Origin of the sequence: Pseudomonas sp. G.S.17 (assembly GCF_038096165.1) — a bacterium.
Classification (GTDB): Bacteria; Pseudomonadota; Gammaproteobacteria; order Pseudomonadales; family Pseudomonadaceae; genus Aquipseudomonas.
Genome location: NZ_CP151076.1, coordinates 6044646 through 6159988, shown reverse-complemented (window position 1 = coordinate 6159988; position 115343 = coordinate 6044646). Strand labels below are relative to the sequence as shown.

Sequence of the window (115343 nt, the reverse complement as noted above, 5' to 3'; positions counted from 1 at the left end):
CAACGTCTCGCTTTCGAAGGATTTCCGAACAGTGCTTCAGCCAGCGCGGTGATATGCACCACCTGAAAAAGACGATGACTCTCAATCGGCGTCAATTGCTGATCGTTCGCCAGCCGTCGTTTGAGGGTCCTGAGCGGCACAATGCAATCACGCGTGATTGGGCTTATTGCTCCGAGCTCAAGGAGCGTTTTCACTGCAGACGCCGGGAAGCCATTCTCTATCTGTTCATGGATATGTTCCGCAGAAGCCTCCAACGGGATGTGAAGTAATGCTTCCATACGCAGACGGTAGTGGTGGTAGGCAGTCTCGCGCATCGCTTCGGCAAACATTAGATGACCCTTTGGTACGGATAATATTCCTAATTCCTGCGCTGCGAGGAGCGTGCCAACAATCTATGTAAGGATTATCCCGGCATGAAGTTGCTGGCCTCCTCATGAGCCGCAGCCACTATCTTTCCAGGGTTTTCATTGATGACATCCTCGGGCCGCTTGTTGTCGAGGAAGGTATTCGGAGATCTGAACCAGAATGCCAAATCCCAACCGTCCTTCTGGGGATGCAGGACGGTGAGCACATCTTGCAGGCTAGGAGTTAGGTTGCCGTTGGTCAGGAACGCATAGTTGGGATAAAGAAGTTCGCCTTCATGCTCTACCGAAAAGATCTGCCGCCGCGCCTCCGCTTGAACCAGCGAGATCCGGAGCGTCCTTGCGTCCATATTTAGCTGCTGTGCCAAGCCTTCATGCGTCAGAAACCGTCCGCCTGCCAGAATCTCGGTTTTGGCCCGGGTAAGCATTTCGGCTAATCGCTCAGCAAGGTTGCGTGCATGTGGATTTTTTCCCGTGAAGGAAATCGTGGTGCTTCAGTGGCCTCCAGCCGCAGTTGCTCTACGTCTACCGATGTCGGTTTCGGAGATATGTTCTGTGTGTCAGCTCGGGGTGTTATCCCATCGCTTCTATTTTTCGCGGTCATGTCCTAGAGCCTCTGAGATGATCTCAACCGGAATACAGTTGAGTCGCGTCGTTCCGGAGACAGCACGTATCCCGAATATTAGACGTTGCACGTCTACCTCTCCATGTTTGGAGATTTTCAACCTGTTTTCGTGAGTCTTGGCGGGCTGCATCTGCCATCTCCTGGCTTATCCAGAACTACCTTCCTCAACACATCGTGTCGTGACCGGATATCTAAACTCCGCTCTGAATTGTCGCCAGAAATGCGCGGGTACCGCGATATTGATCCTTCTTCTCCAAGCAGCTAGGGAGGCAGGGTATCAAGGAGTAAAGCTCAGCTTTGCTCAGCTGAAGGCCAGAGGCAGCGCCGAAGCAATTCAAGAGTGACTGCTCGACTAGGCTTCGCAGAGCATGGTCCTTGGCCGACCAGTCCACTTTGGAATGATTGCCTCGCTTGATGGTGGGAAGCTGGGCGGTTTGTGCCAGCAGCCACGCTTTGTCATTTCGATACAACCAAGCGTAGGTAGCCGGTAAACGCTCGCGAAGCGCTTTGGCACTTAGTCGGGGCATTTTATTAACCAAGGCGGTCAAGTCCTTCCGGCGGAGGGCTCTTGCCTCATCGAATCGGCGCTGGGCCCATGCCTGTTGGACCAATGGTTCTGACTGGAGAAGCTTATTTACGGTTGAAACCGTAATTTCAAAGGCTGCGCAGATGGTCATTTTGTCGGCTCCGTTGGTCAACAGCTCCATGATCTTAGTTCTGATGGCAGGCTTGAGAACTTTCGGTCTTGGTTTCCCCGTAGCGGCAACATCATGGAGCCTAGTGGCGGATTTAGACGCAGACACCGGGCCTGCTTCGTACTCTTCTGCATCTTCCAGGGTTTTCACATCCATCATCTCCTGGTAAGCACGTAAAAATGCATCGAAGCTTTCGAACAGCCAGATGATCAAGACCAAGTGCTTGAGTGGGTGACTGTGCCCGCGAGGGGAGCGAATAAGTCCTCCAATAAAAGCCATTGCGCCATCGGTTGAGCTGGGGAGTGAATGGAACGGGTAGAAGTCGTGGAGCATCGACGTGTGAGTCACAAATGATCTGGCAACGTTGGACAGGCTGACTCGTGATCTTGTAGTTATGTTCAAAGCTTGGCGGTACACCCGAGTGACAATTTGAGGATCAAGGTGATTGCCAAGTCCTATAGAGGCAAGGCAGGAGGCCGCGGTCGCTAATGACGTGAGAGCATCGTATTGCGCGGTTGATAACTGCCCATTGGCAACGGGGGAGAGAATCCCCGCGCTTGGCAAAGTCCACTGGAAACGCCCCGACCACCTTCGATTGGCAGTGCAACTCTTGAGGAGGCATCCATGAGATGGACAAACGATTACCCCGGGGTATTGATGAATTAGGTGCCAGTACGCAACGCCCTTTTCGGCGGTGTCTTGGTTCATGCACGTTGTGCAGGCTTTGAGAGCATGCTCTGCACCGTAGCGACCGGTCAGAAGTCCTAGTCGATATTTAATTGAGCCAAGGCTCTGCGATTTCATAGCTTTGACGGCTGCCTGGACGGCGCTGTCAGACTGAAAAGGAGCGAAGAACGGAAGAATGGTCCTCTGGGCAATAATCTCGTCCGCGCTTCCTAATGCGCCCTGTGTGTTCGTTTCGAAGGCGTCGAGATTGAAAGGAAAATCATGTTTTATGCCTCGCTCCTGCACGCCGAAAAGCGCAGCGGCGGTTTCCCTTGGCTGGACGTTGCCAAGCAGTATGTGCTGCCGGCTGCATAGGCTAAAAAAGATCTCGTCCTCATACCAGCGAGGGAAAGGTGGGGGGGCCGCCTGCTGTGCTGACGTCCGTATGCTGTCCATGACCGGTACCCGCGGATCTACGTCAGCATTGTAGAAGGCACCTTAAGGGACTGGCAAAACACCAGTTGTCATAAGAGGAATGGGCTTATAAAAAAATAATCCTTGGAGCACAGCTTGTCAGGCGATAAAACTTCGAAAATATTGCTGTGGGATAAGAAGTTTCATAAATTCACTGGCGAGTTACATGACATGAAACGCAGGAGGCATGAGCCTCGCGACATGTTTCCACCTCGAGAGGTGCACTTTTTGTTGTCAACGGTACTTTGCTAGCGTTAACATTCTTCGCTATGCGTTACTTCAGAGTTGGAAAGTACGCAGCAATAAATATATACGTCGCGCGAAGCGTTGAGCCGCGAGGAGGAGCTGAGGGGCAGCGATGCTCGCAGAGGACCACGCAGGGTGAACGGGGTCGAAGATCCCTCACCGCTTGCCACGCAGGCCTGAAACCGGAATTGAGAGGTATCACTATGACACCCTGCTAAACGCTAGGAGTCAGATAGACAGAGGCCCAAGGTCGCACTTGGGCCTCTGTTGGATTGTCAGATTTCGAAGCCCTGACAAATCCATTGTCTATCCACTTGTGTAGGGCGTCAAGCCCCGCACCGGCTCCGTTCATCCCAAGAAAATAACCTATCGTAAACTGCGACGCATTTGTCTGCGTGAATGTTTTTAAAATAGTTACTTTCTGGCGAGTATTTTGTGCGATCCAAAATACTCCCGGAAGTACGGTGAAATGGATAAGCGCGGATGAAACCGCATCAAAGATACAGCCTAATTATTGAGCGTCAGCGAAACTTCCACTGGGGTGATCAATACACGCCCTCAGTACTGGCTCAAGTTTCCGAGGCACCGAGAGGTTCGCGCGTAAGCCGCTTAGTTAGCAGCAAACTAGGCCGTAATCTACACGCCTTATCGTCGCCTGAGAGGCTGTTCATACAGTTAGCCCTTCATCATCCACGACTTTTTGATCTGCATGAACAAAAAATGCTCTCCCCCGTTCCCACCGTCCATCCGTTGTACGGACACCCCCTAACACGCGGAAAGTTTCTGCCTCCAGTGGTGGGTACGTTAGAGATCGCTGAGTCGATTGGGTTCGAGCATTTCGCCATTTGCGTCACCGACGAGGATGGGGCACGTAACTGGCATCCATTTCCCTACCAGGGAGATTTACTGCTTTACCTCACGTCTACCGACGGTGTCCCCTATGCCATCAACTGTAAGGGGCCGGGGAACACGCCTTCCGAGCCCGAGCAATAAGGGCGATTGTGTCCGCGTATTTTAAGCGGATGCAATTACCCTTAATGCCAGGATCGTCATGCGCCAACGTAAGTCATACCCGAAATCCTTCAAGACCCAAGTCGTTCAAGAGTGCGAGCAGCCCGGTGTTTCCGTGGCAGCTATTGCGATGAGTCACGGGATTAATGCCAATGTCGTTCGCCGGTGGATACCGCTTTACCGTGATCGGCAGGCAGTCGCGCTGCCAGCTTTCATTCCTTTGAAAGTCGCGCCGGTTGAACCAAAACATAAGACCGAAGCGTCAGCGATCATTGCGCTGGCGCTTGGCGAGCAATCGCTCATCGTGAAATGGCCAACTTCCGACCCTGACGGATGCGCCCGCTTTGTCCGAGGGCTTGTTCTTTGATCCGCATCGATGCCATCTGGCTCGCCACCGAGCCGATGGACATGCGCGCCGGTACCGAGACGGCATTGGCCAGGGTGATCTCGGTGTTCGGTGCGGCGAAGCCGCACTGTGCTTATCTGTTCGCCAACCGCCGCGCCAATCGCATGAAAGTGCTGGTGCATGACGGCTTCGGAATATGGCTGGCGGCGCGCCGGTTGAACCAAGGCAAGTTCCACTGGCCAGGTATTCGCCAAGGCTCTGAACTGGAGTTGGCTCCCGAGCAACTTCAGGCTTTAGTACTGGGCCTGCCATGGCAACGCGTAGGCTCCGGCGGCTCGATCACACTGCTTTAACGGCTGCCATTAGCCTATCGGTCTATCGCCGCGAACTGCTTGCTCTGGCAAAATCGGCGCCATGACTTCGCTCCCCAATCTCGACCACCTTACCCCTGAACAACTGCGCGCTTTGGCGGCGCAGTTGATACAGCGTGTCGAGACGCTCGACCATCAAGTCGACACACTGGGTAAGACGGTTGAGACGATGGGCAAGAAGATCAACCGCGATCAAACGGTTATCGAGAAGCTCACCCACGAGATCGCACAACTCAAGCGTTTGAAGTTTGCCAAGCGTAGCGAGCAGATGAATCCTGAACAGGCCAGCTTGCTCGATGACCTGATCGATACCGATATCGCGGCGATTGAAGCAGAGCTTCAAGCCTTGCAAACAGTGCTGGCTCCGACCGAGAAAAAGCAAAAGCCCAAACGCACTGCTTTGCCGGCAGAGTTTCCACGCACGCTAATCCATCACGAGCCGGACAACACTCACTGCCCATGTGGCTGCGCACTCAAGCGTATCGGTGAGGACGTCAGCGAAAAGCTGGACTACACGCCCGGCGTATTTACCGTTGAACGCCATGTCCGTGGCAAATGGGTCTGTGATAACTGCGAAACGCTGATTCAGGCACCGGTTCCTGCACAGATTATTGATAAGGGCATCCCAACCGCCGGGCTGTTGGCCCACGTCATGATCGCCAAGTTTGCCGACCACCTGCCGCTTTACCGTCAGGAATCGATCTTCGGTCGTGCCGGCTTGGCGATTCCACGTTCAACTTTGGCTCAATGGGTGGGTGTGACTGGGGTGCAGCTGCAACCTCTGGTCGATGCACTGCGCGACGTAGTGCTAGGGCAACAGGTTGTTCATGCCGATGAAACACCGGTGCAAATGCTCATGCCGGGAACGAAGAAGACTCACCGCTCCTATGTTTGGGCCTACGCCACCAGCCAGTTCTGCGAAACAGCAGCTGTTGTTTATGACTTCAGCCCCAGCCGCGCTGGTGAACATGCTCGCAACTTCCTGCAAGACTGGAAGGGTAAACTGGTCTGTGATGATTTTGGCGGCTACAAGGCCAGCTTCGCACTCGGCGTGACCGAGATCGGTTGCATGGCCCATGCGCGGCGCAAGTTCTTCGAACTGCACGCGACCAACAAGAGCACGCTCGCCGAACAGGCCCTGCGCTACATCCAGTTGCTTTACGAAATCGAGAGTGAAGTGCGCGACCTGGAGCCGGATTTACGGCGCCGAATACGGCAAGAAAAAGCCGTACCGGTGATGGATAGGCTGCATGCCTGGATGATGGCCCAGCGCGATCTCGTGCCTGAAGGCTCAGCCATCAGCAGAGCACTGGATTACAGCCTGAAACGCTGGGCAGCGTTGTCGCGCTACCTCGATGACGGGGCCGTACCCATTGACAATAATTGGTGCGAGAACCAAATCCGACCGTGGGCGTTGGGTCGCAAAAACTGGCTCTTTGCAGGTTCGCTGCGCAGCGGCAAACGGGCGGCGGCGATTATGAGTTTGATCCAGTCTGCGCGGCTCAATGGCCATGATCCGTACGCATATCTGAAGGATGTCCTTACGCGCCTACCAACGCAGCGAGCGAGTGAAATTGATCAGTTGCTGCCGCATAGGTGGCAGCCGGCCTAATCACGCAAGGCGTGATGCCCGGACGCATACCATCAACTGGACAATCAAGTCCACACAGGAGGATTTTGCTGAGCGCCGTAGATCTAAACTTAAGACCCGAACGCAATTGAAGAAAGACCGCGATCATGCGGAGCTAAGGTTTCGGCTAGAGGAAGAATACTACGAGCGACTAGGGATCCGGACAGTTCAGCTATCACCCGAGCTAATCAGTCCCGTAGCCAGGGGGAACCTCGACCTCCTTTGGGCTGCACATGGGCGCGAGCTTACGCTTGACCCGCTTCTTTTGGCTGATTACAGCAGCGATATTAGTGAAGCGGTTAGGATCGGTGATCCGGTAGCCGAAGTCGCCATCCGATATGGTGCCCGATGGGGCCATAGGGACCAGTTCTTAACGCGTATATACCAAGACATTTGGTACCGCAATCTGCGGGTTAATCTGCTCCGACCGTTGCAAATCGACCATCCTCTCTTCAGCGAGGGAGGAGATCTCGTTGTCGAATATGCCAGCCTATTCGGTGGCGAACAGCCATGATTACTGGATCACGCATCGTCGCCCCTGAGGGTTACAAAGGGTTATCCAAGAACCATACGTACTACTTTCTGCAGAACGATGCGGCATGTAACCGCGTAAGGTTTGTCCTGTTCACCGAATCAGGCGGCGAGATCTGCGCTCGGTTGATAACAATGTCCTCCGTAGAGTTTGAGTCGGCCATCGATAATGAGGAGGTGGTAGAGCTAGAAGATGGCGAAATCTATCCGCCGTGGCTGGCGTCTATTCAGGGTGTGTCTATTTCCCAACTTGAGCATCGCAGAATTCATACCAAGGAGAGCTACCTAGAAAAGGTAGACCGTAGGTATTTGGCGATTGCAGAACTGGTCCCACGAGCGAGGGAGATTTTGGGGATGGATGACCCCGGTGCAGAGATCGGTACATGTGCCCGTAGCCAAAAACTGAACGCCAACAGGGTGAGGTTATGGTTCTACACCTACCTCATCTTTGGGCGGAACAAGTGGGCTCTCATGCCCCGATTGCATAACATCGGACGTTGGGATAGGGACGAAAAGGCCAGCCCTAATAAGCTTGGACGCCCTTCAGGGACTGGCAAAAAAGCGGGCCATCCTGCCACCCCGGAAATGAAAGCAGGCATCCTGAAAGGGTATCTGGCCAATAAATCCAAGTACAAAACAATGGCGAAAATCTATCGTAAGGTTCTAACCAATGTATTTGGTTGCATTTCGACCGGTGAGGAATGGATTAATCCCGAAGGAAAGCCGTTTCCAAGTTATGGTCAGTTCCGGCGCTGGGTGATTTTGCAAACGGTACGAGCATCGCGTGCTATCGAAGAAAAAGGTCCTTCTAAGGCACGGGCTCAGTCAGGCGATGTCGGAAGCTTTTCGGAGAGGTTGCTAGTTGTAAATCAAAGAGTTGAATTCGATGGATATTACGTTTCGGAAAAACTCTCAGGTTTGACGGAGGATAGTGCGGTCGACGGTTTTTGCGTAGTCAGATCGGTGTGTGATCTGTCCGGCCAAATCACAGGTATTGGGTTTGCTACCAGTCGAGAGAACATGGAGGCCTACAGGAATTGCTTGTTTTCCCAAGCGATTGGCAAGGTTAAGTATGGGGAACTGCATGGCTGCTTGATATTGCCCGGCGAATGGCCTTGTCAGGGGCTAGCCAGTGACATGATCGTAGACAGAGGACCTGCTGCGGGATTCGATTGCTTGCCTGAAATCAGGTGGTTGGGAGCCCTCGAACTGCCGCCCAGCTACTCCGGCCAGGGAAAGGCAAGTATTGAATCTTCTCATCCCCGTGATAAGAAATTCAATGATCAGCCGGCCTACTTCCACAGCTCTCATAACTTCGTTGAAATGGCCAAACGTGAAATCCTACAGGTACTCAAGGACAATCACGGCTCCAATGCATCAGGAAGAATGACAGAAGATCTCTACCTCGCAGGGGTACCGCCGACTCCACAAGGCATATGGAATTACTACCATGAGGTCGGACGGGACCACTCAGTCATGATGCCGTTCGACGAGGCCGTCAGGACGTTTCTAACGCCCCAGCCCGTCACTATCAGAAAGGATGCAGTTTACCTGTATGGCCGGAAATATCGCTCAAACGCCCTCATGGAAACCGGCGTTTTTGAACGCGTAGCCAGAAAGGGAGTTATTCACGCAAAAGCATACGTGCTGAACATGTGTGTTCGCCATATTTGGATAGAGTTGGAAAACGAGTTATTTGAACTTAGCTTTGTGCTACCGATAAGGGCTCTGGAGGGAAGTGGTGATGTCACTCTTGAGGAGCTGAAATTTATTGATGAGCGTCGGCGAAATCGTAATTCTTTACAGGACGATAAAAGCCTCGCATCCGATCAACTTTATGAAGATAGATTTCAAGGAATCACCGGAAAGGAATGGGACGCTGGTAAATGGGTGGCGGGCCAGGTTAGAAAAGGCGCCTCTACATCTCGCGATGACGCCGACTATGCTCACTTCTTGGGGCGCAAAAAATGAACAATTCAATTCTTTCACGATTTGACGGGTGCTCAGATATCGATAGAATTCGCGCCGTTGTCACCGTCAGGCCTAAGCCCCTCGCCGGGCTCAGTCTGATGCACAGCCACATTGCAGCAGAAACTATTTTTAATGCCCTAGAAGAAATCTTTATTCCAAATGATTTTTCCCTAGAGTTTATTAAAGAAATGGCCGACAGGGCACAACTACACTCACAGCGTATGTTTGGTACAGAGGAGTCTTACGTTGATAAAATCTACAATCCTCCCAAAGCCGAAGTCACCCCCGTCTGTCTGACCGGTTTGGCTGGAATTGGTAAGAGTCAGACCATTACAGCCCTCATGAAGGTGATGCCTGAGCCTACTGATTCCCCCTACGATCACTTTAATGGACCGTTAAGTATTCGTTCCTATTGGCATGCTAGCGCTCGGGGGAAAGCAGCGGGGAAACAAATGCTTTCAGGTTTTTTGGGAAGAGACGCAGCGAAAGGGCCAACGGCAGGCTCTCTGTTGAATGACTGCAGACGGCAGGCCAACATGTATGTAATTTCGCTATTAATATTGGACGAAACGCAGCATGTCAGCACCGGCCAGGGCGCTGCCAAAGTGACGGATATCCTCTTAACCTTGACCGCCATAGGCCCGCCTATGGTCTACGCGTGTAACTACAGCCTAGGGCACAAGCTGAAGGGGCGTAACAGCGAGGACAAGCAGCGGTTGTTAGCCGACCCGCGCGTGATGTTGCCAGACGAACCTGATAGCCATGCTTGGCAAGATTACATCCAAGAGTGTATGAGGGTTTGCAATGGGCACCTGAAAATTGATGCCGCCGTATTAGCTGAGGAGTTGTATAGGGCCACGTTTGGAATTAAGCGCCTGGTAGTAAGACTGCTGAAAATTGCCTATCTTGAAGCGCGTTCAGCGGGACGGTTCGATGTGGTCCTAGCCGATCTGGATCAGGCGTATGCCTCTACCGCATATTCGGTGAGCCGTGGTGAGGTCGAAGAGCTGCACCGCATGGCTATTCAAGGCGGAACCAGCGGTAGACTTGATCTTCTTTGCCCCTTTGACCTACCCAAGCAACCTCGGTCCAATGTGGTCAGCTTTTCGAGCGCTGACCGTCACCATCGAGTAGTTACTAAGGTGCTGCATTCATCGCTAACAGTCCAAGAGCGCGCTGCGAAACAAGGGATGGCCGATGTCGTCCCTGGCTTGGCGACGGAACCTGTGAAGCCGAAAAGGTTGCCTCGCCTCTCTAAGCCAACTACGGATGATATGGTTAGAAATTTTGAGCAATTCAAGCCGAAATCGGATTCCTCTTCGAAGTCAAAGCGACCAAAGTAAAGAAATGTTCGAAGCTCGAGGCATACCACCAGTTAAATCCTGGCGTGCATTGCTTGAGCTCAGTGTGCGACAGGACCAATGTTGGCTTGGACTGCGGCCTAGACCTACGGCTACGCCAGCGCGCACCTGCTGAACAGGACGCGCGCAGACCGCTTCGCAGATGCATTGGTGGGATAGGCTGTAAAAAGTGGCAAAACATAGGTAATCTACGTTTTTGTCCCAAGCATTGAAATGCTTGATAACTGCCAGGTGAAGAAGTTTGAGAAGGCTAAGCGGCATTGAAATATACAACATGCCTCGGACGGGAAAAACTGTAGCTATCCCTATTACCCCCGGGAAAAGCATTTTAGTGCTTACTGGCTACAATGGTTCAGGGAAATCACGTCTCATAGCCGCAGTCATGGAGACACTTTCCATGATCAGAGACCACGACTTTCCAGCCCAAGCGCAGGATTGGGCAATGAAAATTTCATTCGAGGACGGTACCGAAGCTATATCGGTCAAGATGGATAGGGGCACAGTTGGCAATGAAAAAATAGCATCGAAAATGCAGGGTTTAATCGGCAAGCGTTTTCCACTTGAAAAACTATATAATACTGCAAAAAAGTTTATTGCAAACAGCACCGATAAAACGGTCCATACTGGTGGAAAGCCGCCGCCCGATGGATGGCAAAAAAACTTTGGTGGTGTATCGCTTTTGAACGTGCCTGAAAATATTGAGAATTACCCATCGGAGTTAGATGCAGTCGCATTTATTGACGACAAAGTTTTTTTTAATTACGAGCGGAAGCTAGAAAAGGCGGTATTTAAAGCAGATGCAAGTCTAGATAACACTCTAATGGTTTTAATCACAGAGTTTATTTCCTCTAAAGCTGTCCTTGGGCTGGTTACGGGACAACTTGAGAGCTCTGTCAGAGAAATCATGAAAGAGTATCTATCTGGAACACAAAAGCACCGTAAAGGTGCAGATCAAGAAGACGCATTGGACTTTGTTCGCGCCCGCCTTGATCCTGACGCACTGGCTGTGGAAAGCGAGCCACTTTTCTCACAGACCGAAGTATTCACAACGCTAAATACCTTCTTCAAGACTACGAAGCGTGAGTTAATATGGAAAAGCAACAAGATTTGCATGCAACTTTCTGATGGAAGTATTGTGGAGTGGTACTATTGCTCCAAAGGTGAAAAGGCCTTACTAGCGCTCTTCCTGACTGTATATCTCTACAGAGATAACTCTATATTTTTCTTGGATGAGCCTGAGGCTTCACTTCACGCCGAATGGCAAAAAAAGATCCTTCCCGCGTTGAAAGAGCTTGCTCCAAGCGCTCAATTTATCGTTGCTACGCATTCTCCATTTTTGATAATGAACACAGAGCACGAGCAAATAGTTAACATGGCGAAGTTTTAACACGGAAGATATGCGATGACCACGGCATTGGAGTTTGGTTTCATCATAGAGTCTGGGGATATTGAAAAGCTAAAATTTTTCAATTCGGACGGAACCGACCGAGAGACGGTTGTCGTATGGGTCGAATCCAGAGCCGATAAGCGGTTTTGGAGCCCGATTTTGCTGGACAATGACAACTATCGCTTTGATCTGAAGATTGCAGATGATCACATTTCTGCAGACGCCAGAGTCGCTACCGGCTGCAAAAGATTGATGGCTTTGAGGGAAAGAGGCGAGATAGTTTTAGGGAAAAACAATATTTATTGCTTGGATAGCGATGAGGGTTTCCTCATATCGATTTTCGACAGATCCGTACAAGACCATCACCACATTTACTATACAAACATTCATTCTATCGAGAATGCCTTCCTTTATCCTGCCTATGCAGATCGCATATTCGAAGCTGTTTCTGCGCGTCGCTTGAATGACTTAAGCGTCAAACCCTCTGAGCTATTGGGCGAGGTCAGTGCTGACACTTTTGAAGTCATAAAACTCATCTCTTTTTCTTTAAGATATGTTCCACCTGTCGGCCTTAAGCTGAGAGAAGATTTGTACGAAGCCCTAAATCGGCTTAAGAATATTGATGTGACTTTATCAATAGCAAACTCTACGGATTACTCGGCATTTAAAGAGGCTGTCCTAGAAATTTCGGCTGCTGCCCATAGAGCCATAATCCCGATGAATAAGGAAAGTTACTTATTGTTTGACCAAGCCTTGACTGCTGCAGGTTTCAGCAAAACTAATGCGTACCTGTTCCTCCGCGGTCATGACATTTTCGAAACTACGGTTTGCATTTTTAATCGTCTCAGTAAAACAATGAAAGCGCAAGAGATTGCGAAAGTTAAAGAACTATACGCCAATCCTAAATCCTCGATCAACGCCATTCACAATGAATGGGATGATTATGGAAGTAGTCTGCGGGTCGGTTTTTGCGCTTCAAATTTTGAGATCCCGTTCTTCTCACAGACATGCAAAGCTCTTACCCAGAACTACAGATGAATTTTCGCAGCTTCCGTATCGATCTCTCATGGTCCAAGCTTGGGCTTGCCTAAGTGCTGCTACGTCCCAAGCAAGGCTGCCAAACGCGCCTGTTACGAATAAAGCCTGGTCTCTTGACGCTTGGCGCTGCACCAAATCCAGATGGTTGGAAATAAGCAGCAGCGTTGGAAAAATGGGCGGCAAGGTAGCTCAATCACTAAGACCCGGGTGAAGTGAGTCTGGTCAACATACGCAGCGGACGGGCGCGGCAGTAAGCTTCAGGCCGGTATCTACCGGTCGGATGGCCGCAAGAAATCGAGGGTGTATCCAGCGCGGTCTGGGTTGGACTTAGTCATGTCGTATCCTTGCGGCTATATAGGATGCCTGGCAAGGGCTACGTTTTTCAGGGGCAAGGCCACTTTCAATAAGCGCCTGGCCTTCATCGACGGTACCAACTCCCAACCGATGCCCCTCGCGACTCACGTCAACTCGAAGACGCTTCCTGATGCTCTGACCGGTTGCATATGTTAGTTGTCCATTCGCAATCTGCAAAGCCGCGGACGGCTGGTTCAGAACTATTAGCTGAAGGAATAAGTGTTTTTTCAAGGCTTAGGTCTGCGGACGGTTTATATTTCATTGCGATCTTCAGATTCGGTGGTTTCGGGCTGGCTGGACAGTTTATAGAATGTTCACTGCGAACCCGGGAGTGCCCGGTTTTATTACCTAGGTGTGGACGGTTTATAATTCACAAAATCAATCCGATTCGCTGCTATGGATCTTCGCGTACTCCGCGATGTCGGCTAGCACACAAGATCCGTAGGACTGGCTTTAGCCGGGAGGGCGGAAGGTCTGAAGACGCAACCGCTGCGAATGTACTGGCCTCCTCCCGGCTAAAGCCGGTCCTACTGGATGTATTCAACTTCATCAATCACCCGCGCCAGGCGCTCAGCCAGTTCCGCTGCCTGAGCCTCGCTGGCCACGTTGGTAAAACTCATCAATAGCCCGCGTTCGGCGGGTGAGGTGAGGTGCCAGTCGGACAAGGCTTGAACGGCAAGCCCGGCCTTTCTTGCCGACGCGGCGATGACCCGATCGTTCAGGCCTTCGCTCATTTCCGCGCACAGGTGCATGCCACCTAGCTGCAGGTTGACCGACAAGCGTGTGCTCAGCCTGACGCTCAGGGCGTTGGTCAGCAACATTCGCCGATGGGCATAGAGGCTGCGCATTTTTTTCAGATGCCGGGGGAAGTGGCCTTGCTCGATAAAGGTCGCGACGGTGGATTGCCACAGTTGCGGGCAATGGTTGTGCATGTCGTCGGCCATTTTGCGGAACCGGTTGACCTGGGCTTCGGGTACCACCAGATACGCGAGTCGCAAGCCGGGCACCAGCACCTTGCTGAAGGTCCCGCAGTACAAAACCCGGCCGTGTTCGTCCAGGCTCTTGAGCGCCGGGATCGGTCGACCCTTGTAACGGTATTCGCTGTCGTAATCGTCCTCGATGATCCAGCTGTTCTGACGATTGGCCCAGTCCAGCAGAGCCTGGCGGCGATTCAGCGACAGGGAAACGCACAGCGGGCTTTGATGCGTCGGCGTGACCACCGCAAAGCGTGCATCGGGTGCGCGCTGGATGCCGGCCTCGACCACCAGTCCATCACTGTCCACCGGCACCGGGACCAGTTGCATGCCGGCTTCGCCGAGAAACTGGTGGGCCATGAAATAACCGGGATCTTCGAACCAGCAGCGGTCGTCTTTGTGCATCAGGCTGCGGCAGATCAGATCCAGACAGCCGCGATAGCCTGCGCAAATGAAGATCTGTTCCGGCAGGCAATTGATACCCCGGGAAATCCCCAGATAACCCGCCAGCGCGGTGCGCAGCGCCAGATCCCCGTGGCTGTCGGGATAGTTGAGTGCGTCCAGCCCGCCTTGGCGCAATGTGCGGCTGGCCAGCCGATTCCAGAGTTTGCGCGGGAACGCGTCCAGCGCGGGCATTCCCATCTGCAAGGGCATGGGAGCAGTGCCCGGATGTACGACAGCGGGTTGCGGCGCCTGAGCGGGCCGGGTGGGCGGCGCGCTCGCAACGGCGTCGACCAGCTGCGAAACCACCGTGCCGGCCGGTCCGCGTGCGAGCAGGTAACCCTCGCTGATCAATAGCTGATAGGCGGTTTCTACCGTGCCGCGCGCCAGGTTCAATTCGGCTGCCAGCGCGCGCACCGATGGCACTCGATCCCCCGGCTTGAGGTGGCCGTCGGCGATGGACTGGCGAAAACGCAGATAGATCTGCCGATACAGCGGCGCGTCCGGGGTTGTGTCGGGCAAGGATCTATTCATTGCATGGCCTAGTCGTTTTTGCACTTCTTGGCTCTATAGAGTAGGCCATGCGGCGCATACAGTAGGCACACATTTGAAGGAGAGTGTGCCATGCAACCCCCCATGTTCAGACTGTTGAGTCGCGGCGCCGAGCAGGCGGCAGGCTTCACGCTCATGCAGCAACTACGCCCGCACTTGAGCGATCTTGAATCATTCACCCGGCAGCTGGATCGCCAGGCCTATCAGGGTTATCGGCTGTGGGGTCTGTGGCAGGGCGACCAGTTGGCCGGGCTGATCGGCTTTCGTGAGCTGGAAAACCTGATCTATGGCCGCTTCATCTACGTCGACGATCTGATAGTCGATCCGACCATGCGCCAGTCTGGATTGGGCTCGGTGTTGCTGGATAAAGTCCGCGAAGAAGCCCGGCTGCGAGGCTGTGCTCATCTGGTCCTGGATACCGGCCTGCACATGGCGCTGGCACAACGCTTTTATTTCCGCGCCGGGCTGCTGGCCCGAGGCATGCATTTCGTCCAGCCACTGGACGTCGCTCAGGAGTCCGCCCATGCGTGAATTATTGCTGATCACCGCCAGCCCTCACGGGGAAGCGTCAACCGGTTATGGGTTGGCCGTCGAATGGGCCGACTCGCTGCGATCCAGACATGCGCAATTCACCCTGACCCAGCGCGACCTGGTCGCACATCCGCTGCTGCCCATAAGCGATGCCTACGCCACCGCGCTGACCCAGCGCAACCCTGTCGCCCAACCGGCACTTGAGCTGTCCGAGCAGCTGATTGGCGAACTTGAGCGGTGCGACCTGCTGCTGATTGCCACGCCGATGCACAACTTCACCGTGCCTGCCGCGTTGAAGCTGTGGATCGATTACGTGGTGCGCATCGGGCGCAGCTTTGAAGCCAGGCCCGACGGCAAGGTCGGTCTGCTGCGGGATCGCCCGGTCTACATCATCGTCAGCTCAGGGGGCTTTCATCTCAAGCCGCGTGGGCAGCAACCCGATTTCCTCACGCCGTACCTGCTTGAAGTGCTGAAAACGATCGGCCTGTTCGACGTTCACTTCGTCTATCTGGAAGGCATGGTCCTCGGCGAAGAAGTGAGCCGCGCGGCCTTTGCGGCGGCGGCACAACAACTGGCCGGGAGTGGCCTGTCTTGAGCATCAGGGCTGGATGCACAGCTGTTCAAATCCACGCTAATTTCATCCATTCATTCGGGAGTATCCAATGAGCAAGCTTCGTCTTCCATTTTCAGACCTTTCTCCAGCGGCCTATCAAGGTTTGCAGAGCACCAGCATCGCCTTGAGCAAAAGCTCTCTCGGTCAGGCGTTGGTCGAGCTGGTTTACCTGCGCATTTCGCAAATCAACGGCTGCGCGTTCTGCCTGGACATGCATTCCAAGTCATTGCGCGCTGCCGGTGTTTCGCAGCGCAAACTGGACTGCCTGGCCGGCTGGCGCGTCAGCGAACTGTTTGATGCGCGCGAGCAGGCCGCCCTGGCCTGGTCGGAATCCCTGACCCATGTTTCCACCCAAGGCGCATCGGATGAGCTGTATGCCGTGCTGAAAGACACGTTCAGCGACACCGAGATCTCCGATCTGACCATTGCCGTCTCGCTGATGAATGCTTTCAATCGGCTGGCGGTGGGCATGCGCCTCTGATCTGGCAAACGATCCTTGTGGGAGCGAGCTTGCTCGCGAAGGGTTGGTAGATCCGGCCGAGATTCAGCGCCTGATATGGCTTCGCGAGCAAGCTCGCTCCCACGCAAGATGGCTCCACCGTTTCCAGCAAAAAAAGCCCGCAATGGTCACGCCATGCGGGCTTTTTGATTGGAAACGTTATTGGGTGCTGATTTTGCTCAGCTCTGGCATCACAAAGTTTTTCACGATGTACAGCGAGCCTTTTTCGCTCAAATGTCCGGAATCGATTTGCAGCAAGGAGTCGTCCTGCAGACGCACCAGACAGGAATTAGCGACACATAACTTGTCGATCAGCGAGACGAAATCCACCGATTGTGGATCGATCTGGCGTCTGATCGCCTTATCCGCGGCCATCACGCTCTGGTCCAGCGCCGCGTCGGTAATGTGCGATTCATTCAGGCCCCAATGGCGGTTGGCGATGACGCTGGGCAGTGACGGATTCCATTGTGGCAGCGGTCCGAGCAGCACGATGTGTTTGACGCCATAGCTCTTGAGCCGCGCGGCGATGTCGCCCCAGTGGGTCTTGTCGTGTTCATCCTTTTGCGCGATGACCACCACGTCAGGTTGCAGCTTCTGGATGCTTTCCAGGGCCTTTTTGTTGGAATAGTTGCACGTGACGCGCGGCGGGGTGGCGCGGCCGTTGTCCAGGGTCAGGCTCGGCCGACAACTGGCGGAAGCGACTTGATAGAACGGCGTGCCCGCTGGCAGCGACGTTCTGAGCCCCAGGGAAAGCGCCTGGGCATGGGAATCGCCCCACAGGAACACGCCGCCTTCGCCTTGTTTGTGGGTGCAGGACTCGTCAATGCCCGACAACCCGCGCTGGGTGAAGGCCGAAAAGGCATCGCACTTGAGCCAATAGAGCTCGTACAGATTCTTCTGCCGATCCGCGTAATCCTGAACGAAACGTGCCTTGTCCGAGATGCTTACGGCGCGCAAGGGCGAGATTGCGCCTTCGGTGGCGCTGACCGCAGTGGCAGCGGCGAAGACCATGGTGATCAGGCCGCTGACGGTGGCGAATTTCCAGCGGCGTTTGGGGGTGGGCGCTTTTGGGGGCGATTTTTCGATCAATTGGTACGACGCCAGGCCCAGCGCGAAGGCGCAGGCAATGCCGAGGAATGCATTGAACGTATCGCCCAGATAACCGGCGTAACTCATGAACACTACGACCGGCCAATGCCAGAGATACAGCGAGTAGGAAAGCTTCCCGGTCCATTGTGAGAAGGGGTTGCTGGTCATGAACGAATCCTGACGAGCCGAGACAATCACCGCCAGGGTTCCCAGCACCGGCAACAACGACAGATAACCGGGCCAGACGTCTTTTTCGGAAAGCAGCACGAAACTGGCGAGCATCAGGCCCAGGCCGGTAGCTTCCAGCAGCCGTTGCGGCAGCGCGCGCAGTTTGACCGGAAACACGCAGGCGACGCCGCCGACGAGCAATTCCCAGGCTCTGGTCGGCAGCAGGTAAAACGCCGGTTCCGGCCACAGAAACGACGCGACCACGCAGAAACCGAAGCCCAGCAGGCAGCCAGCGAGGATCCACCAGCGCAGATTGCGCTGGGCAATGAAGCGACTCAAGGCCAGCAGCGCCAGCGGATAAATCATGTAGAACTGCCATTCCACAGAGAGCGACCAGGTGTGCAGCAGCCATTTCTCGTGGGCGCCCGCCGTGAAATACCCGGCTTCGGCCCAGTAAACAAAGTTGGAGACAAACCCAAGGCTGCCAGCGATGTGTTTGCCCAGCTCGCTGTATTCCAGCGGCAGCAGATAAAACCAGCCCGCCAGCAGCAGCACGAAACACAGCGCCGCCAGCGCCGGAATGATCCGTCTGGCCCGGGACTTGTAGAACGCGATCAGGCTGAAATTACCCTTGTGCAGGCTGCGCACGATAATTCCGGTGATCAGGTAGCCGGAGATCACGAAGAAAATATCGACGCCCGCAAATCCGCCCGGCAGCCAGCCTGGGTTGAAGTGAAACAGCAGCACGGCGATGACCGCGATGGCGCGTAGTCCATTGATGTCTTTTCTGAAGTCCATGGCGTTTTTTCACGTAGGAGCGAGGAGGCGGTTCAGGGCGTGGCCACTGTCTCCTCGGGGCTCAGGCTGATGATCTTGGGGAAATGGGTCAGGGTGACGGGTACCGAACAACTCTGATTCGCGCACTGCCATTGCTCGCCCGAAAGACTGCCTTTCTCGGGTTCGGCGGTGTCGATCAGGCGCACCGCTCCGGTCATGGGTGCGGCGCTGGCAATGTCCTGTTGCAGAGTCGGGCCGGTTGTCCAGCCGACCACCACGCGCTGCGGGCCTTTGTCGAAATACAGCAGGTAAATGTTGTCCGACTGGCGACTGGCCTCGGCGTCATAGCTGAAGTCCTTGATCACCGGGGCGATGACTTTCATGACCTGATAGGCCGGTTTGGGCGACAGGTCCTCGTTGAGCAAGCCGAAGTTGTGTTCCTGATCGGTCCGGTCGGGGCCATCGTTGACCAGGTCGTACCACCACATGCCCTGGAGATTAGGCAGGCTGCGCGCCAGAAACAGAATCCGCGCCATGTACACCGCCTGTACCGCCGGCGTGAAGCCGCAATTGCCCTGGTGGCTGGGCCAGGCCATTTCCGTGATGTAGATCGGCACATCGCGCCCGGCCTTGGCGCGGATATGCTCCTCATAAGCACGCATCCAGACCACCCAGGCCTCGGGGTTGGGCTTCACGTTTGGCAGGCAGTGGGCGTAAGGGTGAACCGACAGGCCGTCGACCAGATCCAGCATGCCGGCGTCGATCAGGCGGTCGGCGAAGCCGTAATCCATGCCTTCGGGCGTTACCGAACCGGCAAGGATTTTCGCCGGCGTGCCTTCAACGTTCTGCGTGTTTTTACGAATGAGTGGCACCACATCACGCACCAGCGCGGCATAGTCGGCGCTGAGTTGCGGGTCCTTCGGCGCCTCGATATCCCACTCGTTCCAGATCTCATAGAAGGTCACGCGATTGCCCAGCTGGCTGGTCACGTAGTCCACATACCTCAGGAAATCCGCCTTGACCTCGCCGCTGCGCGGCTTGGCGTTGTCATGAAACCAGGTGCTGTAGTCGAGGATCGTCAACCGGCTCAGGCCCAGGCTCTGGGCGTCGGTCAGATAGGTGCGCCACCACGGCACGATGCGCAGCTCGTTGGCGTTGGGCGCTGCGGTGGACCAGTGCGCGTCATCCTTGACCGAAGCGATGCCTGCATCGGCCGCCAGTTGCAGCGCTGGCCGCGACGGCGTCGGATAATTCATCAGGTGCGTGCCAATGCCGAGAATGAATGGCTCTTGCGCGTTTTCCTGGGCCTTGGCCAGGCCGCCACTCAGGCATCCAACACATAACAGGCTTGCTGCAAAACCTGGACTGACCTTCATGCTCACCACTCAATTCATGTCGGGCAGGGTGGACAGCTGGTACTGCGCAGGACGCGCGGTCTGCCGGCTGTCCAGCTGCTTGCCGGTCAGCACATGACCGAGTGCCAGGCCCAAAAACAGATTGGCCACCGCGATTTCGAACATGTCCGTGGTCCAGCTGATCAGGCAGCAGCAGAAGGTGATTGCCAACAACGCTCGGGCAATGCGCGAATCGTCGCTGCTCAGGGCAAAAAACAACGGAATCTGCAGGGCGTACAGCAGGGGTCCGAACACCCCGAACAATCCCCACAGGTACATGAAGGTGCTGTCCGAGCCGACCAGAAATTCGGTGCCGGGTACCGGGAAAATGATCACTGAGCTGCCGAATAACCCGAAACCTGCGCCGGTGTAGCCATAACCTAACCGGGTCATGGCATCGACGACGTTGGGCCAGGTGTTGTTCAGCCGGTCATACAAGGACGACAGCGACGAACCGCCGCCGCTCACGGTACGGGCGTCGAAGTCATACAGCAGCCCCATCAGCGGCAGCAGCATGCCGACCACCACGGCCACGATGCACGCGGCGCGAGTGGTCCAGCGCATGCGGGCAATCAGCAACAGGCCCATGGTCAGCAGATAGCCGCCGGCCGGCGCTTTGCTGGTGGTCAGGACAATGCCGTACAGGGCGACAAGGCTCAGCGCCAGAATCAGCAGGCGCGAACGCATGAACATCGCGATATACAGGCTGTAGATCGCGATAAGGATCGACAACGTATTGGAGACCCGGGCGAAACCGGCGCTACGGTCCTCGTCACCGGCCGACCAGGTGGTGTTGGCGCTCAGCTGAGTCTCGCCAATGGCGTAGCTGTAACCTTTCCAGGGCACCGCGGTAAATTTGTCCAGGGCGAGACCGACAAAACAAGCCACGAGGCATAAGCCGATGACCCACATGAGCAGCCGACGGCGATGGATCAGGTGGTCGCTGCAAACCATGCCGAACAAGATCGGGCTGAGCGCGAACAGGGTGAAGGCGACGTTGTTGAGGGTGGCACCATGCAACATGGCCAGGACGGCGGAAATCACCAGCATCAGCAGGCTCAACCACACGACGCGGCCAGCCTTGTAAGTGCGCAGTTCCATGAGCAACAGAATCAGGCAGGCGATTTTGGGCAGGTACAGCGCTGGCGACAGTCCTGCCTGGTCGAGATAAAAGCGCAACGCACCGGAAAAGGTCTCGACCACAATCAGGCTGATGGCGGCCCAGACCATGGCCGTCGACTTGTTGAAGGAAAGCATCGACGCGTTATCGTCGGCCGTGTTCGCAGAGTTCAACATCATGTTTTCTGCCTCTGTGGCGCTTGTTTTGAGAGATACCCCAACGAATCGGGGATTGGGCAGGCGCAACGCTACCGCCCATCGACTGTCGAAAACGGTCAATAGAGGTATCAATCAATGTAGGAAAATGGCCGCTGAAGAAGGGGGCGGCATTCAGGTCTGGAGCGAACGCTCCAACTGCGCGACAAGGGCTATATCAGCCTGACTTCGGAAGACTGTCAATCTATTCGTCAAAAATTAATCAAACGCCGACAAACGTAACAGTACTAGCTTGCTAACTTATTGAATTTACTGAGCGGTATAAATTTGACGGTGTAAACAATGCTGAAACGGACACAGGTTATAGCGACCCTATAACGCCAAACGGCAAGTCCAGGTCACCCCGAAACATGCCGTTTAAACCTGCGCTCGACGCTTACGGATACTTACGTTTGTCAGCCGTTGGCGGGAAGTACTGATACAGCCAGGTTTCACTCAGCGTGCGATCCTGGGACTTGATGAACATGCGCATCTCAACCGGTTCGGCACCCTCGTTGGTTGGGTACCAGTCGAACGTCACGCGATAACCCTGAATATCCGGCAGCACCAGAATGTTGAAATCCTGAACCTTGCCGTTGGAAACCGTGACGATCGGTTCGATGGCCGTACCTTCCGGCAAGCGTTCCAGGCCGCCACCGTTGAAGTCCACCGCAAAACGCCGCGCCCAGACCTCCGGGTAATGCTCGCCAGGTGCCCAGCCTTCGGTGAAGCCGCCCATGCCGGAACGGGTCGCATGGACCTGCGCTAATGGCGTGCTCACTGGAGGCAGCGGGCTCCAGTACAGTTTGTAGCCAAAGTTGAGCGAATCACCGGCCTTGACCGGATTTTTCGGCGTCCAGAACACCACGATGTTATCCATCGTCTCGCCCGTGGTGACGATCTCCACCAGATTCACCGAACCCTCGCCCCAAGGCGTGGTGGGCTCGACCCACAGGCTCGGCCGGCGGTGATACCAATCGACGGTGTCCTGGTAGCTGGTGAAATTGTGATCAGTCTGCACCAGACCGAAACCTTTCGGGTCCTTGTCGGCGAAGGCGTTGAACTGCAGCTTCGGCGGATTGTTCAGCGGACGACAGATCCACTCGCCGTTGCCGCGCCACATGGCGAGGCGGTCCGAGTCGTGGATTTCCGGGTGAATGGTGTCGCACATGCGGCGTTCATGGGTGCCGCAGCTGAACATGCTGGTCATCGGCGAAATGCCCAACTGGGCGATGTCTGTGCGCGCATTGACGGTGGCGTCGATGTTCATCACCACTTGCCCGGACTGGCAGTCGATATCGAAGCGATAGGCGCCGGTCGCGCTTGGCGAATCCATAAGGGCGTAGACCACGAAGCGGGTCGCGTTCTTGTCCGGAGTTTCAAACCAGAACTTGGTGAAGTCCGGGAATTCTTCCTGACGCGTCGAATACGTGTCGATGGCCAGGCCGCGAGCGGAAAGACCGTATTGCTTGTTGCTGTCCACGGCGCGGAAATAGCTGGCGCCCAGGAAGGACACCACGTCGTTGATGGCGATTTCCGGTGCCTTGAACAGCTTGAAGCCGGCAAAACCCAGATCGCCCTTGACCAGCGACTTGTCGATGCCGCTGGACTCGTAATTGAACAGTTCGTGGCGGAAGTGGACTTCCCGCGCCTGCTTGGTCGTCGGGTCGACGCTGTACATGCGGACCGGAGTCTTGAAGCCCATGCCGACGTGGAAGAAATGCACGTCCAGCTGGCCTTTGACGTCGTGCCACAGAGAATGCCCGGCGTCGTATTTGATGGCGTTGAACTGTTGCGGGGTCATGTTCGCCAACACGGGCGGGAGGACCTGCTTGTTGCTGACGTAGCCACGGCCGGCCACTTGTTTGGCGTGGGCTTTCAACGTATCGAAGTCGAAATTTTCGATCTCGCCATCGGCGGCGGCGGCAAAAGCACGTGCAACATAAAGCCCCGAGGCCGGCACGCTGCTATAAGCCGCCAACGCCATGGAGGCTTTCAGGAGATTCCTGCGATTCATAAGGTGAAGCCTCTGACTAGTGCTGTGCGTCCTGCACAAGAGAAATGCGCGCTACGACTCCTTGCTGAACGCCAAACTACCCACAACAGATAACAAACACAGCAACCGGTTCGAAAAAAACATAAATAATTACGATTTAGTCGCATTCAAGTGTGTAAATCGATGTCTGGACCGGGGTTTTGCGGTTTTCGCTGATTCTGCCTGGCTTGGGGCATGACAAAATTTTCACAAATGGGCCGGTATAAAGCGCGCTCTCTTTGGGGAGTAGCCTGCTTCTTTTCGCCAAGAAGCGTCCGTATCAACATTCTCGGCAACATGCCGTGGTGCGGACACCTTTACTGGTTGGTGAGACCATCGACATTTTCGCGCCATAAGGTCGGGCGTGCGGGAGTGTCGTGGACTCAATGCCCGACCGGAAAAACCCAAACCGTGAATCCCATATCCCTTGTAATGCTCGCTCTGGCGATGTCGACGGACGCTTTTGCTGCGGCCATCGGTAAAGGCTCAAGCCTGCACAAACCGCGTTTTCTCGAAGCCCTGCGCATGGGCGTGATCTTCGGCGTCGTCGAAACCATTACCCCGATCATTGGCTGGCTGATTGGCAACGCTGCGTCCAGATTCGTCGAGAGCTGGGACCACTGGATCGCCTTCACCCTGCTGCTCGTGCTTGGCCTGCACATGATCTACAACGGCCTGAAGACCGCCGACGAGGAAGAAGAGAAAACCACCCGGCATGGCCTGCTGTTGCTGATCGTGACTGCGACGGCCACCAGCATTGATGCATTGGCGGTGGGCATCGGCCTGGCGTTCATCGACGTCAATATCCTCGTCGCTGCAGCGGCTATCGGCCTGGCGACCATGACCATGGTCACCATCGGCACCCTGCTGGGCCGCGCCCTGGGCACCATCGTCGGCCAACGCGCGGAAATCGTTGGCGGCGTGGTATTGATCGCCGTGGGCTCGATGATTCTGTATGAGCACCTTTCAGTCGCTTGATAAACATCCGTTGGAGCGAGGCTTGCCCGCGAACCAGACGCCCGGGTGTCCCGGATTCACCGCGTCTTCGTTCTTCGCGGGCAAGCCTCGCTTCCACGATCGCAATCAAGACTGCGTTGGCAACCCAATCACACTCATCGCCGCCTGACGCAACGCTTCGGAGCGGGTTGGGTGCGGGTGGCTGGTCAGGGCAATGTCCTCGGAAGACGCCGCAAATTCCATCGCCACGCAGAACTCGCCGATCATTTCGCTGACGCTTGGCCCGACCAGATGCACACCGAGGATTTCGTCGGTGCGCTCGTCGGCCAGGACCTTGGCGAAGCCTTCGGTTTCATGGTTGACCTTGGCCCGACTGTTGGCGCTGAACGGAAACTTGCCGACTTTGTAAGCGCGGCCCTCGGCCTTGAGCTGCTCTTCGGTCTTACCTACGCTGGCCAGTTCCGGGCGGGTGTAAATCACGTTGGGGATCAGGTTGTAATCGATCTCGCCCGCCTTGCCGACGATGCGCTCCACGCACACCGAAGCTTCGTCTTCGGCCTTGTGCGCCAACATCGGACCGGACGTCACATCACCGATCACCCAGATGCCTTCTGCTGCGGTGCGATGCCCTTTGTTTTCCAGCATGCCGCGCTTGTCCAGTTCCAGGCCGACCGTTTCCAGCCCCAAGCCTTTGGTGAAGGGCCGACGTCCAATGGACACCAGCACGTAATCCGCTTCGATCAACTCAGCCGCGCCGCCCGCTGCCGGTTCGACGCTAAGGCTGACGCCGTTCTCCGAGGTCGTAGCCGTGGTCACTTTGGAGCTGAGCTTGAAGTTGATGCCCTGACGCGACAGTGAGCGATGCAACGTCTTGCCCGCTTCCAGATCACTGCCGTGGGCGACGTGATCGAGAAACTCCACCACCGTCACCTGCGCGCCCAACCGCCGCCACACTGAACCCAACTCCAGGCCGATCACCCCGGCGCCGATCACCACCAGATGCTTGGGTACTTCAGTCAGCGACAGCGCGCCGGTGGAATCCAGAATGCGTTGGTTGTCGATGTCCACGCCGGGCAATGGCGTCGGCTCGGAACCGGTGGCAATGATGATGTCTTTGGCTTGCAGCTCGGTTTCGGCGCCGTTGGCGTCGGTGACAATAACTTTGCCCGGCCCGGCAATCCGCCCCCAACCCTTGATCCATTCGGCCTTGTACTTGCGAAACAGAAACTCGATGCCCTTGGTCAGGGCCGTCACGCTTTCGCCTTTCTGTTTCATCATCTGCGCCAGATTCAGGGTCGGCGTGACCTCAATACCCAGCTTGGCAAACTCTTCGCCGGTGGCCGCTTCATACAGTTCCGAAGCATGCAGCAACGCCTTGGAGGGGATGCAACCGACGTTCAGACACGTCCCGCCCAACGTTTCGCGCCCTTCGACACAGGCAACGCTCAAGCCCAGCTGGCCCGCGCGGATGGCTGCGTTATAGCCGCCGGGGCCGCCGCCGATGATTACAACGTCATAACTGCTCATGCCCATATGCTCCTGAAGTTGAGAATGGAGGGAAGCGTAGCTCGTGAGTCCGCAAAGGGGTCGTGAGCGATTAGATTATGGTTGTAATGTTTATGCGGCCGAGCGTCAAGCGGGCTACACCCACCAATACCGAACAAGGTGAAAGAAGATCGGCGCGGCGAAGCAGACCGAGTCCAGTCGATCCAGCATGCCGCCGTGGCCTTCGATCATATGTCCCCAATCCTTCACGCCTCGGTCGCGCTTGATCGCGGACATGACGATGCCACCGGCAAAACCCAGCAGGTTGATCAGCAGCGCGATCAACGCCGACTGCCAGGGATTGAACGGCGTGATCCACCACAGCGCGCCGCCGATCAACGACGCCAGGGCGATGCCGCCGACGAAGCCTTCCACAGTCTTGGACGGCGACAGGTTCGGCGCGATCTTGCGCTTGCCGAACAGCTTGCCGCAGACGTACTGCAACACGTCCGACAGCTGCACGACGATCACCAGATAAGCGATCAGCAACAGATTGCGCCCCTCGTAACCGGGGATTTCCAGGGTCAGCAATGCGGGCACGTGAGACACGCAGAACACCGCGATCATCAAGCCCCACTGGACTTTCGACGCGCGCTCCAGGAAGTGCGTGCTGTCGCCACCCAGCGACGCGAGGATCGGCAGCAGCAAAAACACGTAGACCGGAATGAAGATCGAAAACAAGCCATACCAGCTCATGGCGATCAGCACGTATTGCAGCGGCAGCGCCAGATAGAACGCCGCGACCAGCGCCGGGTAATCACTCTTGCGCGTCGGCGTCAGGGTCAGGAATTCGCGCAGCGCATAGAACGACACGGCGTAGAACAGGATGATCACTGCGCTGTAGCCCAACGCGAAGGCGATGCCGATGACAATGACCATCACCCACCACGCGTTGATCCGCGTTGAGGTTGTCGATCACCGAATTGGGTCCGCCAGCCCGGCGCTTGAGGATGAAACCGATGGTCGAGGCCAGCAGCAGAATCGCGCCGATGCCCATGAATAACAATTGCGTCTGCTTATCCATCAATGCTGCTCCGGGGCCAGGGCCAGCAGCGCTTCACGGCTGCGCAATAAAAACTGTTCTTTGAGCTCGTCACTGCCCAACTGCAACGGCGTGCCAAAACTGGTTGTGCATAACAATGGCAACGGCAATACGCGGCCCTTGGGCATGACACGGTTCAGGTTGGCTATCCACACGGGCACCAGTTCGGCTTGTGGATAACTTTTCGCCAAGTGGTACAGGCCGCTTTTGAACGGCAGCAGGCCGTCTTCCAGATTGCGCGTGCCTTCGGGGAAGATGATCAGCGAATCGCCGTTCTCCAGCGCTTCGAGCATCGGTTGCAAGGGGTTGCTGTCCGGCGTTTTGCGCTGGCGATCAACCAGCACGCCGTTGAACACGCGATTGATGATGTAACGCCGTAGCGGGCTGCTCTGCCAGTAATCCGCGCCCGCAACCGGCCGGGTCAGCTTGCGCAACGCAGGCGGCAGCGAAGCCCACAACAGCACAAAGTCGCCGTGGCTGCTGTGATTGGCGAAATAGATGCGCTGCACCGGTTCCGGCGTACAACCCAGCCAGAGACTGCGCGCGCCAGTCACGCTTCGCGCGCCGGCAGTGATGATCGTCGCGACCAAAGGTTCGAACATGGCGTTTCCTTATGATGCGGTGAAGGACAACCAAGGGAAGATCAGAATCGCGCCCAGCATTACCAGCAGCTGGACGGCAACAAACAACAATTGCTGGCGCAGCAGCTTCAATGCGCCCTTGCTGCGCAGCGCCCAGGATCGCCCGGATTTATCCACAGGCTGAAACTGGAGGGCGACCAGCGCTTGATCGAGGGCAAGTGTGCGCTCGGCCAGTCGGGCTTCATCGCTGGCGACGGCCTGGAACAGGTCCGCGTCGAACGCGACGCGCAACGCGTAGTATTTTTCGATCAAACCCAGCAGAACCACGGCCGCCGCCAGTATCAGCAACAATGGCATCGTCGGAGTTATCAACAGCTGCACCAGCCCGAATGCCAAGCCAAGCAAGGTCAGCCCTGTGGACAAGTTATCCAGCGTCTTGCCTCGGCGCAGCAGACTGGCGACGATATGTAGCTGCATTTCAGATGACATCATTGGGCCCCGTAGGAGCGAGGCTTGCCCGCGAAAGCGATGTGTCGGGGATAACGCCTTCGCGGGCAAGCCTCGCGCCTACGATTTCCTGCAAGGCTTCAACATGTGCGGCGCGCAGCACCACGCCGGGCCTTGCCTGGCGGATGATCGCAATCGCGTTATCCACAGTCTCGGCGCGACCGCTGTGCAAATGCCAGGCAGCAACTGCCGTGGCACTGCGCGAATAACCCAGCGCGCAGCACACCAATAACGGCCCTTGCTGGCGCAGACGTTCAATGGCCTGGGCGGCGAGCAGACAGGTCTGCGCCGTGGGCGCGACCAGATCCAGCGTCGGAATCGCCTGATAGCCCCGTGAATCCGGTTTGATCGGCAGCTCGGCGCACATATCCACAACGGCGGCGAAAGGCTTGAGCTGGTCGTTATCCGGCAGACGTCCCAGCCAAACGTTATCCACAACCTGATCGGGCTGTGGATGCTTGCGTGTCCACACCCTTGAATTGATCCAGGCACCGAGCAAGTACGGCGCGAACAGCCAATACACCGCTGGGCTGAGGCTGCCGTCCTGACGTTTCTGGAAACCCGCCGCATCAAACACCAGATAATTCAGCGCAACCAACAGCAGCGAACCCGCTGGCCAGGCCAGCCAAAGCCACGCGCCGCCCAGCTTCAGGGCCGTCGCGCCGAGAATTATTGCGCCGAGACTATAAATGGCAGTCAGCTTCAGGCGCTTCGGTCCCAGGCTGATACGCGCTGCGAGTAAAGGACTGCGGCCTTCATCCGGCCAAAGCCACACACAGAACCAACCGGCCAGCGCGCCTGTGGGTAAGTCGATAAAGTGATGTTGATAAGTGGTCAGCACCGAAACGCCGATTAGGCTGAACCAGCCATGCAGCAACCAGCGCCATGCCTGATGGAAGTTCTGCAGATAGCGGTCGTAGCAGACCCATAGCACCACCAGCAGCGCGATATGCAGCGAAGGCGCCTGATTGAAGGGCTTGTCGAAGCCCGCCAGCACGGCGAATAACCAGCCGAATACGCCATCCAGTTCCGGACGCTCGAAAGCGAAACGCAACGGCCAGATCAGGAAGCAGCTCACCGCAATCAGCTGGGCGCTGAACAGGCGCAACGCGTGAGTATCCAGCTGTCGGCGAGTCAGGCACGCCAGCAACGAGAAGCCGTAAAGCAGGTCGATGGACCAATAGGGCACGATGGTCCAGGCCCAGAATGGCATGTGCGCTTCCCATCCGAAGGCCAGGCTTGCCACGTCGCCGCGCTGCGCCGTCACCCAGGTGGCGAAGCCGTAGCTGGCGAAGAAGAATGGCGCCAGGGCTAACAGCCAGACCACGGCGCGTTTCCACAAACCGGCTTCGCGCAGCATCTTCAATTGATCCGCTGCGCCAGCGACACGCTGAAAATCCCCCATTCATCCACCCGCTGGGTGATTTTGCGGAAACCCGCCGCTTCCACCAGTTGATCCATTTCCGTCTGGCTGCGCCGCCGCATCACCCAAGCCTGGCCTTGGCGGTGACTGGTCAGGGCGCGGGCGATCAATTCCAGCTGCGGGTGCCACGGCTGACCGGTGTACACCAGATAACCACCCGGCTCGACCGCTACGGCGAGTCCGGCCAGCGAATCGCCGACCATCTGGTTACTGGCGAACAGCTCATACAAGCCGGACACCACCGCCAGCGTCGGTTTCGGGTCCAAAGCAGCGAGGTCGTTGCGATCAAAGGCGTCGGCCTTGATGAAGCGCGCAATGTGGCCCAGCCCTTTCTGCTCGATCAAAGCGCTGCCATCGCGCACATTGATGTCGCTGTAGTCGCGCAGCAGGATCGACTCCGGCAATGGATCGACGCCTTGCAGGGATTCGAGAATGTAACGTCCGTGGCCCGCGGCGATATCGACGATGCGCACCGGTTTGCCCTGATTGCGCAGATGCTCCATGGCCAGGCGCAGCAGCTCTTCAACGTGCAGCTTGCGCTGGCGAATTCCGCGCCAGCCGATGGAATCCAGGTAATTCTTGTCGATCATCTCACCGAGTTTGCCGCTGCCGGTGGGCTGGTTGCGGTAGACGTAATCCAGCGTGCTGCCGGAATCGAAACCGGTATCGAAACCCAGTTTCACGCCTGTGGATAACTTGCTGCCCAGGCGCATGCTGGCCCGGGTCATGCGCCAGTATAGATCGCGCAGCGAGTTATGCGGCAACGGCGCGGCCAGCTCTTCGGATTCGGCACAGGTCACGCCGAGCTTGTCGGCGTCCAGCAGGGAAGGGCGGGTCGCCGGCAGTTCGAAGTTCTGCAGGATAAAACGCCGCGCGCGGCTGACCGCCAAGTGGCGATCCCGCTCGCCAAGGGTGTCGTGAAAGAAGCCCGGCAGGATGTGTTTTTCCTTGCGCACACTGCCCAGCCGCTCAAAAAAGCGCTCCTGCGGGCCGCGATGCACGACGAAGTCCGAGCCGGAGATCAGCAGTTGAGTCGGAATCGAAATGGCCTGTGCATCGGCTACAACCCGATCAGCCGCTTCGTACAGACCGAGCAGCACGTTGACCGAAATCGCCTTGGTGATCAGCGGGTCGCTGTCGTAGGACGCAATGCGCTGCGGATCATGACTGAGGAAGCGCGCCTTGACGTAGCTGTTGACGAAAAAATTGCCTTTGAATGTGCGCAGCAACGCCAGCCCCGGACGGGCAAACGGCACGTACAGCTTGACCTTGAAGGCCGGCGAGGCGAGCACCAGCGCGCGGATTTTCGGTGCATAGTCATGCGCCCAGGTCGCCGCGATAACAGCGCCAACACTTTGCGCAACCACAGCCATGTTTCTTCGGCGATGTCGAACGTCGCGCTCAGGTGATCAATGAAGGTTTGCACATCGCGCACACTGGTGGCGAAGCTCGGGCTGTCACCGCGCGCGCCGGGCGACTGGCCATGGCCGCGTGAATCCCAGGCAAAAAAATCGAAACCCGGCAGATCCAGCTCATCCACCAGATGCGCAATGCGTCCGGAATGCTCATGACCACGATGGAACAACAGCACGGCCTGACGCGGGACCGTCGGATCCTGATTCGCTGCAGGCCAATGGCGGTAGAACAGCTCAACCCCATCATGGGTCATGAAACGCTGGTCCTGAACGTCACGCATGTGGATATCCTTATGGCGGGGTGTCGTTGGCTATTATTTTTCGTCGCGGGAGGCTGCTGGAGCAGGTGTTTCGGCGAGGCCACGGCGCACGCGATTGACCACGGTGTAGACCAGAAGCGCGGTGATCACGGCCAGGACAATATTTATCCACAGCCCTGAAAACCAGCCGATGGCAACGCCTGCACCCAACACGCCGAAGACAAAAGCCCGATCGCTCTTGCCCATCGGCCCGTCATAACGCCGCGAAGCGCCGATCATCGGGCCGAGCACGCCGGCGTACTCACTGAAAATCGCCCACAAAGTGACCATCAGAATCAGCAACAGGTTCACATCGGGAAGCAGCGCGAAAGGCAGGAACAACGCGCTGTCAGCGATGACATCGGTCAGTTCATTGAGGTAAGCGCCAAGTCGCGACTGCTGGCCGAACTCACGAGCGAGCATGCCGTCGACGGCATTGAGCGCCATGCGTACGATCATCCACAGCGGGATCAGCACGAAAACCCAATGATGCGCGGCAAACAGCGCCACCAACGCGCCAATCACGATGGACACCGCGCAGGCACCCAAAGTGACCTGATTCGCCGTCACACCTCGGTCGAACAAACGCTGAACCAACGGCCGCAGCAGGTTTTGAAAGCGGGGTTTGAGCTGATAGATCGAAATCAACGTACAACCGTCCTTGTGTCGTGAAATTCGCAGGAGGCGCCTGTGGATAACTGTCACCACGACGCCGGGCTGGCCCGGATGCTAGTGAACCACAACATAACGCGATTGAGGCGAGGTTCTTTGTGCTGTGGGTCTCAGGGTGGGAAGCTGGACCCCGGTGGGAGCAAGCTTGCTTGCGAAGGCGGTGTTACATCCGCAAAAAAATGCCACGGATGTTCCCAAGCTTCGCGAGCAAGCTCGCTCCCACAAACAGCAACTGTGAGCCGAGAAATTTCCTTCGTATTTCCTTGTGGGAGAGGACAAGTCCTCTCCCACAAAGGCCCTCACACATACAGCCGGTATTCCGACCATTAAATCTCCAACGGTGATAAGACGCCAAATTGCCGCTTCAACCCTTGCGCTCAATCAACTTGCAGGCTTCGATGAAGTTCATCTTCTTCTTGTCCATGGCGTGCTGCACCACTTGCGTGGCTTTTTGCAGGGCGGGGCTGGGTTTGGCCCATTGATCGGGAGGGATGGGTTGTGACCATTGTTGAACACGCTCGGGCATCACCGGTGTACCCGCTTTATGACCCCATTCGGCGATCATGTAGGGCATTTTCCAGAAGCTTAGTACCCGCCAAACGTACCACCAGCGCAATGCCCAGTAATCGCGAGGGAGAAAGCCATGCTTGGCCCGTTTGTCATCGGTCATATCGACATCAAGAAACCGGTCCTCGATTTTCATCAGCTTTTCGACCTCCCAGGTATGCAACCCTTCATAAGGCCGCAGCTCGTATTCTGTTAGCTCGCGGCCTAGCAAGATCCTTAGCCAAGCGCCGGTTTTATCCGTTGGAACACCCTGTTCCATATACAACCGAATGGCCTCCCAGGTGCCGATGGCATGGGCCTGGCTGGGTTTGTCGAACAGAATCGGCTGCACCGTACCTTTCTCTTCGTTTTCCAGAGCCATGCCGAAGGTATAAAAAGTCGTTGCGTTGTATTGGGTCACCATCTGTCCCTGAGAAATCCAGGCGGTGACCTTTTCCCAAGGCACTATCAGGATTTCATGGGTGTTGCTGTCGACAAAACAGACTTCCCGGCGCTGGCGATTGAAACGCAGGGGGTATTGGCGGGCTTGTTCGCGGGTTTGGGAGATTATCGTGTGTATAACGGTGCCTACGCATATTGGAGTAGTAAAGATGCCTAGGTATAAAAACAGCTCAGCTAACATACTTAAATCTTTGGCAAACGTATTATTTGTTCCTTCAGGAGTAATAATCCACAACAGTACGGCAAGGAATAATGGAGAAAAAACATTCATAATAATCATTAGCCAAATAACCCAGACCAGCATTTTTCCTTGCCACACCATCCCTATATTACTTCCGCCCACTTGCAGGTAGACGTCATTAACTACTGGAAAACCTTGCATGCTCACCGGTTGCTGGCCGGTATAGACCGGTAAAGGTGCAAGATATAAGGTTTCTGCCGTACCGATCTGGCGCACTTCTCCTGCTTTCGGGTTTTGACGTTCCTGCGCCGTTGAAGGCGACGCAGTTTCGGCTTTGCGTTTGAATAGTTTATTTAGCATCGCATTCAACCCTAGTGCTCAATCAACTTGCAGGCGTCGATGAAGTTCATCTTCTTCTTGTCCATGGCGTGCTGCACAAGTTGAGTGGCTTTTTGCAGGGCGGGGCTGGGTTTGGCCCATTGATCGGGAGGGATGGGTTGTGACCATTGTTGAACACGCTCGGGCATCGCGGGTGTACCTGCTTTATGGCCCCACTCGGCGATCATGTAGGGCATTTTCCAGAAGCTTAGTACCCGCCAGATATACCAACGGCGCAGCGGCCAGCGTGAGCGCGGAGATAGGCCGATTTCTGCGCGGCGTTCGTCACTGAAGCAGCTGTGCAAACCACCGTCTTCTTCTTTCATTAGCTTTTCGACCTCCCAGGTATGCAGACCTTCATAAGGCCGTAACTCGTACTCTGTCAGTTCGCGGCCTAACAAAAGCCTCAACCATGCACCTGTCTTATCCGTGGGAACACCCTGTTCCATATACAACCGAATGGCCTCCCAGGTGCCCATAGCATGGGCCTGGCTGGGTTTGTCGAGCAGAATGGGCTGCACCGTGCCTTTCTCTTCGTTTTCCAATGCCATGCCGAACGTATAGAAAGTCGTGGCGTTATATTGGGTCACCATCTGCCCCTGAGAAATCCAGGCGGTGACTTTTTCCCAGGGCACTATCAGGATTTCATGGGTTTTGCTATCGACAAAACAGACTTCCCGGCGCTGGCGATTAAAGCGCAGGGGGTATTGGCGGGCTTGTTCGCGGGTTTGAGTGATCAGGGTGCGGATGCAAATGCCAATGTTCAATATGCCTGCCGGAAGACCTATAACTAAGAAAACCTGGAACGACAAATTTAAATCTTTAGAAAACGTATTATTAGTACCTTCTGGCGTTATAAAAAAAAATAATGTCGCAATAATTATCGGACAAAAGAATACTAGAAAAATCACCAGCCAGATAACCCATGCCAGCATTTTTCCTTGCCACACCATCCCTATATTACTTCCGCCCACTTGCAGGTAAACGTCATTAACTACCGGGAAACCTTGCATACTCACCGGTTGCTGGCCGGTATAGACCGGTAAAGGTGCAAGATATAAGGTTTCCTCCGCACCGATCTGGCGCACTTCTCCTGCTTTGGGGTTTTGACTTTCCTGCGCCGATGAAGGCGGCTCAGGTTCGGCTTTGCGTTTGAATAATCTATTCAGCATCAGATGCTCCCAGATCAACTTCGCGCAGAAGCCAGGGTGGCGTGGCCGTTAGCTGCATTGATTCCTCGGTCTCTGCTTTGTAAGCAAAGACGCCCTTGCGCTCGCGCCAGCGACCTTCAACCTGTTGGCGGTGCAGATCCAGGACGTGAAACGTCGACCGGTGGCTTATATCGCGATGCTCTTCCAGGTCATAACTGACCGCAATAGCGAGGCCAAAATGATCGGATATCAGTGGGCTTAGGTCGAGGCTGAGGACCAACGCACCGTCCGCTGGTCCTACTCGCTTGAGCTGCCCTGCCAGGGCTTCGCTGCACACCGCCCAATAGACCGGGTTTTGTGATCCGTAAGGTGCGCTGTAATCCTTTTGCCGCTGGAGTGCTTCAATCCAGACTTTTCGACGTTCCATTTCGTCGCTGCGTATGGCGGGGAAGGTCAGGCGCAATTCGGTGCCGTGGTCGGAACGGATCAGTTGGCAAACGGGTTGCTGGACGATGGAGGCCAGCTTGCGCCAGTCTTCATCCAGGCTCAGGCCGAGCGACTGCTGGCCCCATGCGCTGTGCAATACCCATTTGTTCAAAGCATCAAGATTGAAATAATTGAAGAGTGCTTCACCCATCAATTGCAGACCCGTTGCCGCGATTCCGATCAAGTTGGCCCTGGTCGCGATACCGACCAGCTGGACGCTGCGTTCAGCCCAAGCCAGAGCGCGTAGCTCCATGGGCTTACGCATAATCTCGCGGGTGATGGAAGCCGTATGTTTTAAAGCCCATACATTGGCCCCTGCCAAGATTGAATCGCCAGCCAATTGCAATGACGTCGTTGCCAGTTTTTTTCCATCACCTTCTGCCAAAGCATTCATCCACTGCTTTGTGTGTTTGCCGAGATCAAATGCAGCTGCACCGATTCCAAAACCGAATGCGCCCAGCCCCGCAAAAGCCGACCACTTCCCCAGCTTACTCATGGTATTGAGCTTGCCAGCCGCACTTTCCATCTGGTCGATATGGGCTCGCAGAATATTGATAGACAAACCCTGAACAGCAGCAAAGCCAGCAGAGAACGTCGTGATAAAAGACTCACCGATATCGAATACGTCTTTCCATCCACGATCCTCTTTTGACCTGACCTTCGAAGCCACATCAAAAAACTTCATCGCCTGAAAGTAAAACAACACCACCGCGATCTGATCACCCGGGGATTTCAGCACGCCGCGCATCGGCCCTTTGTATGTCCCGGTGCTGCGGTAGTCGTTCACCGTGCGGCGCATTTCCTCATTGAGTTGCGGGTCCATATTGCCCAGCACCAAGCCAAACTGGCCTGCACCGCCGCCGGGTGTCAGCGCCAGACTGAGGCGCTCTTCTATGGGGCCCAGTTGATATTTGACGAGGTTGATATTCTCATTCAGCCGCTTTCGAGAGCCAATCGGATCGGCATCGGTCGTCTGTCCTCTGAACTTTTCACGACGCTCCTTATAAAGCGCCTTGAGGTCCTCACGCAGGGCAAGGGCAGCGCTTCGGTCGCGGGTAAACAGTTCGACTTCGGAGGCGGAGGCGACCCTCAATTGTAAGCCGCTGGACGCGTAGGCACTCAGTAGGCGAAGCCGCGCGGCAGGTCCAATGCTGCGAATGAAATCATTGGGGTCAATCGATGCGCCCCGCTGAAAATCCAGTTGTGCCTGAGCCAGACGCGCAGCCACCCGCAACTGCCGCGCCGGATCATAAGCACTGCCCAGCAAACTGTTCAAACCACTAAACCGGGTATTCAGGTTGTCGTAGTTGGGCAGGCTCTGGCGCATCAGGCTATTGAACTGGTTCGCCAGTGCATCCATGTCGCGCACTACGCCGGGGGCGTCGGCGAGTTTGATGCTGAAGTCGCTGAGGTCGGCAAGTTTCTTGCGAAGGTCCGCCTGGTCAGCCAGATTCAGGGTGTCCAGGCCAGGCACCTGCACTAACGGGTTTTTCTCCAGATACGCCTGCAGTTGCTCGGTAGCTTGTTGATCGTCACAGATGGCGGCCACGCAATTAAACTCGCGCTCCAACCGATGTTGAATCTGCTCGTTTTGTCGAAAGTCGTAGTACCACGCGGCGCGATGGAAATGACCTTCAATGATCATCTTCAAGCGGTCGGCGCGGATGCTTTTGAGCTGGCTGCGCCAATGGCTTAGAAGCTTCTGCTGCTTGAGCACAAAAGCTTCCATGGGTTCGCGATGAGCCAATTGATTGATGCCTCGCTCGCCGACTTTCTCACCGCTTAATGCATACCAGGTCGCCAACTCAAGGTCGGTGATGGCGGGACTGTGTTTGTCGAACAGCTGCGGACCGAGGGCGTCGCGCATGTCCACCGTCGCCTTGGCCAGTGGATTATGTTGCGCCTGCTCACGCCAGCTCTGCTCATCGCCAAAAATGGCGGGCCCACGGTAGTCGCGTTTGACGCGCAGGTACTCGAGGAGCTTTTCCCGTTGATCCTCGTTGGTGTCGTCAAGCAGTGCCTGGTAGCGTTTGTCCTTGGTAGCCAGTTGATCAAGGCGTTTCTGGGTGACCTGATACATCGACTGGATGTAGGCCCCGGTCAGGTATTTGCGCTGGGTGTCCTCATCATTGCTCCAGCGCCCAATCCAGTCGGCAACCTTGAGTTGCGCCGCAGCCAGATCGAGCATGACGCCGATATCGTCGCGCACCACCAGAAACAGAAAGTCGTGTTTATGTGCGCCGTTGACCTGACTCGTCAGCTCCTCGATCGAGGTTTTGCGAAATAGCGGTTTATGTTCCCAGTGATAGGCGGTGTTTTCCTCCGGGTCGGCGCCTTCGGGGAGATCCTTTGCTTCGGTGGTTTCCGCCGTTTCTGCCAGCCAGTTTCGGGTCTGTTTCTCCGTCAGCAGATGCGCGCCAACATTCTCGCAGTCGATCTGGCTGAAGCTGACGTACTGCATGTATTTTTCACGCTCGGGCGGTTGACCGATCACCTGCGAGCATTTGTAGGCCGTCCATTGAAATTCGGAATACGCCACGTGCAGCGCGCTATGCCGGGGGAAAACCAGATCTGGCTCACCAATGGCGTTAGTGCGAATGTCGGCCCTGACTTGCGGACCTTTCCAGAGCAATTTGCTTATCGATCCTTGCTCGACACGGTATTCGTGCAAGTAACCGCTGGCCTTGTCGACGATGTATAGATAGCCATCACGCAGCAGGCGCAAGCCCATTTTTCGGCTTTGCAGCTCATGAGGCATCGGAATGTCGCGGCTGGGTTGCAGGTTTTCCACAAGCCCATAGCGTAGCGGCAGGAGTTGGACCGTGCGCTTCATCAGCGGACAGGTGCCACCGGCATCCAGCGGTTTGGCAGGGCGGGACTTGCCCTTCAGGTTGGCCAGGTGGCCGCGAGGTGAATCGTTGGCGGCGCTCATTGCGTGCTCCTCTGCGCGGCCAGTTCGCTGGCACGGTCAATCCGCTGGAAAGGTGTCAACCCGGATTCAACGGTCAACAGCTCAACAATATCCGCGTGCGTATTGACGTTTTGCTCGCCTAAAAAACGTAAACATTGGCGTACAGCCAGATCTCTCGATCATCTTCAAAGCCTTGTTCGATAGCGGAGTTGGCCAGTTCATGAAGGTGCGCCAAGCGCTGGGCGGGTTGCAGATCCGCTTTGTAGTCAGGAAAGAAGTGCTGCATATGCAGATACAGCTCACCGATTGACTTGTGAAAGGCGGCGGCCTGCAACGCAGTCCATTGCGCGGCGCTGGGTACATAAGGCGTGTAGTACTGAGGCTGCGGCATTTCGCCAGGGCGTTTGTATTGCTGCCAGCCATCTAGCGGCGTATTAGCAACGACGATCTCGGAGCAAGGGCCAAAGACCTGTGCATTTGGGTGCAGATCGGCCGCAAACAGAGCATGTGCCACGACGGGATCGGAAATGCGCAGGAACATTTCATCCAGCTGCGCAGGCTGGATGCTGGTCAACCAGCGCATATGGTCCAGTAGCTCCGTCCAGGGGCCATCGCTGAATAACAGGTAGCCCCACTGATTCCAGGTGTTGGCAAGAAACTGCAGCAGAGCCGGGTGTTCAGGGTGAGTGATATGTACCAGACAGGGCGAAAGTCGGCTGATTCCTGCCCATTGCGTATGTTGGTACAGGAGGTCCAAGTGGGGCGCTTCCGACCACTCATAGAGGCGCTTGATCAGGTCTTCTATTTGAAGCGCATCAAGTAACAACCCAACGGTTTGGCCCCCTGGCAGATCATTGGGTAAATACTGGGGCGGGCTTGCCAATCGTGTGCTCATAAGACTTCCTTGTTATTTTCGGCGCATTTCGGACAGAACAAAGCACCGTTCTCTATCGCTTCAACCTGTTTGTGCGGCACCAGCGGCGGGCTGTTTGAAAGGGCGGGATCTGCTATTGATTTCGATAACGGCGCGGGCAAGCCCGGCACCGCTGGCATTCCCGGCATCGGCAAGCCACCCAACAGAATCGGTACGCTGGTGAAAATTCCTGCAGGTGTAATCGAAATCCAGTGCCCGCCGGCCTTGATCGTGGTGCTGAGGGTCGCGTCGACGATCATGTGCTGCCCGGCAGCCAGGTGGACTTCCAGTGCCGCACTGACCAGATGATTCGCGGCGCTGATGTGCTGATTGCCCACCACCGTCAGGGAATCGTCTGCCAAGATCTGTGTCTTGCGCGGTCCGAGGGTCAGGTGATGTTCTTCGCCTTGCAGTTCATGGCTGGACAGCCCCGTGACCAGGACGCTGCGCTGGTTGTCGACCTGGATCGACTGGTCGTTGAGCACATGTTCTTTCCAGTCGCGTTGCGCGCGGATGGCGATTTCTTCCTGGCCCTGGCGGTCCTCGATTTTCAGTTCGTTATAACCACCGCCGCCGGGGCTACTGTGGGTCTTGAGCAAAGTCTGGGTTTTCTGCGCGGGCAGGTCCAGCGGGATGCGCGTGCTGGCGTTGGGCAGGCAGGCCTGCACGTAAGGCTGGTCGGGATCGGCCTCGAAATAACCGATCACCACTTCCATGCCGACCCGAGGAATCATCGCCGTGCCGTATTGGTCGTGGGCCCAGCCGGTGGCGACCCGCAGCCAGCAACTGGCGTGTTCGTTTTGCACACCTTCGCGATCCCAGTAGAACTTGACCTTGACCCGACCATAGGCGTCGCAATGAATCTCTTCCCCCGGCGGGCCGCTGACGATGGCGTGTTGGCTGCCAAGAATGCGCGGTTTGGGATGTTTCAGTGGCGGGCGAAACGGCGTCAGGCCGGGGATCGCTTCGAAGCGGTTTTGGTAGCCCTGACTGAACTCGCCGGGCGGCGCGGCGCGGTCGCTGTATTCTTCCAGCACCTGCGGCTGTTTGCCTTCATGAACCACGGAAACCAGCAGCCACTGGGCATTCCAGTCCTCACGGGGATGCTCGGCGAGGGTCAGCAGATGGCCGCTGAGCAGGGCCGGCTGATCGCTTTTGCCGCTGGCCAGTTGATAGTCGCTGCGATGCCGTTCCAGTACGGTTTGCGCCTGACGCGCGCCGATCTGCCGGTCATTGAACGGCGCCGGATACCGATAATCCTCAAGGTCCACGCGCCCGTCCGCCAGCTTCGCACTGGCCAGCATGTCGATCCCGGGTTGTTCGAAATCGTAGGTCTGGCGACTGACTTTGCCGGTGCGGGTGGCGAGGCGCACGCTGAAGGCGTTGATCACCGGCGCTTGGGCCACCAGCCCGTTGCCTTGCAGGTAGGCCGTAGGATGTTTCAGGTTGGGCAGTGCGACAGGATCGTCGGCGAAGATCAGCAGGTGCCGATCGCGGCTGTGCTCAAAGTGGAAGGACAAACCCTCCTCTTCACACAGGCGGCGAACGAAATGCAGGTCGGTTTCGTGGTACTGGGTGCAGTAGTCGCGCGGCGGGCAGCTTTTGCTGCTCAGGCGGAACGCAAACTCATCGGCGAGAATGCCGTGGTCCTTGAGCACCAGGGCGATGATTTCCGGCACGCTCTTATTCTGGAAAATCCGGTGATTGTGCCGATGCTCCAGGCGCAGCAGATTCGGCACCAGCCGGATGAAATAGTGGGTGAAACGCTTGCCGGAATCGCCTTGGGCAATCTCGCCGATCTGCCCGTGCAGCCCGTTGCCCACAGCGTCAAAGGCCAGAAACGCCTGCCGATGCAGCACGTCTTCAAGCGCGAGGTTGGCCCGTTCGCTGACCAGCTCGATACGCACACTGAAGGGCCGGCTGACGGCCTCTTTAGCGGTGAAACTCAGGACGCGAAGCTGATGCTCAACCCCCGCGATATCCAGCGTGAACGTGGCTTGGTTGGCGGGGGTGAGCATGGGCAAGTCCTTGGCCTGGGGAAAGGCAGAACTTTGCACCAATACAGGACAACAAAAAGTCGGATGCTGCGCACAGCATCCGTAGGATTTATCCCAAGAAACGCCCGACTAGCCATTCAGAATGAGAGGGCTACTTCTGACACCCATCATCCTGCTGCTGCAACAAATTAGCCTGCGTCAGATTGCATCCGGCCGGCACGCTGCGGGTCAGCCAGACGTTGCCGCCGATGGTCGAGCCTTTGCCGATGGTGATGCGGCCGAGGATGGTTGCGCCGGCGTAGATCACTACGTCGTCTTCAACGATAGGGTGGCGTGCGTGGCCTTTCTGCAACTGGCCGTCTTCGTCGGCCGGGAAGCGTTTTGCGCCGAGGGTTACGGCTTGATAGATGCGTACCCGCTCGCCAATGATCGCGGTTTCGCCGATGACCACGCCTGTCCCGTGATCAATAAAAAAGCTGCGGCCGATCTGCGCGCCGGGGTGGATGTCGATACCGGTGGCCGAGTGGGCGATTTCCGAGCTGATCCGCGCCAGTAGCGGCAGGCCCGCGCGATAAAGATGGTGGGCGATCCGGTGATGAATCACCGCGAGAATTCCCGGGTAGCACAGCAGCACTTCGTCCACGCTGCGTGCCGCCGGGTCGCCGTGATAGGCGGCCAGCACGTCGGTGTCGAGCAGCGCTCGCATGGCTGGCAAGGCGCTGGCGAAACCCTGGATCAACTCCACCGCCCGTTCGTTCAGATTGCCCACTTCTTCGCCGCGCTGATGGGCGACGTAGCGCAGTTCCAGACGGGTCTGGGCCAGCAATGCATTCAAAGCGACATCAAGCGTGTGCCCGACGTAGAAGTCTTCGCTTTCCTCCCGCAGGTCAACCGGCCCCAGGCGCATGGGGAACAATGCACCGCACAACGCTTCGAGGATGTCGCGCATCGCCGCCCGTGAAGGCAGCTCGCGTCCACCGTGCTCGCCGCTGACGCGACCATTGCTGGTGCGCCAGTCATTACGGGCCTGACGCAATTGGCTGACGATCTGCTGCAATTGCCAGTGGCTGGAACGGCCCTTGGCAGATGCCTCTGGAATATCGCTCACGCTGACTTCTCCTGGTTCGGGTGCGGCTTTTTGTACGTTCGCCGCAGGTGCGCTCACTCTACGGCAAAGATTTAGCACGAAAAAATAACTATTTTTGTAGGACTTCTACTCTTGAAGCATAAGACCTTATGAGTTGCCCTGTAGGAAACGCCTGCCTATAGTCCAGCGACTCTCTACACGGCTTGACTATCACCATGATCAAAACACAGCTCGCCCGCTTCAATCGTCTGGATCTGATCGCCGCGCCCACTGCGTTGGAAAAACTGGAACGGCTTTCGGTCTGGGCCGGTCGCGACATCTATATCAAGCGCGACGACACCACGACCCTGGCCATGGGCGGCAACAAGGTGCGCAAGCTCGAATACCTTGCCGCCGATGCGCTGGCGCAGGGTGCCGATACGCTGATTACGGCCGGCGCGATCCAGTCCAACCATGTGCGCCAGACGGCGGCGCTCGCCGCCCGCCTGGGCCTGGGCTGCGTGGCTCTGCTGGAAAATCCTATCGCCACGGACGACGTTAATTACCTGCACAACGGCAACCGGCTGCTGCTGGATCTGTTTGATGCCAAGGTCGAGTTGGTGGAAAGCCTGGATAACGCCGACGAGCTGCTGCAAGCCCTCGCCGCGCGTCTGCAGTCCAGCGGTAAAAAGCCGTATCTGGTGCCCATCGGTGGTTCCAATGACGTAGGCGCCCTGGGTTATGTGCGTGCAGGATTTGAGCTGGCTGAGCAGATCAAGGAGACCGGGCTGGAGTTCGCCGCCGTGGTGCTCGCTTCCGGCAGCGCCGGTACTCACAGCGGTCTGGCATTGGCGCTGGTTGAAGTGCTGCCCAATCTGCCGGTGGTGGGTGTGACCGTATCGCGCACCGACGAGGCCCAGCGGCCCAAGGTACAGAATCTTGCCGAACGCACCGCCGAACTGCTGGGCGTGCCGTTGCCGGCCGCGTTCAAAGTCGAACTGTGGGACGAGTATTTCGCGCCGCGCTATGGCGAACCGAATGCCGGAACCCTGTCTGCGATCAAATTGATGGCCAGTCACGAAGGGATTTTGCTCGATCCGGTGTACACCGGCAAAGCGATGGCAGGCTTGCTCGATGGTATTGGCCGCCAGCGTTTTGAGGACGGCCCGCTGATCTTTCTGCACACCGGCGGTGCGCCGGCCTTGTTCGCTTACCCAGGCGTTTTTTCCGGGCAGGATGACTGATTCGGCTGTATATACCAAAAACACATATTAAATAATATTTTGATTATTTTGCATTATAAGTAGGCGCTTTTATGATCGCCGCCAGCAGGACTGCTGGCGCATCAAGCGTCTTGAAAAAGCTGGATAAACTTTTGGTGCCAACGTAGCTTTCGTCGGGTCCGATTCTTGCCTGACATCAACAACAAATATGGGGCTAGTCATGATTACTTCCGCAATCCGTCGTACGTTTCTGCTTTCAACCCTGAGCCTGGTGCTCGGCTCCGGCCTGATCGGTCAAGCCGTGGCTGGTGATCAGCTGCAGAAAATCAAAGACAGCGGCACCCTCAACGTGGGTCTGGAAGGCACTTATCCGCCGTTCAGCTTCGTGGACGAAAGCGGCAAGCTGGCAGGTTTTGAAGTCGAGTTTTCCGAAGCATTGGCCAAGGAACTGGGCGTAAAAGCCAAGCTGCAGCCAACTCCTTGGGCCGGGATCCTCGCGGCGCTTGAATCCAAGCGTCTGGATGTGGTGATCAACCAGGTCACGATTTCCGAAGAGCGCAAAAAGAAGTATGACTTCTCCACGCCTTACACCATCTCCGGTATCCAGGCGCTGGTGCAGAAAAAGGACGCCGCCAAGTTCAAAGTCGCAGCCGATCTGAAGGGTGCGAAAGTGGGCGTTGGTCTGGGCACCAATTACGAGCAGTGGCTGAAGGAAAATGTACCGGGCGCGGTCGTCAAAACCTATGACGATGATCCGACCAAGTACCAGGACCTGCGCGTTGGTCGTATCGACGCGATTCTGGTCGACCGTCTCGCCGCCCTCGAACTGGTCAGCAAAACCAAAGACAGCCTGGCTGTTTCCGGCGAGCCGTTCTCCCGTCAGGAAGCGGGCATCGCTCTGCGCAAAGGGGAGCCTGAACTGCTGGAAGCCATCAACAAGGCCATCGACAAACTGCGCGCTGACGGCACCCTCGCCAAGCTGTCGCAGAAGTATTTCCAGGCTGACGTGACCAAATGATCGAAGAGAGCCTAAAGCTCGCGCTGGACTCCGCGCCCTTTCTGATAAAGGGCGCGTACTACACGGTATTCCTCAGCCTGGGTGGCATGTTCTTCGGCTTGCTGCTGGGCTTCGGCCTGGCGCTGATGCGCTTGTCGCGGCTGATCGCGCTGCGCGGTATTGCCCGGGTCTACGTGTCGTTCTTTCGCGGTACACCGCTACTGGTCCAACTGTTCATGATCTATTACGGCTTGCCGCAATTGGGCATTGAGCTGGACCCGTTGCCTGCCGCGCTGATCGGCTTTTCGTTGAACATGGGCGCGTACGCGTGCGAAATCCTGCGGGCGGCTATTGGTTCGGTGGATCGTGGCCAGTGGGAAGCGGCCGCCAGCATGGGCATGACGCGTGGCCAGGCGATGCGCCGGGCGATCCTGCCTCAGGCCGCCCGCACCGCCTTGCCGCCGTTGGGCAACAGCTTTATCTCATTGGTCAAGGACACGGCGCTGGCAGCAACTATTCAGGTGCCGGAGCTGTTCCGTCAGGCGCAGTTGATTACCGCCAGGACCTTCGAAATTTTCACCATGTATCTGGCCGCGGCGCTCATCTACTGGATTCTTGCCACTGCGCTCTCGCACCTGCAAAACCGTCTCGAAGCGCGGGTGAACCGGCATGACCTGGAGTCCTGAACATGATCGTGGTTGAAAAACTGACCAAGGAATTCAAGGGCCAGCAAGTGCTCAAGGGCATTGATCTGCGCGTCGAAGCCGGGGAAGTGGTGGCTATTATCGGGCCCAGCGGCTCGGGCAAGACGACCTTGCTGCGTTGTCTGAATTTTCTCGAAGAGCCTACCAGCGGCAAGATTATCGTCGGCGACATCGCGGTTGATGGCAGTCGCCCTTTGAGCCAGCAACAAGGTCTGATTCGCCAGTTGCGCCAGCATGTGGGTTTTGTGTTCCAGAACTTCAACCTGTTTCCGCACCGCACCGCTTTGGAAAACGTCATGGAAGGTCCTGTGGTGGTCAAGAAGATCGCGCGGGAACTGGCAATGGAACAAGGCCGCAAGCTGCTCGCCAAGGTCGGCCTCGCGGGTAAGGAAAATGCTTATCCGCGGCGTCTGTCGGGCGGTCAGCAGCAGCGGGTGGCAATTGCACGCGCGCTCGCGATGGAGCCGGAAGTAATTCTTTTCGATGAGCCCACTTCTGCTCTGGACCCGGAACTGGTGGGCGAAGTGCTTGCCACGATTCGCGCCCTGGCCGAAGAAAAACGCACCATGGTCATCGTCACTCACGAAATGAGTTTTGCCCGCGACGTGGCGAATCGAGTGATCTTCATCGACAAGGGCGTGATCGTCGAGCAAGGGGAGGCCAAGGAGTTGTTTGCCAACCCTCGCGAAGAACGGACCCGGCAATTTCTGGAGCGAAGTCGCTCCTGATCCTACATCGCCCGGTAAAAAAACCAGCGCCATTCGGCGCTGTTTTTCTGTGCCTTACATTTGTACAACAATTGAACGATCTAAACCGCTGCTAGATCGACCCAGCATTCGTCCGTGGAATGATCGGTTTTATCTAAGCAAACTTATCCAGTCATTACAGTCAGTAATAGTGCGTCACAGAAAGTCATATCCACTGTCCCCTCACGACCACATACCCAATGCCCAAAGACTGTTCATTCGCATGAGCATTCATATATTGAAGTGGGAATGCCCTGACCTACTTCGTAATAAGATCGTGGTGTTTGTGTAGGAAACGTCTAATTCTGCATCTCGTCGATATCTCATCCCCATTACATATTGACAGACACGCGCAAACCCCATTAGCTCGAAAATAAACATCCATTCAATATTCTGAGCTTATTACAAGCTTCAATTACATACAGTTTGTAATGTTTGCCATAACTCTGATCTCTAAGGTACTTATCCCCGCGCCGTTTTTCGGTGAACTGGCCGACAACCGTTATTACCGAAGCCAACGGACTCATTATTCATCTAACAAATCGCCATGAGTATTCAGCCATGCCCCACGCACCCTGCAAAACCAGCATCCCCAAGCTGTTCGCGCCCTACCTGCCACAGGCTCACAACCACGGCGTCGGTATTCGCGCCGCCGCCCATCTGTTAGTCAATATTGACCCCTATCCCGCAATGGATGAAGGCGACTTGATCGAATTGTTCTGGGATGGCTGTTACGTTGCGTCAAAACTTTTAAGTAAGTCTGACATCGGCTACACAGTAGTCCTACGCGTGCCTGAAAGCTTCCTACAAACCGGGACGATCAAAACCTGCTATCGCGTCATGAAAGTGGGTGGTGCGCCGGTTACTTCGCCCAGCCGCAAGCTCAGGGTAAAACTCGATGTGCCCGGCGGGCAGCTCCTGACGCTCAGCGATGAAGAAAACCAGGGCTTGGCACCCGTCTCGTTGCCAGAGGCGGTGATCCGTTATGGGTTGATCTCCCGGTATGCAAAAACCGGCATGCCACTGGGCATCGAACCCTATCTCAACATGGCGCCCAGCGATGAAATCACCCTGCGTTGGGGAGATGTGCGTATGGATCTGCCACCTTTGAAAGCCGAGAACGTCGGCAAATCCGTCAGCCTGATCGTGCCACCGACGCTGATCCTGGAAGCGGGGCGGGAACAACAACTGGACGTGACTTACTGCATCATTGATCGAGTGGGCAACAACTCACGGTGGGCACCCGCCCGTGAAATCAACGTCAACACCCAAATTAACCGCTGTCAGTGACTGACCGAATGTCCCTGAAAAAAACCACTGATACGCGCGGGTTGTTTATCGCGACCCGCCGTATTGGTGGTGCTGGCAGCTATACAACCTGTGAGCTGGCTCACATTGAGCTATACGCCGAGAGGTTTCCTACACCGAACTACATATCGGCCTACAGGTTTTTTTAAACCTGATTGGCGCTCACTGCTAGCCTTCTGAAAGCATTGCATTACTGCAAGAGGGTTATGCTCGTGGCGCGTAATAAACTGCTCAAGATATGCATTTTGTTGATGGTCTTCGGCTCGTGTCTGACGTATGCACAACACGCTTGAAAACCTGAGAATTTCACCTTCTATGCTTATTCCCAAATACTCGTTTATTTAATATTTATACGTCTTTACGGTATATAGACCGGACCACCGGACATCGTGATTTATCCTGCCGCTACTTGCGGCATCTGACGCGAGGTTCGTATGGTCATTTCCCGCTCCACCACCAGGCAGAACACCGCAATACTGCGCAGCCCGAGAGGCCGCGAACATGTCTGAGCTGGCTGCCCGCGCCTTGCGCACCGCCCCGGCCGCAGTTCAGCCGGACAGCGCACCGCCGGTAATCGCGGCCGTGATTCTGCAAAACGACGCTCAGGCTATCGCAGCCGCGCATCAGTTGGCTGATCCTGCCCGCTTGCAAGCCTCTCAACGCGATGCCGAGCGGCTGTTGCCCTGGTCGGAAATCGAACAGTTCACCCAAAGCGGCCTGGGCAGTATTTCCATCCCGCGCGCTTACGGCGGTCCGCAGGTTTCATTCGTCACCATCGCCGAGGTGTTCAGGATTATTTCTGTTGCCGACCCGGCGCTGGGGCAGATTCCGCAGAGCCAGTTCGGGATCATTCATCTATTGCAGAACAGCGCCACCGAGGCTCAGAAAACAGTCTTGTTCAAAAGCGTGCTGGACGGCTGGCGCATTGGCAACGCCGGTCCGGAACGCGGTACGAAAAATACCCTTGAGCTGAAAGCACGCATCACCGCCCACGGCGGAAAGTTCGTCATAAACGGTCAGAAGTTTTACTCCACCGGCGCACTGTTCGCCCATTGGGTTGCGGTGAAAGCGCTCAACGAGCAAGGCCAGCAAATCATGGCTTTCGTCCCGCGCGGCACCGCCGGGTTGCAGATCGTCGATGACTGGTCGGGCTTCGGCCAACGCACGACTGCAAGCGGCACGGTGCTGCTGGATAACGTGCAGATCAATGGCGCACTGGTTGTGGATAACTGGCGCCTGTCTCTGACGCCGAGCATTCAGGGCGCGGTCTCGCAGCTGATTCAGGCCGCCATCGACGCCGGCATTGCCCGCGCCGCCATCGACGACACCATCGAATTTGTCAGAAAACGCTCGCGGCCCTGGGTCGATGCCCATGTGGAGCGGGCTAGCGACGATCCTTACGTCATCGCCGAGATCGGCAAGCTCAAACTTGAACTCCACGCCGCCGAAGCCTTGCTGCGCGAGTCGGCCAAGGTCCTCGACGAAGTCAACGCCAGTCCCATCGACGAATACTCGGCGGCACGCGCCTCGATTGCAGTTGCCCGCGCCAAAGTGCTGACCACGGAAATCTCGCTGCTGGCCAGTGAAAAATTGTTCGAACTGGCTGGCAGCCGCGCCTCCCTGGCCGAGTTCAACCTGGACCGGCACTGGCGTAATGCCCGCGTCCACACGCTCCACGACCCGGTGCGCTGGAAATACCACGCCATCGGCAATTTTTACCTCAACGATCAGAACCCACCGCTGCGGGGGACCATCTGATGGCGAAGAAAAAGATCCTGCTCAATGCGTTCAACATGAACTGCATCGGTCATATCAACCACGGTTTGTGGACCCATCCGCGCGACAATTCCACCCAGTACAAAACTCTTGAATACTGGACCGAACTGGCGCAATTGCTGGAGCGCGGCCTGTTTGATGGTTTGTTCATTGCCGACATTGTCGGCGTGTATGACGTGTATCAGAACTCGGTGGACGTGCCGCTCAAGGAGTCGATCCAGCTGCCGGTCAACGATCCGCTGCTGTTGGTTTCGGCCATGGCTGCTGTCACGAAAAACCTCGGCTTCGGCCTGACCGCGAACCTGACCTACGAAGCGCCGTATCTATTCGCACGACGCATGTCGACGCTGGACCACCTCAGCCGAGGTCGAGTGGGCTGGAACATTGTCACCGGTTACCTCGACAGCGCCGCCCGGGCCATGGGTTTGAGCGAGCAGGTCGAACATGATCGCCGCTACGATCAGGCCGACGAATACCTGCAGGTTTTATACAAACTCTGGGAAGGCAGCTGGGAAGACGACGCGGTCCTTAACGATCCGCAACAGCGGATTTACGCGCAGCCGGACAAAGTCCACAAGGTGCGGCACAAGGGCGAGTTTTATCAGGTTGAGGGCTATCACCTGTGCGAACCGTCGCCGCAGCGCACGCCGGTTTTGTTTCAGGCGGGCAGTTCCGAGCGCGGATTGCAGTTCGCCGGCAGTCACGCCGAATGCGTATTCATCAGTGGCCAGAACAAGCCGTCGACTCGCGAGCAGGTCGATAAAGTTCGCGCCAGCGCCGTGGCCGCCGGGCGTAATCCCGATGACATCAAAGTGTTCATGGGCCTCAACGTGATCGTTGGCGCGACTGAAGCCCAAGCGCGGGCCAAGCATGCCGAATACCGCGAGTTCGCCAGCGCCGAAGCGGGCGTGGCGCATTTTGCGGCGTCCACCGGTATCGATTTTTCCGAATACGAACTGGACGAGCCGATCCAGTACGTGAAAAGCAACGCCATTCAATCGGCCACCAAGAACCTGAAAAACAACGACTGGACCCGGCAAAAACTGCTCGACCAGCACGCGTTGGGCGGACGCTACATCACGGTAATCGGCTCGCCGGAGCAAGTGGCCGACGAGCTGGAGTCCTGGATTGCGGAAACCGGCCTCGACGGCTTCAACCTGACCCGCATCGTCACCCCGGAAAGCTACGCGGATTTCATCGACCTGGTGATCCCCGAGCTGCAACGCCGCGGCTCGTACAAAACCGCCTACGACAACGGCAGCTTGCGGGAGAAGTTGTTTCCCGAAGGCGGCGCGCGTTTGCCGCAGCGGCATACGGGGGCGAGTTACCGGCACTGAAGAACGCTCTCGTAGGACCGGCTTTAGCCGGGAGGAGGTCGGTACAGCCAATGAGTTTGTATCGTTCGCAATGCAGATCTCCCGGCTGAAGCCGGTCCTACGACCCGACTTTGCTCCACTGAATCCGTCAGACCAAACCACACAAAAACTTAACCTTGCGCACCGGAATTCACCATGAACAAACTGATCGCTACCCTGGCCTTGAGCCTGTTGACCCTCACCGCCCATGCCGCCGACCAACCCTTGAAAGTCGGCACCACGGCCGCCTTCGCCATCCCGCTGGAAGCGGCTGTCGAGGAAGCCGGCAAACAAGGCCTGAAGGTTGAGCTGGTTGAATTCACCGACTGGATCGCGCCCAACGTCAGCCTTGCGGCGGGCGATATCGACGTGAATTACTTCCAGCACATCCCGTTCCTGACCAACGCCAACGAAGCCGCCGGCTTCAATCTGGTGCCTTACGCGCCGGGGATCATCAACAACGTCGGCCTGTACTCGAAAAAGTACAAAAGCTTCGATGAGCTGCCGATCGGCGCTACCGTGGCTATTGCCAACGACCCGATCAACAGCGGGCGCGGCCTGCAATTGCTGGCCAAAGCCGGCTTGATCACCCTCAAGCCGGGCGTCGGTTTCAAGGCCACTGAAGAAGACATCACCGCCAACCCGAAGAAGCTCAAGCTGATTCAGGTTGAAGCCGTGCAACTGGTGCGTGCTTACGAAGACGCCGACCTGGTACAGGGTTATCCCGCTTATATTCGCCTGGCGAAAACCTTCGATGCGTCCTCGGCCATTCTGTTCGACGGCCTCGATCACCCGGAATACGTGATTCAGTTCGTGATCAAGCCCGATCACAAGAACGATCCGCGCCTGGCCAGGTTCATCGACATCTATCAGCACTCGCCGGTGGTTCGCGCCGCGCTGGACAAGGTCAATGGCAAGCTCTACCAAGCTGGCTGGGAAGGCTGATATGAATGCCACCGTGCAACGCCAACTGCCACTCGAAGCCACGGGCGCAGCGCATTCGGCCCATCACGCCGAGCTGCACGCCGACCTGAATCGCGCTCACGTGCGTTTCATCAATCTGGGCAAGACCTATCAAGGCCAGCAAGGTCCGGTCGATGCCTTGCAGAACATCGACCTGGCCATTCAGCGCGGCGAGATCTTCGGCATCATCGGTCGCAGCGGCGCGGGTAAATCGTCGCTGATCCGCACTATCAACCGTCTTGAGCAACCCAGCAGCGGCCGGGTGCTCATTGATCAGACGGACATTGGCGAGTTCAACGAAGACAAGCTGGTGGAGCTGCGCCGACGGATCGGCATGATCTTCCAGCACTTCAACCTGATGTCGGCCAAGACCGTGTGGCAGAACGTCGAGTTGCCGTTGAAGGTCGCGGGCGTGCCCAAGGAGCAGCGCCAGCGCAAAGTCACCGAACTGCTGGAACTGGTGGGCCTGCAAGACAAGCACAAGGCATATCCGGCGCAGCTGTCCGGCGGCCAGAAACAGCGCGTCGGCATTGCCCGCGCGCTGGTGCATGACCCGGCGATTCTGCTCTGTGACGAAGCGACTTCGGCGCTGGACCCGGAAACCACCCAATCGATTCTCGGCCTGCTGCGCGAGATCAATCAGCGGCTGGGGCTGACGGTCATCCTCATCACTCACGAAATGGCGGTGATTCGCGATATCTGTGATCGCGTCGTGGTTCTCGAGCAAGGCCGCGTCGTCGAGCAAGGACCGGTCTGGCAGGTGTTCGGCGATCCGCGTCACGAGGTCAGCAAAACCTTGCTCGCGCCGCTGCAACACGGCGTGCCCGCAGACCTGCAATCACGCATTGCCGCGCAGCCGCCGCAGCCGGGCGCAGCCGTGGTGCTGGATCTGCACTTTACTGGCGAGACCGGCGACGAGGCGGATCTGGCCGCGCTGTTCGGTGCATTGGGTGGGCGCGTCAGCCTGTTGCAAGGCGGCGTCGAACGTATTCAGGGTCGCGCGCTGGGGCATCTGTTGCTGTCGATTGCCGACTCGCCGCATTCCCGTGAAGAATTGCTGATCAGGGCGCGCAAACAGGCGCAACACGCGGAGGTCATCGGCTATGTGGTTTGACCGTTTGTTACAAGGCACTATCGACACCTTCCTGATGGTTGGCGTGTCCTCGCTCATCGCGTTGCTGCTGGGCATCCCGCTGGCGGTGATTCTGGTCACCAGCTCCAAAGGCGGCATCTACCAGGCGCCGGGATTGAATCGCGTACTGGGCGGCTTCGTGAACCTGTTTCGCTCGATCCCGTTCCTGATCCTGATGGTGGCACTGATTCCCTTTACCCGGCTGATCGTCGGCACGACGTATGGCGTGTGGGCGGCAGTGGTACCGCTGACCATCGCTGCCACGCCGTTCTTCGCCCGCATCGCCGAAGTCAGCCTGCGCGAAGTCGATCACGGTCTGATCGAAGCCGCCCAGGCTATGGGCTGCCGACGCTGGCACATTGTCTGGCATGTGCTGTTGCCTGAAGCGCTGCCGGGGATTGTCGGCGGCTTCACCATCACCCTGGTAACGATGATCAACTCTTCGGCGATGGCTGGCGCAATCGGCGCGGGCGGTCTGGGCGACATTGCTTATCGCTACGGCTATCAACGCTTCGACAGCCAGGTGATGCTGACTGTGATTGTGCTGCTGGTGGTATTGGTGGCAGTGATTCAACTGGGCGGTGATCGGCTGGCGCGAGGCTTGAACAAGCGCTGAGTGGGGTATATTCACGGCATCAACTGCCTGGAACGACCCGCCATGAAACTCGCACCACAGGATCTCGCGCAGATTACCGAGACCACCGTCGGCCACTACAACCAGGTGGCCGACGCATTCCGTGAAGGCACCCGCGACCACGATGTCAGCCAGAACATTGCTGCGTTGCTGCGCCATATAGAAAGCCCAACGCCGTGGCAGATCCTGGATTTCGGCTGCGGGCCGGGCCGCGACCTCAAGACATTCACCGCCATGGGCCACATCGCCGTCGGCCTGGACGGCTCGGAGCGTTTCGCTGAAATGGCCCGCGCCGAGACCGGTTGCGAAGTCTGGCAGCAGAGCTTTCTTGAACTGAACCTTCCTGCAGAACGCTTCGATGGCATCTTCGCCAACGCCGCGTTATTCCACGTCCCTAAACAGGAACTGCCACGGGTGCTGCAACAACTGCACGCCACCCTGAAACCCGGCGGCGTCCTCTTCAGCTCCAACCCACGGGGCGAAAATCGTGAAGGCTGGAACGGCCCGCGCTACGGTTCCTATCACGATCTTGAGGCCTGGCGCGCCCTGCTGACCGAGGCCGGATTCAGCGAGTTGGAATATTACTACAGACCTGAAGGCCTGCCGCTGGAGCAGCAGCCGTGGCTGGCGAGTGTTTGGCGGCGATAGACGGATGGCTGTGGGAGCCCCACTGTGGGAGATTCTATGTTTGAGGGCAACCCACAGATGCCGCAGATGTGGCGTCTGCACCGACGCCTTCCCGGATAAATCCGGTCCCACGGGATGACCGCATTTCCCCTGTGGGAGCGAGCTTGCTCGCGAAGGCGGCGACCAGAAACCTTCGCGAGCAAGCTCGCTCCCACGGGTTCCATTTCAGACCCGTATCTTCAGGCAATAAAAAACCGCCCCGAAGCAGACTGTGTGAAAACTACTGCGCTCGACAATACTGCGTTAAAAACAGGCGAAAAATGCTCATTTAGAACACCTAGACTCCGCTTTTTCGCCTGTTTTTGCCTTGTCTTGTCATCGCTCGTGACGTTTTCACACAGCCTGCAAGGGCGGTTTTTATTCAGCCAATCCGAATCTTACAGTTTCGGACCCGCTGCCTGGATTGCGTCGCTCACTTCAAACTTCTTGAAGTTTTCGATGAACAGGCTGGCGAGCGCCTTGGCCGATTCGTCGTAGGCAGCCTTGTCAGCCCAGGTGTTGCGCGGGTTGAGCAAGTTGGTGTCGACGCCCGGTACGGCCAGCGGCACGTCGAGGTTGATGGTGTCCAGGTGTTCGGTGGCTGCGCCAATCAGTGCGCCGCTCTGGATGGCTGCAATCACGCCACGAGTGGTCGGGATGTTGAAGCGTTTGCCGACGCCGTAGCCACCGCCGGTCCAGCCGGTGTTGACCAGGTAAACCTTGGAGCCGAAGCCACGGATGCGCTTGATCAGCAGCTCTGCGTATTCGCCAGCCGGACGCGGGAAGAATGGCGCGCCGAAGCAGGTGGAGAAGGTCGACTTGATGCCGCTGCCCGAACCCATTTCAGTGGAGCCCACCAGCGCGGTGTAACCCGACAGGAAGTGGTAAGCCGCTTGTTCTTCGCTGAGGATCGACACGGGTGGCAGAACGCCGGTCAGGTCGCAAGTCAGGAAGATCACAGCGTTTGGCTCACCGCCCAGGTTCAGCGGTGCGCGTTTTTCGATCAGTTCACGCGGGTAAGCGGCGCGGCTGTTCTGGGTCAGGCTGTCGTCGGCGTAGTCGGCTTTCTTGGTAACCGGGTCGAGAACCACGTTTTCCAGGACGGCGCCATGCTGGATGGCTTTCCAGATGACTGGCTCGTTCTTCTCGGAGAGGTCGATGCACTTGGCATAGCAACCGCCTTCGATGTTGAACACCACGCCAACGCCCCAGCCATGTTCGTCGTCGCCGATCAGGTAACGGCTTTCGTCAGCCGACAGGGTGGTTTTGCCGGTGCCGGACAGGCCGAAGAACAACGTCACGTCGCCCTCTTCGCCCATGTTGGCCGCGCAGTGCATTGGCAGCACGTCGACCGCTGGCAGCAGGAAGTTCTGTACCGAGAACAATGCCTTCTTCATTTCACCGGCGTAACGCATGCCGGCGATCAGCACTTTCTTGGCTGCGAAGTTGATGATCACGGTGCCGTCGGAATTGGTGCCGTCACGCTCTGGCTCGCAAACGAACCATGGGGCGTTCTGGATCTGCCACTCGTCCTTGCCGCCAGCGTTGTACTGTTCAGGATTGATGAACAGGCAACGGCCGAACAGGTTGTGCCAGGCAGTTTCAGTGGTCATCTTGACCGGCAGGTAGTGCGCCGGATCAGAGCCTACATGAACGTGGGAAACGAAACTTTCGCGCTCGCCCAGGTAGGCGGCAACACGGTCCCACAAGGCGTCGAACTTGTCCGCCGGAAACTTGCGGTTGATAGGGCCCCAGGCGATAGCTTCCTGGGTGCTCGGCTCTTCAACAATGAAACGATCAACCGGCGAGCGGCCAGTACGATGGCCTGTTTTCACAACCAGAGCGCCAGTATCGGAAAGTTCGCCTTCGCCGCGGGCAAGAGCTTCCTTGACCAGTTCGTCGATGCTCAGATCGGTGTACACAGCGTTATTGGTTTGCGTCATGAGGTTCCCCGTCGGCCAGTGGCCGAGTGCTCCAAACGGTTTTGTAGTAAAAAAACAACCACTACTACAGCGGAAAAGTGGGCCGGATTATGCCAGAAAAGCCTAAAAAAAGTAGGGTCCTCCTGTCAGAAGAACGACACCATGGCTCCAGGCGTGTCACAACGTGGTTACGTGCCTGTTTAATGACGCGTATCAGAAGGCGAATCCACACCGCCGCCCGCGAACAACTGCGCGATGTCGGTGGCATCGAACAAATAGCGTTCGTTGCAGAACTGACAATCGATCTCCACCGTTCCGTTATGCTCGATGACCAACTGCTGCGCATCTTCCAGCCCGAGGCTGACCAGCGCGTTGGCGGAGCGCTCCCGTGAACAGCTGCAACGGAAACAAATCGGTTGCATCTCGAACATCCGCACCGGGTCCTGGTGAAACAGCCGGTGCAGCACGGTTTCATTGTCCAGGCTCAACAGCTCTTCTGCCGTGAGGGTGCTGGCCAGCGTGGTGACGTGTTCCCAGCTGGCGTCGCGCTCTTCGGAATCGGTGATGCGTGCGGCGGGCAACTGTTGCAACAGCAGGCCGCGCGCGCGATGGCCGTCAGCGCGCAACCAGAAACGTGTACCCAACTGCTCCGACATCACGAAATAGCTGGACAGGCTTTCGGACAGATCGGCGCCGTCCAGGGCAACAATGCCTTGATAGCGTTTGCCCTGTCGTGGATCGACCGTCAGGGTCAGCGAGCCATCGGGCATCAAGTCCTGCAGGCCGGCGCCCGGCAGGATCTGCGACTCCTCGTAACGAGCAATACCGCGCAGCTCGCGTTCGCTGGAGCATTCGACCATCAACAACGGGACGGCTCCGCTGGAGCGAGCCTGAAGAATCAGCAAACCTTCGAATTTCAAAGTGCCTACCAGCAACGCAGCGGCAGCCATCAGTTCGCCGAGCAGCTGCGCGACTGGCTCCGGGTACGGGTGTTTGGCGAGTACTTCGGCATAGCTGCGTTCCAGCGCGACCAGCTCGCCGCGCACGTCGGTCTCGTCGAAGATGAAGCGCTGGGTGTAGTCGATATCCGGGAAATCATGCATAGGGAAAGAGGTATCTGAAGGAATGACAGAATGATGGCAAGCGTCTATGAAGCGCCAAAGCGCTGTTTCGCATGTCCGTAGTGCGACTTGCCATGTCGGATAAGAGGCATTTTATGGACTATCTTGCGCGCTTCCAAGTCATGCGTTTGAGTGTTGTGCGTGGCTGCCAGGTAATCCGTTGGGGCGGGGCTTGCCCGCGAAGAATTCTAACGCGGTGAGTCTGGCTCACCGAGGCGTCTGATTCGCGTTCGCGGGCGAGCTTCGCTCCAATAGGGCCTCAATCATCATTACTCGAACCACGGAACTGAAACAGCTGGCGGCGCTGCTTCTTGCTCGGCTTGCCATCGGTGGTCATGCCCAGATTGCCTGCCTTGCGTTGTGCAGCGGCGTTTTCCCGCTTGGCGATGCTTTCCGGGGTTTCGCTGTACAGGGTCTGCGCTTCCGGCGCGCCGCGGCGCACGGTCGATAGTGCCTGCACCACCACCGTACGTTCCTCAAAGCCGATCCGAACCAAGATATCGTCGCCGATGTGCGGTTCCTTGCCGGGCTTGCAACGCTCGCCCCGACAATGCACCTTGCCGTTCTCGATAGCGGCTTTGGCGAGGGCACGGGTTTTGAAGAAGCGCGCCGCCCACAGCCATTTATCCAGACGAACTTTGTCGTCTTCTTCAGACTTTTGTGCCATATGAATTCCTTAGTTAAGCCATAGTCAGAACTGTACTACGTCATACGTGATACGCCAGCAATTCGATTACTGGCGCAAAAAATTCCTTTTTCTTCAATGACTTCTCTCTTACATGGAGTGCGATATGACTGAATTTCCGTCGTCATTGACCTCACCTAAAGTCGGCTGCGAGGGCTGCAAAAACAGCCCCGAACTCGACTTTTCATTTGCATTCGCCTACCAGCCCATCGTGGATTTGCGCGATCAGTCGGTTTTTGCTCATGAGGCATTGGTGCGCGGCATCAAGGGTGAGGGCGCGCTGTCGGTGCTCAGCCAAGTGACCGACCAGAATCGCTATCGTTTCGACCAGCTGTGTCGCACGCATGCCATCGCTGGTGCTGCCGCGTTGGGCATGAGCGAACGCCTGTCGATCAATTTTCTGCCCAACGCGGTCTATCGCCCGGAGCTGTGCATTCGCAGCACGCTGGAAGCCGCCCGAACCCATAACTTCCCGCTGGACCGCCTGATTTTCGAGACTATCGAAGCCGAACACCTCGATAACAATCGCCATTTGACCAATATTCTGCGTGAATACCGCGAATTCGGTTTCATGACGGCGATTGACGATTTCGGTGCCGGCTATTCGGGCCTGGGGTTGCTGGCGGATTTTCAGCCCGACCTGATAAAACTCGACATGCATTTAATTCGAGATATTCACCGCGATCGCGTTCGTCAGGCTATCGTTCGTGGGGTTGTCACAATGTGTACGGAGTTGGGCGTTACAGTCATCGCCGAGGGCATCGAGTGTGCCGAAGAGCGTGACTTCCTCGCCGACTGCGGGATTTTTCTGATGCAAGGCTTCTGGTTCGCCAAACCTGCATTCAAAGCATTGGCCCAGGTTGATCCTGGTGTCTGGCAGACAGCGTAAGCAGTACGGAATCCCTTTTGAAAACATTTGATCACCTGACAGTCATCGGCCTACGCGAGTGGGTGGCGCTGCCCGATTTGGGGGTAGCTGGCCTGCGGGCGAAAATCGATACCGGCGCGAGCACTTCAAGCCTGCACGCCACGGAAATCGAGCCTTTCGAGCGCGATGGCCAGAAATGGGTTCGCTTCAATGCTCACCTGGGTACGGTCGTTCAGTTGCGTCATCGCCGTTGCGAAGCGCTGCTGGTCGCGATGAAAACCATTAAAAGCTCCAACGGCCATGCGCAGGTCCGCTATGTCATTCGCACCACCCTGGCCTTGGGTGATCGCGTCTGGCCGGTGGAATTCACGCTGGCTTGCCGCAAAGCAATGCGCTATCGCTTGCTGCTCGGATCCAACGCCTTGATCGACGGCCAACTGGTCGTCAATCCCGGCATTACTTATGTTCAGGACAAGCCGGTTTTTCCGGCCTCGACTACCTCTGCCACAGGTGCTGCATGAAGATCGCTGTGCTGTCGCGTAACCCGCGTCTGTATTCAACCCGTCGTCTGGTCGAAGCTGGTATTGAACGCGGCCATGAGATGGTGGTGATCGACACCTTGCGCGCCTATATGAACATCGCCAGCCACAAGCCGCAGATTCACTATCGCGGCAAACCGCTGGAAGGTTTCGATGCGGTTATCCCGCGCATCGGGGCTTCAGTGACGTTTTATGGCTGCGCGGTGTTGCGCCAGTTTGAAATGATGGGTGTGTTCCCGCTCAACGAGTCGGTGGCCATCGCCCGCTCGCGGGACAAGCTGCGTTCCCTGCAATTGCTGTCACGGCGCGGGATCGGCCTGCCGGTTACCGGCTTTGCTCACTCGCCGGATGATATTCCCGACCTGATCCAGATGGTCAACGGCGCGCCGCTGGTGATCAAGGTGCTGGAAGGCACTCAAGGTATCGGTGTCGTGCTGTGCGAGACGGCAACTGCTGCTGAGTCGGTGATCGAGGCGTTCATGGGCCTCAAGCAGGACATCATGGTTCAGGAGTACATCAAGGAAGCGGGCGGCGCGGATATTCGCTGCTTCGTGGTCGGCGACAAAGTCATCGCCTCGATGAAGCGTCAGGCCAAGCCGGGCGAGTTCCGTTCCAACCTGCACCGTGGCGGCAGCGCCAGCCTGATCAAGATCACCCCGGAAGAGCGCATGACCGCCATTCGCGCCGCCAAGGTCATGGGCCTGAGCGTCGCGGGCGTCGACATCCTGCGCTCCAATCACGGACCGCTGGTGATGGAAGTCAATTCGTCACCGGGTCTGGAAGGCATCGAGGTCACTACCAGCAAGGACGTCGCCGGGATGATCATCGAATACCTGGAGAAAAACAGCGGCCCGCATATGACGCGGACTAAGGGGAAAGGATAAACCGTAGGACCTGCTTTAGCCGGGAGAAATTCATTCATGCCGATGCAGCTGCATCGGATGTCTTGGATTTATATGCTCCCGGCTGAAGCCGGTCCTACAGTCGGTGTCAAACAGCATCCCTTGGCAACATCAGCCCCAGCGGCAAGCGCACTCGCGCTTCCAGCCCGCCACCTGACCGATTACGCAGTTCCACATTGCCGCCGTGCATCGCAGCGATGCGCTTGACGATGGCCAGCCCCAGCCCGGTGCCTTTGCCACTGCGGGCGCGATCGCCACGGATGAAGGGGTTGAAGATCACTTCCAGCTCCGAGGGATCGATACCCGTTCCGCGATCCAGCACGCTCAGCACCACGTAGGGCGCATTGGCGTCGCCTGACACGTACGCCGCCACTTCGATGCCGTTCCCCGCATGATGCATGGCATTGCCGATCAGGTTGTTCAGCAGGCGCTTCATCGACACCCGACGCAGCGGGAACGGCGGGATGGTTTCCAGGCACAAGCGGATCTGTTCCTCGGAGAGTTCCGGGTTGTTGTAGGGCGCAACCACTTCACGCACCAGATCACTCAGGTCGACTTCTTCGATTTCTTCGTCGCGGCCGTCGCGGATGAACGCCAGGAACTGATCCAGAATGGCGTCCATGTCTTCGATGTCACGCACCATGCCTTCGGTGAGTTCGTTCTCGCCCGACATCAATTCCAGCGACAGCCGCAAGCGGGTCAGCGGCGTGCGCAGGTCATGGGAGACCCCGGCCAGCATCAGTTCCCGCTCCTGACCGGCCTGCTCGACGTCTTCGGCCATCTGGTTGAAGGCCCGGTAAACTTCGGTCATCTCGCTGGGCGTATCGCTCACCGGCAGGCGCACACTGCGGCCTTGCCCAAGCTGGCGGGCGGCGAAGACCAAGCGTTTGAGCGGCTGATTGAGTTGCCGGACGAAAATCCAGGCGGACGCCGTGGACAGCAAACCGATAGCCAGGAACCAGCCCAGCACGCTCCAGATTTTCTGCCCGCGCAGTGGATGCGGGTACAGCGGCACTTTCAGCCAGCCATCGCCCAGACTCGGCGCACGTACCCACAAGGCGGGCGGTGCATGAACGCGCAAACGGACTTCGGTGTCGGCACCCAATTCAGCCTGCATCTGGCGCTGATAGATCTCGCTGTACGGCCAGTGCTGCTCGCCCTCCGGTACACCGCCGCCCACCACACGAATCAAGCCCGCCGCATCGGCAATCGATTCGCGGTCGTCTTCGTTGGCCGCCCAATAGGCACGCAAGGTCAACGCCACGCCATGGCTGTATTGCCTGTCGACCAGCACGTCCTCATTCATCAGCAGATAAACCAGGGTCAACGCCTTGGAAAACAGCACGACGATGAGCACCAGCCAGAGGGTGCGGGAGAAAAAGCTTTGCGGAAACCAGAGCGGGGTCTTCATAACTGCAGCTATACACTTTGCAGGGCGAGCCAGGCTCGCAGGGTTTGCGAAACGCGAATGGTGTCAAACGCAGGAACGCGAAAACCAAAACGTCGATAACCCCTTCAAGGGTTATCGACGTGACTGGCAGCGGCTTCGAGTAGCTGACGAAAACCGATTATCGATTACCGGCGCCATCAGGAACGAATACATAACCAACACCCCAGACGGTCTGGATGTAGCGTGGCTTGGACGGGTCCGGCTCGATCAGGCGGCGCAGACGGGAAATCTGCACGTCAATCGAACGCTCCAGTGCATCCCACTCCCGGCCCCGGGCCAGATTCATCAGCTTGTCGCGGGTCAACGGCTCGCGGGCATGCATCACCAGCGCCTTGAGTACGGCAAATTCACCGGTGGTGAGCATGTGTACTTCTTCGCCACGCTTGAGTTCGCGGGTTGCCAGAGACAGCTCGTAGTCGCCGAAGCTCACTGACTCGTCTTCACTGCCGGGCGCACCAGGGACCGGCGCAGCCTGACGACGCAGAACGGCCTTGACGCGGGCCATCAGCTCATCGGGGTTGAATGGCTTGGCGAGGTAATCGTCAGCGCCCAGCTCCAGACCCTTGATGCGGCTCAGCTCGTCGCCCTTGGCGGTCAGCATGATGATCGGCACCTGATTGTTGGCGGCGCGGAGACGACGGCAGGCAGACAGGCCGTCTTCACCCGGCAGCATCAAGTCCAGAACCACAAGGTTGAACACCTCGCGCGCCAACAGGCGATCCATTTGTTCGACGTTGGCCACGGCCCGGGCGCGATAGCCCTTGCTGGTGAAAAAACGTTCCAACAGGCTGCTCAATCCCGGATCGTCATCAACGATCAGGATTTTTTCGCCTTCAGCAGTTTGTGCAGTGCTGCTCATAGATGCTCCTTTGATCTCGGCGCGCATTATGGCGTAGCTGCTGTGATGCGCACCGTGTGCATTGTTAGCAGATTTTACCGGGGCCGCCATTAGGACTTTTTTCCAGCCCGATTCGGCTGGTTTTATCGGCTGATCCCCTAATCGGGCGTCGCTGGGTATAATGCGCCGCCCTTGAAGTCAGGCAACGCCTGAACATGGCAGTTCGACAGTATTTTGTAAAAGTCGGCAAGCAAGGCTGTTTTTAACGCTGCATCACGCGCGAAGCCCGCAGCCACTTTTTATGCTCACAAACTCCAGGTGGTCTTATGGACAGCATCAACAGTCGCATCGCCGAAGAACTCGGTGTCCGCCCGCAACAGGTCGCAGCGGCCGTAGCGCTACTGGATGAAGGCTCGACAGTGCCCTTCATTTCCCGCTACCGCAAGGAAGTGACCGGCAGCCTCGATGACACGCAATTGCGTCATCTTGAAGAGCGCCTGCGCTACCTGCGTGAACTCGACGAGCGGCGTATCAGCATCCTTGCAAGTATAGAAGAGCAAGGGAAACTGACCCCCGAGCTGGCCCGCGACATCAAACTCGCCGACACCAAGACCCGCCTCGAAGATTTGTACCTGCCTTACAAGCAAAAACGCCGTACCAAAGGCCAGATCGCACTCGAAGCCGGCCTTGGTGAACTGGCTGACGGCCTGTTCAGCGACCCGAGCCTGACGCCGGAAACCGAAGCTGCGCGCTTCGTGGACGCCGAAAAAGGTGTCGCCGATGTCAAGGCCGCGCTGGAAGGCGCCAAATACATCCTCATGGAACGCTTCGCCGAAGACGCGACCTTGCTGGACAAGCTGCGCAGCTTCCTCAAGCAGGAAGCGGTGATCAGCGCCCGGGTCGTGGCCGGCAAGGAAGAAGAAGGCGCCAAGTTCCGCGATTACTTTGAACACGATGAACCGCTGAAAAGCATGCCGTCACACCGCGCGCTGGCGATCTTTCGTGGTCGCAACGAAGGTTTCCTCAGCTCGGCCATGAAGGTCGGCGAAGAATTGCCCGGCGCGATGCACCCTTGCGAAATGATGATCAGCGAGCGTTTCGGCCTGCAAAACCAGAACCGTCCTGCCGATAAATGGCTGGGCGAAGTGGTGCGCTGGACCTGGAAGGTCAAGCTCTATAGCCACCTGGAAACCGACCTGTTCGGCGAACTGCGCGAAGGCGCGGAAACCGAAGCGATCAATGTGTTCGCCCACAACCTGCACGACCTGCTGCTCGCCGCGCCAGCCGGCCCGCGCGCCACCTTGGGCCTGGATCCAGGCCTGCGCACCGGTTGCAAGGTCGCGGTGGTCGATTCCACCGGCAAGATGCTGGACTACGCCACGGTTTACCCGCACGTGCCGAAGAACCAGTGGGATCAGACCATCGCCGTGCTGGCCGCGCTGTGCGCCAAGCATTCGGTGGACCTGATCGCCATCGGCAACGGCACCGCCAGCCGTGAAACCGACAAGCTCGCCGCCGAACTGATCAAAAAATACCCAGGCCTGAAAATGACCAAGGTCATGGTCTCCGAGGCTGGCGCTTCGGTGTACTCGGCGTCGGAACTGGCCGCCAAGGAATTCCCGGATCTGGACGTGTCGATCCGTGGCGCGGTGTCCATCGCCCGTCGCTTGCAGGATCCGCTGGCCGAGCTGGTGAAGATCGATCCGAAGTCCATCGGCGTCGGCCAATATCAGCATGACGTTTCGCAGCTCAAGCTGGCCCGTGGGCTGGACGCTGTGGTTGAAGATTGCGTGAACGCGGTTGGCGTCGACGTGAATACCGCTTCGGTGGCCCTGCTGGCGCGGATTTCCGGCCTCAACACCACGCTGGCGCAGAATATCGTCGCCCATCGCGATGAAAACGGCGCGTTCAAGTCCCGTGCGGCGTTGAAGAAAGTCCCGCGTCTGGGCGAAAAAACCTTCGAACAAGCAGCCGGTTTCCTGCGTGTGATGAACGGCGACAACCCGCTGGATTCCTCAGCGGTTCACCCGGAAGCGTATCCGCTGGTCAAGCGTATCGCCGCTGAAACCGACCGTGATATCCGCTCGCTGATCGGCGACGCCAGCTTTCTCAAGCGTCTGGACCCGAAAAAGTACACCGACGAAACCTTCGGTCTGCCAACGGTGACCGACATCCTGCAAGAGCTGGAAAAGCCGGGTCGCGACCCACGTCCGGAGTTCAAGACTGCCGAGTTCCAGGAAGGCGTTGAAGATTTGAAAGACCTGCAATTGGGCATGATCCTCGAAGGCGTCGTTACCAACGTCACCAACTTCGGTGCGTTCGTCGATATCGGCGTGCATCAGGACGGTCTGGTGCATATCTCGGCGCTGTCCGAGAAATTCATCAAGGACCCGCGTGAAGCGGTGAAAGCGGGCGACGTGGTCAAGGTCAAGGTCATGGAAGTGGACATTCCGCGCAAACGCGTTGGTTTGTCGATGCGCATGAGCGACACGCCGGGCGAGAAAATCGACGGCGCTCGCGGCGCACGGCCAGGCTCGGCCCCGCGTCAGCAGCAGAGCAGCGCGCCACGCAAGGAAACCCAGGCAGCAGCCCCGGCCAACAACGCCATGGCTTCGCTGTTCGCCAACGCCAAACAACTGAAGAAGCGCTGATGGATATTCCTGAAGGCCTTACCGAGAGCGCGTATTTTCGCGCCATCGGCTGCCAGTTGCGGCGGCTCGACGCCGGCGTTGCCGAAGTGGCGCTGCCGCTGGAGCCGCACCTGCGCAATCGCGGCAACGTGATGCACGGCGGCGCGATTTTCAGCCTGGTCGATATCGCCATGGGCCTGGCTTGCTCCAGTTCCCACGGCTTTGATCAGCGCAGCGCGACCATCGAATGCAAGATCAACTACGTGCGCGCGGTCGCTGATGGCGAAGTCCTGTGCATCGCCAAGGTGTTGCATGCCGGGCGCCGCACGCTGGTCGTTGAGGCCGAAGTGGTCCAAGGCGACAAACTGGTCGCAAAAGCGCAAGGCACGTTCGCTGTACTCTAGCTGTCACCCCCGGATTTGAGTTAATTTCGGCGTTGCGAAAGCGGCGTCGGAATTTTCCGGGTTCGCTGTGGCCAGAATGGGCAACGGGTAATGGCGTTTTCGAACCAGGCTCTGTACGAAATATCGATAGGGCGCAAAACCAGGCGACAACGCCAGTTCCCACCTCACCCTTGTACACCGTCATGTCCACCCCCATATTGGGGCGACTGACGCGTGAAGGAATCCAACTTGAGCGAACTTCTCAACCGCCGCCTGGCTTTGCTCGGCGAGCGCACTAACCTCTCCCTGCTGGAGCAATGCCTGCATGGTATAGAGCGTGAATGCCTGCGCGTGACCGGCGAAGCACGCCTGGCCCAGACGCCTCATCCTGAAGAGCTGGGCGCCGCGCTGACCAACGGCCTGATCACCACTGACTATTCCGAGTCGCTGCTGGAGTTCATCACGCCTGCGCTGGCTGATCCGGCGGCAACCCTGGAAAGTCTCGACAAGATTCATCGATTTGCCTACAGCAAGCTGGGCAGCGAGTTCCTCTGGAGCCCGTCGATGCCTTGCCCGCTGCCCGCCGAAGAAGACATTCCGATTGCCTATTACGGCACCTCGAATATCGGCAAGCTCAAGTACGTGTATCGCAAGGGCCTGGCCCTGCGTTACGGCAAGACCATGCAGTGCATCGCCGGCATTCACTACAATTTCTCGCTGCCGGAAGCGGTCTGGCCGCTGCTCAAGCAAACCGAGCAGTTCGAAGGCACTGCACGCGAATATCAGTCGCATTCCTACATCGCGCTGATCCGAAACTTCCGCCGCTACAGCTGGTTGCTGATGTACCTGTTCGGTGCTTCGCCAGCCCTGGATGCGGGTTTCCTGCGCGGGCGGGCGCATCAGCTGGATCAGTTCGACGCCGAAACGCTGTATCTGCCCTACGCGACCAGCTTGCGCATGAGCGATCTGGGCTATCAAAGCAACGCTCAGGCTGGCCTGACGCCTTGCTACAACGATCTGCTCAGCTACACCGACAGCCTACGCAAAGCGGTGGCAACGCCCTACGCACCGTATGTCGAGATCGGCACCCACAAGGACGGCGAGTGGATTCAGCTCAACACCAACGTGTTGCAGATTGAAAACGAGTACTACTCCAACATCCGCCCGAAACGCGTGACCTATTCGGGCGAACGTCCGATTCAGGCACTGGTTGCCCGTGGTGTGCAATACGTTGAAGTGCGCTGCCTGGACATCAACCCGTTCCTGCCGACCGGCATCGACTTGCAGCAATCGCGCTTCATCGATGCGTTCGTGCTGTATTGCGCCCTGCAGGAAAGCCCGCAACTGGCCAATAACGAGTGCAACAATGCTGCGTCGAACTTCCTGACCGTGGTCAAGGAAGGTCGCCGTCCGGGCCTGGAATTGAATCGCAATGACAGCACCATCGATCTGAAAGCCTGGGCTACCGAGCTATTGGAGAAGATCAAGCCGATTGCCCTGCTGCTCGACGAAGCGCAAGGCACTGACGAACACATCAAGTCGATCGCGGCGCAGCAATCGAAGGTCAACGACTCATCCCTGACCCCGTCGGCCAAGGTGCTGGCAAGCATGACCGAACACAAGGAAGGCTTCACCGCATTCTCGATGCGCCAGAGCCGGTTGCATGCCGAGTACTTCCGCAGCAACCCGCTGAGCGTCGAGGAACAGTCGAACTTCGAAACCCTGGCCCGAACCTCCATCGCCGAGCAGGCGGAGCTGGAACAGACCGAAGAAATGGTGGATTTCGATACGTTCGTCGGGGCTTATCAGGCGAGTATTCTGCGGATCAGTAACTGATCGGTGCTATTTCCTGTTGGAGCGAGGCTTAGTGTAGGACTGGCTTTAGCCGGGAGGGCAATTGGTGCTCTCGCGCGCTCGCGACTAAAGTCGCTCCTACGGTCGCTCCTGCGGTTGATTCGCGGGCAAGCCTCGCTCCAACAAGGTGACATTCAGTTCTCACGGCCCACAGTCAGCGCGCTTGCGTCTGCACATGCTTTGCCGCCTCTGCCATCGACAACCAGCTCTGCCTGGCCCGGGCAAAATCCTTGGTGTGCCTCATGCCCACAAAAAACTCGATGGTGTCCTGGGCAGTGTCATGGAAACTGACGCACTCAAGCTCCACAAGTCGATGATCCGTCAATTCGACGAACAATTGCGCCATCGATTGAGGCGTAAAGACCCAGCAATGAACGTCGTGATAGGCATTTGAGCTGAGGATTTGCTGTGCAATGTTTTGCGCATCTCTGAGCGTGTGGTGGCGTTCAAGCTCGCCGGGCTTGATCTGCGAGCGCCACGCCTTGCCTCCGTCCAGCTTGACGACATTCAGCACGTAGTCCATCACGATATGAGCCATGGGAAACCGCGCCTTCACCAGGTCGGCATACAGCACATCGGATAAGCGGGTTGTGGCTCTGAGGTAGTCGAAGGTGAAGCGTTTATCCGGGACTACCAGCCGAATCTCACCGCCTTCATTCAGAATCGAGCACAGCTCATTGAGCCACCCGATCAGATTCGGCACATGCTCGATGACATGCGACGCTACGACATAATCGACCGTTTTCCCGACACTGTGCGCCAGCGAGCCTTCCCCCAGGATTGCCGTCACTCCCACTATTTGGTCAATGTCCACGTCTGGATCAGGACGATACTTTTCCCTGAGCGCCTCGGTGCTGGCGTGATCGGCGTAAATCACATGGTGTTCAGTGTCTTTGATAAATGGACGACACAGCGCCCCTATTTCGAGTCCCAACTTGCCTTCTATCGATAGCCCGGATAGCAGCTTTTCTTTTCGGTCCATGCGCTCTTCCCTGATTGAGAGCCCGACGAAAATCTGCACAACAAAGGATCGCAATGAATCGGGTGGGGTGATTGGGTTACAGCTAGAAACTGTAGACGGGAGATGAAGGGTAACGGCGGGCAAATGATGAGTGGCGGGGTCAACACTCCCCGTTGGCGCGCGGCTTGGTGTAGGACCGGCTTTAGCCGGGAGGGCAATTGGTGCTCGCGCTCTCGCGACTAAAGTCGCTCCTACGGTCGCTCCTACAGTCGCTCCTGCGGTCGATTCGCGGGCAAGCCTCGCTCCAACAGGATCAGCTTCTTACAACGCCTTCTCGAAGATCTTCGAATTGCGCTGATAGTTGTACAGCGACGCCCTGGCCGCAGGCATACGGTCGACGGTGCTTGGCTCAAAGCCGCGTTCGCGGAACCAGTGGGCGGTGCGGGTAGTGAGGACGAACAGGGTTTTCAGGCCCAGTTCGCGGGCGCGGGTTTCGATGCGTTCGAGCAGTTCGTCGCCGCGACCGCCGTGACGGTATTCCGGGTTCACTGCCAGACACGCCAGCTCGCCCGCATCCGAATCGGCAATGCGATACAGCGCCGCACAGGCGATGATCAGCCCTTCGCGCTCGACCACGCTGAATTGCTCGATCTCGCGCTCCAGCACTTCTCGGGAACGACGCACCAGAATGCCTTGCTCTTCCAGCGGCGTGATCAAGTCCATCAGGCCACCAACATCCTCGATGGCCGCTTCGCGTACCCGTTCGAATTGTTCCTGCGCCACCAGCGTACCGCCGCCGTCACGGGTGAACAGCTCGGTGAGCAGCGCACCGTCTTCCACGTAGCTGACGATATGACTGCGCCCAACGCCGCCGCGACAGGCTTCAGCAGCCGCTTCCAACAGCTCGGCTTGATAATTGGTGCCCAGACGCAGCATGTGCGCGGGAACCTGTTGCGGCCGCAGCTCGCGCACCAAGCGCCCTTGTTCATCAAGCAAGCCGGGCTCTTCGCCGAACAGCAGCAGCTTGTCGGCGCCCAGATCGATAGCAGCGCGAGTCGCGACGTCTTCACAGGCGATATTGAAAATCTCGCCGGTTGGCGAATAACCAATCGGCGACAACAGCACGATATGGCGCTCGTCCAGCAGGCGATTGATACCTTTGCGGTCGATTCGACGCACTTCGCCGGTGTGCTGGTAATCCACGCCTTCGAGCACGCCAATTGGCCGCGCCGTAACGAGATTGCCGCTGGTGACCCGCAGCCGCGAGCCCTGCATCGGCGAGGCGGCCATGTCCATGGACAGACGCGCTTCGATGTCCAGGCGCAAATGGCCGACAGCATCGATCACACAATCCAGCGTCTCGGCGTCGGTAATGCGCAGGTTGCGATGAAACTTGGGCGTCAAACCCCGCGCCGCGAGACGGCTTTCGATCTGTGGTCGCGAACCGTGAACCAACACCAGACGCACGCCCAGGCTGTGCAGCAGCACCAGATCGTGGACGATATTGCCGAAATTGGGATGTTCAACGCCATCGCCGGGCAACATCACGACAAAGGTGCGTTCCCGGTGAGCGTTGATATAAGGCGAAGCGTGGCGAAGCCAGTTGACGTACTCGTGCATAACCTTGGGAGCCTGCGAGAAAGATGGACGAAGGACAAAAACACTCACAACCGTGAAATGGTTATCGTCGGAACAGGCCTGGCAACACGCGCACTCTCCTTTTCTGGGTGGTTAACAACGCCCGAGTCATTGCGGGCTCAGGCAATAATGTTCGATCAACTGGCTCAATAGACGCACAGTAGGCTGCAAGCGTGACATTTCAAGGTATTCGCCCGGTTGATGCGCGCAGGCAATGTCGCCAGGGCCCAGCACCAGCGTCTCGCAACCCAAACGCTGAAAATAAGCCGCTTCGGTGCCGAATGCTACCGCTTCGGCGCGATGTCCTGTAAGACGCTCGGCAACCCGCACCAGTTCCGCATCGGCGTCCTGTTCGAACGGCGGCGCTTCCGGAAACAGTGGCGCGTAATCGATCTTCACCTGATGCAGCTCCGCCAGCGGCTCCAGCTTCTGCCGGATCGCCGCGCGCAACACGCTTGGGTCCATGCCCGGCAAAGGCCGCAGATCGAACTCCAGGGAGCATTGGCCACAGATCCGGTTCGGGTTGTCGCCGCCATGGATGCAACCGAAATTCAGGGTCGGCGTCGGCACGCTGAACTGCGGATTGCGGTATTCCAGCTGCCATTGCTGGCGCAGGACTTTCAGCTCGCTGATTGCATCGTGCATGGCTTCCAGCGCGCTATGGCCCAGGCTCGGGTCGGACGAATGACCGCTGCGCCCGAGAATATCGATGCGCTCCATCATCACGCCCTTGTGCAGGCGAATTGGCTTGAGCCCGGTGGGTTCGCCGATCACGGCTGCGCGGCCCAACGGCCGACCGGCTTCAGCCAGCGCCCGAGCGCCGGCCATCGAGCTTTCTTCGTCGCAAGTGGCGAGGATCAGCAGCGGTTGCTTGAACGGCTTGTCCAGCAGCGGCTGCACGGCTTCGATGACCAGCGCGAAAAAGCCTTTCATGTCGCAGCTGCCCAATCCTACCCAGCGGCCGTCAACTTCGGTCAACTTCAGCGGATCGGTCTGCCACAACGCGCCGTCGAACGGCACGGTATCGCTGTGCCCCGCCAACACCAGGCCGCCGGGGCCGCTGCCGAAACTGGCCAGCAGATTGAATTTGCCCGGCGAGACCTGCTGGATATCACAGGCAAAGCCCAGATCCCCCAGCCAGGTCGCCAACAGATCGATGACCGCGCGATTGGACTGGTCCAGAGAAGGCTGCGTGCAGCTCACCGACGGCGTGGCGATCAGGGCGGCAAACTGGTCTTTCATGGACGGCAAGGGCATCGATGATTCCTCAAAGCGGGTCAACACGCGGACCAGCATAGGGCTATTGGGTGTTGGTAATAAACCGCAATGAGCCGACTGAAATGATCCGGGAGGGCATAAGCAAACAGCCGGAGAGAACGGCCTATAGGTAGGCGAGGCGAAATTCCGCATCAGCCTGTCGTGTTTTCACTCAAAGCGCATGCATTCCTTTGAGATAAAATGCCGCTCCCGTGGGCGTGTGCGAGAGTTATGTCATATTTTTCATCGCTGTCGATAGGCGCAGAAACCTACGATTTCTCACACCTTGAACCCTTCACCTTCGTTGTAAAAAGTCAGCTGGCGAGGCGTGATCTGCGTGTCCACGTCACGTTCTCGACTCACTGTTTCAGCAGAGCCTATGACAACGACAGCCACGGCCAAGGCGAGCCCATCATCGATCAAGGGACGCCGCGACCTCGCTCCTTTTGCCAGACTCGGTATCGACTGTCCCACACACTGCCAGTTTTGATTAAAAGCCTTGAACATCCCAAAGCAAAGGTCTGGGAAACGGCAGCCGAACGCAATTGGTGCTATTCGATTACCGTCGATGATCCCGCCGGGCCTTATCATGTGTTTTTTGAAGTCCGCAGGGCTTCCCGAGAAAGACGCCAGTGGCAGGATCTGCACCTGGTGGTCGAGAGTGCTTATCACGAAGACACCGCCAGAACGGGCCCCAGACTCAAGGGTTCAATGGTATTTGTTCTGCTGTGCGGCAAGATCTATCTGAATCAGCCGACGGCGACACGACGTTAGGAAAACGAAAAAAGGCGCCGGTTCAGGGCGCCTTTCTCGTATTCGGTAAAGCAGATCCGGACACCACTTTCGACCCGCCTTGCGCGAGTACGGCTTTCGCCGCTGGGAAGCGCTCAATCTCATCCGGTCAGTCGCTTCGAAGGCCCTACTTTAATCAGATTTGGCCAGCCAGGCAACAGCCTTGGGTCGGGCTTAAGTTCGCTGCGGGTAATCAGTCGTAACGCCATACTCATCGCAGTATTGTTAGCGCCCGACAGTTTCATCCGGCCTGTTACAGGCCATGTCCTGTACACTGCACGACCTCAGCAGCCACGTGACAACAGGCTGCGCCCCCGTTTTTAGTTATCAGCGTCTGGATTCCCGGCCATGCAGAAAGAAACAGAAATCAAACTCCGCGTCAGCCGCGAAACCCTCGCTGCACTGCGCGAACACCCTTTGCTGAAGAAGCGCAACAAAAGTGGCTGGGAGCGTCTTGAGCTGTCCAACCAGTATTTCGACACGCCTGAGCGCGACCTGGCCAACGCCAAGGTTGCCTTGCGCCTGCGTCGTGATGGCGAGCAGATCATCCAGACCCTCAAGACGCGCGGGCAAAGCATTGCCGGCCTGTCGGAGCGCAACGAGTACAACTGGGATCTGCCCAAAGCCAAGCTGGACCTGAAAAAGCTCGATGGCGAATGCTGGCCGGAGCAACTGGCCGAGCTGGACAAAAAAACCATCAAGCCGTTGTTCACTACCGACTTCATCCGCGAGAAGGCAGAAATTGCCTGGGGCCGGGGCAAGGCGAAGGTGGTGATCGAAGCCGCACTGGATCTGGGTCAGGTTGTCGCGGGCAAGCAGAAGGAAGAAATCTGCGAGCTGGAGCTGGAATTGCGCGAAGGCGATCCGGCTGCGCTGCTGGAGCTGGCCGCCGAGCTGGCCCTTACGCTGCCGCTGATGCCGTGCGATATCAGCAAGGCTGAGCGCGGCTATCGCCTGTTCGACGCCAACAGTTATTCCTTGAGCCTGCCGACGCCGCAACTGCACGCCGAAATGCCGCTGGACGACGCGTATTCCGCGCTGGCCTGGCATCTGCTGGGCAGCAGTCAGCGTCTGGCCGAGCAATATCGCTTCAATGGCCACTGGCGGTTGTTGCAGGACTGGGTCGCGTTGCTGGTTGAATTGCGTTCGCTGACCGGCAGCCTCGGTCAGGCCGCGCCGCGCTCTTCCTCGGCTGAACTGCGTACATCACTGGATGCGTTGCTGGAAGACTGGCGCCCGCTGGTGCAGGCCGGTCAGGAAGATGGCGACGTGCGTAACGCTGCTCACGAACAGTTCCTGGAAGAAATGCAGGACACCCGCTGGGGTTTGTTCTCGCTGAACACGTCGCGCTGGTTGCTGACCCGCAGCTGGACCGTTGAACGCAACAACCGTGGCAATCGCCAGGGCGCTGCGCAATTGGCCAGCTGGTTGCCGCGTTTGCTGGCTGACGAAGCGACTGCCTTGCAGTTGGGGCGTTATCAGCAGCAGCCGGAAGACCTTGCCGAGCAGTTGCCACGTATCGAGCGCATCCAGGCCTGGCTGCATCACGCCCGTGGCGCGCTGGATCTGCCGGAGCTGGATCGTCTGTACGGCGAGCTGAACAAGCTGGTGCAAGTGGCCGAACTGCCGATCAGCGACGAAGTGCTGGACGCTCGTGTGCAACAGACCATCGTCGTGTTCCAGAGCCGCGCCTGGAAAACCTTGTTGCGGTTGTAAGCAAAGCAAGGACCCGTAGGACCGGCTTTAGCCGGGAGCAGCATATCCACCATTGGGGATGCAGCGCTCCCGGATAAATCCGGTCCTACACAGACTGTGTGAAAACTACTGCGCTCGGCAATACTGCGTTAAAAACAGGCGGAAAATGCTCATTTAGAACACCTAGACTCCGCTTTTCCGCCTGTTTTTGCCTTGTCTTGCCTTCGCTCGTGACGTTTTCACACAGTCTGTACAGGATTTACGTTCCCATTCAGAACGGGCGTTAAGCCCCCTGCTCCACCGACCCGATAAAGTTCGCCAGCTCTGGCGTGCGCGGGTTGGCGAAGAGAATCTTCGGGTCGCCCACTTCGTGCACTTTCCCTTGATGCATGAACACCAGCTTGTCGCCGACTTCACGGGCGAAGCGCATTTCGTGGGTGACCATGATCAGGGTCATGCCATCGGCCGCCAGTTGCCGCACCACGCCCAGCACTTCGTTGACCAGCTCCGGGTCCAGCGCGGAGGTGATTTCGTCGCACAGTAGCACTTTGGGTGACATTGCCAGCGCACGTGCAATCGCCACGCGCTGCTGCTGACCGCCGGACAGTCGATCCGGGAATGCATCGAATTTCTCGCTCAACCCGACCCGCTCCAGCATGCGTTTGGCCAGCTTGCGGGCTTCGTCTCGCGACACCTTTTGTACGACTTGTGGCGCGAGCATCACGTTTTCGCCGACGCTCAGGTGCGGAAACAGGTTGAACTGCTGAAAGACCATGCCGACTTTCTGCCGCAGCGTGCGCAGGTCAGCGCGAGCCGCGTCCAGGTATTCGCCATCGACTTCGATAACGCCGTCATTGATTGACTCCAGACCGTTCAAGGTGCGCAACAGGGTGCTCTTGCCCGAACCGCTGCGACCGATGATCGCCACGACCTGGCCTTCCTCTACAGAAAGATCGATGCCCTTGAGGACGTGATGGTCGCCGTAATATTTATGCAGCGCGGAAATTCTAAGCAGAGGCATGCAGTCTCCTTTCCAGATAGCGGGCACTGAGCGACAAGGGGTAACAGAGCATGAAATAACCCAACGCGACGAAGCCGTAGACCAGAAATGGCTGGAACGTTGCGTTGGCGAGCATGCCGCCGGTTTTAGTGAGTTCGGTAAAGCCGATGATCGAAGTAACGGCCGTGCCTTTCACGACCTGCACCGAGAAGCCCACCGTCGGCGCGACCGCAATGCGCAGCGCCTGCGGCAGGATCACGTAACGCAGTTGTTCCAGCGGTGACAGCGCCAGGCTTGCCGAAGCTTCCCACTGGCCATTGGCAATCGACTCGACGCAGCCGCGCCAGATTTCGGCCAGATACGCGCTGGTAAACAAGGTCAACGCCAGCGCGGCGGCGGCCCAGGGCGAAATATCGAAACCCAGCAGCGCCACGCCGAAAAACACCAGGAACAGCTGCATCAACAACGGCGTGCCCTGAAACAACTCGATGTAGATCTTGGCCAGAACTCGCGGCGCATTGAGCTTCGAAATACGCATCCACATGACCAGCAAGCCAATCACGCCGCCGCCGATGAACGCCACCAAAGACAGCGCCAGCGTCCATTGCAGGCCAGTGAGCAGATTGCGCACAACATCCCAAAGGGTGAAATCCATCAGCCTTTCCTCGATATATAGCGACGTCCGATCCATGCCAGCAGTTGGCGAATCAGCAGCGCCATGCACAGGTAGATCACCGTGGTGATGATGTACGTCTCGAAGGAGCGGAAATTGCGCGACTGAATAAAGTTGGCAAAGAAGCTCAGTTCTTCAGTGGCGATCTGCGAACAGACCGCCGAACCGAGCATCACGATGATGATCTGGCTGCTCAATGCTGGCCAGACCTTGCCCAGCGCTGGAATCAGCACCACGCAACGAAAGGCCTCAAAGCGAGTCATCGCCAGCGCCGCTGCGGCTTCCAGCTGACCCCGAGGAATCGCCTGAATGCCGGCGCGGATGATTTCCGTCGAATACGCGCCGAGGTTGATCACCATCGCCAGGATCGCCGCCTGCCATTCCGAGATCTGAATGCCCAGCGACGGCAGGCCGAAGAAGATGAAAAACAGCTGCACCAGGAACGGCGTGTTGCGGATCAGCTCGACGTACACCCCGAAAATCGTCGAAAACGGCTGGATCTTCCAGGCCCGCACGATAGCGCCAATGATGCCCAGACCCACCCCGAGCACTGTGCCGATGGCCGTCAATTCCAGAGTAAACAACGCGCCTTTCAGCAGCAGATCAGCGTTTTGCAAAACCGGTACAAAGTCGAAGTGATACGCCATTGGCTGATCCCTGTGGCTTTAATGAACAGAAGCAGAAGCAGAAGCAGCGATCAGAGGTCGGTTGGCAAAGGTTGCTTGAGCCAGGTTTGCGAATTCTTTTCCAGCGCGCCGTCTGCCTTGGCGGCATTGAGGATCTCGTTGACCTTGCCCAGCAGCTCCGGCTGCTCCTTGTTCACGCCGACGTAAACCGGGGAATCCTTGAGCTTCACTTTCAGCTCGGGGATGCGCTTGGGGTTCTTCTCGCTGATGGCAACCATCACCACGTTGCCGCTGGCGATCAGGTCAGTCTGGCCCGCGAGATAAGCCGCGATGGTGGAGTTGTTGTCTTCGAAGCGCTTGATGGTGGCTTCTTTAGGCGCAACAGCACTCAGCTCGATATCTTCGATGGCGCCCCGCGTAACGCTGATGGTTTTGCCTTTCAGATCGTCGATGGTCTTGATCGACGCTTCAGGTGGGCCGAATACCGCCAGATAGAACGGCGCGTAGGCGCGGGAGAAGTCGATGACTTTTTCGCGATCCGGGTTCTTGCCCAGGCTGGAAATCACCAGATCAACCTTGCCGGTGGTCAGGAACGGAATGCGGTTGGTGCTGTTGACCGGGGTCAGTTCCAGTTTCACTTTCAACTGGTCTGCCAGCAGCTTGGCAGTATCGATATCCAGGCCGCGCGGCTTCATGTCGGTACCCACCGAACCGAACGGCGGGAAGTCCTGGGGAACGGCAACTTTCAACGTGCCACGGGAAATCACGTCGTCCAGACCATTGGCATGAGCGGGAGCCTGGCTGAGTACGAGGCTGGCAAACAGGGCAGTGAGCAGGGCGCTGTAACGCTTGGTCATGGGATAACTCCGAGTCGGACGAGAGATTGTTCGGCAATGCTGAATGCTGATAGCGATTGCACAGGCCATGCCATCCTGTGAAACGCGACCCAAACCTGCGGGTTGTAGCGTGATTTTGGTCTTACTGGTCTGAACAGTTGCAGGGTTGCTCGCACTGCTTTAGCGCGCCTCGAAGCCCCGCCGCCCCAGGCCTGGGCGTCGCTTGCCTGATGGCGAAGATGGCTATAAAAGGAGGTTCTACTGGACTGACTGGCCTGAACAGTGATGCCACATAGCCCAATCGCCGTACCCGAATCCGCGTTGCGGGCCATTCGCAAATTGATTGCCGAGCAAGGCTATGCGCCGGGCGACAGCCTGCCCTCGCAGCGCGATCTTGCCGTGCTGCTCGGCGTCAGTCGCGCTTCGTTGCGTGAGGCTTTGTCTTCACTCAGCGCGTTGGGCGTGGTCAGCGTGCAGCCTGGCAAAGGCGTCTTCGTGCAGAAAATTTCTGAACCAGAACAGCGCACGAGCGGATTTTCCTGGCCTTTCGATGCACAAATATCACCTGCCGATACCTTTCAGCTGCGTTATGCCCTGGAAGGCTTCGCCGCCGGACTGGCCGCCGTGACCCTGACCGCCGACGAGCGTGACGTGCTGGAAGATAACGTCGAGGCGATGCGCCTGGAGCTGCGCGCCGGCGATTTCGAAGCCGCGTCACGCCTGGATTTCGAATTTCACCGGCATATTCTCGTCGCCAGCGGCAATCAGGCCATGCTCGGTATCGTGACCGCAGGCGCGGATATTTTTCTGGAAAGCCAGAAGATGCCGTTCATCCGCGCTTCAAGGGCCATGGAAACCTGGCAGGAACACCGCAAGATCCTCCGCGCCCTGGCCCGCCACGCCTCAGGCCCGGCGCAGAAAGCCATGCACGAACACATTCGTGGCGCGGCGCTGAGGACCGGGATCGTGTTTGTCTCGCCTTCAAACTGAACAGCGCTATAACCAGACTGATGGACAGCTATAGCCACACTCAATGACGTCTGGCTTCCTGAACGGGGCAAGGCCCGCTATGATGGGCCACGTTTTTTAGCCTACTAACTCGGAGAACTCCATGAGTAGCGACCTTATCAAGCACGTCAGCGACGCCAGCTTCGAAGCTGACGTCCTCAAGGCTGAAGGTGCTGTACTAGTTGATTACTGGGCTGAGTGGTGTGGCCCATGCAAGATGATTGCCCCGGTTCTGGATGAGATCGCCGAGACCTACAAAGGCAAACTGACCATCGCCAAGCTGAACATCGATGAAAATCAGGAAACGCCAGCCAAGCATGGCGTGCGTGGTATCCCGACATTGATGCTGTTCAAGAACGGCAACGTCGAAGCCACCAAGGTTGGTGCGCTGTCGAAGTCTCAGCTGCAAGCGTTCCTTGACGCTAATATCTGATGATCAAAGCCCCGCAAATTGCGGGGTTTTTTTCGGGCGGTGTACTAGACGCCTCGAAAATCAAGTGGTACATTCGGCCCCGCAACGGCTTCTCCGTTGCCCCCTGCTAGCCGTCGCCGACGCTCTCCTTTCGAATTAGTACGCGATCCTGTCGCCTTCTCTGCGGCGCGGCCTCATTAAGCCAAAAGCTTAATTTCCCCCTCCATACATGATTACGTCATTCCTATATGAACCTGACTGAACTCAAGCAAAAGCCGATTACCGATCTGCTCGAAATGGCCGAACAGATGGGCATAGAAAATATGGCCCGTTCGCGCAAGCAGGATGTCATTTTCTCCCTGCTGAAAAAGCACGCCAAGAGTGGCGAGGAAATTTCCGGTGATGGCGTGCTGGAGATCCTCCAGGACGGCTTCGGTTTCCTGCGCTCTGCAGACGCTTCCTATCTCGCCGGCCCGGACGATATCTACGTCTCGCCCAGCCAGATCCGCCGCTTCAATCTGCGTACTGGCGACACCATTGTCGGCAAGATCCGTCCACCTAAGGAAGGCGAGCGTTATTTCGCTCTGCTCAAGGTCGACACGATCAACTACGACCGTCCGGAAAACGCGAAGAACAAGATTCTTTTCGAAAACCTGACGCCGTTGTTCCCGACCATCCGCATGAAGATGGAAGCCGGTAACGGTTCCACCGAAGATTTGACCGGCCGTGTGATCGACTTGTGCGCACCGATCGGCAAAGGCCAGCGCGGCCTGATCGTTGCACCGCCCAAAGCGGGCAAGACGATCATGTTGCAGAACATCGCGGCCAACATCACGCGTAACAATCCGGAAGTGCATCTGATCGTTCTGCTGATCGATGAGCGCCCGGAAGAAGTAACCGAAATGCAGCGCACCGTGCGCGGCGAAGTGGTTGCCTCGACGTTCGACGAACCGCCAACCCGTCACGTACAGGTTGCCGAAATGGTGATCGAGAAGGCCAAGCGCCTGGTCGAGCACAAGAAGGACGTCGTTATCCTGCTCGACTCCATTACCCGTCTGGCTCGCGCCTACAACACCGTCATTCCTAGCTCCGGCAAGGTCCTGACCGGTGGTGTCGATGCCCACGCCCTGGAGAAACCGAAACGTTTCTTCGGCGCCGCGCGGAACATCGAAGAAGGCGGCTCGCTGACCATCATCGCTACCGCGCTGGTTGAAACCGGCTCGAAGATGGATGAAGTGATCTACGAAGAGTTCAAGGGTACGGGCAACATGGAGCTGCCTCTGGATCGCAAGATCGCAGAGAAGCGCGTGTTCCCGGCGATCAACATCAACCGCTCCGGTACCCGCCGCGAAGAGTTGCTGACCGCCGACGACGAACTGCAACGTATGTGGATCCTGCGCAAACTGCTGCACCCGATGGACGAAGTCGCGGCTATCGAGTTCCTGATCGACAAGCTGAAGCAGACCAAGACCAACGATGAGTTCTTCCTGTCGATGAAGCGCAAATAACAGGCTGAACGGCTTCAAATGAATGGTGTCCTTATGGACACCATTTTTTTTGCCTGATTTTTGAGAATCGCGACAAGGAGTGTCATGCACACATTCGGCAACCGGCGGGATATCGACGGCCTGCGCGCCCTGGCGGTAATTCCCGTCGTACTTTTTCACTATGGTTTCGGCGCGTTCAGCGGCGGCTTCGTTGGCGTCGACGTGTTTTTCGTCATCTCCGGGTTCCTGATCACCTCGATCATTCACCGTGAAATCAGCGCCGGTCGCTTCAGCTTTGTCGACTTCTGGGCGCGTCGCGCGCGACGGATCATCCCGGCCTTGAGCGTGGTGCTGGCCGCTACCTTGCTGGTCGGCTGGTTGCTGCTGACGGCCCATGATTATTCGCAACTGGGTCGCACTGTGCGTTATCAGGCGATGTTCATTTCCAACATCCTGTTCATGCGCCAGGACGGTTATTTCAACCCGGCGTCGGACTTCAAACCCTTGCTACACACCTGGTCGCTGTCGGTGGAAGAGCAGTACTACATCATCTTCCCGCTGCTGATGGTGTTGATCACGCGCTTCTTTCGCCATTGGCGTTTGATGCTGCTGGGCCTGCTGCTGGTGTCATTCGGTCTGAACATCTGGAGCATAAGTCGCGCGCCGGACTCGGCGTTTTTCCTGCTGCCAATGCGCGCCTGGGAATTGCTCTGTGGCGCGATGCTGGCGGTCATGCCCGCATCCCGAATCAAACTGCGGCCCTGGGTTTACCAAAGTGTCAGTCTGGCGGGACTGGCTGCCATTTTGATCGCGGTGTGCGGGTTCGACCGCAGTACGCCGTTTCCAGGTTGGGCGGCATTGTTGCCAGTGCTGGGCGCTACGGCGTTGATCTGGTCCAACGGTCAGGCGCAAACGCTGGCCGGCAAGCTGTTGAGCGCGCCGCTATTAGTGGCGATCGGGCTGATTTCCTACTCGCTGTACCTCTGGCATTGGCCGGTATTCGTCTACGCCAACGCGATTTCCATCGACGGCATGCAGCGTGGGGAATCGCTGTTCTGGATTGCGCTGTGCGTGGCGCTGGCCTGGCTGTCGTGGCGTTTCGTGGAAATGCCCTTCCGCGAAAAACGCCTGCTGGCCGGACGCAAACCGGTGCTCATCAGCGCGGCGTTGTGCATGCTGGTCGTGGCGATGGCCGGGCAAACCGTGCGCTGGGGCGAAGGCTTCCCGCAGCGCTTGTCCGGGCAAGCCCGGCAGTACGCCGAAGCGCGTGAATGGCAGCGCGGGCAAATGGATTGTCTGCTGCAGCGCGACAGCCCGGACTTGAGCGCAGCCTGTCGTTTCGGCGGCGATGCTGACGTGCCGCCGCTGCAACTCGTGTGGGGCGACAGTCATGCGGCGGCGTTGATGCCAGCGGTCAAAGAAGACGCCGAGCGCTTTGGCATTCCGGTCTGGCTGACCAGCCTGTCCGGCTGCATGCCAGTGCTGGGCAGCGAATCCCGTCCGCAATGTCAGACCTTCAACCAGCAAACCCTGGCGCTGGTCGAAAAACAAAAGATCCGCGACGTGGTACTCGCCGCCCGCTGGAGCCTTTATCTGTATGGCGAAGAAGACGGCGACCGCGAGCACATCACCTACCGCCATGAAAGCCGCGCCGCCGCCGAGCAGCATCTGGCCGACAACTTGCGCGCGACAGTGGCCAGCGTGCGCGCCGCCGGAGCGAACGTCTGGCTGTTCAAGGAAGTCCCGCTGCAACGCCAGGGCACCATCGCACGACTCAGCAGCCTGGCGATGGTCGGGCGTTCTGCGCTGCGCGTCGGCAGGCCGATTGCCGATCACCGCGAGCGGCAGCACTTTATCGACCAGCTGTTCGCCAACCTGGCAGCTTCCGATCCACACATCCACATCATCGACCCCGCGCCACTGCTCTGCGCTGAAGGCATTTGCCGCGCGGCCATCGATGGTTTTTCCCAATACAAGGACGAGAATCACCTGTCGGACCAAGGCGGCGAGCGGATGAGGCCGTTGTTTGCGCCGATTTTCCTCAGTGAGAACGCAAATTGACAGGAAGGTGAGCGAGCCTGGTGGGAGCGAGCTTGCTCACGAAGACGTTATCGCAGGCGATAAATCTGCAGAATGGAATTCCTATTCGCGAGCAAGCTCGCTCCCACACTGGTCGCGATCAGGTACGATACGAACCTATTTTATGAGTGGCCGGGTTAATGAAATTCAAGGATCTACGGGATTTCGTGCAGCAGCTTGAGCAGCGCGGAGAGTTGAAACGCATTCAGATGCCCATTTCCCCTGTCCTGGAAATGACCGAAATCTGCGACCGCACCTTGCGCGCCAAGGGTCCGGCATTGCTGTTTGAAAAGCCCGTCGGCTTTGATATTCCGGTGCTCGGCAACCTGTTTGGCACGCCCGAGCGCGTTGCCATGGGCATGGGCGCTGAAGAAGTCGGCGAGCTGCGGGAAATCGGCAAGCTGCTGGCCTTCCTCAAGGAACCCGAGCCACCCAAGGGCTTGAAAGATGCCTGGTCCAAGCTGCCGATCTTCAGGAAAGTCATCGCCATGGCGCCCAAGGTCGTCAAGGACGCGCCGTGCCAGGAGATCGTCATCGAAGGTGATGACGTCGATCTCGCCATGCTCCCGGTGCAGACCTGCTGGCCCGGCGATGTCGCGCCGCTGATCACCTGGGGCCTGACCGTCACGCGCGGGCCGAACAAGGAACGGCAGAACCTCGGCATCTATCGCCAGCAGGTCATCGGTCGCAACAAAGTCATCATGCGCTGGTTGAGCCACCGTGGCGGCGCGCTGGACTTCAAGGAATGGTGCGCCAAACATCCCGGCGAACCCTTCCCGGTATCCGTGGCCCTCGGCGCCGATCCAGCCACCATTCTTGGCGCAGTCACGCCCGTGCCTGACAGCCTTTCCGAATACGCTTTCGCCGGTCTGTTGCGCGGCAGTCGTACCGAGCTGATCAAGTGCCGAGGCAATAACCTGCAAGTCCCGGCCAGCGCCGAGTTCGTCCTCGAAGGCGTGATCCACCCCGGCGAAATGGCCGATGAAGGCCCGTATGGCGATCACACCGGCTACTACAACGAAGTCGACAGCTTCCCGGTGTTCACTGTCGAGCGCATTACTCATCGGATCAAACCGATCTATCACAGCACCTACACCGGTCGGCCGCCTGATGAGCCGGCAATTCTGGGCGTGGCATTGAACGAAGTGTTCGTGCCGATCCTGCAAAAGCAGTTCCCGGAAATCACCGACTTCTATCTGCCGCCGGAAGGCTGCTCGTATCGCATGGCGATCGTGACGATCAAGAAGCAGTACCCAGGCCATGCCAAGCGTGTGATGCTGGGCGTGTGGTCGTTTTTGCGACAGTTCATGTACACCAAGTTCGTTATTGTCACTGACGACGATATCAATGCCCGGGACTGGAACGACGTGATTTGGGCCATCACTACGCGCATGGATCCCAAGCGCGATACGGTGATGATCGACAACACGCCAATCGACTACCTGGATTTCGCATCACCGGTTTCCGGGCTGGGTTCGAAAATGGGACTGGACGCAACCCATAAATGGCCAGGCGAGACCACGCGCGAGTGGGGTCGGGTTATCGTCAAGGACGAAGCCGTCACACGCCGGGTCGACGACATCTGGAATCAGTTGGGAATAGATTGATGCGTGTAACCTTGCAGCCATCGGGCGCAGTACTGGAAACATTGCCCGGCGAGCGGATTCTCGATGCCGCGCAACGCCTGGGTTACGACTGCCCGCAAAGCTGTCGCAACGGCAATTGCCATGTGTGTTCGGCTTTGCTGGCCCACGGCCGCGTGCTGCAGGCCGGTGAAGAACTGACTCATGGCGAAATCTATACCTGCCTGGCCGAGCCGCTTGAGGACTGCGAAGTCCTCTGGGACGGCGTGCTCGCCCTCGGCGAACTGCCAGTGCGCACGTTCGCCTGCCAGTTGAGTGAATGCGTGGAAGTCGGCGGTGATGTCTGGCGCGTGGGCTTGCGCGCTCCGGCGGGCAAGGCGCCGCGCTATCACGCCGGTCAGTATTTGATGATTCATCGCGACAATGGCGAAAAATCCGCCTTCTCGCTGGCATCCGCGCCGCAAAGCGGTCGCGATCTGCAATTGCATGTGCTGGTTCGCGAAGCCAGCGCCCAGAGCCTGATCGAACAATTGCAGCGCAACACGATGGCCCGGGTCGAACTGCCGTTTGGCGATACGCACCTGGCCGAACTGCCAGATGGCCCGCTGGTGTTGATCGCTGCCGGTACCGGCATGGCGCAGATGCAAAGCTTGATCGAGCACTGCCGCAGCAAGGGTTTCAGCCATCCCGTGCATCTGTATTGGGGCGTGCGTCGGCCAGAAGATTTCTACGACATCCAGCATTGGGATGAATGGAAGAAGCTGCCTAACCTGTTTTTGCACAAAGTCGTCAGCGACCTGTGCGGCTGGGAAGGACGCTGCGGCATGCTGCACGAAGCGGTGCGCAGCGACATCGCTGATCTCGCAGCGGTACACGTGTATGCCAGCGGTTCGCCAGCCATGATCTACGCGACTCTTGATGCACTGGTCAGCGCGGGAATGAGCGCTCATCAAATGCGTGCCGACGTATTTGCCTACGCGCCTCGCTCTTGAGCAGGGTAATCAGGATCAGAAACGCAGCCCGACATTGACCATCAACGCAGAGGCGCCCAACAGGATCGCCTCGGCGTTGACCGGACCCAGATTGACCCCGACGCCGGGAATGATCACTGGCGCAATGCCGTAGCGGTTCAGCGGAATCTTGTCGCGATACTCGCCCCGATAGCCATGCAAAAGCCCCCCGGTGACTTTCAGGTACACCGGATAAGCGCTGCTATCAAAACGCTTGCCCGCGTAGCCATACACCGAGCGTTGGCCAAACGAGTTACGAAACGTCGCCCCGCCATAAACCAGCCCGGACGCCTCATTGCGCTCCAGCCCCAATAAATCCTGATGATTATTGTGCTCCGACGACGGCGAGAAATGCCGCGTATAAGCACTGGTTTGCACCAGCCAGAACCCGCCTTCGTTGCCCGCTGATGCCTCGTCCGCCACAACCTGAGGCGCGAGCCAGCATAGGGCCATAAACACCGTTACCTGCAAATTTTCACCGACCTTCATGACGTGCTTCCTGGCAATAACTCCGTGTGCAGCGTTATACCGAGCGATGTACGCCACGGTAAGTTGAAAGGTCTGGGTGCTCTGTAGGAACGGTCCTTAAATTAAGCGCGTACTGTCAGGGCGGCGTATCAGGTGCGGCGTTTATCCGCCATGAGGTAGCTTGGGTGGATTGCTAATTGCAGTAGATGTGTCTATCTGTTTCAGTGTAGCTGCGTGATTGCGACACTGCTCAGCCAGTCTGATACACAAGCATTCATTGGCGAACGCCATCCGTTCGCCCACGTAGTCCGCTCATATTTCATTGAGCAAGATCTGCTACAACTGACGGAATATCCGCCAGGGGGGCCAAATGGGGAATCAAATCAATAGCTTGTCAACGGCCGTGCATGACGGTCTGGGACTGACCTATCCGCCGGTGATGGATCTGGGGCCGCAACTGACCCGTGAACAACTGCTCAGCTCGATGGAGCAGACCATGCAGCGCCATGAAGGTGGGCCGGTATGGCTGTTTGCCTATGGGTCACTAATCTGGCGCCCCGAGTGCACCGCAATCGAACGCCAGCGCGGCCGAATTCACGGTTATCACAGAGGTTTATACCTGTGGTCCCACGAACATCGCGGCACGCCGGAAATGCCGGGGCTGGTCTTCGGCCTGGATCGCGGCGGCTCCTGCAGCGGCTTCGCCTACCGGTTGCCGGAAGAGAATCTTGAAGAATCGTTGCTGGCCTTATGGCAACGGGAAATGCCCTTCCCATCCTACCGGCCGCATTGGCTCAGCTGCCGACTGGCAGACGGTCGACGGGTTCAGGCATTGGGATTTGTACTGGAACGCCACCTGCCCAGCTACGCAGGCAACCTGCCAGACAGCGTCCTCAGCCAGGTGCTGGCCAGCGCCAGCGGACGCTACGGCACCACCCGCGACTACGTCGAACAAACCGCCAACGCCCTGCGCAGCCACGCCATGCCGGATCTGAATCTGGAGGCGCGGTTGAAGCGGTGTTGGGGGGTGTGTGACGTCGTCTGAGTTATGAATTTGTCGGTGCTAGCGCCAATCCTGTAGATGCGAGGCTTGCCCGCGAAGGGGCCGGTACATTTACCCGACCTTCTGAGCCTGGAATATTGCCTTCGCGGGCAAGTCGGAACGCCGCCCGCTCGCTCCAACAGATTGTGCAGCCCTCGCTTTAAGCCACCGCCTCACGCGTCGTACTCGCCACCTGCTTATGCCAAAGCGTTGGCAGCAGGAACACGATCGACATTACGCAGGCGATCAGCAACAGGACAAAACCGCCGTCCCAGCCGAAGTGGTCCACGGTGTAGCCCATCAGCGCACTGGCTGCGACGGAGCCGCCCAGGTAGCCGAACAGCCCGGTAAAACCCGCAGCGGTGCCAGCGGCTTTCTTCGGTGCCAGTTCCAGCGCCTGCAAGCCGATCAGCATGACCGGGCCGTAGATCAGGAAGCCGATGGAAACCAGCGCGATCATGTCGACGGTCGGGTTGCCCGGCGGATTCAGCCAGTACACCAGCGTAGCGATGGTCACCATAACCATGAACACCACGCCCGTCAGGCCACGATTGCCCTTGAAGATTTTGTCCGACATCCAGCCGCACAGCAGCGTGCCCGGAATACCAGCCCACTCGTACAGGAAGTACGCCCAGGACGTCTTGTCGACGGTGAAGTGCTTGGCTTCTTTCAGGTATGTCGGCGCCCAGTCCAGTACGCCGTAGCGCAGCAGGTAAACGAAGACGTTGGCCAGCGCGATGTACCACAGCATTTTGTTGCGCAGCACGTACTTGACGAAGATTTCCTTGGCGCTGAATTCCTTTTCATGACTGTCGTCATAGCCTTCCGGATAGTCGTTCTTGTAGTGCTCGATCGGCGGCAAACCCATGGATTGCGGGGTATCGCGCATGGTCGCAAAGGCGAACACCGCAACCAGCAACGCCACAGCAGCCGGTACGTAAAACGCCGCATGCCAATCGTTGGTCCAGCCCAGACCCAGCAGGAACAAAGGCCCGATCAAGCCGCCGCCGACGTTATGCGCAACGTTCCATACCGAAACCACGCCGCCACGTTCCTTCTGCGACCACCAGTGCACCATGGTCCGTCCGCTCGGCGGCCAGCCCATGCCTTGCGCCCAGCCGTTGATGAACAACAGGATAAACATGATCGTGACACTGGACGTCGCCCAGGACGAAAAGCCGAATACGAACATCACTGCCGCTGAAACCAGCAAGCCAAAAGGCAGGAAGTAGCGAGGGTTCGAACGGTCGGAAACAATCCCCATCAGAAACTTCGACAAGCCGTAGGCAATCGCAATGGCCGACATCGCCACGCCCAACTGGCCCCGCGTGTAACCCTCGTCGATCAGATAAGGCATCGCCAGCGAGAAGTTCTTGCGCAGCAGGTAATAACCCGCATAGCCAAAGAAGATGCCCGCGAAAATCTGCCAGCGCAGACGGCGATAGGTGCTATCAATTTTTTCTTCAGGCAACGGGGCCTTGTGTGCGGCGGGACGAAAGAAGGCAAACATCGAAGTCTCTCCAGTTTTTGTTTTTTTCTGCGCGAAAGCGAATATTACATTTTCATTACAGAAAAAAGCAGTGCTTATAGTCCGAGAATTCGTAGGAGAATCGATTCACCTGATGTTGTTTTATGAACATGTAGTCGATGTGTAAGCGCATGTTGCGAAACGGGGGCTGGTCCTACGGTAATAAGAGAGGCCGTTGCCTGCCTCTTAGAGAAAGTGGCCAAGATCAGCGGATCTGTATCACCACCTTCCCCACCGCCCGCCGCTGCCCCAACGAATCAATCGCCTTGCCCGCGTCCTCCAGGGAATAAACCTGCGAGACCAGCGGTTTCAGTTTTCCTTCGGCATACCAGCCAAACAACTGCTGAAAGTTGGCGGCATTGTCCTGCGGCTGGCGTTGTGCAAAGGATCCCCAGAACACGCCGAGCACCGCAGCGCCTTTGAGGAGTGCAAGGTTGACGGGCAGTTCGGGGATGCGGCCGCTGGCGAAACCGACGACGAGTAAGCGGCCGCTCCAGGCGATGGCGCGGATGGCCTGGTCGAAGAGGTCGCCGCCGACCGGGTCGTAGATGACGTCCGCGCCGTTGCCGTTGGTGAGGCGTTTGATTTCTTCTTTGAGATTGGTTTCGCTGTAGTTGATGAGTTCGTCGGCGCCGGCGTTTTTCGCGACTGCGAGTTTTTCGGCCGAGCTGGCGGCGGCGATGACGCGGGCGCCCATGGCTTTGCCGATTTCCACGGCCGCCAGACCGACTCCGCCGGAAGCGCCGAGTACCAGCAAGGTTTCGCCGGGTTGCAGGTTGGCGCGTTGTTTCAGCGCATGCATCGACGTGCCGTAGGTCATGCTGAACGCGGCGGCGGTGTTGAAGTCCATGGTTTCGGGCATCGGCAGCACGTTATAGCCGGGCACGGCGACTTGTTCAGCGAAGCTGCCCCAGCCGGTCAAGGCCATGACGTGGTCGCCGACTTGCAAATGGGTCACTTTTTCGCCAACGGCCGACACCACACCCGCTGCTTCGCCGCCCGGCGAAAACGGGAATGGCGGTTTGAATTGGTATTTGCCTTCGATGATCAGCGTGTCCGGGAAATTGACCCCGGCGGCGTGGACGTTGAGGAGGATTTCGTTCTTCTTGATTTCCGGGCTCGCGATGTCTTCGAGCACCAGGGTTTCAGCGGGGCCAAACGCTTTGCACAGCAAGGCTTTCATCGGACTATTCCTTTTGGACTTGTGGCCGATACGTTCAGGTATGTGGGTTTTTGCGTCAATGAGCATGGCCCGGCCTGATAAGCCTGCATAAGTTGCAGTAACCTATGCGCCAAACCGGATAAGGAGTGGATTGTGAAAGCGTGGATCCTGATGTTGTTGGCCCTGTCACTGCCCGTCATGGCGCAGGAAGAAGCCAAAGAGGGCGAGGCGCCCAAGGCCATTTATGTTTCGCTGACACCACCGTTCGTGGGCAACTACGCGTTGGACGGCGGCCCGAAACTGCGGGTTTATAAAGCTGATATCGCCTTGCGCGTGACCGGGCCGGAAGCCCAGGCCGCCGTGAAGCGCAATGATCCGCTGATCCGCAACCAGCTGGTGGCGCTGTTCACCCAGCAGACCGTCGACAGCATGAGCAGCGCCGAGGCCAAGGAAAAAATTCGTCAGGAAGCGCTCAAGCAGGTTCAGCAAGTCATGACCGACGAAGAAGGCAAGCCAGTGGTTGAAGACTTGCTCTTCAACAACTTCATCGTTCAGTAATCCGCGGAGCAATCAGCGCAATGCCAGCACCGCCGCCCATTGTTCGGCGGTGACCGGCATGACGGACAGGCGACTGCCTTTCTGCACCAGCGGCAGTTGTTCCAGCGCCGCTTGCTGTTTCAGGTAACCCAGCCCAAGCACTTTCGGGAATTCCTCGACGAAGGTCACGTCGATGGCCGTCCACGGATTTTTTTCCGCGCTGGCCTTGGCGTCGAAGTAATGGCTTTGTCCATCCAGCGCGGTCGGGTCCGGATAACCCGCCTGGGTAATCCGCCCGATCCCGGCAATGCCCGGCTCCGGGCAACTGGAGTGATAGAAGAAAAACTCGTCGCCTACCGCCATCGTGCGTAGAAAATTACGCGCCTGATAATTGCGAACCCCGTCCCAGCGCGCTGTGCCGAGCTTTTGTAGACTCGCGATAGAGAACTCATCGGGCTCGGATTTCATCAGCCAGTAGGCCATTTTTCGTGCTCCTGAAAAGAGGAATGGACAGGTTGTCAGACACTTTACGGATAAACCGACGGTTGGCTGACGTCAGTGTTTGCGTGTCTGCCCATGTTGTCGGAGAATGCCGGGATTTTAAGCTCCACGCTGTTGCACGGCCTATACAAAAACCGCTGCTGACATCGTATTGATTTGCCGAAGGAGGGCAATCAATGAAACGCAAGCCGGATTTACTGTGGATATTGGTTATTTTGTTCGGCTTGGGTGTCGTAACGACGGGTTATGCGCAAAGTTTGTGGTCCAGCAAACCGGATGCTCCGGTGGAAATTACCCAACAGCAGCAGAAGTATCCTTCGCGGCATTGATTCCCGCTGTTGGCGCTAGCGAGCGTAATGCGTAGGACCGGCTTTAGCCGGGAGGAGGCCAGCGCATCCGCAGTAACTGCGTAGTCAGAACCCCTGCTCTCCCGGCTAAAGCCGGTCCTACAGGTCCTGTGCTCGCCGTCTCACGCCAGATACCAACCCTTATCCGAAACAGTGCCATTCAGCGGCACGTCCCAACTGGCTTGCGCCAGCCGTTCGACCTTCTGACATTCATGCGCCAACCCCAGCAACACCGGCTTTTGCCAGGCTTTTCGGCGTGCGCGATAGGCCAGGCTGCGGTCGTAAAACCCGCCGCCCATGCCCAGACGCCCGCCTTCGTCATCGAAACCCACCAACGGCATCAGAATCAGATCCAGCGTCCAGATCTTGCGCTGGCGTGTGGGGTTGATGCGCGGTTCGGGGATGCGAAAACGATTGGGTTTGAATTTTTCGCCGGGCCTGACCCGCTGGAAAACCATCTTGGTTCGTGGCCAGGCGCTGAGCACCGGCAGGTACGTGGCCTTGCCGCGACGTTGGGCGGCGCGCAGCAACAGGCGCGGATCGATTTCGCCGTCCATGGGCAGATACAGCGAGATATGTCGGGCGCGGCGGAACAATGGATGTTGCGCCAACTGCCGATAAAGTCCGCGCGCCGCTGCACGCTGCTCACTGGCGCTCAAGGCACGCCGCGCCTTGCGTAACTGACGACGCAATTGTTGGCGGGTAAGTGGCGCTGCGCAAGTCACGAGAGAAGGGTCATGCAGGCTGATCCATTGAAGGTTGAACCAGGGTTGAGTCGTCAGGGCGACGATCTCGGGGGTTGTCGGCGCCGGGCAAACCGGCAACAGACAGAATAGGTGCTCCCCGACGAGCCGCTGTCGGTGTAGCCCTTGAACCCGAAAGTTCAAGGTGGAGATTGCAGGAGGTTTTAAGGCTTTCCGTCAAGCGGACATGCACACCAACCCCAACGTGCAACCCCCGTGGTTGTGCGTATCGGCTCAGGGACATGACCGACTGGCAAGCACTCCAGGGAGCGGCGCAAGTATACCCGAAACTCTTCGCAACATTCAGCTTCGAGGTGCATCCGGTGGCGAATCCGCGTCCGTGGAGAGCACCAGATCGACGCGATCGAGCAGGTCCCGGACCTGTTCGCGGGTCGATCCGCTGGTCTGCACGTCAGGCAAATCCTGCTTGTGCAAAAGATCGTGCGTAATGTTCAGCGCGGCCATTACGGCAATACGGTCAGCGCCGATAACTTTGCCGCTGCTGCGGATTTCACGCATTTTTCCGTCCAGGTAACGCGCAGCGCTGACCAGGTTGGTGCGCTCTTCCTGAGGGCAAATGATCGAATATTCTTTGTCGAGAATTTGTACGGTAACGTTATTGCCGTTGCTCATGAGTCTTGCTCCAGGGCCTTGAGGCGCGAAATCATTGACTCGACCTTTTGCCGGGCGATTTCGTTTTTTTCAATGAGGTGAGCGCGTTCCTCGCGCCAGGACTTTTCCTGAGCTAATAGGATTCCGTTTTCGCGTTTAAGTTGCTCGACACGAGTAATCAGTAATTCTAGTCGGGCCATCAGCGCTTGCAGGTCGGTGTCTTCCATTGTTTTCCACTGAATACTTTCTGATGAGTGGCACAGGAGCTGGCTTTGAGCCACAGCCTTGGATGGCCGCCTTGATGATCTTGTTGCGCGATTAGTCTAGGATACAAGACCTCCATTCTAGACATTGCGCCGTTTGGCGACTAGTTGCCCATGCCCATTCAGAATTCCCCGTACAAAGCGTTCGCCACCCTGCTCACCAGCAGCGGTCATCCTGTCTCTCCTGCCGAGCTGCATGGCCTGTTACTGGGTCGCAGTTGTGCCGGTTCCGGCTTCGATAACCAAGGCTGGTTGATCGACGCTACCGAACTACTCGGCTCCGCGCCCGAAGACAACGTCCGTCAGGCCTTGATCGGCCTGCAGGAAATGGTCAAGGGCGAACTCACCAGCGACGACATGACCGTGGTACTGCTATTGCCCGGCGATGACGAGCCGCTCGGTGAGCGCGCTATCGCATTGGGCCAATGGTGCCAGGGTTTTCTCGCCGGTTTCGGCCTGACTGCCCGTGACAATGCCATTAGTGGCGAAGCCATGGAAGTGCTGCAGGATCTGGCAGCGATTTCCCAGGTCCAGGATGCGCTGGAAGAGTCCGAAGACGGCGAAAGCGATTACATGGAAGTCATGGAATACCTGCGCGTCGCTCCGCTGTTGCTGTTCACCGAATGCAACAAGCCCGAAGCACCTGCGCCGAAGCCTTCGCTGCACTGATTGTTCATCACCGGCGACTCCGGTCACGGCAGGCCTGTCCAGCCATGACCGGGAACGCTCCAGAACGGGAACCTGCCTGCCAATGATCCATATCCCTAAGTCGGAATACGCTCGTCGACGCAAGGCCTTGATGGCGCAGATGGAACCCAACAGCATCGCGATATTGCCTGCCGCGGCCGTGGCGATTCGTAACCGCGATGTCGAGCACGTCTACCGCCAGGACAGCGACTTTCAATACCTGAGCGGCTTCCCGGAACCCGAAGCCGTGGTCGTGCTGATCCCCGGCCGTGAGTATGGCGAGTACGTCTTGTTCTGCCGTGAGCGCAATCCCGCGCGCGAGCTGTGGGACGGCTTGCGGGCCGGGCAGGAAGGCGCGATTCGCGATTTTGGTGCTGACGATGCGTTCCCGATCAACGACATCGACGACATCCTGCCGGGCCTAATCGAAGGCCGCGACCGGGTGTACTCGGCCATGGGCAGTAACCCGGAATTCGACCGCCATCTGATGGACTGGATCAACGTGATCCGCTCCAAGGCGCATCTGGGCGCCCAGCCGCCGAAAGAGTTTGTTGCGCTGGATCATCTGCTGCACGACATGCGCCTGTATAAATCGGCGGCAGAAGTGAAGGTCATGCGCGAAGCCGCGCAAATTTCCGCCCGCGCCCATGTGCGAGCCATGCAGGCCAGCCGCGCCGGTCTGCACGAGTTCAGCCTTGAGGCCGAGCTGGATTACGAATTCCGCAAAGGCGGCGCGAAGATGCCGGCTTACGGCTCCATCGTCGCCTCGGGCCGCAACGCCTGCATCCTGCATTACCAGGAGAACGACGCGGTGCTCAAGGATGGCGATCTGGTGTTGATCGACGCGGGCTGTGAAATCGACTGCTATGCCAGCGACATCACTCGCACCTTTCCGGTCAGCGGCACGTTTTCCCCGGAACAGAAAGCCATTTACGAGTTGGTGCTCAAATCCCAGGAAGCGGCGTTCGCGGCCATCGGTCCGGGCAAGCACTGGAATCAGGCGCACGAAGCAACGGTCCATGTGATCACTGCCGGGTTGGTCGAGCTGGGATTGCTGCAAGGCGACGTCGGCGAACTGATCGTCAACGAAGCCTTCAAACCGTTCTACATGCACCGCGCCGGTCACTGGCTGGGCATGGACGTGCATGATGTCGGCGATTACAAGGTCGGCGGCGAATGGCGGGTGCTGGAAGTCGGCATGGCGCTGACCGTCGAACCGGGCATTTACATTGCTCCGGACAATCAGAACGTCGCGAAGAAATGGCGCGGCATTGGTGTGCGAATCGAGGATGACGTTGTGGTGACCAAACAAGGTTGTGACATTCTTACCGATGGCGTGCCCAAGACTGTTGCCGCAATCGAGGCGTTGATGGCCGAAGCCCGAAATCAACCGGGATGGGCCGCATGAGTCGTTTCAATCTCGCCATCGTCGGCGGCGGTCTGGTCGGTGCCAGTCTCGCCCTTTCATTGCAGGCCGGCGCCAAGGCGCGGGGCTGGAAGATTGTCCTGATCGAGCCCTTCGCCCCCGGCGACACCTATCAACCGAGCTACGACGCGCGCTCGTCGGCGCTGTCGTTTGGTGCGCGGCAAATCTACGAGCGCCTTGGCCTGTGGCAAGACATCGCCCGTCGCGCCGAGCCGATCCGGCAAATCCTGGTATCGGATCGCGGTCGTTTCGGCGCAGCGCGTTTGTCCGCCATCGAAGAAGGTGTGCCAGCCTTGGGCTACGTGGCGGAAAACGCCTGGTTGGGCCAATGCCTGTGGCGCGGGCTGGACGAGGACGTGGTCAGCTGGCGCGTGCCCGCCGAGGTCAAGCACATGCAGGCCTTGGCCGATGGCTATCGCCTGACGCTGGACGACGAAACCGAACTGGAATGCGATCTGGCGGTGCTGGCTGATGGCGGCCGTTCAAGTCTGCGCGAGCAACTGGGCATCGGCGTGCGTCAGCGGCCTTACAACCAGAGTGCACTGATCGCCAATATCACGCCCAGCGAAGCCCATTGTGGCCAGGCGTTCGAACGCTTCACCGACGAAGGCCCGATGGCGCTGCTGCCGCTGCCGGAAAACCGATGTGCGCTGGTCTGGACGCGCACCGGTAAAGACGTGGAACGTCTCGCGGCGCTGGATGACCGCGCTTTTCTCAGCGAACTGCAGAATGTATTCGGCTATCGCCTGGGCACCTTGCGGCAGGTCGGCGCGCGGCATGTTTACCCGCTCAATCTGATCGAAGCCGAAGAACAGGTGCGCTCGCATCTGGTGGTGCTCGGCAATGCCGCCCATAGCCTGCATCCGATTGCCGGACAAGGTTTCAACCTGTCGTTGCGCGATGCTCACGCGCTGGCAGAAGCCCTGCTGGCCAGCGACAAGCTGCCTGGCGACCTGCCGACCTTGCTGGCGTATCGCGAGCGTCAGCGTCTGGATCAACAACTGACGGTGGGTTTTTCCGATCAGGTGACACGCCTGTTCGGCAGCACGCAGCCATTGGTTGCCACCGGTCGCAACCTCGGGCTGTTGGGTCTGGACCTCTTGCCTGGGGCCAAACGCTGGTTTGCGCGTCAAGCCATGGGGCTGGGAACTCGCTCCGATGTTTGATGCACTTATTTCCAAATTCCGGCTCACGCCGCAAGCGAGAACGATTTAAAGCATGGAAACGCGCGCAGATCTGCTGATTGTCGGGGCCGGAATGGTCGGTAGCGCGCTGGCGCTGGCGTTGCAGGGCAGCGGCCTGAATATCATCGTGCTCGACGGCGGCCCGCTGGACGTCAAACCGTTTGATCCACAGTCGGCGTTTGAACCTCGGGTCAGCGCCTTGTCGGGGGCCAGCCAGCGCATCCTGCAAAATCTCGGCGCATGGGATGGCATTGCCAGCCGCCGTGCCAGTCCTTATGGCGAGATGCAGGTCTGGGACGGCAGTGGCACGGGGCAGATTCATTTTTCCGCGTCCAGTGTTCACGCTGAAGTCCTGGGCCATATCGTCGAAAACCGCGTGGTTCAGGATGCGTTGCTCGATCGCCTGCACGACAGCGATATCGGCCTGCTCGCCAATGCGCGCCTGGAACAGATGCGCCGCTCCGGTGATGACTGGCTGCTGACGCTGGCTGACGGCCGCCTGTTGCGCGCGCCACTGGTGGTCGCCGCCGATGGAGCGAACTCCGCCGTGCGACGCCTGACCGGTACCGAAACCCGCGAATGGGATTACCTGCATCACGCCATCGTCACCAGCGTACGCACCGCCGACTCCCATCGTAAAACCGCCTGGCAGCGCTTCACGGACAACGGCCCGCTGGCCTTCCTGCCGCTGGAGCGTGAAGGTGAGCATTGGTGCTCCATCGTCTGGTCAGTGACGCCGGGCGAAGGCGAGCGCTTGATGGCGCTGGACGATAAAACATTCTGCCGCGAACTCGAACAGGCCTTTGAAGGGCGACTCGGCCCGGTGATCGGCGCCGATCCGCGCGTGTGCGTGCCGCTGCGCCAGCGTCATGCCAAGCGTTACGTCGCCGAAGGCCTGGCCTTGATCGGCGACGCGGCGCACACCATTCACCCGCTGGCCGGGCAAGGCGTGAACCTGGGTTTCCTGGATGCTGCGGTGTTGGCCGAAGTGTTGCTGCATGCCGCCGAGCGCGGCGAGCGGCTGGCCGATGCGCGTGTGCTAAGCCGCTTCGAACGTCGGCGCATGCCACACAATCTGGCGCTGATGGCGGCCATGGAAGGCTTCGAGCGCCTGTTCCAGGCCGATCCGCTGCCGCTGCGCTGGTTGCGCAATACCGGGCTGAAAGTGGTCAATCAACTGCCGGAAGCCAAGGCCATCTTCGTGCGTCAGGCGTTGGGCTTGAGTGGGGATTTGCCGGAGTTGGCCAGGCTTTGAATCGCCCGTCCTGTGCGGCATTGGCTAATGCCGGCGCGTCTTCTGTGGGAGCCGAGCTTGCTCGCGATGGGTTTTTCAGCCACCACATCAGTGGCCTGACCCAACGCTATCGCGAGCAAGCTCGGCTCCCACAATTCTGCAGCCTGCAACATCTGGTAACGCCTGAATCGGGAGTTCGATTGAGATAGCAAATGGGATTCACTACCATTTCGCCTCATTTTACAAACGCGAGACACTCCCATGCAGGCAAGCAAGCGTCTTCTGGCTGCTTTGACACTGACAGTGCTCGGCAGCACCGCACAAGCTGCCGACGAGGTAGTGGTGTATTCATCACGGATCGATGAGCTGATCAAACCCGTATTCGATGCCTACACCGCCAAGACTGGTGTAAAGGTCAAGTTCATTACCGACAAGGAAGCCCCGCTGATGCAGCGGATCAAGGCCGAGGGTGAAAACGCCACTGCTGACCTGTTGCTGACGGTCGACGCCGGCAACCTCTGGCAGGCCGAGCAGATGGGCATTCTGCAACCGTTCACCTCCCCGGTGATCGACGCCAACATTCCTGCGCAATATCGCTCCTCAACTCACAGCTGGACCGGCTTGAGCCTGCGCGCGCGGACCATCGCCTACTCGACCGATCGGGTCAAACCGGCCGACTTGTCCACCTACGAAGCGCTGGCGGGCAAGGACTGGGAAGGTCGTTTGTGCCTGCGCACCGGCAAGAAGGTCTACAACCAGTCGCTGACTGCCACGCTGATCGAAACCCACGGCGCCGAGGCCTCCGAGAAAATCCTCAAAGGCTGGGTCAACAACCTGTCCACTGATGTGTTCTCCGATGACATCGCGGTGCTCGAAGCGATCAATGCGGGCCAATGCGACGTCGGCATCGTCAACAGCTACTACTACGGTCGTCTGCACAAGGACAATCCGAAGCTGGCCGTGAAACTGTTCTGGCCGAACCAGGCGGATCGCGGCGTGCACGTGAATCTTTCCGGGATCGGCCTGACCAAGTACGCTCCGCACGCCGAAGCCGCCAAAGCCATGGTCGAGTGGATGACCGGCCCGCAAGCCCAGGCGATTTTCTCTGGCATCAACCAGGAATTCCCGGCCAACCCGAAAGTTGCGCCATCGGCGGAAGTCGCGAGCTGGGGTTCGTTCAAGGCCGACACGATTCCGGTGGAAGTGGCCGGCAAGCGCCAGGCCGAAGCGATCCGCATGATGGATCGTGTGGGTTGGAATTGATTTAAAACACCGCGACTCCTGTGGGAGCGAGCTTGCTCGCGAAGGCAATCGTCTGATCGCTGAAAGATGCGTTGGATGCCCTGACCCTTTCGCAAGCAAGCTTGCTCCCACAAAGTTTCTCCAGCTCCGTCCGCAAAGAGACCACCCTTGGCCCATCCCGCCCAACGCCGTTGGTACCCGCTGGTCTTCGCCATCGCTGCTCTGGTGTTGTTGCCGCTCAGCGTGCTGCTGTTGTCGTGGCAAACCATCGATCAGCAGATCTGGTCCCATCTGTGGGAAACCCAGATGACCCGTTTGCTGGGCAATACCCTGACGCTGGTGCTTGGCGTCGGCGTGGGCGTCACCGTGTTGGGCGTGAGTCTGGCGTGGCTGACCAGCCTGTGTGAATTCCCAGGTCGGCGTTGGCTGGACTGGGCGTTGATGCTGCCGTTTGCAATCCCGGCCTACGTGCTGGCGTTTGTCTTTGTCGGCCTGCTGGATTTCGCCGGGCCGGTGCAAAGCCTGCTGCGCGAATGGTTCGGTACCGGCCTGCGCCTGCCGCGGGTGCGCTCCACCGGCGGCGTGATCATCGTGCTGGTGCTGGTTTTCTACCCTTACGTGTATCTGCTGGCGCGCTCGGCCTTTCTCGCTCAAGGCAAGGGCTTGATGGAAGCCGCGCGGATTCTTGGTCAAAGCCCATTGCAGGCCTTCTGGCGCGTCGCCTTACCGATGGCGCGTCCGGCGATTGGCGCTGGCGTTGCGTTGGCGTTGATGGAAACCCTGGCCGACTTCGGTGCCGTGGCGGTGTTCAACTTCGATACCTTCACCACGGCCATCTACAAAACCTGGTATGGCTTCTTCAGCCTCTCCAGCGCAGCGCAGCTGGCCAGCCTGTTGTTACTGGCCGTGATGCTCGTGCTGTATGGCGAACGCCGCGCACGCGGTGCGAGCCGGGCCACCAACGAGCGACCTCGGGTCAAGGCGCTGTATCACTTGCGTGGACTCAAGGCATTTGCCGCGACGTTCTGGTGCGGGCTGGTGTTTGCCTGCGCCTTCGCCGTGCCGTTGCTGCAACTGATCGTCTGGGTCTGGCAGCGCGGGCGTTTCGATCTGGACGAGCGCTATACCGGATTGATCGTGCACACGCTGTACCTGGGCGGCATGGCGGCGCTGATTACGGTCGGCGTCGCGCTGATCCTGGCCTTCGCCCGCCGTCTGGCACCGACCCGCGCGATTCGCTCTGGCGTGAGTCTGGCCAATCTGGGCTATGCGTTGCCCGGTTCGGTATTGGCGGTGTCGATCATGCTGGCGTTCAGTTATCTGGATCGCGAGTGGGTCATCCCGCTTTCCAGCTGGTTCGGCGGCGCGGGCAAACCGTTGCTGCTCGGCAGTCTGGCGGCGCTGCTGCTGGCGTATCTGGTGCGCTTCATCGCGGTGGCCTACGGGCCGCTGGAAAACAGTCTGGCGCGCATTCGTCCGTCCCTGCCTGAAGCGGCACGCAGCCTCGGCGTCAGCGGGCCGCGTCTGTTCTTCAAGGTTTACCTGCCGTTGCTGGTGCCGGGTGCCTTGAGCGCGGCATTGCTGGTGTTCGTAGATGTACTCAAAGAGATGCCTGCAACCTTGCTGATGCGTCCATTCGGATGGGATACCTTGGCAGTCCGAATTTTCGAGATGACCAGCGAAGGCGAATGGGCCCGGGCGGCATTACCGGCGCTGACGCTGGTGCTGGTGGGGCTGTTGCCAGTCATCGGTTTGATCCGACGTTCAGCCCGTCAACCGGGGTAGGTGCGGGTCTACCTCCATGCGGCTACAATGCGCCGCAATCGGTGCGGTCTGTCAGACTGTTCGCATGCTGTGATTTGCTTCAAACCCCCGAGTCATGGGGGCATGTCAGCGTCCTGCCTGCCCGCATCTTCGCCACGCCCGGAAGGAGAAACCCATGGGACAGCGTACGCCGCTCTTTGACCTGCATCTCGCCCTCGGCGCGAAAATGGTCGATTTTGGTGGTTGGGACATGCCTTTGCATTACGGCTCGCAAGTCGAGGAACACCATCAGGTGCGCCGCGACTGCGGTGTGTTCGATGTGTCGCACATGAACGTGATCGATGTCGCCGGCAGCCAGGCGCAACTCTGGCTGCAATACCTGCTCGCCAACGACGTGGCCCGGCTGCAAAGTCCCGGCCGCGCCTTGTACAGCGCGATGCTCAATAACGATGGCCAGGTGATCGACGACATGATCGTCTACCTCACTGACAGCGGTTATCGCCTGGTGGTCAACGCCGCCACCGGTGGCAAGGATTTCGCCTGGATGCAGGCGAATCTGAACGACTTCGATGTCCAGCTGAGCGCGCATCCTGAACTGGCCTTGCTGGCGATTCAGGGCCCGCACGCCCGCAGCAAAATCGCCGAGCTGGTGCCCAATGCCCGCGCCGAATTGATTCGCCAACTCAAGCCGTTCGAAGGCCGACAGGACGGCGACTGGTTTATTGCCCGCACTGGCTACACTGGCGAAGACGGTCTGGAAATCATTCTGCCGGCCGTGCAGGCGCCGAGTTTCTTCAATGATCTGGTCGGCGCTGGCATTTCGCCCATCGGTCTCGGCGCGCGCGACACGTTGCGGCTTGAGGCCGGGATGAACCTGTATGGGCAGGACATCGACGAGCATGTCTCGCCGCTGGTCTCCAACATGGCCTGGACCATCGCCTGGGAGCCCGCCGCGCGTCAATTCATCGGCCGCGCGGCGCTGGAAGCCGAGCGGGATGCGGGCGTTGCGTCGAAACTCGTAGGTCTGGTGCTGGAAGAGCGCGGCGTTTTGCGCGCTCATCAAGTGGTACGCATCGCAGAAATTGGCGAAGGAGAGATCACCAGTGGTAGTTTCTCTCCTACGCTAAGCAAGTCGATTGCCTTGGCGCGTGTTCCGATGGCGACTGCTGACCGAGCCGAAGTGGAAATCCGCGGCAAGTGGTATCCGGTTCGCGTGGTCAAGCCTGCGTTCGTGCGTCATGGCAAAACCCTGATCTAAATTTCCTGGCGGGTTTTCCGCTGACTCGATGTAGAGGATGACTAAATGAGCAATATTCCCGCCGAACTGCGTTTTGCTGAAAGCCACGAATGGGCAAAAAAAGAAGGTAATCTGATTGTGGTCGGCATTTCCGATCACGCTCAGGAAGCGCTGGGTGACGTGGTGTTCGTTGAACTGCCGGAAATCGGCAAGGTATTCGCTGCTGGTGACGCTGCTGGTGTTGTCGAGTCAGTGAAAGCTGCCTCGGACATCTATTCGCCAGTGTCCGGTGAAGTGGTTGAAGTCAACGAAGCCCTGGGTTCCGCACCCGAAGAGCTGAACAACACGCCGTACGAATCCTGGATCTTCAAGGTCAAGCCAAGCGCTGCCGACGCTGACCTGGCCAAGTTGCTGGACGCTGCTGGCTACAAGGCAGCCATTGGCGAATAAGCCGAAAGCGTGACTTATAAAAAATGCCGCTCAATGAGCGGCATTTTTTATTGCATCGGCGATTACTGGTTATCGGCAACCAGGTTTTTCGCCAGGATCGCGTTGGCAAGATCCATGTCGGTCGCTTTCAGGCCTGGATTATCAATACGCGCCTGTTGAATTGCTGCTTCCAGGAACGGGCCGCGAATGCCGCCTTCGCTGGCGACAAAGCTGCCGGCGTCGTCTTGAGCGGCAATGATCAGCTTGTGATCCTTGAACGTCAGATAGGTAGAACCGGTGGTGGCACCCGAGGAAATCACATCACGCCAGAACCCCGCGTCAGCCATTGCTGAACCAACCGGGAGAGACAGCAAAGCGAACGTGGCGACAGCAAGCTTGAGACGCATGGCGGGGATACTCCAACTATGGATGTTCTGAAACCATTGGATAGGTGAAGTGAGGTGGTAGTTCCGTTTCGACGTTGCAACCGCGATGTAGATTTTGTGGGAGCAAGCTTGCTTGCGAAGGCAATGTCCCGGATCCGAATGCCTCGTTGGATGTACGGACCTCTTCGCGAGCAAGCTCGCTCCCACTAAAATAGCTCTTACAACGCCTCAACCCGCAAAATCGCCCCATCCTGACCAATCACCCGCACCTGACTGCCCACTGCCGTGTCCGGGCCGGTCACGATCCACACGCCATCACCGACCTTGATCTTGCCGCGTCCGTCGATGATTGCGTCGTGCACCATGAACGTTCGGCCGATCAGTTTCTGGCCGCGCATGTTCAGGCCAGGTTGATCGGAAGGTCGGAATACGCTGCGTTGCCGCCGCCACCAATACACCGCCGTGAGCACTGAAAGCAGGGCGAACAGCAGGAACTGCACGGTCCACGGCATGTGCGGAAACACGAAAGTCAGGACGCCGACGGCCGCAGCGGCAACGCCGATCCACAGCAGATAACCGCCAGCGCCGAACACCTCCAGAATCAACAGCACCGTGCCAAGCCCCAGCCAATCCCAGAACGACAGGTTTTGCAGGAATTCCCACATGATCGCGCCTCAGGTCTTCTTGCTGTCGAATGTGGCTTTGACGATCTCGCCGATACCGCCGACCGCGCCGATCACCTGGCTGGCTTCAAGTGGCATGAGGATGACCTTGCTGTTATTGGCCGACGCCAGTTTGCCCAGCGCATCGATGTACTTCTGTGCGACGAAGTAGTTGATGGCCTGCACGTTGCCGCCCGCGATTGCGTCGGACACCACTTGCGTGGCCCGCGCTTCGGCTTCGGCCTGACGCTCGCGTGCTTCGGACTCCAGGAACGCGGCCTGACGACCGCCTTCGGCTTCGAGAATCTGTGCCTGCTTCTTGCCTTCGGCGGTGAGAATCGCGGCAGCACGCAGGCCTTCGGCTTCAAGGATCTGCGCACGCTTGATCCGCTCGGCTTTCATTTGCCCGGACATCGCCGCCATCAGGTCGGCGGGCGGGCTGATGTCCTTGATTTCGATCCGCGTGATCTTGATCCCCCACGGCGCGGTGGCTTCATCGACGGTGCGCAGCAGCTTTTCATTGATGTTGTCGCGCTGGCTGAGCATCGCATCCAGCTCCATGGAGCCGAGCACGGTACGAATGTTGGTCTGCAACAGATTGCGGATGGCATGTTCGAGGTTGTTCACCTCATAAGCGGCCTGCGCGGTATTGACCACCTGGAAGAAACACACTGCGTCTATCTGCACCGTGGCGTTGTCGGAGGTGATGACTTCCTGGGGCGGGATATCCAGCACGCTTTCCATGACGTTGATCTTGCGCCCGATGCGATCCATCACAGGCACGATGATATTCAGGCCCGGTTTGAGCGTGTTGGTATAACGGCCGAAGCGCTCCACGGTCCATTGATAGCCTTGCGGCACAACCTTGAAACCCATGAAGACAATGGCAATTGCCAGGCCGACAAACAGCAGGACTACAGTACCGATTTGCATAACTTTTCCCTGTTTTAGCGATGATTAAGTGATTCTTGTTGGCGCGAGGCTTGCTGTGGGACCGGCTTTAGCCGGGAGGCGATTGATGTTCTCGCGACTGAAGTCGCTCCTACGGTCGCTCTTACGGTCGCTCCTATACGGGCGATTCGCGGGCAAGCCTCGCTCCATCGGGTTCTGAGAATATCCACAAATATGAACTCACCGCTGCTCACTCTGCGGCGTCACGCGTAGCACTTCTTCAAGCGTAGTCAGCCCGGCGGAAACCTTTTGCGCGCCGGACAGACGCAGGCTGCGCATGCCTTCCTTGAACGCCTGGCGACGCATCGCCGTAAGGTCCAGGTCGGCGCTGATCAGCGCCCGCACGTTATCCGACATCAGCATGATTTCGTACACCCCCGCGCGGCCGCGATAGCCGGTATCGCGACATTCCACGCAACCCACGGCGCGATGAGCGCCGGTTGGCACGGGCGCTTGCCACGGACGCGTGAGGGTTTGCCAGTCGGTTTCGTCCAGCGCAATCGGCGCCTTGCAGTGCGGGCACAAGGTTCGCACCAGACGCTGGGCCATGACACCCAGAATCGTCGCCTTGAGCAGATAATGCGGCACGCCCAATTCCAGCATCCGGCTGATGGCGCTGGGCGCGTCGTTGGTGTGCAGGGTGGAAAGCACCAAGTGACCGGTCAACGCCGCCTGAATCGCCATTTCGGCGGTCTCCAGGTCGCGAATTTCGCCGATCATGATGATATCCGGATCCTGCCGCATCAACGCGCGCACGCCGCTGGCGAACGTCAGGTCGATGTTGTGCTGCACCTGCATCTGATTGAACGCCGGTTCGACCATCTCGATGGGGTCTTCGATGGTGCACAGGTTGACCTCTTCGGTCGCCAGTTTTTTCAGGGTGGTGTACAGCGTGGTTGTCTTGCCCGAACCGGTCGGTCCGGTCACCAGAATGATGCCGTTGGGCTGGCGGGTCATGCCTTCCCAGCGCCGCAGGTCATCGCTGGAAAACCCCAATTGATCGAAATCCTTGAGCAGCACTTCCGGATCGAAGATCCGCATGACCATCTTCTCGCCAAACGCTGTAGGCAGCGTCGACAACCGCAGTTCCACTTCGCCACCGTCGGGCGTAGTGGTCTTGACCCGGCCGTCCTGAGGTTTGCGTTTTTCGGCAACGTTCATCCGGCCCAGGCTTTTCAGGCGGCTGACGATGGCCATGGTGACTTGCGCGGGAAATTGATAGACGTTGTGCAGCACGCCGTCGATGCGAAAGCGCACTGTGCCCTGCTCGCGACGCGGCTCGATATGAATGTCACTGGCGCGCTGTTGAAATGCGTACTGAAACAGCCAGTCGACGATATTGACGATATGCGCGTCGTTGGCGTCTGGTTCCTGATCGCTGGCACCCAGCTTAAGCAGCTGTTCAAAGTTGCCCTTGTTGCTGATTTTTTGATCGACCGCCGTGGCGCCGCTCACCGACTTGGCGAGGCGGAAAAATTCCACGGCCACCCGCTGGATATCCACGGGGTTGGCGACCACGCGCTTGATCGGCAGCTTCAAGACATGCGCCAGATCGGCTTCCCAGCCATTCACATAAGGCTGCGCGCTGGCGATGGTCACCGCATCACGGTCCACGGCCACGGCGAGAATCTTGTGGCGCTGGGCGAACGCGTAGGACATCAACGGCGTGACCGCCGCGACGTTGATCTTCAGCGGATCGATGCGCATATACGGCTGGCCGCTTTGCTGCGCGAGCCAGGCCGTGAGGGTTTCCAGATCCAGCTTGCGACCCGGACGCTTGAGGTCATCAAGCTGCTGGGCAGCGATGAACTCCAGCGGATGCAACTGGATATTTGCGGCCGTACGCCGCAGGGTCAACGCATCTTCGGCGCTGCTCTGATCAATGAAGCCCTGGGCGACCAGGTCGCGCAGCAGATCATTCAGATCCAGCCAGCGGTCCTGGTTTGATGAGGCGAGGACTGACATGCGGATTCCTTTGGACGATTCAGCTCATACGAGAAGCCAGAGTAGTCCCAAGCGTGCCAGTTGTTGTGTTCGCTGTCTGTTTAACAGTTGCGAAAATTTTCCGCGCGGCTCAACCCGCCGCCAGAGAAACTGGCGAAGCTGTCGTGTGCGCGTGCGCGACCTGCTCAACCTCAACCGAGCAGACGCTGATCAGGCTGCGCATTTTTTCGCCGATGACCTGCGCCCGATGCCAGGTCAGCTGATCGATCTGCACGTCGACCAGCAGCACGTCGTCCTGACGCAATACGCTGACTTGTTGCGGGATCAGGTACTGCATGGCGAACAGGTTGAGTAATCGGCACAGCGAATCGGGTTCGGCTTCGACCAGGATCTGGTAGCGCACGCAGCATTGGGCGTTGTTGGCCGACCAGGCATCGGTGCGGTGCTGCGAGGTGGAGACGGCTTCGAGAGTGGGCATGCGGGCCTCTGCGGTTAGCGGCATGAATCGATGTGGGAAATTCTTGCACGCAGCAGGGGAAATATCTGACCTATGATCGAGTGAAATAGGCTATTTTCGAATTGTTAATGCGCCAACACCTAATATCGAGAAATTGTTATGCAAACCGAACTGGACGCCTACGACCGCAAGATACTCGCGCTGCTCCAAGAGGACGCTTCGCTGTCGAGCGCGCAGATCGCCGAGCAGGTCGGGTTGTCGCAATCGCCGTGCTGGCGGCGTATCCAGCGCCTCAAGGATGAAGGCGTGATTCGTCGGCAAGTGACGCTGCTGGATCGCAAGAAAATCGGCCTGAATACGCAGATTTTTGCCGAGGTCAAACTCAATGCCCACGGCCGCTCGAATTTCACCGAATTCACCGACGCCATTCGCGGCTTTCCGGAAGTACTGGAGTGCTACGTGCTGATGGGTTCGGTGGACTTTCTGCTGCGTATCGTCACGCCGGATATCGAGGCGTACGAGCGTTTCTTCTTTGAAAAGCTCTCGCTGGTGCCGGGGATTCAGGAAGTGAACTCCACCGTAGCCCTGTCGGAAATCAAATCCACGACGAGTTTGCCGATGGGTTGAACTAACGCGTTTCAGTGGGAGCGAGCTTGCTCGCGAAGGCGGTACTTCAAATTTTGAGATCATTGCCCGCTGCCTGCCTCTTCGCGAGCAAGCTCGCTCCCACCATCGGTCTGGTGCTTGCCGCGCGTAAAGATTGATTTGGGCCATTGATTTTGCAGGCAAATAGCCATCTTGATAGCTTCGCGTTGGCGGCAGGGATGGATCGTGGCACGATGACGCGGTTATCGACCGAGACTTTCTGACCATGCCGCAATCCACAGCCACGAATCTTTCCCTGATCGCCGCCATAGACCTGGGCTCGAACAGCTTTCACATGGTTGTCGCCAAAGCCAATATGGGCGAAATCCGTATTCTGGAACGCTTGGGTGAAAAGGTGCAGCTGGCGGCCGGGATCGACGAAGCGCGGCAGCTTACCGAAGAGTCCATGCAGCGCGGTCTTGACTGCCTCAAGCGTTTCGCGCAGCTGATCAACGGCTTGCCGCCGGGCGCGGTGCGGATCGTCGGCACCAACGCCCTGCGCGAAGCGCGTAACCGTGGCGAATTCATTCGGCGTGCCGAAGAAATCCTGGGTCACCCCGTGGAGGTGATTTCCGGTCGTGAAGAAGCGCGTCTGATCTATCTGGGGGTTTCCCATACCCTGGCCGATACGCCGGGCAAACGCCTGGTTGCCGACATCGGCGGCGGCAGCACCGAATTTATCATTGGCCAGCGCTTCGAACCGCTGCTGCGCGAAAGCCTGCAAATGGGCTGCGTGAGTTTTACCCAGCGCTACTTCAAGGACGGCAAGATCACCCCGGCCCGCTACGCTCAGGCTTACACCGCCGCGCGTCTGGAAATCATGAGCATCGAGCACGCGCTGCATCGGCTGAAGTGGGATGAAGCGATCGGCTCGTCTGGCACCATTCGCGCCATCGGCCTGGCACTCAAGGCCAACGGCCACGGCGCGGGCGAAGTCAATGCCGAAGGTCTGGCGTGGCTCAAGCGCCGGATTTTCAAACTGGGCGATGTGGACAAAATCGACTTCGAAGGCATCAAGCCTGATCGCCGGGCGATTTTCCCGGCGGGACTGGCGATTCTTGAAGCGATCTTCGATGCGCTGGAACTCAAGCGCATGGATCACTGCGAAGGCGCGCTGCGTGAAGGCGTGTTGTATGACCTCATGGGCCGCCATCATCACGAAGACGTGCGTGAACGCACGCTGAGCTCGCTGATGGAGCGTTATCACGTTGATCTGGAACAGGCCGCCCGTGTCGAGCGCAAGGCGCTGCACGCGCTTGAGCAGGTCGCCAAGGCCTGGGATCTGGAAGACGACATCTACAAAGAACTGCTCAGCTGGGCCGCCAAGGTGCATGAAGTCGGGCTGGACATTGCCCACTATCACTACCACAAGCACGGCGCTTACCTGATCGAGCACTCCGACCTCGCCGGTTTCTCACGCGAAGACCAGCAAATGCTCGCGCTGCTGGTGCGCGGTCATCGTCGGAACATTCCCAAGGACAAGTTCGCCGATTTCGGCGATGAAGGCATCAAGCTGATTCGCCTGTGCGTGCTGCTGCGCTTTGCGATTCTGTTCCACCACATTCGCGGCACCCAAGAGATGCCGCAAGTGGTGCTCAATGCCAACGGTCAGAAGCTGGATGTACTGTTCCCGGACGGCTGGCTGGAAAACAACCAGCTGACCCAGGCCGACTTCGCGCTGGAAGCGGAGTGGCTGACCCGGGTCGGCATCGACTTCAGCGTACGCTGAGGACCGGGTTGCTCAGGCGCTCCAGCAGGGTCGCCTGGGCGCTGCGAGCGTTCTGGTTGCCGGTCGGCGAACTGCGCACGTAACGCCCGTCAGACTGCAACAGCCAGCTGTGGGTGTTGTCGGTCAGATAAGACTCCAGTTCCTTCTTCACCCGCAGGATCAACTTCTTGCCTTCCACCGGGAAGCAGGTCTCGACGCGCTTGTCGAGGTTGCGCTCCATCCAGTCGGCACTGGACAGGAACATCTGCTCTTCGCCGCCATTGAGGAAGTAGAACACCCGCGTGTGCTCCAGGAAGCGACCGATGATCGAGCGCACCTGAATGTTATGCGACACGCCGACAATGCCCGGACGCAGGCAGCACATGCCGCGCACCACCAGATCGATACGCACGCCGGACTGGCTGGCCTTGTACAGCGCGCGGATGATCTTCGGATCGGTCAGCGAGTTGAACTTGGCGATGATGTGCGCCGGTTTGCCTTCCACGGCGAACTGGGTTTCCCGGGCAATCATGTCGAGCATGCCCTTCTTCAGCGTGAACGGCGCGTGCAGCAGTTTCTTCATGCGCAAAGTCTTGCCCATGCCGATCAACTGGCTGAACAACTTGCCGACGTCTTCGCACAAGGCATCGTCGGAAGTCAGCAGGCTGTAGTCGGTGTACAGACGCGCGTTGCCGGCGTGGTAGTTTCCCGTACCCAAATGCGCGTAACGCACGATCTCGCCGGCTTCGCGGCGCAGGATCAGCATCATCTTGGCGTGGGTCTTGAAGCCGACCACGCCATAGATCACCACCGCGCCCGCTGCCTGCAGACGGCTGGCCAGTTGCAGGTTGGATTCCTCGTCGAAGCGCGCCCGCAATTCGATGACCACGGTGACTTCCTTGCCGTTGCGGGCTGAATCCACCAGCGCATCGACAATCTCGGAGTTCGCCCCGCTGCGATACAGCGTCTGGCGCACGGCCAATACATGCGGGTCTTTGGCGGCCTGACGCAGCAGGTCGACCACCGGCGTAAACGACTCGAATGGGTGCAGCAGCAGAATGTCCTGCTTGCTGATCACGTTGAAAATGTTCTCGCTGTTCTGCAGCAGCTTGGGAATCGCTGGCGTGAACGGCAGGTATTGCAGCTCGGGATGGCTGTCCAGACCGGTAATGCTGAACAGACGCGTCAGGTTCACCGGGCCATTGACTTGATACAGCTCCGATTCAGCCAGATTGAACTGCTTGAGCAGGTAATCGGACAGATGTTTCGGGCAGGTATCAGCCACTTCCAGGCGTACGGCATCGCCGTAACGACGGGAGAACAGCTCGCCGCGCAGGGCGCGAGCCAGGTCTTCGACGTCCTCGGAGTCCAGCGCCAGATCGGCGTTGCGGGTCAGGCGGAACTGATAGCAGCCCTTGACCTTCATGCCCTGGAACAAATCGTCCGCGTGGGCATGGATCATCGAAGACAGGAACACGAAGTTGTCGCCGCTGCCGCCGACGTCTTCCGGGACCTTGATGACGCGCGGTAACAGGCGCGGTGCCGGAATGATCGCCAGACCCGAATCGCGACCGAAGGCATCAATGCCCTCGAGCTCGACGATGAAGTTCAGGCTCTTGTTGACCAGCAATGGGAAAGGGTGCGTCGGATCGAGGCCGATCGGCGTGATGATCGGCGCAATTTCATCGCGGAAATAGCGACGAACCCAGGTCTTGATCTTGGCGTTCCAGTGACGGCGACGAATGAAGCGGACCTGATGTTTTTCCAGTTCCGGCAACAGAATGTCATTGAGGATCGCGTACTGACGATCTACGTGGCCATGCACCAGCTCGCTGATGCGGGCCAGGGCCTGATGCGGTTGCAGACCGTCAGCGCCAGCCTGTTCGCGAGCAAAGGTGATCTGCTTCTTGAGGCCGGCGACACGAATTTCGAAGAACTCATCGAGGTTGCTGGAAAAGATCAGCAGGAATTTCAGCCGCTCCAGCAATGGATAGGATTCATCCAGCGCCTGCTCCAACACGCGAATGTTGAACTGCAACTGCGACAGCTCGCGGTGGATATACAGGCTGCTGTCGTCCAGGTTAGGCACGACAAGGGCCGGTATCGCCGGTTGTGGCGCTTCGACCACCGCCGGTACGACCTCGATGCTTGGCTCGACCACGGGCAGAGCCTCTGGAACAGTGACATCTACAGTGGCTTCGGTGAGTCCTTCGGTATTCATGTGTGATCCTGTGAGGTTATTGCCCTTTTAACAGTTGAGCAGCACGGACGGCGAAATAGGTGAGGATGCCGTCAGCACCTGCGCGTTTGAAAGCCGTGAGGGATTCCAGAATCACCCCTTCACTGAGCCAGCCATTCTGAATGGCGGCCATGTGCATCGCGTATTCGCCACTGACCTGATACACAAAGGTCGGCACCTTGAACTCATCCTTGACCCGGTAAAGGATGTCCAGATAAGGCATGCCCGGCTTGACCATGACCATGTCCGCGCCTTCAGCCAGGTCGGCGGCCACTTCGTGCAGCGCTTCATTGCTGTTGGCCGGGTCCATTTGATAGGACGACTTGTTGGCCTTGCCCAGATTCAACGACGACCCTACCGCATCGCGGAACGGCCCGTAGTAGGCGCTGGCGTACTTGGCCGAATAAGCCATGATCCGCACATTGACGTGATCCGCCAGTTCCAGTGCTTCGCGGATGGCCTGAATTCGACCGTCCATCATGTCGGAAGGTGCCACAACCTGCGCGCCCGCATCGGCATGAGACAGCGCTTGCTTGACCAGCGCATCGACGGTGATGTCGTTCTGCACATAGCCGTTTTCGTCGAGAATGCCGTCCTGACCGTGGGTCGTGAACGGATCGAGCGCTACGTCAGTGATGACGCCCAGCTCGGGGAAGCGGTCACGCAAGGCACGCGTGGCGCGCTGAGCAATGCCGTCCGGATTCCAGGCTTCGGCGCCGTCCAGGGATTTCTTTTCAGGCGGCGTGACCGGGAACAGCGCCAGCGCCGGAATCCCCAACGCGACCCAGTTCTGCGCTTCTTCAAGCAGCAGGTCGATACTCAGACGCTCGACACCAGGCATCGATGCGATGGTTTCACGACGGTTTTCACCATCGAGTACAAAAACGGGGAGGATCAGGTCATCGACGGTCAAAACATTTTCGCGGACCAGCCGACGAGAAAAATCGTCGCGACGATTGCGGCGCAGGCGAGTGAGAGGAAACAGGCGATTAGCGGGGGTAAAGCTCACGGCGAGACTCCTGAGCCCGCATACACGGGCAAGCGTGACAGTTATAAGCCGCCATTATGACCAATGTGTGACGGTCGTGGGTCAACATGCGACTTGAGGCCGCAGGCGGGCCTTGAACATTGTCCTTGCGGGAAAGTTTAACGTCGAGACACATATCCCTACTTTCCTGAATGTCTTGGGCGAGTTAGGCTGCGCGTTCATTTCGCCAGCATCCAGATAATGCTCCAACATTTCTTGCAGGAATTTGGTTACTTTGCCCTCTTTCTCGGCACCTTCTTTGAAGGCGAGACCATTTTGGTTCTTGCCGGATTTCTTGCGTTCCGCGGATACATGGACATCAACCTGGTCGTGGTCGTAGCGTTCTTCGGGAGCTACGCCGGTGATCAGCTCTGGTATTTCATGGGGCGCAAGCACGGCCGCAAATTGCTGGCGCGCAAGCCCCGATGGCAACTGATGGGCGACAAGGCGCTGGAGCATATTCGCAGGCACCCGGATATCTGGGTCCTGAGCTTTCGCTTCGTCTATGGTTTGCGTACGGTCATGCCGGTGGCGATTGGCCTGTCCGGTTATCCGCCGGGGCGTTATCTGTTGCTCAACGGTATTGGTGCTGCGGTCTGGGCCGCTGCGTTGGGCGCCGCGGCCTATCACTTCGGTGCGGTGCTGGAAGGCTTGCTGGGCAACGTCAAGCGCTACGAGCTCTGGGTGCTGGGCGCGTTGCTGCTGATTGGCGTCGCACTCTGGATCCGCAGGCGGATCAAGAACGCGCGCATCGCCAGGGAAGAAGCTGCCGCCAAGCTGATCCAGCCCCTGGCCACCGACATGCCCGCCGAAGTCTCGGTCGAGATCAAGAAAACCGCTGACGAATAAATGTTCTCGTGTGCGCACTGCACCAACGTATTGCGCACACGAAAGCATGAGCATCGCTCCAGACCCCTGCGCTGCACCCGCGCCTTCTGCCACTGATTGAATCCCTGCCGCTCGCCCTTGTCACAAGCACTGAACTCCTCGCTATAGTTATGAACCACGTATTCAAGGTTCCGAGCAGGCAAGTTCATGAGCCGTTGACCATAGGGAGTGCCTGGCATGCAAAAGAAAGTTGCCGTGATTCTGTCCGGCTGTGGCGTCTATGACGGCGCGGAAATTCATGAAAGCGTCCTCACGCTGCTGCGCCTCGACCAGCGCGGCGCGCTCGTACAGTGCTTTGCGCCGAATATCGCGCAGCATCACGTGATCAATCACCTGACCGGTGAAGAAATGCCCGAAACCCGCAACGTGCTGGTCGAGTCGGCGCGTATCGCTCGTGGCGCCATCGAAGACATCCGTGAAGCAGACGTGACGCAATTCGATGCGCTGATCATTCCCGGTGGTTTCGGCGCGGCCAAGAACCTGTCGAACTTCGCCACGGCGGGTGCCGACTGCAAAGTTCAGGCTGAAGTGCTGGCGCTGGCAGAAGCCTTTGCCGAAGCGGGCAAGCCGGTTGGGCTGATCTGCATTTCCCCGGCGCTGGCGGCAAAAATCTACGGCCCCGGCGTGACCTGCACCATTGGCAATGATGCCGAAACGGCTGAAGCCATCACCAGAATGAAGGGCGAACACCGGGATTGTGAAGTCACCGAAATCGTCGAAGATACCGCGCGCAAACTGGTCAGCACCCCGGCTTATATGGTGGCCAAGTCCATTGGTGAAGCGGCGGCGGGTATCAACAAGCTAGTGGATCGGGTGTTGGAGTTGACGCAGGAGGAGTGATCCAACGGAAGATCCCAAGCCATCAACGCGTTAGCCGCGTCAAAATCCGGTCCAGCGAGTTGGCGAACGCCTGTTTTTCCCGGTCGCCATACGGTGGCGGGCCGCCGCCCATTTGCCCTTGATCACGCAGATCAGTAAATAAGTTGCGCACCGCCAGCCGGTCGCCCATGTTCTGCGCGTCGAACTCCTTGCCGCGCGGATCAAGGGCCGCGACGCCTTTCTTGACCAGTCTGTCGGCCAGCGGCACGTCGCTGCAAATCACTAGCTCGCCGGGCACCGCATGCTCGACCAGGTAATCATCCGCCGCATCCGGCCCGCTGGGCACCACGATCAGTTTGACCAGGCTATAAGTCGGCTTGATCTGACTCTGTCCCGCCACCAGCACCACCTCGAATTGACGTTTCAAGGCGAACTTGATGACTTGATCCTTGGCCGGCTTGGGGCAAGCGTCAGCATCGATCCAGACGCGCATTGGGGGTTCCTGTAAGCAGTTGTTGATTCACGTGGGAGCGGCTTGCTCGCGAAAAGGCAGATAAGTCCGGCACAAATCTTTAGTGCCTGAAACACAACCTTCGCAAGCAAGCTTGCTCCCACAAATTTACGCCACCTGCGTCCGGCGCTTTTCCGCCAGCCAGCTACGGCCATACAACACGGCAATCGCAATCAGGGCAATGAGCTGGGCGCTCAGCGAGTAAGCGTCGGCATGAATCCCCAGCCAGTCGAACTCGAAGAACGGCACCGGCCGCGTGCCGAAAATGCCGGCTTCTTGCAGCGCTTTGACGCCATGTCCGGCGAACACCACCGAAAGAGCGCAAAGCAACGCAGCGTTGATGCCGAAGAACAGCGCCAGTGGCAATTTCGCCGAGCCGCGCAGGATGATCCACGCCAGGCCGATCAGCAATACCAGCGCCGTCGCGCCACCGGCCAATACTGCGTTATGACCCGCAGGACCGGCCTGCAGCCAGAGGGTTTCGTAAAACAGGATCACTTCGAACAGCTCGCGATAAACCGAAAAGAACGCCAGGATCGCAAAACCGAAGCGCCCGCCGCCGCCGACCAGGCTGCTCTTGATGTAATCCTGCCAGGCCGCCGCGTGGCGCCGGTCATGCATCCACACGCCGAGCCACAGCACCATCACGCTGGCGAACAGCGCCGTTGCGCCTTCGAGCAATTCACGCTGGGCGCCGCTGACGTCAATCACGTACGCCGCCAGCGCCCAGGTTGCCAAACCGGCGACCAAGGCCAGCGCCCAACCGATGTTGACGCTGCGCACCGCAGACTCCTGGCCGGTGTTGCGCAGGAACGCGAGGATCGCGGCCAGTACCAGAATCGCTTCCAGGCCTTCACGCAGCAGAATCAACAGGCCGGAAATGTAGCTCAGGGAAGTGCTCAAACCGTCGCTGCCCAGCAACCCCGCCGATTCCTTGAGCTTGCCTTTGGCGAACTCCAGCTTTTGCTCGGCCTGCGCCACCGGTAAGCCGTCCTGCAACGACTGACGGTAAGCCATCAGGGCTTTTTCCGTGTCCTTGCGCACGTTGGTATCGACGTTATCCAGCGAACTTTCGACCAGTTCAAAGCCTTCCAGATAAGCCGCTACCGACAAATCGTAAGCCTGTTCGTGATCACCTGCGCGATACGCCGCGAGGCTCTTGTCCAGAGTCTGGCTGGTGTAATCGAGCAACTGCGCCGGACCACGCTGCACCTGCGGCGGCTGCGCACGCTGGGCGCGGAAGGTCGCGGCGGCTGGCGCACCTTCGGCAGCGCTGACTTCAGATGGGGTTTGGCGCGCCAGATCAGCAAGGTTATAAGTCTTGCCCGGCGCCGTAACTGCCTGGGCACTGAAACCGGCGATGTACGTTGCCACGTCCCAACGCTGGCGGTCGTCGAGCTGATCGGCGAAGGCCGGCATATCGGTCCCCGAAACGCCAAGACCCAAGGTGTTGTAGATGTCGTAAAGGCTCAGGCGATCAAGGCGTGCCGCATTGCGCAGATTGGCCGGTGGCGGCTCCAGACCGATCCCGGCCGGACCATCCCCGGCGCCCGCGTCACCATGGCAAACCGAACAGTGTTGCGCGTACAGCGGCGCGCCACGTGCCGGGTCCGGCGTGATCGCCGGCGCCTGACTCACTTCATAAGCCACCGCCAGTCTTGCGCCCAGTTGCCGCGCCTGACGCGCAACCGCGGCGCCGTCCTGCTTCCTGGCCACCGCATCGGCGAGGCTGGCGACGCCTTTTTCAAGCTCGCCACGCTCGGCCCGTTGTGGCAAGGCCACTACAAGGCCCTGCAAAACCCCCAGAAACTCAACTTGCTCGCGATACTCGGAGGCATCGACAACCTTGCCGTCGACCACGGTGGCCGGGTAGTCCGCGCCGATGTAATCGAGCAAATGCAACGCCTGCGCTGCGCCATCGGTGGCGTCGGCCAACAGGTTGAAACTGCAGACGGTCAACACAGGCAGCATCAACCAGGCCAGAAAACGGGAGCGCAAGGGCATCGGTGAATCTCAATAAGAATGCGTGGTATTACATTGTTCACTTACGGGGGCTGCTACTCAAGGCTTTGGTCGAAGTTTGTTACTGAATATTGCGAGTTACTGAATATTGCGAGATTGAGATGAAAGAGCGCGCTGTAAGCAATTGCCTCCTTGAGGCCGAAACGCGTCCTACGTCATTTGCGGCTTTTTCCGACTCCATTTTTTAGCCGGGCTTTGAATAATCTGTGGCGACACTTTTCGCGCCTTTTCGTCAGCGCGAGCAGAGACCTGCAGATGAACAATTTGCCATCGCCGTCCCCAAGATCACGCGTCGTATTGCTCAGCGAAAGCTTCAGCGGGGATGAAAAGATGCATCACTATCGCTGTGAATTCGGCCACGAATGGTCGGCCCCGGCGCTGTTCGGCAATCGCGGCAATTGGTGCCGCCTGTGCTGCCACCAGACGCGCTCACTTTCCCTGGACGATGCACGTCAACACGCGCAGGAACGCGGCGGTAGATGCCTGGCGACCCACTACAGCAACTCATTGGTGAAACTGCCCTGGCAATGCCGCGAGGGTCATACCTGGGAACAAAGCCTGAGCCAGACCCGCGCCGGGGATTGGTGCCGGATTTGCCGCAAGGCCGAACGCGACGCGCTGCTCAAATCCCTGGAAGACCAGAACCCGGCAATCGATACCGGCGACCAGCCGATGAAACCCGGTCGCCGGCCAACCTCGACAACGAACTTACGTCGACGGGGAAGTAAACCATGAGCGCAGGTTCCAGCGGCGTTGCCGGGGCGCATCGAGCAAAACGCTGGGCATGTCGCGTAATCTGATCCGCGGCTCGTTGCGCCAATGCAGCAAGCTCAGGGAAGTGCCCGGTCCATCCAGCACGCCAAGGGTCGGCCGCTGCACGTTGCCGTGGTCAGGCCGGTCCCGCAGTGCGGGAATGACATGATGATCAAACCATTCAC

At 58.1% G+C, this 115343-nt stretch carries 100 protein-coding genes, 1 other RNA gene, 2 pseudogenes and 1 riboswitch (2 of these 104 cut by a window edge); of the genes and pseudogenes, 52 read left to right on the top strand and 51 right to left on the bottom strand.

Features of this window, described 5'->3' with window-relative positions; translation table 11 throughout:
• The 3 genes from AABC73_RS28705 to AABC73_RS28695 form a co-directional block, all read right to left on the bottom strand.
• Positions 1-329: the 5' portion of an antitoxin Xre/MbcA/ParS toxin-binding domain-containing protein gene (locus tag AABC73_RS28705; protein ID WP_341521875.1), read on the bottom strand. Its footprint begins 121 nt before the window's first position; 329 of the gene's 450 nt are visible here — the first part of the coding sequence; the start codon lies at positions 327-329; its stop codon lies off the left edge, out of view.
• 74 nt (positions 330-403) lie between these two features.
• On the bottom strand, positions 404-790 hold the full coding sequence (locus AABC73_RS28700; protein ID WP_341521874.1) for a hypothetical protein: 387 nt from the start codon (positions 788-790) through the stop codon (positions 404-406).
• A gap of 388 nt (positions 791-1178) precedes the next feature.
• Positions 1179-2804 (bottom strand): TnsD family Tn7-like transposition protein, encoded by a 1626-nt coding sequence (locus tag AABC73_RS28695; RefSeq protein WP_341521873.1) that lies wholly within the window; start codon positions 2802-2804, stop codon positions 1179-1181.
• 1315 nt (positions 2805-4119) lie between these two features.
• Between AABC73_RS28695 and AABC73_RS28690 the strand changes: the two genes are divergently transcribed.
• The 7 genes from AABC73_RS28690 to AABC73_RS28660 all read left to right on the top strand — a co-directional run bounded on the left by AABC73_RS28690 (position 4120) and on the right by AABC73_RS28660 (position 12714).
• Positions 4120-4446, top strand: a complete 327-nt coding sequence (locus AABC73_RS28690) for a transposase (RefSeq protein ID WP_341521453.1) — start codon at positions 4120-4122, stop codon at positions 4444-4446.
• Positions 4443-4778 carry an IS66 family insertion sequence element accessory protein TnpB gene (gene tnpB, locus AABC73_RS28685; RefSeq protein ID WP_230000024.1) on the top strand — a complete coding sequence of 112 codons (336 nt, stop codon included), beginning with the start codon at positions 4443-4445 and terminating at the stop codon, positions 4776-4778. Before AABC73_RS28690 ends, tnpB begins: the two co-directional genes overlap by 4 nt.
• 61 nt (positions 4779-4839) lie before the next feature.
• Positions 4840-6408, top strand: coding sequence for an IS66 family transposase (locus AABC73_RS28680; protein WP_341521454.1), 1569 nt, complete (start codon positions 4840-4842; stop codon positions 6406-6408).
• 528 nt (positions 6409-6936) lie between these two features.
• Positions 6937-8928 (top strand): transposase, encoded by a 1992-nt coding sequence (locus tag AABC73_RS28675; protein WP_341521872.1) that lies wholly within the window; start codon positions 6937-6939, stop codon positions 8926-8928.
• Positions 8925-10271 (top strand): hypothetical protein, encoded by a 1347-nt coding sequence (locus AABC73_RS28670; RefSeq protein ID WP_341521871.1) that lies wholly within the window; start codon positions 8925-8927, stop codon positions 10269-10271. Before AABC73_RS28675 ends, AABC73_RS28670 begins: the two co-directional genes overlap by 4 nt.
• 259 nt (positions 10272-10530) lie before the next feature.
• Positions 10531-11676 (top strand): AAA family ATPase, encoded by a 1146-nt coding sequence (locus tag AABC73_RS28665; RefSeq protein ID WP_341521870.1) that lies wholly within the window; start codon positions 10531-10533, stop codon positions 11674-11676.
• A 15-nt stretch (positions 11677-11691) separates the two neighbouring features.
• Positions 11692-12714: a DUF4435 domain-containing protein gene (locus AABC73_RS28660; protein WP_341521869.1), complete on the top strand. Its 1023-nt coding sequence runs from the start codon at positions 11692-11694 to the stop codon at positions 12712-12714.
• Between the two features lie 881 nt (positions 12715-13595).
• On the opposite strand, the gene AABC73_RS28655 is transcribed toward AABC73_RS28660, so the two are convergent.
• Positions 13596-15017, bottom strand: a complete 1422-nt coding sequence (locus AABC73_RS28655; protein WP_341521868.1) for a PLP-dependent aminotransferase family protein — start codon at positions 15015-15017, stop codon at positions 13596-13598.
• A gap of 90 nt (positions 15018-15107) precedes the next feature.
• Here AABC73_RS28655 and AABC73_RS28650 point away from each other — a divergent pair, with 90 nt between their 5' ends.
• From AABC73_RS28650 to AABC73_RS28640, 3 genes are all read left to right on the top strand, one after another.
• Positions 15108-15566 carry a GNAT family N-acetyltransferase gene (locus AABC73_RS28650; RefSeq protein ID WP_341521867.1) on the top strand — a complete coding sequence of 153 codons (459 nt, stop codon included), beginning with the start codon at positions 15108-15110 and terminating at the stop codon, positions 15564-15566.
• On the top strand, positions 15559-16161 hold the full coding sequence (locus tag AABC73_RS28645; RefSeq protein WP_341521866.1) for an NAD(P)H-dependent oxidoreductase: 603 nt from the start codon (positions 15559-15561) through the stop codon (positions 16159-16161). Before AABC73_RS28650 ends, AABC73_RS28645 begins: the two co-directional genes overlap by 8 nt.
• Positions 16162-16228: 67 nt before the next feature.
• Entirely contained in the window at positions 16229-16660 is a 432-nt protein-coding gene (locus AABC73_RS28640; protein ID WP_331150622.1) for a carboxymuconolactone decarboxylase family protein, read from the top strand.
• A gap of 177 nt (positions 16661-16837) precedes the next feature.
• Here AABC73_RS28640 and AABC73_RS28635 read toward each other — a convergent pair whose 3' ends face one another.
• The 4 genes from AABC73_RS28635 to AABC73_RS28620 form a co-directional block, all read right to left on the bottom strand.
• Positions 16838-18733, bottom strand: a complete 1896-nt coding sequence (locus tag AABC73_RS28635; protein ID WP_341521865.1) for an acyltransferase family protein — start codon at positions 18731-18733, stop codon at positions 16838-16840.
• A gap of 32 nt (positions 18734-18765) precedes the next feature.
• Positions 18766-20088 carry a hypothetical protein gene (locus tag AABC73_RS28630; RefSeq protein ID WP_341521864.1) on the bottom strand — a complete coding sequence of 441 codons (1323 nt, stop codon included), beginning with the start codon at positions 20086-20088 and terminating at the stop codon, positions 18766-18768.
• Positions 20089-20097: 9 nt separating this feature from the next.
• The gene (locus tag AABC73_RS28625) at positions 20098-21405 is read right to left on the bottom strand and encodes a hypothetical protein (RefSeq protein WP_341521863.1); all 1308 of its coding nucleotides are present in this window, start codon (positions 21403-21405) and stop codon (positions 20098-20100) included.
• Between the two features lie 412 nt (positions 21406-21817).
• Entirely contained in the window at positions 21818-23437 is a 1620-nt protein-coding gene (locus tag AABC73_RS28620; RefSeq protein WP_341521862.1) for a glucan biosynthesis protein D, read from the bottom strand.
• A gap of 247 nt (positions 23438-23684) precedes the next feature.
• Positions 23685-23814, top strand: a riboswitch (yybP-ykoY riboswitch).
• 52 nt (positions 23815-23866) lie between these two features.
• On the opposite strand from AABC73_RS28620, the gene mntP reads away from it, so the two are divergent.
• On the top strand, positions 23867-24433 hold the full coding sequence (mntP, locus tag AABC73_RS28615; RefSeq protein ID WP_341521861.1) for a manganese efflux pump MntP: 567 nt from the start codon (positions 23867-23869) through the stop codon (positions 24431-24433).
• A 105-nt stretch (positions 24434-24538) separates the two neighbouring features.
• Here mntP and lpdA read toward each other — a convergent pair whose 3' ends face one another.
• The 13 genes and pseudogenes from lpdA to epsC all read right to left on the bottom strand — a co-directional run bounded on the left by lpdA (position 24539) and on the right by epsC (position 42029).
• Positions 24539-25939 (bottom strand): dihydrolipoyl dehydrogenase, encoded by a 1401-nt coding sequence (gene lpdA / locus AABC73_RS28610; RefSeq protein ID WP_341521860.1) that lies wholly within the window; start codon positions 25937-25939, stop codon positions 24539-24541.
• 114 nt (positions 25940-26053) lie between these two features.
• A pseudogene (locus tag AABC73_RS28605) lies at positions 26054-26981 on the bottom strand (phosphatidate cytidylyltransferase).
• Positions 26981-27601, bottom strand: a complete 621-nt coding sequence (locus tag AABC73_RS28600) for a lysophospholipid acyltransferase family protein (protein WP_331150615.1) — start codon at positions 27599-27601, stop codon at positions 26981-26983. The pseudogene AABC73_RS28605 and the gene AABC73_RS28600 overlap by 1 nt, the downstream one beginning before the upstream one ends.
• A 9-nt stretch (positions 27602-27610) precedes the next feature.
• A complete protein-coding gene (locus AABC73_RS28595; RefSeq protein WP_341521859.1) occupies positions 27611-28069 on the bottom strand; it encodes a hypothetical protein in 459 nt (152 codons plus the stop codon).
• Positions 28059-29453 (bottom strand): phosphatase PAP2/dual specificity phosphatase family protein, encoded by a 1395-nt coding sequence (locus AABC73_RS28590; RefSeq protein WP_341524355.1) that lies wholly within the window; start codon positions 29451-29453, stop codon positions 28059-28061. Before AABC73_RS28590 ends, AABC73_RS28595 begins: the two co-directional genes overlap by 11 nt.
• Positions 29450-31206 (bottom strand): annotated as a pseudogene (locus AABC73_RS28585) (bifunctional alpha/beta hydrolase/class I SAM-dependent methyltransferase). Before AABC73_RS28585 ends, AABC73_RS28590 begins: the two are co-directional and overlap by 4 nt.
• 33 nt (positions 31207-31239) lie before the next feature.
• Complete coding sequence (locus AABC73_RS28580) at positions 31240-31872, bottom strand: CDP-alcohol phosphatidyltransferase family protein (protein ID WP_341521858.1); 633 nt, start codon at positions 31870-31872, stop codon at positions 31240-31242.
• Between the two features lie 388 nt (positions 31873-32260).
• Entirely contained in the window at positions 32261-33445 is a 1185-nt protein-coding gene (locus AABC73_RS28575; RefSeq protein WP_341524354.1) for a hypothetical protein, read from the bottom strand.
• Positions 33446-33456: 11 nt separating this feature from the next.
• The gene (locus tag AABC73_RS28570; protein WP_341521857.1) at positions 33457-34635 is read right to left on the bottom strand and encodes a DUF6708 domain-containing protein; all 1179 of its coding nucleotides are present in this window, start codon (positions 34633-34635) and stop codon (positions 33457-33459) included.
• Positions 34625-37933 (bottom strand): toxin VasX, encoded by a 3309-nt coding sequence (locus AABC73_RS28565; RefSeq protein ID WP_341524353.1) that lies wholly within the window; start codon positions 37931-37933, stop codon positions 34625-34627. The genes AABC73_RS28570 and AABC73_RS28565 overlap by 11 nt, the downstream gene beginning before the upstream one ends.
• 217 nt (positions 37934-38150) lie before the next feature.
• Positions 38151-38906, bottom strand: a complete 756-nt coding sequence (locus AABC73_RS28560) for a DUF4123 domain-containing protein (RefSeq protein ID WP_341521856.1) — start codon at positions 38904-38906, stop codon at positions 38151-38153.
• On the bottom strand, positions 38903-40942 hold the full coding sequence (locus tag AABC73_RS28555; protein WP_341521855.1) for a type VI secretion system tip protein VgrG: 2040 nt from the start codon (positions 40940-40942) through the stop codon (positions 38903-38905). The genes AABC73_RS28560 and AABC73_RS28555 overlap by 4 nt, the downstream gene beginning before the upstream one ends.
• Positions 40943-41072: 130 nt before the next feature.
• Positions 41073-42029: a serine O-acetyltransferase EpsC gene (epsC, locus tag AABC73_RS28550; RefSeq protein WP_341521854.1), complete on the bottom strand. Its 957-nt coding sequence runs from the start codon at positions 42027-42029 to the stop codon at positions 41073-41075.
• Between the two features lie 194 nt (positions 42030-42223).
• On the opposite strand from epsC, the gene AABC73_RS28545 reads away from it, so the two are divergent.
• From AABC73_RS28545 to AABC73_RS28495, 11 genes are all read left to right on the top strand, one after another.
• The gene (locus AABC73_RS28545) at positions 42224-43231 is read left to right on the top strand and encodes a D-cysteine desulfhydrase (RefSeq protein WP_341521853.1); all 1008 of its coding nucleotides are present in this window, start codon (positions 42224-42226) and stop codon (positions 43229-43231) included.
• Between the two features lie 199 nt (positions 43232-43430).
• Entirely contained in the window at positions 43431-44228 is a 798-nt protein-coding gene (gene tcyJ, locus AABC73_RS28540; RefSeq protein ID WP_341521852.1) for a cystine ABC transporter substrate-binding protein, read from the top strand.
• Positions 44225-44893 carry a cystine ABC transporter permease gene (gene tcyL, locus AABC73_RS28535; RefSeq protein WP_065831870.1) on the top strand — a complete coding sequence of 223 codons (669 nt, stop codon included), beginning with the start codon at positions 44225-44227 and terminating at the stop codon, positions 44891-44893. Before tcyJ ends, tcyL begins: the two co-directional genes overlap by 4 nt.
• Before the next feature lie 2 nt (positions 44894-44895).
• On the top strand, positions 44896-45639 hold the full coding sequence (gene tcyN / locus AABC73_RS28530; RefSeq protein WP_065831871.1) for an L-cystine ABC transporter ATP-binding protein TcyN: 744 nt from the start codon (positions 44896-44898) through the stop codon (positions 45637-45639).
• Between the two features lie 579 nt (positions 45640-46218).
• Entirely contained in the window at positions 46219-46947 is a 729-nt protein-coding gene (locus AABC73_RS28525; RefSeq protein WP_341521851.1) for a hypothetical protein, read from the top strand.
• A 519-nt stretch (positions 46948-47466) separates the two neighbouring features.
• Positions 47467-48723 (top strand): SfnB family sulfur acquisition oxidoreductase, encoded by a 1257-nt coding sequence (locus AABC73_RS28520; RefSeq protein ID WP_341521850.1) that lies wholly within the window; start codon positions 47467-47469, stop codon positions 48721-48723.
• Entirely contained in the window at positions 48723-50078 is a 1356-nt protein-coding gene (locus AABC73_RS28515) for an LLM class flavin-dependent oxidoreductase (protein WP_341521849.1), read from the top strand. Before AABC73_RS28520 ends, AABC73_RS28515 begins: the two co-directional genes overlap by 1 nt.
• 174 nt (positions 50079-50252) lie before the next feature.
• Positions 50253-51041 (top strand): MetQ/NlpA family ABC transporter substrate-binding protein, encoded by a 789-nt coding sequence (locus AABC73_RS28510; protein ID WP_341521848.1) that lies wholly within the window; start codon positions 50253-50255, stop codon positions 51039-51041.
• A gap of 1 nt (position 51042) precedes the next feature.
• A complete protein-coding gene (locus AABC73_RS28505; RefSeq protein ID WP_341521847.1) occupies positions 51043-52173 on the top strand; it encodes a methionine ABC transporter ATP-binding protein in 1131 nt (376 codons plus the stop codon).
• Positions 52163-52807, top strand: a complete 645-nt coding sequence (locus tag AABC73_RS28500; RefSeq protein WP_020293251.1) for a methionine ABC transporter permease — start codon at positions 52163-52165, stop codon at positions 52805-52807. Before AABC73_RS28505 ends, AABC73_RS28500 begins: the two co-directional genes overlap by 11 nt.
• Positions 52808-52849: 42 nt before the next feature.
• Positions 52850-53473, top strand: coding sequence for a methyltransferase domain-containing protein (locus AABC73_RS28495; protein WP_331151142.1), 624 nt, complete (start codon positions 52850-52852; stop codon positions 53471-53473).
• Positions 53474-53889: 416 nt separating this feature from the next.
• On the opposite strand, the gene AABC73_RS28490 is transcribed toward AABC73_RS28495, so the two are convergent.
• From AABC73_RS28490 to AABC73_RS28480, 3 genes are all read right to left on the bottom strand, one after another.
• Positions 53890-55434 (bottom strand): phosphoenolpyruvate carboxykinase, encoded by a 1545-nt coding sequence (locus tag AABC73_RS28490; protein WP_341521846.1) that lies wholly within the window; start codon positions 55432-55434, stop codon positions 53890-53892.
• A 179-nt stretch (positions 55435-55613) separates the two neighbouring features.
• Positions 55614-56516 carry an Hsp33 family molecular chaperone HslO gene (gene hslO / locus AABC73_RS28485; protein ID WP_065831880.1) on the bottom strand — a complete coding sequence of 301 codons (903 nt, stop codon included), beginning with the start codon at positions 56514-56516 and terminating at the stop codon, positions 55614-55616.
• A gap of 277 nt (positions 56517-56793) precedes the next feature.
• Positions 56794-57201, bottom strand: a complete 408-nt coding sequence (locus AABC73_RS28480; RefSeq protein ID WP_341521845.1) for a S4 domain-containing protein — start codon at positions 57199-57201, stop codon at positions 56794-56796.
• A gap of 124 nt (positions 57202-57325) precedes the next feature.
• Between AABC73_RS28480 and AABC73_RS28475 the strand changes: the two genes are divergently transcribed.
• Genes AABC73_RS28475 through rimK form a run of 3 tightly spaced genes read left to right on the top strand, consistent with a single transcriptional unit; the run spans position 57326 to position 59510 of the window.
• Positions 57326-58108, top strand: a complete 783-nt coding sequence (locus tag AABC73_RS28475) for an EAL domain-containing protein (RefSeq protein WP_341521844.1) — start codon at positions 57326-57328, stop codon at positions 58106-58108.
• A gap of 44 nt (positions 58109-58152) precedes the next feature.
• On the top strand, positions 58153-58608 hold the full coding sequence (locus AABC73_RS28470) for an ATP-dependent zinc protease (RefSeq protein WP_341524352.1): 456 nt from the start codon (positions 58153-58155) through the stop codon (positions 58606-58608).
• Positions 58605-59510 carry a 30S ribosomal protein S6--L-glutamate ligase gene (gene rimK, locus AABC73_RS28465; RefSeq protein WP_020293260.1) on the top strand — a complete coding sequence of 302 codons (906 nt, stop codon included), beginning with the start codon at positions 58605-58607 and terminating at the stop codon, positions 59508-59510. Before AABC73_RS28470 ends, rimK begins: the two co-directional genes overlap by 4 nt.
• 106 nt (positions 59511-59616) lie before the next feature.
• Here rimK and AABC73_RS28460 read toward each other — a convergent pair whose 3' ends face one another.
• Together AABC73_RS28460 and ompR are read right to left on the bottom strand one after the other, a co-directional pair.
• Positions 59617-60939: an ATP-binding protein gene (locus AABC73_RS28460; RefSeq protein WP_341521843.1), complete on the bottom strand. Its 1323-nt coding sequence runs from the start codon at positions 60937-60939 to the stop codon at positions 59617-59619.
• 157 nt (positions 60940-61096) lie between these two features.
• Entirely contained in the window at positions 61097-61837 is a 741-nt protein-coding gene (gene ompR / locus AABC73_RS28455) for a two-component system response regulator OmpR (protein ID WP_020293262.1), read from the bottom strand.
• A 305-nt stretch (positions 61838-62142) separates the two neighbouring features.
• On the opposite strand from ompR, the gene AABC73_RS28450 reads away from it, so the two are divergent.
• The 3 genes from AABC73_RS28450 (at position 62143) to gshA (ending at position 66665) form a co-directional block, all read left to right on the top strand.
• A complete protein-coding gene (locus tag AABC73_RS28450) occupies positions 62143-64467 on the top strand; it encodes a Tex family protein (RefSeq protein WP_065831886.1) in 2325 nt (774 codons plus the stop codon).
• Positions 64467-64850, top strand: coding sequence for a PaaI family thioesterase (locus AABC73_RS28445; protein ID WP_341521842.1), 384 nt, complete (start codon positions 64467-64469; stop codon positions 64848-64850). The genes AABC73_RS28450 and AABC73_RS28445 overlap by 1 nt, the downstream gene beginning before the upstream one ends.
• A gap of 228 nt (positions 64851-65078) precedes the next feature.
• Complete coding sequence (gene gshA / locus AABC73_RS28440) at positions 65079-66665, top strand: glutamate--cysteine ligase (RefSeq protein WP_341521841.1); 1587 nt, start codon at positions 65079-65081, stop codon at positions 66663-66665.
• A gap of 172 nt (positions 66666-66837) precedes the next feature.
• On the opposite strand, the gene AABC73_RS28435 is transcribed toward gshA, so the two are convergent.
• The 3 genes from AABC73_RS28435 to argE form a co-directional block, all read right to left on the bottom strand.
• Entirely contained in the window at positions 66838-67665 is an 828-nt protein-coding gene (locus AABC73_RS28435) for a methyltransferase domain-containing protein (RefSeq protein WP_341521840.1), read from the bottom strand.
• 300 nt (positions 67666-67965) lie between these two features.
• Positions 67966-69264: an amino-acid N-acetyltransferase gene (gene argA, locus AABC73_RS28430; protein ID WP_341521839.1), complete on the bottom strand. Its 1299-nt coding sequence runs from the start codon at positions 69262-69264 to the stop codon at positions 67966-67968.
• Between the two features lie 126 nt (positions 69265-69390).
• The gene (gene argE, locus AABC73_RS28425; protein ID WP_341521838.1) at positions 69391-70539 is read right to left on the bottom strand and encodes an acetylornithine deacetylase; all 1149 of its coding nucleotides are present in this window, start codon (positions 70537-70539) and stop codon (positions 69391-69393) included.
• 231 nt (positions 70540-70770) lie between these two features.
• On the opposite strand from argE, the gene AABC73_RS28420 reads away from it, so the two are divergent.
• Positions 70771-71313, top strand: a complete 543-nt coding sequence (locus AABC73_RS28420; protein ID WP_341524351.1) for a hypothetical protein — start codon at positions 70771-70773, stop codon at positions 71311-71313.
• Positions 71314-71679: 366 nt separating this feature from the next.
• A complete protein-coding gene (locus tag AABC73_RS28415) occupies positions 71680-73047 on the top strand; it encodes a CYTH domain-containing protein (RefSeq protein ID WP_341521837.1) in 1368 nt (455 codons plus the stop codon).
• Positions 73048-73309: 262 nt separating this feature from the next.
• Here the strand turns inward: AABC73_RS28415 and AABC73_RS28410 are convergent, their stop codons facing one another.
• From AABC73_RS28410 to AABC73_RS28395, 4 genes are read right to left on the bottom strand one after another with little or no spacing between them, the layout of a single operon-like run.
• Complete coding sequence (locus AABC73_RS28410; RefSeq protein WP_020293271.1) at positions 73310-74047, bottom strand: amino acid ABC transporter ATP-binding protein; 738 nt, start codon at positions 74045-74047, stop codon at positions 73310-73312.
• Entirely contained in the window at positions 74034-74684 is a 651-nt protein-coding gene (locus tag AABC73_RS28405) for an amino acid ABC transporter permease (RefSeq protein WP_341524350.1), read from the bottom strand. The genes AABC73_RS28410 and AABC73_RS28405 overlap by 14 nt, the downstream gene beginning before the upstream one ends.
• Entirely contained in the window at positions 74681-75346 is a 666-nt protein-coding gene (locus tag AABC73_RS28400) for an amino acid ABC transporter permease (RefSeq protein ID WP_341521836.1), read from the bottom strand. The genes AABC73_RS28405 and AABC73_RS28400 overlap by 4 nt, the downstream gene beginning before the upstream one ends.
• Before the next feature lie 50 nt (positions 75347-75396).
• Positions 75397-76182 carry a transporter substrate-binding domain-containing protein gene (locus AABC73_RS28395; protein ID WP_341521835.1) on the bottom strand — a complete coding sequence of 262 codons (786 nt, stop codon included), beginning with the start codon at positions 76180-76182 and terminating at the stop codon, positions 75397-75399.
• Positions 76183-76446: 264 nt separating this feature from the next.
• Here AABC73_RS28395 and AABC73_RS28390 point away from each other — a divergent pair, with 264 nt between their 5' ends.
• The 6 genes from AABC73_RS28390 to AABC73_RS28365 all read left to right on the top strand — a co-directional run bounded on the left by AABC73_RS28390 (position 76447) and on the right by AABC73_RS28365 (position 83722).
• Positions 76447-77151, top strand: coding sequence for a FadR/GntR family transcriptional regulator (locus tag AABC73_RS28390; protein ID WP_341521834.1), 705 nt, complete (start codon positions 76447-76449; stop codon positions 77149-77151).
• A 121-nt stretch (positions 77152-77272) separates the two neighbouring features.
• The gene (trxA, locus tag AABC73_RS28385; RefSeq protein WP_020293276.1) at positions 77273-77602 is read left to right on the top strand and encodes a thioredoxin TrxA; all 330 of its coding nucleotides are present in this window, start codon (positions 77273-77275) and stop codon (positions 77600-77602) included.
• A 227-nt stretch (positions 77603-77829) separates the two neighbouring features.
• Positions 77830-79089: a transcription termination factor Rho gene (rho, locus tag AABC73_RS28380; RefSeq protein WP_020293277.1), complete on the top strand. Its 1260-nt coding sequence runs from the start codon at positions 77830-77832 to the stop codon at positions 79087-79089.
• Between the two features lie 84 nt (positions 79090-79173).
• Positions 79174-81129, top strand: a complete 1956-nt coding sequence (locus AABC73_RS28375; protein WP_341521833.1) for an acyltransferase family protein — start codon at positions 79174-79176, stop codon at positions 81127-81129.
• Positions 81130-81287: 158 nt separating this feature from the next.
• Entirely contained in the window at positions 81288-82754 is a 1467-nt protein-coding gene (ubiD, locus tag AABC73_RS28370; protein ID WP_331152897.1) for a 4-hydroxy-3-polyprenylbenzoate decarboxylase, read from the top strand.
• Positions 82754-83722, top strand: a complete 969-nt coding sequence (locus AABC73_RS28365) for a CDP-6-deoxy-delta-3,4-glucoseen reductase (protein ID WP_341521832.1) — start codon at positions 82754-82756, stop codon at positions 83720-83722. The genes ubiD and AABC73_RS28365 overlap by 1 nt, the downstream gene beginning before the upstream one ends.
• A 15-nt stretch (positions 83723-83737) precedes the next feature.
• Here AABC73_RS28365 and AABC73_RS28360 read toward each other — a convergent pair whose 3' ends face one another.
• The gene (locus tag AABC73_RS28360) at positions 83738-84193 is read right to left on the bottom strand and encodes a sn-glycerol-3-phosphate transporter (protein WP_341524349.1); all 456 of its coding nucleotides are present in this window, start codon (positions 84191-84193) and stop codon (positions 83738-83740) included.
• Between the two features lie 385 nt (positions 84194-84578).
• Between AABC73_RS28360 and AABC73_RS28355 the strand changes: the two genes are divergently transcribed.
• Positions 84579-85253 (top strand): gamma-glutamylcyclotransferase, encoded by a 675-nt coding sequence (locus AABC73_RS28355; protein WP_341521831.1) that lies wholly within the window; start codon positions 84579-84581, stop codon positions 85251-85253.
• Positions 85254-85410: 157 nt separating this feature from the next.
• Here the strand turns inward: AABC73_RS28355 and glpT are convergent, their stop codons facing one another.
• Positions 85411-86760 (bottom strand): glycerol-3-phosphate transporter, encoded by a 1350-nt coding sequence (gene glpT / locus AABC73_RS28350; protein ID WP_020293282.1) that lies wholly within the window; start codon positions 86758-86760, stop codon positions 85411-85413.
• 223 nt (positions 86761-86983) lie between these two features.
• A complete protein-coding gene (locus tag AABC73_RS28345) occupies positions 86984-87961 on the bottom strand; it encodes an NADPH:quinone oxidoreductase family protein (protein ID WP_341521830.1) in 978 nt (325 codons plus the stop codon).
• A gap of 132 nt (positions 87962-88093) precedes the next feature.
• Between AABC73_RS28345 and AABC73_RS28340 the strand changes: the two genes are divergently transcribed.
• The gene (locus AABC73_RS28340; RefSeq protein ID WP_065831905.1) at positions 88094-88498 is read left to right on the top strand and encodes a flagellar basal body-associated protein FliL; all 405 of its coding nucleotides are present in this window, start codon (positions 88094-88096) and stop codon (positions 88496-88498) included.
• Between the two features lie 12 nt (positions 88499-88510).
• On the opposite strand, the gene AABC73_RS28335 is transcribed toward AABC73_RS28340, so the two are convergent.
• Complete coding sequence (locus AABC73_RS28335; RefSeq protein ID WP_341521829.1) at positions 88511-88960, bottom strand: EVE domain-containing protein; 450 nt, start codon at positions 88958-88960, stop codon at positions 88511-88513.
• Between the two features lie 194 nt (positions 88961-89154).
• Between AABC73_RS28335 and AABC73_RS28330 the strand changes: the two genes are divergently transcribed.
• Positions 89155-89307, top strand: a complete 153-nt coding sequence (locus AABC73_RS28330) for a hypothetical protein (protein ID WP_341521828.1) — start codon at positions 89155-89157, stop codon at positions 89305-89307.
• 140 nt (positions 89308-89447) lie between these two features.
• Here the strand turns inward: AABC73_RS28330 and AABC73_RS28325 are convergent, their stop codons facing one another.
• The 4 genes from AABC73_RS28325 to AABC73_RS28310 form a co-directional block, all read right to left on the bottom strand.
• On the bottom strand, positions 89448-90050 hold the full coding sequence (locus tag AABC73_RS28325) for a 5-formyltetrahydrofolate cyclo-ligase (protein ID WP_341521827.1): 603 nt from the start codon (positions 90048-90050) through the stop codon (positions 89448-89450).
• Positions 90051-90161: 111 nt separating this feature from the next.
• A non-coding RNA gene (ssrS, locus tag AABC73_RS28320) (6S RNA) lies at positions 90162-90340 on the bottom strand.
• Positions 90341-90371: 31 nt separating this feature from the next.
• Positions 90372-90701: a cell division protein ZapA gene (locus tag AABC73_RS28315; RefSeq protein WP_065831908.1), complete on the bottom strand. Its 330-nt coding sequence runs from the start codon at positions 90699-90701 to the stop codon at positions 90372-90374.
• A complete protein-coding gene (locus AABC73_RS28310; protein ID WP_020293291.1) occupies positions 90698-90907 on the bottom strand; it encodes a TIGR02449 family protein in 210 nt (69 codons plus the stop codon). The genes AABC73_RS28315 and AABC73_RS28310 overlap by 4 nt, the downstream gene beginning before the upstream one ends.
• A gap of 150 nt (positions 90908-91057) precedes the next feature.
• Between AABC73_RS28310 and AABC73_RS28305 the strand changes: the two genes are divergently transcribed.
• The 8 genes from AABC73_RS28305 to gcvH all read left to right on the top strand — a co-directional run bounded on the left by AABC73_RS28305 (position 91058) and on the right by gcvH (position 100167).
• A complete protein-coding gene (locus AABC73_RS28305) occupies positions 91058-91612 on the top strand; it encodes a YecA family protein (protein WP_341521826.1) in 555 nt (184 codons plus the stop codon).
• An 82-nt stretch (positions 91613-91694) separates the two neighbouring features.
• Positions 91695-93038, top strand: a complete 1344-nt coding sequence (gene pepP / locus AABC73_RS28300; RefSeq protein ID WP_065831910.1) for a Xaa-Pro aminopeptidase — start codon at positions 91695-91697, stop codon at positions 93036-93038.
• Positions 93035-94222, top strand: a complete 1188-nt coding sequence (gene ubiH / locus AABC73_RS28295; protein WP_331153182.1) for a 2-octaprenyl-6-methoxyphenyl hydroxylase — start codon at positions 93035-93037, stop codon at positions 94220-94222. The genes pepP and ubiH overlap by 4 nt, the downstream gene beginning before the upstream one ends.
• 52 nt (positions 94223-94274) lie before the next feature.
• The gene (locus AABC73_RS28290; protein ID WP_341521825.1) at positions 94275-95495 is read left to right on the top strand and encodes a 2-octaprenyl-3-methyl-6-methoxy-1,4-benzoquinol hydroxylase; all 1221 of its coding nucleotides are present in this window, start codon (positions 94275-94277) and stop codon (positions 95493-95495) included.
• A gap of 240 nt (positions 95496-95735) precedes the next feature.
• Positions 95736-96737 (top strand): extracellular solute-binding protein, encoded by a 1002-nt coding sequence (locus AABC73_RS28285; RefSeq protein WP_341521824.1) that lies wholly within the window; start codon positions 95736-95738, stop codon positions 96735-96737.
• A gap of 147 nt (positions 96738-96884) precedes the next feature.
• Positions 96885-98501 carry an iron ABC transporter permease gene (locus AABC73_RS28280; protein ID WP_341521823.1) on the top strand — a complete coding sequence of 539 codons (1617 nt, stop codon included), beginning with the start codon at positions 96885-96887 and terminating at the stop codon, positions 98499-98501.
• A 154-nt stretch (positions 98502-98655) separates the two neighbouring features.
• Positions 98656-99738, top strand: coding sequence for a glycine cleavage system aminomethyltransferase GcvT (gene gcvT / locus AABC73_RS28275; RefSeq protein WP_341521822.1), 1083 nt, complete (start codon positions 98656-98658; stop codon positions 99736-99738).
• A 45-nt stretch (positions 99739-99783) separates the two neighbouring features.
• A complete protein-coding gene (gene gcvH, locus AABC73_RS28270) occupies positions 99784-100167 on the top strand; it encodes a glycine cleavage system protein GcvH (protein WP_341521821.1) in 384 nt (127 codons plus the stop codon).
• A gap of 62 nt (positions 100168-100229) precedes the next feature.
• Here the strand turns inward: gcvH and AABC73_RS28265 are convergent, their stop codons facing one another.
• From AABC73_RS28265 to AABC73_RS28245, 5 genes are all read right to left on the bottom strand, one after another.
• Positions 100230-100553: a DUF2388 domain-containing protein gene (locus AABC73_RS28265; protein ID WP_065831917.1), complete on the bottom strand. Its 324-nt coding sequence runs from the start codon at positions 100551-100553 to the stop codon at positions 100230-100232.
• A 197-nt stretch (positions 100554-100750) separates the two neighbouring features.
• A complete protein-coding gene (locus tag AABC73_RS28260; protein ID WP_341521820.1) occupies positions 100751-101197 on the bottom strand; it encodes an NfeD family protein in 447 nt (148 codons plus the stop codon).
• Positions 101198-101206: 9 nt separating this feature from the next.
• A complete protein-coding gene (locus AABC73_RS28255) occupies positions 101207-102127 on the bottom strand; it encodes an SPFH domain-containing protein (RefSeq protein WP_341521819.1) in 921 nt (306 codons plus the stop codon).
• A 198-nt stretch (positions 102128-102325) separates the two neighbouring features.
• Positions 102326-104110, bottom strand: a complete 1785-nt coding sequence (locus AABC73_RS28250) for a GspE/PulE family protein (protein ID WP_341521818.1) — start codon at positions 104108-104110, stop codon at positions 102326-102328.
• Positions 104111-104219: 109 nt separating this feature from the next.
• Positions 104220-104567, bottom strand: a complete 348-nt coding sequence (locus AABC73_RS28245; RefSeq protein WP_341521817.1) for a hypothetical protein — start codon at positions 104565-104567, stop codon at positions 104220-104222.
• A 138-nt stretch (positions 104568-104705) separates the two neighbouring features.
• Here AABC73_RS28245 and AABC73_RS28240 point away from each other — a divergent pair, with 138 nt between their 5' ends.
• The gene (locus tag AABC73_RS28240) at positions 104706-105173 is read left to right on the top strand and encodes an Lrp/AsnC family transcriptional regulator (RefSeq protein WP_020293305.1); all 468 of its coding nucleotides are present in this window, start codon (positions 104706-104708) and stop codon (positions 105171-105173) included.
• A 244-nt stretch (positions 105174-105417) separates the two neighbouring features.
• Positions 105418-106920: an exopolyphosphatase gene (gene ppx / locus AABC73_RS28235; protein WP_341521816.1), complete on the top strand. Its 1503-nt coding sequence runs from the start codon at positions 105418-105420 to the stop codon at positions 106918-106920.
• Here the strand turns inward: ppx and ppk1 are convergent.
• A complete protein-coding gene (gene ppk1 / locus AABC73_RS28230) occupies positions 106907-109120 on the bottom strand; it encodes a polyphosphate kinase 1 (RefSeq protein ID WP_341521815.1) in 2214 nt (737 codons plus the stop codon). The genes ppx and ppk1 overlap by 14 nt on opposite strands.
• A gap of 16 nt (positions 109121-109136) precedes the next feature.
• Positions 109137-110147, bottom strand: coding sequence for a porphobilinogen synthase (hemB, locus tag AABC73_RS28225; RefSeq protein WP_020293308.1), 1011 nt, complete (start codon positions 110145-110147; stop codon positions 109137-109139).
• 216 nt (positions 110148-110363) lie between these two features.
• On the opposite strand from hemB, the gene AABC73_RS28220 reads away from it, so the two are divergent.
• Together AABC73_RS28220 and elbB are read left to right on the top strand one after the other, a co-directional pair.
• A complete protein-coding gene (locus tag AABC73_RS28220) occupies positions 110364-111014 on the top strand; it encodes a DedA family protein (RefSeq protein WP_341524348.1) in 651 nt (216 codons plus the stop codon).
• Between the two features lie 216 nt (positions 111015-111230).
• The gene (gene elbB, locus AABC73_RS28215) at positions 111231-111893 is read left to right on the top strand and encodes an isoprenoid biosynthesis glyoxalase ElbB (RefSeq protein WP_331149043.1); all 663 of its coding nucleotides are present in this window, start codon (positions 111231-111233) and stop codon (positions 111891-111893) included.
• A 22-nt stretch (positions 111894-111915) separates the two neighbouring features.
• Here elbB and AABC73_RS28210 read toward each other — a convergent pair whose 3' ends face one another.
• Complete coding sequence (locus AABC73_RS28210; protein WP_065831772.1) at positions 111916-112365, bottom strand: YaiI/YqxD family protein; 450 nt, start codon at positions 112363-112365, stop codon at positions 111916-111918.
• A gap of 126 nt (positions 112366-112491) precedes the next feature.
• Complete coding sequence (locus AABC73_RS28205) at positions 112492-114387, bottom strand: FTR1 family protein (protein WP_341521814.1); 1896 nt, start codon at positions 114385-114387, stop codon at positions 112492-112494.
• A 273-nt stretch (positions 114388-114660) separates the two neighbouring features.
• Here AABC73_RS28205 and AABC73_RS28200 point away from each other — a divergent pair, with 273 nt between their 5' ends.
• Positions 114661-115140: a hypothetical protein gene (locus AABC73_RS28200; RefSeq protein WP_341521813.1), complete on the top strand. Its 480-nt coding sequence runs from the start codon at positions 114661-114663 to the stop codon at positions 115138-115140.
• On the opposite strand, the gene AABC73_RS28195 is transcribed toward AABC73_RS28200, so the two are convergent.
• Positions 115114-115343, bottom strand: the 3' end of a protein-coding gene (locus AABC73_RS28195) for a Bro-N domain-containing protein (protein ID WP_341521812.1). It continues 280 nt past the right edge of the window; only the last 230 of its 510 coding nucleotides appear in the window; its start codon lies off the right edge, out of view; its stop codon occupies positions 115114-115116. The genes AABC73_RS28200 and AABC73_RS28195 overlap by 27 nt on opposite strands.

What these genes read in the sequence shown, in the direction of transcription:
- tcyJ (WP_341521852.1), top strand. Translation starts at nt 43,431, where the DNA reads ATGATTACTTCCGCAATCCGTCGTACGTTTCTGCTTTCAACCCTGAGC.
- AABC73_RS28600 (WP_331150615.1), bottom strand. Translation starts at nt 27,601, where the DNA reads ATGTTCGAACCTTTGGTCGCGACGATCATCACTGCCGGCGCGCGAAGC.
- AABC73_RS28595 (WP_341521859.1), bottom strand. Translation starts at nt 28,069, where the DNA reads ATGTCATCTGAAATGCAGCTACATATCGTCGCCAGTCTGCTGCGCCGA.
- pepP (WP_065831910.1), top strand. Translation starts at nt 91,695, where the DNA reads ATGATCCATATCCCTAAGTCGGAATACGCTCGTCGACGCAAGGCCTTG.
- AABC73_RS28635 (WP_341521865.1), bottom strand. Translation starts at nt 18,733, where the DNA reads ATGGACTTCAGAAAAGACATCAATGGACTACGCGCCATCGCGGTCATC.
- AABC73_RS28510 (WP_341521848.1), top strand. Translation starts at nt 50,253, where the DNA reads ATGAACAAACTGATCGCTACCCTGGCCTTGAGCCTGTTGACCCTCACC.
- AABC73_RS28205 (WP_341521814.1), bottom strand. Translation starts at nt 114,387, where the DNA reads ATGCCCTTGCGCTCCCGTTTTCTGGCCTGGTTGATGCTGCCTGTGTTG.
- AABC73_RS28480 (WP_341521845.1), bottom strand. Translation starts at nt 57,201, where the DNA reads ATGGCACAAAAGTCTGAAGAAGACGACAAAGTTCGTCTGGATAAATGG.
- AABC73_RS28240 (WP_020293305.1), top strand. Translation starts at nt 104,706, where the DNA reads ATGCAAACCGAACTGGACGCCTACGACCGCAAGATACTCGCGCTGCTC.
- argA (WP_341521839.1), bottom strand. Translation starts at nt 69,264, where the DNA reads ATGCACGAGTACGTCAACTGGCTTCGCCACGCTTCGCCTTATATCAAC.
- AABC73_RS28660 (WP_341521869.1), top strand. Translation starts at nt 11,692, where the DNA reads ATGACCACGGCATTGGAGTTTGGTTTCATCATAGAGTCTGGGGATATT.
- ubiH (WP_331153182.1), top strand. Translation starts at nt 93,035, where the DNA reads ATGAGTCGTTTCAATCTCGCCATCGTCGGCGGCGGTCTGGTCGGTGCC.
- AABC73_RS28365 (WP_341521832.1), top strand. Translation starts at nt 82,754, where the DNA reads ATGCGTGTAACCTTGCAGCCATCGGGCGCAGTACTGGAAACATTGCCC.
- hslO (WP_065831880.1), bottom strand. Translation starts at nt 56,516, where the DNA reads ATGCATGATTTCCCGGATATCGACTACACCCAGCGCTTCATCTTCGAC.
- AABC73_RS28475 (WP_341521844.1), top strand. Translation starts at nt 57,326, where the DNA reads ATGACTGAATTTCCGTCGTCATTGACCTCACCTAAAGTCGGCTGCGAG.
- AABC73_RS28670 (WP_341521871.1), top strand. Translation starts at nt 8,925, where the DNA reads ATGAACAATTCAATTCTTTCACGATTTGACGGGTGCTCAGATATCGAT.
- AABC73_RS28375 (WP_341521833.1), top strand. Translation starts at nt 79,174, where the DNA reads ATGCACACATTCGGCAACCGGCGGGATATCGACGGCCTGCGCGCCCTG.
- AABC73_RS28260 (WP_341521820.1), bottom strand. Translation starts at nt 101,197, where the DNA reads ATGTGGGAATTCCTGCAAAACCTGTCGTTCTGGGATTGGCTGGGGCTT.
- AABC73_RS28255 (WP_341521819.1), bottom strand. Translation starts at nt 102,127, where the DNA reads ATGCAAATCGGTACTGTAGTCCTGCTGTTTGTCGGCCTGGCAATTGCC.
- gcvH (WP_341521821.1), top strand. Translation starts at nt 99,784, where the DNA reads ATGAGCAATATTCCCGCCGAACTGCGTTTTGCTGAAAGCCACGAATGG.
- AABC73_RS28525 (WP_341521851.1), top strand. Translation starts at nt 46,219, where the DNA reads ATGCCCCACGCACCCTGCAAAACCAGCATCCCCAAGCTGTTCGCGCCC.
- AABC73_RS28655 (WP_341521868.1), bottom strand. Translation starts at nt 15,017, where the DNA reads ATGAATAGATCCTTGCCCGACACAACCCCGGACGCGCCGCTGTATCGG.
- AABC73_RS28680 (WP_341521454.1), top strand. Translation starts at nt 4,840, where the DNA reads ATGACTTCGCTCCCCAATCTCGACCACCTTACCCCTGAACAACTGCGC.
- argE (WP_341521838.1), bottom strand. Translation starts at nt 70,539, where the DNA reads ATGCCCTTGCCGTCCATGAAAGACCAGTTTGCCGCCCTGATCGCCACG.
- AABC73_RS28330 (WP_341521828.1), top strand. Translation starts at nt 89,155, where the DNA reads ATGAAACGCAAGCCGGATTTACTGTGGATATTGGTTATTTTGTTCGGC.
- AABC73_RS28410 (WP_020293271.1), bottom strand. Translation starts at nt 74,047, where the DNA reads ATGCCTCTGCTTAGAATTTCCGCGCTGCATAAATATTACGGCGACCAT.
- AABC73_RS28675 (WP_341521872.1), top strand. Translation starts at nt 6,937, where the DNA reads ATGATTACTGGATCACGCATCGTCGCCCCTGAGGGTTACAAAGGGTTA.
- AABC73_RS28505 (WP_341521847.1), top strand. Translation starts at nt 51,043, where the DNA reads ATGAATGCCACCGTGCAACGCCAACTGCCACTCGAAGCCACGGGCGCA.
- AABC73_RS28555 (WP_341521855.1), bottom strand. Translation starts at nt 40,942, where the DNA reads ATGCTCACCCCCGCCAACCAAGCCACGTTCACGCTGGATATCGCGGGG.
- AABC73_RS28265 (WP_065831917.1), bottom strand. Translation starts at nt 100,553, where the DNA reads ATGCGTCTCAAGCTTGCTGTCGCCACGTTCGCTTTGCTGTCTCTCCCG.
- AABC73_RS28545 (WP_341521853.1), top strand. Translation starts at nt 42,224, where the DNA reads ATGATCAAAACACAGCTCGCCCGCTTCAATCGTCTGGATCTGATCGCC.
- AABC73_RS28625 (WP_341521863.1), bottom strand. Translation starts at nt 21,405, where the DNA reads ATGATGTTGAACTCTGCGAACACGGCCGACGATAACGCGTCGATGCTT.
- AABC73_RS28640 (WP_331150622.1), top strand. Translation starts at nt 16,229, where the DNA reads ATGAGCAAGCTTCGTCTTCCATTTTCAGACCTTTCTCCAGCGGCCTAT.
- AABC73_RS28245 (WP_341521817.1), bottom strand. Translation starts at nt 104,567, where the DNA reads ATGCCCACTCTCGAAGCCGTCTCCACCTCGCAGCACCGCACCGATGCC.
- AABC73_RS28395 (WP_341521835.1), bottom strand. Translation starts at nt 76,182, where the DNA reads ATGACCAAGCGTTACAGCGCCCTGCTCACTGCCCTGTTTGCCAGCCTC.
- glpT (WP_020293282.1), bottom strand. Translation starts at nt 86,760, where the DNA reads ATGTTTGCCTTCTTTCGTCCCGCCGCACACAAGGCCCCGTTGCCTGAA.
- AABC73_RS28570 (WP_341521857.1), bottom strand. Translation starts at nt 34,635, where the DNA reads ATGCTGAATAGATTATTCAAACGCAAAGCCGAACCTGAGCCGCCTTCA.
- AABC73_RS28695 (WP_341521873.1), bottom strand. Translation starts at nt 2,804, where the DNA reads ATGGACAGCATACGGACGTCAGCACAGCAGGCGGCCCCCCCACCTTTC.
- AABC73_RS28495 (WP_331151142.1), top strand. Translation starts at nt 52,850, where the DNA reads ATGAAACTCGCACCACAGGATCTCGCGCAGATTACCGAGACCACCGTC.
- ppk1 (WP_341521815.1), bottom strand. Translation starts at nt 109,120, where the DNA reads ATGAATACCGAAGGACTCACCGAAGCCACTGTAGATGTCACTGTTCCA.
- trxA (WP_020293276.1), top strand. Translation starts at nt 77,273, where the DNA reads ATGAGTAGCGACCTTATCAAGCACGTCAGCGACGCCAGCTTCGAAGCT.
- AABC73_RS28500 (WP_020293251.1), top strand. Translation starts at nt 52,163, where the DNA reads ATGTGGTTTGACCGTTTGTTACAAGGCACTATCGACACCTTCCTGATG.
- rimK (WP_020293260.1), top strand. Translation starts at nt 58,605, where the DNA reads ATGAAGATCGCTGTGCTGTCGCGTAACCCGCGTCTGTATTCAACCCGT.
- ompR (WP_020293262.1), bottom strand. Translation starts at nt 61,837, where the DNA reads ATGAGCAGCACTGCACAAACTGCTGAAGGCGAAAAAATCCTGATCGTT.
- AABC73_RS28515 (WP_341521849.1), top strand. Translation starts at nt 48,723, where the DNA reads ATGGCGAAGAAAAAGATCCTGCTCAATGCGTTCAACATGAACTGCATC.
- AABC73_RS28435 (WP_341521840.1), bottom strand. Translation starts at nt 67,665, where the DNA reads ATGGACCGAAAAGAAAAGCTGCTATCCGGGCTATCGATAGAAGGCAAG.
- ppx (WP_341521816.1), top strand. Translation starts at nt 105,418, where the DNA reads ATGCCGCAATCCACAGCCACGAATCTTTCCCTGATCGCCGCCATAGAC.
- AABC73_RS28630 (WP_341521864.1), bottom strand. Translation starts at nt 20,088, where the DNA reads ATGAAGGTCAGTCCAGGTTTTGCAGCAAGCCTGTTATGTGTTGGATGC.
- gcvT (WP_341521822.1), top strand. Translation starts at nt 98,656, where the DNA reads ATGGGACAGCGTACGCCGCTCTTTGACCTGCATCTCGCCCTCGGCGCG.
- AABC73_RS28345 (WP_341521830.1), bottom strand. Translation starts at nt 87,961, where the DNA reads ATGAAAGCCTTGCTGTGCAAAGCGTTTGGCCCCGCTGAAACCCTGGTG.
- AABC73_RS28490 (WP_341521846.1), bottom strand. Translation starts at nt 55,434, where the DNA reads ATGACGCAAACCAATAACGCTGTGTACACCGATCTGAGCATCGACGAA.
- AABC73_RS28460 (WP_341521843.1), bottom strand. Translation starts at nt 60,939, where the DNA reads ATGAAGACCCCGCTCTGGTTTCCGCAAAGCTTTTTCTCCCGCACCCTC.
- AABC73_RS28315 (WP_065831908.1), bottom strand. Translation starts at nt 90,701, where the DNA reads ATGAGCAACGGCAATAACGTTACCGTACAAATTCTCGACAAAGAATAT.
- AABC73_RS28290 (WP_341521825.1), top strand. Translation starts at nt 94,275, where the DNA reads ATGGAAACGCGCGCAGATCTGCTGATTGTCGGGGCCGGAATGGTCGGT.
- AABC73_RS28420 (WP_341524351.1), top strand. Translation starts at nt 70,771, where the DNA reads ATGTCATATTTTTCATCGCTGTCGATAGGCGCAGAAACCTACGATTTC.
- elbB (WP_331149043.1), top strand. Translation starts at nt 111,231, where the DNA reads ATGCAAAAGAAAGTTGCCGTGATTCTGTCCGGCTGTGGCGTCTATGAC.
- tcyL (WP_065831870.1), top strand. Translation starts at nt 44,225, where the DNA reads ATGATCGAAGAGAGCCTAAAGCTCGCGCTGGACTCCGCGCCCTTTCTG.
- AABC73_RS28575 (WP_341524354.1), bottom strand. Translation starts at nt 33,445, where the DNA reads ATGCTAAATAAACTATTCAAACGCAAAGCCGAAACTGCGTCGCCTTCA.
- AABC73_RS28620 (WP_341521862.1), bottom strand. Translation starts at nt 23,437, where the DNA reads ATGAATCGCAGGAATCTCCTGAAAGCCTCCATGGCGTTGGCGGCTTAT.
- AABC73_RS28310 (WP_020293291.1), bottom strand. Translation starts at nt 90,907, where the DNA reads ATGGAAGACACCGACCTGCAAGCGCTGATGGCCCGACTAGAATTACTG.
- AABC73_RS28565 (WP_341524353.1), bottom strand. Translation starts at nt 37,933, where the DNA reads ATGAAGCGCACGGTCCAACTCCTGCCGCTACGCTATGGGCTTGTGGAA.
- AABC73_RS28360 (WP_341524349.1), bottom strand. Translation starts at nt 84,193, where the DNA reads ATGGCCCTATGCTGGCTCGCGCCTCAGGTTGTGGCGGACGAGGCATCA.
- AABC73_RS28700 (WP_341521874.1), bottom strand. Translation starts at nt 790, where the DNA reads ATGCTTACCCGGGCCAAAACCGAGATTCTGGCAGGCGGACGGTTTCTG.
- AABC73_RS28200 (WP_341521813.1), top strand. Translation starts at nt 114,661, where the DNA reads ATGAACAATTTGCCATCGCCGTCCCCAAGATCACGCGTCGTATTGCTC.
- lpdA (WP_341521860.1), bottom strand. Translation starts at nt 25,939, where the DNA reads ATGAGCAGTTATGACGTTGTAATCATCGGCGGCGGCCCCGGCGGCTAT.
- AABC73_RS28450 (WP_065831886.1), top strand. Translation starts at nt 62,143, where the DNA reads ATGGACAGCATCAACAGTCGCATCGCCGAAGAACTCGGTGTCCGCCCG.
- AABC73_RS28520 (WP_341521850.1), top strand. Translation starts at nt 47,467, where the DNA reads ATGTCTGAGCTGGCTGCCCGCGCCTTGCGCACCGCCCCGGCCGCAGTT.
- AABC73_RS28210 (WP_065831772.1), bottom strand. Translation starts at nt 112,365, where the DNA reads ATGCGCGTCTGGATCGATGCTGACGCTTGCCCCAAGCCGGCCAAGGAT.
- AABC73_RS28645 (WP_341521866.1), top strand. Translation starts at nt 15,559, where the DNA reads ATGCGTGAATTATTGCTGATCACCGCCAGCCCTCACGGGGAAGCGTCA.
- AABC73_RS28335 (WP_341521829.1), bottom strand. Translation starts at nt 88,960, where the DNA reads ATGGCCTACTGGCTGATGAAATCCGAGCCCGATGAGTTCTCTATCGCG.
- ubiD (WP_331152897.1), top strand. Translation starts at nt 81,288, where the DNA reads ATGAAATTCAAGGATCTACGGGATTTCGTGCAGCAGCTTGAGCAGCGC.
- AABC73_RS28650 (WP_341521867.1), top strand. Translation starts at nt 15,108, where the DNA reads ATGCAACCCCCCATGTTCAGACTGTTGAGTCGCGGCGCCGAGCAGGCG.
- AABC73_RS28415 (WP_341521837.1), top strand. Translation starts at nt 71,680, where the DNA reads ATGCAGAAAGAAACAGAAATCAAACTCCGCGTCAGCCGCGAAACCCTC.
- tcyN (WP_065831871.1), top strand. Translation starts at nt 44,896, where the DNA reads ATGATCGTGGTTGAAAAACTGACCAAGGAATTCAAGGGCCAGCAAGTG.
- AABC73_RS28285 (WP_341521824.1), top strand. Translation starts at nt 95,736, where the DNA reads ATGCAGGCAAGCAAGCGTCTTCTGGCTGCTTTGACACTGACAGTGCTC.
- AABC73_RS28355 (WP_341521831.1), top strand. Translation starts at nt 84,579, where the DNA reads ATGGGGAATCAAATCAATAGCTTGTCAACGGCCGTGCATGACGGTCTG.
- AABC73_RS28250 (WP_341521818.1), bottom strand. Translation starts at nt 104,110, where the DNA reads ATGTCAGTCCTCGCCTCATCAAACCAGGACCGCTGGCTGGATCTGAAT.
- AABC73_RS28390 (WP_341521834.1), top strand. Translation starts at nt 76,447, where the DNA reads ATGCCACATAGCCCAATCGCCGTACCCGAATCCGCGTTGCGGGCCATT.
- AABC73_RS28690 (WP_341521453.1), top strand. Translation starts at nt 4,120, where the DNA reads ATGCGCCAACGTAAGTCATACCCGAAATCCTTCAAGACCCAAGTCGTT.
- AABC73_RS28560 (WP_341521856.1), bottom strand. Translation starts at nt 38,906, where the DNA reads ATGAGCACACGATTGGCAAGCCCGCCCCAGTATTTACCCAATGATCTG.
- rho (WP_020293277.1), top strand. Translation starts at nt 77,830, where the DNA reads ATGAACCTGACTGAACTCAAGCAAAAGCCGATTACCGATCTGCTCGAA.
- AABC73_RS28305 (WP_341521826.1), top strand. Translation starts at nt 91,058, where the DNA reads ATGCCCATTCAGAATTCCCCGTACAAAGCGTTCGCCACCCTGCTCACC.
- AABC73_RS28400 (WP_341521836.1), bottom strand. Translation starts at nt 75,346, where the DNA reads ATGGCGTATCACTTCGACTTTGTACCGGTTTTGCAAAACGCTGATCTG.
- AABC73_RS28445 (WP_341521842.1), top strand. Translation starts at nt 64,467, where the DNA reads ATGGATATTCCTGAAGGCCTTACCGAGAGCGCGTATTTTCGCGCCATC.